This window comes from Marivita sp. S2033, from assembly GCF_046592965.1.
GTDB lineage: Bacteria > Pseudomonadota > Alphaproteobacteria > Rhodobacterales > Rhodobacteraceae > Marivita.
Genome location: NZ_JBISBV010000007.1, coordinates 1 through 115,343 on the forward strand (window position 1 = coordinate 1; position 115,343 = coordinate 115,343).

The 115,343-nt window shown below is 61.3% G+C and carries 98 protein-coding genes and 3 pseudogenes (1 of these 101 running past the window's edge); 48 read left to right on the forward strand and 53 right to left on the reverse strand.

Annotated elements, in window-relative coordinates; genetic code table 11:
• Positions 1-253: 253 nt before the first annotated feature.
• The 9 genes from ACGKZZ_RS12665 to ACGKZZ_RS12705 all read right to left on the reverse strand — a co-directional run bounded on the left by ACGKZZ_RS12665 (position 254) and on the right by ACGKZZ_RS12705 (position 10,638).
• Entirely contained in the window at positions 254-1,438 is a 1,185-nt protein-coding gene (locus ACGKZZ_RS12665) for a thioesterase family protein (RefSeq protein WP_411223942.1), read from the reverse strand.
• A gap of 377 nt (positions 1,439-1,815) precedes the next feature.
• Positions 1,816-2,541: an RlmE family RNA methyltransferase gene (locus tag ACGKZZ_RS12670; protein ID WP_411223943.1), complete on the reverse strand. Its 726-nt coding sequence runs from the start codon at positions 2,539-2,541 to the stop codon at positions 1,816-1,818.
• Between the two features lie 164 nt (positions 2,542-2,705).
• Positions 2,706-3,494: an FAD binding domain-containing protein gene (locus ACGKZZ_RS12675; RefSeq protein ID WP_411223944.1), complete on the reverse strand. Its 789-nt coding sequence runs from the start codon at positions 3,492-3,494 to the stop codon at positions 2,706-2,708.
• 3 nt (positions 3,495-3,497) lie between these two features.
• Entirely contained in the window at positions 3,498-5,885 is a 2,388-nt protein-coding gene (locus ACGKZZ_RS12680) for a xanthine dehydrogenase family protein molybdopterin-binding subunit (RefSeq protein WP_411223945.1), read from the reverse strand.
• Positions 5,886-5,930: 45 nt separating this feature from the next.
• The gene (locus tag ACGKZZ_RS12685) at positions 5,931-6,416 is read right to left on the reverse strand and encodes a (2Fe-2S)-binding protein (protein WP_411223946.1); all 486 of its coding nucleotides are present in this window, start codon (positions 6,414-6,416) and stop codon (positions 5,931-5,933) included.
• A 56-nt stretch (positions 6,417-6,472) separates the two neighbouring features.
• Entirely contained in the window at positions 6,473-6,997 is a 525-nt protein-coding gene (locus tag ACGKZZ_RS12690) for a CoxG family protein (RefSeq protein WP_411223947.1), read from the reverse strand.
• 88 nt (positions 6,998-7,085) lie between these two features.
• Positions 7,086-8,537 (reverse strand): ribosome biogenesis GTPase Der, encoded by a 1,452-nt coding sequence (gene der / locus ACGKZZ_RS12695; RefSeq protein ID WP_411223948.1) that lies wholly within the window; start codon positions 8,535-8,537, stop codon positions 7,086-7,088.
• Positions 8,538-8,604: 67 nt separating this feature from the next.
• A complete protein-coding gene (locus ACGKZZ_RS12700; RefSeq protein ID WP_411223949.1) occupies positions 8,605-9,933 on the reverse strand; it encodes a PQQ-binding-like beta-propeller repeat protein in 1,329 nt (442 codons plus the stop codon).
• Between the two features lie 48 nt (positions 9,934-9,981).
• Positions 9,982-10,638: a hypothetical protein gene (locus ACGKZZ_RS12705; protein WP_411223950.1), complete on the reverse strand. Its 657-nt coding sequence runs from the start codon at positions 10,636-10,638 to the stop codon at positions 9,982-9,984.
• Positions 10,639-10,903: 265 nt separating this feature from the next.
• Here ACGKZZ_RS12705 and ACGKZZ_RS12710 point away from each other — a divergent pair, with 265 nt between their 5' ends.
• Positions 10,904-12,199, forward strand: a complete 1,296-nt coding sequence (locus ACGKZZ_RS12710; protein WP_411223951.1) for an efflux RND transporter periplasmic adaptor subunit — start codon at positions 10,904-10,906, stop codon at positions 12,197-12,199.
• A complete protein-coding gene (locus tag ACGKZZ_RS12715; protein WP_411223952.1) occupies positions 12,196-15,942 on the forward strand; it encodes an efflux RND transporter permease subunit in 3,747 nt (1,248 codons plus the stop codon). The genes ACGKZZ_RS12710 and ACGKZZ_RS12715 overlap by 4 nt, the downstream gene beginning before the upstream one ends.
• A gap of 61 nt (positions 15,943-16,003) precedes the next feature.
• Here ACGKZZ_RS12715 and ACGKZZ_RS12720 read toward each other — a convergent pair whose 3' ends face one another.
• Both ACGKZZ_RS12720 and ACGKZZ_RS12725 read right to left on the reverse strand, forming a co-directional pair.
• Entirely contained in the window at positions 16,004-17,818 is a 1,815-nt protein-coding gene (locus tag ACGKZZ_RS12720) for an ABCB family ABC transporter ATP-binding protein/permease (RefSeq protein ID WP_411223953.1), read from the reverse strand.
• A gap of 150 nt (positions 17,819-17,968) precedes the next feature.
• Complete coding sequence (locus ACGKZZ_RS12725) at positions 17,969-19,519, reverse strand: helicase HerA-like domain-containing protein (RefSeq protein WP_411223954.1); 1,551 nt, start codon at positions 19,517-19,519, stop codon at positions 17,969-17,971.
• A 479-nt stretch (positions 19,520-19,998) separates the two neighbouring features.
• Here ACGKZZ_RS12725 and ACGKZZ_RS12730 point away from each other — a divergent pair, with 479 nt between their 5' ends.
• Positions 19,999-20,697 (forward strand): invasion associated locus B family protein, encoded by a 699-nt coding sequence (locus tag ACGKZZ_RS12730; protein WP_411223955.1) that lies wholly within the window; start codon positions 19,999-20,001, stop codon positions 20,695-20,697.
• Positions 20,698-20,731: 34 nt separating this feature from the next.
• On the opposite strand, the gene lpxB is transcribed toward ACGKZZ_RS12730, so the two are convergent.
• The 13 genes from lpxB to pyrH form a co-directional block, all read right to left on the reverse strand.
• Complete coding sequence (gene lpxB / locus ACGKZZ_RS12735; RefSeq protein WP_411223956.1) at positions 20,732-21,892, reverse strand: lipid-A-disaccharide synthase; 1,161 nt, start codon at positions 21,890-21,892, stop codon at positions 20,732-20,734.
• Positions 21,892-22,680 (reverse strand): LpxI family protein, encoded by a 789-nt coding sequence (locus ACGKZZ_RS12740; protein ID WP_411223957.1) that lies wholly within the window; start codon positions 22,678-22,680, stop codon positions 21,892-21,894. Before ACGKZZ_RS12740 ends, lpxB begins: the two co-directional genes overlap by 1 nt.
• A 4-nt stretch (positions 22,681-22,684) precedes the next feature.
• A complete protein-coding gene (gene lpxA / locus ACGKZZ_RS12745) occupies positions 22,685-23,470 on the reverse strand; it encodes an acyl-ACP--UDP-N-acetylglucosamine O-acyltransferase (protein ID WP_411223958.1) in 786 nt (261 codons plus the stop codon).
• Positions 23,467-23,928 (reverse strand): 3-hydroxyacyl-ACP dehydratase FabZ, encoded by a 462-nt coding sequence (gene fabZ / locus ACGKZZ_RS12750; protein ID WP_411223959.1) that lies wholly within the window; start codon positions 23,926-23,928, stop codon positions 23,467-23,469. Before fabZ ends, lpxA begins: the two co-directional genes overlap by 4 nt.
• A gap of 62 nt (positions 23,929-23,990) precedes the next feature.
• Positions 23,991-24,527: an OmpH family outer membrane protein gene (locus ACGKZZ_RS12755; RefSeq protein ID WP_411223960.1), complete on the reverse strand. Its 537-nt coding sequence runs from the start codon at positions 24,525-24,527 to the stop codon at positions 23,991-23,993.
• 48 nt (positions 24,528-24,575) lie between these two features.
• The gene (gene bamA / locus ACGKZZ_RS12760; protein ID WP_411223961.1) at positions 24,576-26,918 is read right to left on the reverse strand and encodes an outer membrane protein assembly factor BamA; all 2,343 of its coding nucleotides are present in this window, start codon (positions 26,916-26,918) and stop codon (positions 24,576-24,578) included.
• 83 nt (positions 26,919-27,001) lie between these two features.
• Complete coding sequence (locus tag ACGKZZ_RS12765; RefSeq protein WP_411223962.1) at positions 27,002-27,160, reverse strand: hypothetical protein; 159 nt, start codon at positions 27,158-27,160, stop codon at positions 27,002-27,004.
• 109 nt (positions 27,161-27,269) lie between these two features.
• The gene (gene rseP / locus ACGKZZ_RS12770; RefSeq protein WP_411223963.1) at positions 27,270-28,610 is read right to left on the reverse strand and encodes an RIP metalloprotease RseP; all 1,341 of its coding nucleotides are present in this window, start codon (positions 28,608-28,610) and stop codon (positions 27,270-27,272) included.
• Between the two features lie 3 nt (positions 28,611-28,613).
• Complete coding sequence (gene dxr / locus ACGKZZ_RS12775; RefSeq protein ID WP_411223964.1) at positions 28,614-29,786, reverse strand: 1-deoxy-D-xylulose-5-phosphate reductoisomerase; 1,173 nt, start codon at positions 29,784-29,786, stop codon at positions 28,614-28,616.
• Complete coding sequence (locus ACGKZZ_RS12780; RefSeq protein WP_411223965.1) at positions 29,783-30,571, reverse strand: phosphatidate cytidylyltransferase; 789 nt, start codon at positions 30,569-30,571, stop codon at positions 29,783-29,785. The genes dxr and ACGKZZ_RS12780 overlap by 4 nt, the downstream gene beginning before the upstream one ends.
• Positions 30,568-31,299: a polyprenyl diphosphate synthase gene (uppS, locus tag ACGKZZ_RS12785; RefSeq protein WP_411223966.1), complete on the reverse strand. Its 732-nt coding sequence runs from the start codon at positions 31,297-31,299 to the stop codon at positions 30,568-30,570. The genes ACGKZZ_RS12780 and uppS overlap by 4 nt, the downstream gene beginning before the upstream one ends.
• Before the next feature lie 26 nt (positions 31,300-31,325).
• On the reverse strand, positions 31,326-31,889 hold the full coding sequence (gene frr, locus ACGKZZ_RS12790) for a ribosome recycling factor (RefSeq protein ID WP_411223967.1): 564 nt from the start codon (positions 31,887-31,889) through the stop codon (positions 31,326-31,328).
• 96 nt (positions 31,890-31,985) lie between these two features.
• Entirely contained in the window at positions 31,986-32,750 is a 765-nt protein-coding gene (gene pyrH / locus ACGKZZ_RS12795) for a UMP kinase (protein ID WP_411223968.1), read from the reverse strand.
• Positions 32,751-32,883: 133 nt separating this feature from the next.
• Here pyrH and miaA point away from each other — a divergent pair, with 133 nt between their 5' ends.
• The 3 genes from miaA to ACGKZZ_RS12810 all read left to right on the forward strand — a co-directional run bounded on the left by miaA (position 32,884) and on the right by ACGKZZ_RS12810 (position 36,548).
• Entirely contained in the window at positions 32,884-33,780 is an 897-nt protein-coding gene (gene miaA / locus ACGKZZ_RS12800) for a tRNA (adenosine(37)-N6)-dimethylallyltransferase MiaA (RefSeq protein ID WP_411223969.1), read from the forward strand.
• A 171-nt stretch (positions 33,781-33,951) separates the two neighbouring features.
• Positions 33,952-35,622 (forward strand): ABC transporter substrate-binding protein, encoded by a 1,671-nt coding sequence (locus ACGKZZ_RS12805; protein WP_411223970.1) that lies wholly within the window; start codon positions 33,952-33,954, stop codon positions 35,620-35,622.
• A 77-nt stretch (positions 35,623-35,699) separates the two neighbouring features.
• Positions 35,700-36,548, forward strand: coding sequence for a DUF1206 domain-containing protein (locus ACGKZZ_RS12810; RefSeq protein ID WP_411223971.1), 849 nt, complete (start codon positions 35,700-35,702; stop codon positions 36,546-36,548).
• Positions 36,549-36,551: 3 nt separating this feature from the next.
• Here the strand turns inward: ACGKZZ_RS12810 and ACGKZZ_RS12815 are convergent, their stop codons facing one another.
• Positions 36,552-37,166: a lytic transglycosylase domain-containing protein gene (locus ACGKZZ_RS12815; RefSeq protein ID WP_411223972.1), complete on the reverse strand. Its 615-nt coding sequence runs from the start codon at positions 37,164-37,166 to the stop codon at positions 36,552-36,554.
• A gap of 174 nt (positions 37,167-37,340) precedes the next feature.
• Here ACGKZZ_RS12815 and ssb point away from each other — a divergent pair, with 174 nt between their 5' ends.
• On the forward strand, positions 37,341-37,856 hold the full coding sequence (gene ssb / locus ACGKZZ_RS12820; protein WP_411223973.1) for a single-stranded DNA-binding protein: 516 nt from the start codon (positions 37,341-37,343) through the stop codon (positions 37,854-37,856).
• 31 nt (positions 37,857-37,887) lie between these two features.
• Here the strand turns inward: ssb and aroB are convergent, their stop codons facing one another.
• Positions 37,888-39,003, reverse strand: coding sequence for a 3-dehydroquinate synthase (aroB, locus tag ACGKZZ_RS12825; RefSeq protein ID WP_411223974.1), 1,116 nt, complete (start codon positions 39,001-39,003; stop codon positions 37,888-37,890).
• On the reverse strand, positions 39,000-39,548 hold the full coding sequence (locus ACGKZZ_RS12830; RefSeq protein WP_411223975.1) for a shikimate kinase: 549 nt from the start codon (positions 39,546-39,548) through the stop codon (positions 39,000-39,002). The genes aroB and ACGKZZ_RS12830 overlap by 4 nt, the downstream gene beginning before the upstream one ends.
• A 119-nt stretch (positions 39,549-39,667) precedes the next feature.
• On the opposite strand from ACGKZZ_RS12830, the gene ACGKZZ_RS12835 reads away from it, so the two are divergent.
• The 5 genes from ACGKZZ_RS12835 (at position 39,668) to ACGKZZ_RS12855 (ending at position 44,355) form a co-directional block, all read left to right on the forward strand.
• On the forward strand, positions 39,668-39,817 hold the full coding sequence (locus ACGKZZ_RS12835) for a hypothetical protein (protein ID WP_411223976.1): 150 nt from the start codon (positions 39,668-39,670) through the stop codon (positions 39,815-39,817).
• 5 nt (positions 39,818-39,822) lie between these two features.
• Positions 39,823-41,379, forward strand: coding sequence for a hypothetical protein (locus ACGKZZ_RS12840; RefSeq protein ID WP_411223977.1), 1,557 nt, complete (start codon positions 39,823-39,825; stop codon positions 41,377-41,379).
• Positions 41,376-42,302 (forward strand): site-specific tyrosine recombinase XerD, encoded by a 927-nt coding sequence (locus ACGKZZ_RS12845; RefSeq protein ID WP_411223978.1) that lies wholly within the window; start codon positions 41,376-41,378, stop codon positions 42,300-42,302. The genes ACGKZZ_RS12840 and ACGKZZ_RS12845 overlap by 4 nt, the downstream gene beginning before the upstream one ends.
• 69 nt (positions 42,303-42,371) lie before the next feature.
• Positions 42,372-43,688: an HlyC/CorC family transporter gene (locus ACGKZZ_RS12850; RefSeq protein WP_411223979.1), complete on the forward strand. Its 1,317-nt coding sequence runs from the start codon at positions 42,372-42,374 to the stop codon at positions 43,686-43,688.
• A 61-nt stretch (positions 43,689-43,749) separates the two neighbouring features.
• Entirely contained in the window at positions 43,750-44,355 is a 606-nt protein-coding gene (locus ACGKZZ_RS12855) for an NTP transferase domain-containing protein (RefSeq protein ID WP_411223980.1), read from the forward strand.
• Positions 44,356-44,569: 214 nt separating this feature from the next.
• Here ACGKZZ_RS12855 and ACGKZZ_RS12860 read toward each other — a convergent pair whose 3' ends face one another.
• The 4 genes from ACGKZZ_RS12860 to ACGKZZ_RS12875 are packed head-to-tail and all read right to left on the reverse strand — an operon-like array spanning position 44,570 to position 49,196.
• Positions 44,570-45,124 carry a pyridoxamine 5'-phosphate oxidase family protein gene (locus ACGKZZ_RS12860; RefSeq protein WP_411223981.1) on the reverse strand — a complete coding sequence of 185 codons (555 nt, stop codon included), beginning with the start codon at positions 45,122-45,124 and terminating at the stop codon, positions 44,570-44,572.
• Positions 45,117-46,157, reverse strand: a complete 1,041-nt coding sequence (locus ACGKZZ_RS12865; RefSeq protein WP_411223982.1) for a lipocalin-like domain-containing protein — start codon at positions 46,155-46,157, stop codon at positions 45,117-45,119. The genes ACGKZZ_RS12860 and ACGKZZ_RS12865 overlap by 8 nt, the downstream gene beginning before the upstream one ends.
• The gene (locus ACGKZZ_RS12870; RefSeq protein WP_411223983.1) at positions 46,147-48,543 is read right to left on the reverse strand and encodes an FtsX-like permease family protein; all 2,397 of its coding nucleotides are present in this window, start codon (positions 48,541-48,543) and stop codon (positions 46,147-46,149) included. Before ACGKZZ_RS12870 ends, ACGKZZ_RS12865 begins: the two co-directional genes overlap by 11 nt.
• A complete protein-coding gene (locus ACGKZZ_RS12875) occupies positions 48,540-49,196 on the reverse strand; it encodes an ABC transporter ATP-binding protein (RefSeq protein WP_411223984.1) in 657 nt (218 codons plus the stop codon). The genes ACGKZZ_RS12870 and ACGKZZ_RS12875 overlap by 4 nt, the downstream gene beginning before the upstream one ends.
• A 206-nt stretch (positions 49,197-49,402) precedes the next feature.
• Between ACGKZZ_RS12875 and ACGKZZ_RS12880 the strand changes: the two genes are divergently transcribed.
• Positions 49,403-50,434 carry a LacI family DNA-binding transcriptional regulator gene (locus tag ACGKZZ_RS12880; protein ID WP_411223985.1) on the forward strand — a complete coding sequence of 344 codons (1,032 nt, stop codon included), beginning with the start codon at positions 49,403-49,405 and terminating at the stop codon, positions 50,432-50,434.
• An 8-nt stretch (positions 50,435-50,442) separates the two neighbouring features.
• Positions 50,443-50,925 (forward strand): ABC transporter permease, encoded by a 483-nt coding sequence (locus ACGKZZ_RS12885; protein WP_411223986.1) that lies wholly within the window; start codon positions 50,443-50,445, stop codon positions 50,923-50,925.
• Between the two features lie 40 nt (positions 50,926-50,965).
• On the opposite strand, the gene ACGKZZ_RS12890 is transcribed toward ACGKZZ_RS12885, so the two are convergent.
• From ACGKZZ_RS12890 to ACGKZZ_RS12900, 3 genes are all read right to left on the reverse strand, one after another.
• On the reverse strand, positions 50,966-51,703 hold the full coding sequence (locus ACGKZZ_RS12890; RefSeq protein WP_411223987.1) for an SDR family NAD(P)-dependent oxidoreductase: 738 nt from the start codon (positions 51,701-51,703) through the stop codon (positions 50,966-50,968).
• A gap of 196 nt (positions 51,704-51,899) precedes the next feature.
• Positions 51,900-53,570 (reverse strand): cytochrome c oxidase subunit I, encoded by a 1,671-nt coding sequence (ctaD, locus tag ACGKZZ_RS12895; protein WP_411223988.1) that lies wholly within the window; start codon positions 53,568-53,570, stop codon positions 51,900-51,902.
• Between the two features lie 33 nt (positions 53,571-53,603).
• Positions 53,604-54,008, reverse strand: coding sequence for a DUF542 domain-containing protein (locus ACGKZZ_RS12900; protein WP_411223989.1), 405 nt, complete (start codon positions 54,006-54,008; stop codon positions 53,604-53,606).
• Positions 54,009-54,451: 443 nt separating this feature from the next.
• Between ACGKZZ_RS12900 and ACGKZZ_RS12905 the strand changes: the two genes are divergently transcribed.
• The 8 genes and pseudogenes from ACGKZZ_RS12905 to ACGKZZ_RS12940 all read left to right on the forward strand — a co-directional run.
• Positions 54,452-54,850, forward strand: coding sequence for a hypothetical protein (locus ACGKZZ_RS12905; protein ID WP_411223990.1), 399 nt, complete (start codon positions 54,452-54,454; stop codon positions 54,848-54,850).
• A 73-nt stretch (positions 54,851-54,923) separates the two neighbouring features.
• Positions 54,924-56,414: a multicopper oxidase family protein gene (locus tag ACGKZZ_RS12910; RefSeq protein ID WP_411223991.1), complete on the forward strand. Its 1,491-nt coding sequence runs from the start codon at positions 54,924-54,926 to the stop codon at positions 56,412-56,414.
• Between the two features lie 122 nt (positions 56,415-56,536).
• The gene (locus ACGKZZ_RS12915) at positions 56,537-56,665 is read left to right on the forward strand and encodes a hypothetical protein (RefSeq protein WP_411223992.1); all 129 of its coding nucleotides are present in this window, start codon (positions 56,537-56,539) and stop codon (positions 56,663-56,665) included.
• A gap of 17 nt (positions 56,666-56,682) precedes the next feature.
• A complete protein-coding gene (locus ACGKZZ_RS12920) occupies positions 56,683-57,069 on the forward strand; it encodes a DUF302 domain-containing protein (protein ID WP_411223993.1) in 387 nt (128 codons plus the stop codon).
• Between the two features lies 1 nt (position 57,070).
• Positions 57,071-57,754 carry a TVP38/TMEM64 family protein gene (locus ACGKZZ_RS12925; protein ID WP_411223994.1) on the forward strand — a complete coding sequence of 228 codons (684 nt, stop codon included), beginning with the start codon at positions 57,071-57,073 and terminating at the stop codon, positions 57,752-57,754.
• A 69-nt stretch (positions 57,755-57,823) separates the two neighbouring features.
• Positions 57,824-60,157 (forward strand): heavy metal translocating P-type ATPase, encoded by a 2,334-nt coding sequence (locus ACGKZZ_RS12930; protein WP_411223995.1) that lies wholly within the window; start codon positions 57,824-57,826, stop codon positions 60,155-60,157.
• A gap of 39 nt (positions 60,158-60,196) precedes the next feature.
• Positions 60,197-60,675, forward strand: a pseudogene (locus ACGKZZ_RS12935) (DUF411 domain-containing protein).
• A 38-nt stretch (positions 60,676-60,713) separates the two neighbouring features.
• Positions 60,714-60,839, forward strand: a pseudogene (locus ACGKZZ_RS12940) (GntR family transcriptional regulator); the annotation flags it as partial.
• 11 nt (positions 60,840-60,850) lie between these two features.
• On the opposite strand, the gene ACGKZZ_RS12945 reads toward ACGKZZ_RS12940, so the two are convergent.
• The 8 genes from ACGKZZ_RS12945 to ACGKZZ_RS12980 form a co-directional block, all read right to left on the reverse strand.
• Complete coding sequence (locus ACGKZZ_RS12945; RefSeq protein WP_411223996.1) at positions 60,851-61,465, reverse strand: 2-hydroxychromene-2-carboxylate isomerase; 615 nt, start codon at positions 61,463-61,465, stop codon at positions 60,851-60,853.
• A gap of 95 nt (positions 61,466-61,560) precedes the next feature.
• Positions 61,561-62,103, reverse strand: coding sequence for a hypothetical protein (locus tag ACGKZZ_RS12950; protein ID WP_411223997.1), 543 nt, complete (start codon positions 62,101-62,103; stop codon positions 61,561-61,563).
• A gap of 169 nt (positions 62,104-62,272) precedes the next feature.
• Entirely contained in the window at positions 62,273-64,120 is a 1,848-nt protein-coding gene (locus tag ACGKZZ_RS12955) for an acetyl-CoA hydrolase/transferase C-terminal domain-containing protein (protein ID WP_411223998.1), read from the reverse strand.
• Positions 64,113-66,185 (reverse strand): 3-hydroxyacyl-CoA dehydrogenase NAD-binding domain-containing protein, encoded by a 2,073-nt coding sequence (locus tag ACGKZZ_RS12960; RefSeq protein WP_411223999.1) that lies wholly within the window; start codon positions 66,183-66,185, stop codon positions 64,113-64,115. The genes ACGKZZ_RS12955 and ACGKZZ_RS12960 overlap by 8 nt, the downstream gene beginning before the upstream one ends.
• On the reverse strand, positions 66,185-67,480 hold the full coding sequence (locus ACGKZZ_RS12965; RefSeq protein ID WP_411224000.1) for an acetyl-CoA C-acetyltransferase: 1,296 nt from the start codon (positions 67,478-67,480) through the stop codon (positions 66,185-66,187). The genes ACGKZZ_RS12960 and ACGKZZ_RS12965 overlap by 1 nt, the downstream gene beginning before the upstream one ends.
• On the reverse strand, positions 67,477-69,741 hold the full coding sequence (locus ACGKZZ_RS12970) for an acyl-CoA dehydrogenase (RefSeq protein ID WP_411224001.1): 2,265 nt from the start codon (positions 69,739-69,741) through the stop codon (positions 67,477-67,479). The genes ACGKZZ_RS12965 and ACGKZZ_RS12970 overlap by 4 nt, the downstream gene beginning before the upstream one ends.
• 245 nt (positions 69,742-69,986) lie before the next feature.
• Complete coding sequence (locus tag ACGKZZ_RS12975) at positions 69,987-70,847, reverse strand: PRC-barrel domain-containing protein (RefSeq protein ID WP_411224002.1); 861 nt, start codon at positions 70,845-70,847, stop codon at positions 69,987-69,989.
• 149 nt (positions 70,848-70,996) lie between these two features.
• A complete protein-coding gene (locus ACGKZZ_RS12980; RefSeq protein WP_411224003.1) occupies positions 70,997-71,908 on the reverse strand; it encodes a LysR family transcriptional regulator in 912 nt (303 codons plus the stop codon).
• A gap of 80 nt (positions 71,909-71,988) precedes the next feature.
• On the opposite strand from ACGKZZ_RS12980, the gene ACGKZZ_RS12985 reads away from it, so the two are divergent.
• The 6 genes from ACGKZZ_RS12985 (at position 71,989) to ACGKZZ_RS13010 (ending at position 78,446) form a co-directional block, all read left to right on the forward strand.
• On the forward strand, positions 71,989-73,164 hold the full coding sequence (locus ACGKZZ_RS12985; protein WP_411224004.1) for a CaiB/BaiF CoA transferase family protein: 1,176 nt from the start codon (positions 71,989-71,991) through the stop codon (positions 73,162-73,164).
• Entirely contained in the window at positions 73,161-74,297 is a 1,137-nt protein-coding gene (locus ACGKZZ_RS12990) for an acyl-CoA dehydrogenase family protein (protein WP_411224005.1), read from the forward strand. Before ACGKZZ_RS12985 ends, ACGKZZ_RS12990 begins: the two co-directional genes overlap by 4 nt.
• Positions 74,298-74,367: 70 nt before the next feature.
• Positions 74,368-75,453, forward strand: a complete 1,086-nt coding sequence (locus ACGKZZ_RS12995; protein ID WP_411224006.1) for a TRAP transporter substrate-binding protein — start codon at positions 74,368-74,370, stop codon at positions 75,451-75,453.
• A gap of 53 nt (positions 75,454-75,506) precedes the next feature.
• Positions 75,507-76,016 (forward strand): TRAP transporter small permease subunit, encoded by a 510-nt coding sequence (locus ACGKZZ_RS13000; protein ID WP_411224007.1) that lies wholly within the window; start codon positions 75,507-75,509, stop codon positions 76,014-76,016.
• Complete coding sequence (locus ACGKZZ_RS13005; RefSeq protein WP_411224008.1) at positions 76,013-77,563, forward strand: TRAP transporter large permease; 1,551 nt, start codon at positions 76,013-76,015, stop codon at positions 77,561-77,563. Before ACGKZZ_RS13000 ends, ACGKZZ_RS13005 begins: the two co-directional genes overlap by 4 nt.
• 46 nt (positions 77,564-77,609) lie before the next feature.
• A complete protein-coding gene (locus ACGKZZ_RS13010; protein WP_411224009.1) occupies positions 77,610-78,446 on the forward strand; it encodes a fumarylacetoacetate hydrolase family protein in 837 nt (278 codons plus the stop codon).
• An 83-nt stretch (positions 78,447-78,529) separates the two neighbouring features.
• Here the strand turns inward: ACGKZZ_RS13010 and ACGKZZ_RS13015 are convergent, their stop codons facing one another.
• From ACGKZZ_RS13015 to ACGKZZ_RS13025, 3 genes are all read right to left on the reverse strand, one after another.
• Positions 78,530-79,894, reverse strand: coding sequence for an aspartate aminotransferase family protein (locus tag ACGKZZ_RS13015; RefSeq protein ID WP_411224010.1), 1,365 nt, complete (start codon positions 79,892-79,894; stop codon positions 78,530-78,532).
• Between the two features lie 120 nt (positions 79,895-80,014).
• Positions 80,015-82,378, reverse strand: coding sequence for a transketolase-like TK C-terminal-containing protein (locus tag ACGKZZ_RS13020; RefSeq protein WP_411224075.1), 2,364 nt, complete (start codon positions 82,376-82,378; stop codon positions 80,015-80,017).
• A 12-nt stretch (positions 82,379-82,390) separates the two neighbouring features.
• A complete protein-coding gene (locus ACGKZZ_RS13025; protein WP_411224011.1) occupies positions 82,391-83,596 on the reverse strand; it encodes a methionine gamma-lyase in 1,206 nt (401 codons plus the stop codon).
• Between the two features lie 115 nt (positions 83,597-83,711).
• Between ACGKZZ_RS13025 and ACGKZZ_RS13030 the strand changes: the two genes are divergently transcribed.
• The gene (locus tag ACGKZZ_RS13030) at positions 83,712-84,170 is read left to right on the forward strand and encodes an Lrp/AsnC family transcriptional regulator (RefSeq protein ID WP_411224076.1); all 459 of its coding nucleotides are present in this window, start codon (positions 83,712-83,714) and stop codon (positions 84,168-84,170) included.
• Positions 84,171-84,198: 28 nt separating this feature from the next.
• On the opposite strand, the gene ACGKZZ_RS13035 is transcribed toward ACGKZZ_RS13030, so the two are convergent.
• The gene (locus tag ACGKZZ_RS13035; protein ID WP_411224012.1) at positions 84,199-85,812 is read right to left on the reverse strand and encodes an MFS transporter; all 1,614 of its coding nucleotides are present in this window, start codon (positions 85,810-85,812) and stop codon (positions 84,199-84,201) included.
• A 313-nt stretch (positions 85,813-86,125) separates the two neighbouring features.
• On the opposite strand from ACGKZZ_RS13035, the gene ispD reads away from it, so the two are divergent.
• From ispD to ACGKZZ_RS13055, 4 genes are all read left to right on the forward strand, one after another.
• Positions 86,126-86,809, forward strand: a complete 684-nt coding sequence (ispD, locus tag ACGKZZ_RS13040) for a 2-C-methyl-D-erythritol 4-phosphate cytidylyltransferase (protein ID WP_411224013.1) — start codon at positions 86,126-86,128, stop codon at positions 86,807-86,809.
• Positions 86,810-87,144: 335 nt separating this feature from the next.
• Entirely contained in the window at positions 87,145-87,369 is a 225-nt protein-coding gene (locus ACGKZZ_RS13045; RefSeq protein WP_411224077.1) for a zincin-like metallopeptidase domain-containing protein, read from the forward strand.
• Between the two features lie 679 nt (positions 87,370-88,048).
• Positions 88,049-88,666: a TetR/AcrR family transcriptional regulator gene (locus ACGKZZ_RS13050; RefSeq protein ID WP_411224014.1), complete on the forward strand. Its 618-nt coding sequence runs from the start codon at positions 88,049-88,051 to the stop codon at positions 88,664-88,666.
• A gap of 504 nt (positions 88,667-89,170) precedes the next feature.
• On the forward strand, positions 89,171-92,590 hold the full coding sequence (locus tag ACGKZZ_RS13055; protein ID WP_411224015.1) for an endonuclease/exonuclease/phosphatase family protein: 3,420 nt from the start codon (positions 89,171-89,173) through the stop codon (positions 92,588-92,590).
• A gap of 120 nt (positions 92,591-92,710) precedes the next feature.
• Here ACGKZZ_RS13055 and ACGKZZ_RS13060 read toward each other — a convergent pair.
• A pseudogene (locus tag ACGKZZ_RS13060) lies at positions 92,711-94,056 on the reverse strand (ISKra4 family transposase).
• A 321-nt stretch (positions 94,057-94,377) separates the two neighbouring features.
• On the opposite strand from ACGKZZ_RS13060, the gene ACGKZZ_RS13065 reads away from it, so the two are divergent.
• Positions 94,378-95,232 (forward strand): sugar phosphate isomerase/epimerase family protein, encoded by an 855-nt coding sequence (locus ACGKZZ_RS13065; RefSeq protein ID WP_411224016.1) that lies wholly within the window; start codon positions 94,378-94,380, stop codon positions 95,230-95,232.
• Here ACGKZZ_RS13065 and ACGKZZ_RS13070 read toward each other — a convergent pair.
• Positions 95,214-96,284 carry an alkene reductase gene (locus ACGKZZ_RS13070; protein WP_411224017.1) on the reverse strand — a complete coding sequence of 357 codons (1,071 nt, stop codon included), beginning with the start codon at positions 96,282-96,284 and terminating at the stop codon, positions 95,214-95,216. The genes ACGKZZ_RS13065 and ACGKZZ_RS13070 overlap by 19 nt on opposite strands.
• Before the next feature lie 271 nt (positions 96,285-96,555).
• On the opposite strand from ACGKZZ_RS13070, the gene ACGKZZ_RS13075 reads away from it, so the two are divergent.
• The 11 genes from ACGKZZ_RS13075 to ACGKZZ_RS13125 all read left to right on the forward strand — a co-directional run bounded on the left by ACGKZZ_RS13075 (position 96,556) and on the right by ACGKZZ_RS13125 (position 107,400).
• Positions 96,556-97,434 (forward strand): branched-chain amino acid ABC transporter permease, encoded by an 879-nt coding sequence (locus tag ACGKZZ_RS13075; RefSeq protein ID WP_411224018.1) that lies wholly within the window; start codon positions 96,556-96,558, stop codon positions 97,432-97,434.
• A gap of 42 nt (positions 97,435-97,476) precedes the next feature.
• Positions 97,477-99,255, forward strand: coding sequence for an ABC transporter permease subunit (locus ACGKZZ_RS13080; protein ID WP_411224019.1), 1,779 nt, complete (start codon positions 97,477-97,479; stop codon positions 99,253-99,255).
• Complete coding sequence (locus tag ACGKZZ_RS13085; protein WP_411224020.1) at positions 99,248-99,958, forward strand: ABC transporter ATP-binding protein; 711 nt, start codon at positions 99,248-99,250, stop codon at positions 99,956-99,958. The genes ACGKZZ_RS13080 and ACGKZZ_RS13085 overlap by 8 nt, the downstream gene beginning before the upstream one ends.
• Complete coding sequence (locus ACGKZZ_RS13090; protein WP_411224021.1) at positions 99,955-100,464, forward strand: thioesterase family protein; 510 nt, start codon at positions 99,955-99,957, stop codon at positions 100,462-100,464. Before ACGKZZ_RS13085 ends, ACGKZZ_RS13090 begins: the two co-directional genes overlap by 4 nt.
• A 64-nt stretch (positions 100,465-100,528) precedes the next feature.
• Positions 100,529-101,482: an aldo/keto reductase gene (locus ACGKZZ_RS13095; RefSeq protein ID WP_411224022.1), complete on the forward strand. Its 954-nt coding sequence runs from the start codon at positions 100,529-100,531 to the stop codon at positions 101,480-101,482.
• A 76-nt stretch (positions 101,483-101,558) separates the two neighbouring features.
• The gene (locus ACGKZZ_RS13100; protein WP_411224023.1) at positions 101,559-102,455 is read left to right on the forward strand and encodes an enoyl-CoA hydratase; all 897 of its coding nucleotides are present in this window, start codon (positions 101,559-101,561) and stop codon (positions 102,453-102,455) included.
• 54 nt (positions 102,456-102,509) lie between these two features.
• Complete coding sequence (locus tag ACGKZZ_RS13105; RefSeq protein WP_411224024.1) at positions 102,510-103,673, forward strand: acyl-CoA dehydrogenase; 1,164 nt, start codon at positions 102,510-102,512, stop codon at positions 103,671-103,673.
• 2 nt (positions 103,674-103,675) lie between these two features.
• The gene (locus ACGKZZ_RS13110) at positions 103,676-104,725 is read left to right on the forward strand and encodes an acyl-CoA dehydrogenase family protein (RefSeq protein ID WP_411224025.1); all 1,050 of its coding nucleotides are present in this window, start codon (positions 103,676-103,678) and stop codon (positions 104,723-104,725) included.
• Positions 104,718-105,869, forward strand: a complete 1,152-nt coding sequence (locus tag ACGKZZ_RS13115) for an acetyl-CoA C-acetyltransferase (RefSeq protein WP_411224026.1) — start codon at positions 104,718-104,720, stop codon at positions 105,867-105,869. Before ACGKZZ_RS13110 ends, ACGKZZ_RS13115 begins: the two co-directional genes overlap by 8 nt.
• A gap of 3 nt (positions 105,870-105,872) precedes the next feature.
• The gene (locus tag ACGKZZ_RS13120; RefSeq protein ID WP_411224027.1) at positions 105,873-106,472 is read left to right on the forward strand and encodes a gamma carbonic anhydrase family protein; all 600 of its coding nucleotides are present in this window, start codon (positions 105,873-105,875) and stop codon (positions 106,470-106,472) included.
• 16 nt (positions 106,473-106,488) lie between these two features.
• A complete protein-coding gene (locus ACGKZZ_RS13125; RefSeq protein WP_411224028.1) occupies positions 106,489-107,400 on the forward strand; it encodes an SDR family oxidoreductase in 912 nt (303 codons plus the stop codon).
• 83 nt (positions 107,401-107,483) lie between these two features.
• Here the strand turns inward: ACGKZZ_RS13125 and ACGKZZ_RS13130 are convergent, their stop codons facing one another.
• A complete protein-coding gene (locus tag ACGKZZ_RS13130) occupies positions 107,484-109,067 on the reverse strand; it encodes a FadD3 family acyl-CoA ligase (protein WP_411224029.1) in 1,584 nt (527 codons plus the stop codon).
• Between the two features lie 155 nt (positions 109,068-109,222).
• On the opposite strand from ACGKZZ_RS13130, the gene ACGKZZ_RS13135 reads away from it, so the two are divergent.
• From ACGKZZ_RS13135 to ACGKZZ_RS13145, 3 genes are all read left to right on the forward strand, one after another.
• Entirely contained in the window at positions 109,223-110,035 is an 813-nt protein-coding gene (locus ACGKZZ_RS13135) for an SDR family oxidoreductase (protein WP_411224030.1), read from the forward strand.
• 98 nt (positions 110,036-110,133) lie between these two features.
• Positions 110,134-111,351 carry an ABC transporter substrate-binding protein gene (locus tag ACGKZZ_RS13140; protein ID WP_411224031.1) on the forward strand — a complete coding sequence of 406 codons (1,218 nt, stop codon included), beginning with the start codon at positions 110,134-110,136 and terminating at the stop codon, positions 111,349-111,351.
• A 527-nt stretch (positions 111,352-111,878) separates the two neighbouring features.
• Positions 111,879-112,931, forward strand: a complete 1,053-nt coding sequence (locus ACGKZZ_RS13145; protein WP_411224032.1) for a helix-turn-helix transcriptional regulator — start codon at positions 111,879-111,881, stop codon at positions 112,929-112,931.
• Positions 112,932-113,015: 84 nt separating this feature from the next.
• Here the strand turns inward: ACGKZZ_RS13145 and ACGKZZ_RS13150 are convergent, their stop codons facing one another.
• The 4 genes in view from ACGKZZ_RS13150 to ACGKZZ_RS13165 are tightly spaced (at most 16 nt apart) and all read right to left on the reverse strand, a layout consistent with a single transcriptional unit that may run on beyond the window.
• The gene (locus ACGKZZ_RS13150; RefSeq protein WP_411224033.1) at positions 113,016-113,645 is read right to left on the reverse strand and encodes a nuclear transport factor 2 family protein; all 630 of its coding nucleotides are present in this window, start codon (positions 113,643-113,645) and stop codon (positions 113,016-113,018) included.
• Positions 113,646-113,661: 16 nt separating this feature from the next.
• Positions 113,662-114,120: a MaoC family dehydratase gene (locus ACGKZZ_RS13155; RefSeq protein ID WP_411224034.1), complete on the reverse strand. Its 459-nt coding sequence runs from the start codon at positions 114,118-114,120 to the stop codon at positions 113,662-113,664.
• Between the two features lie 2 nt (positions 114,121-114,122).
• On the reverse strand, positions 114,123-114,920 hold the full coding sequence (locus ACGKZZ_RS13160; protein WP_411224035.1) for an SDR family oxidoreductase: 798 nt from the start codon (positions 114,918-114,920) through the stop codon (positions 114,123-114,125).
• Positions 114,917-115,343, reverse strand: partial view of an enoyl-CoA hydratase family protein gene (locus tag ACGKZZ_RS13165; RefSeq protein ID WP_411224036.1) — the 3' portion only. It continues 359 nt past the right edge of the window; only the last 427 of its 786 coding nucleotides appear in the window; its start codon lies beyond the right edge, outside the window; the stop codon is at positions 114,917-114,919. Before ACGKZZ_RS13165 ends, ACGKZZ_RS13160 begins: the two co-directional genes overlap by 4 nt.

The following is a 115,343-nucleotide window of genomic DNA, read 5'->3' on the forward strand; positions in this document are numbered from 1 at the left end:
CGTCCGTCCCGTCAACCGCCCCAACGTGCACCTCAGCGCCGCCGGTGAAGGGGGTTCTAAGCCTACCAACCCAAACCCGCAAGCAGAAAATGAAGGAAAATCGGGAAAATCGCCAAGTCCTGTGCAACCTACTGTAATTACGAGGATATTAACCCGAGATAATGTTCAAAATCGTACTTCGGCCACGACCCGACGCACTCCCGGACCATCGCGTTCATGGTTATCCACAGGCTTACCCACATATGCCCCTGCGTCAAGCAAGAGACTCACCCTCTGTTTCGACGGGAATCACACGGTGACGGTCTGCCAGACGCTCCACCATCGCTTTGACATGGGGCAGCGGCGGACAGGATCGGCGCGTTTTCAACGATACGTGCAGCAGGAACTGATCGCATGTCGCCAGACATGCACCGTCGGCCGAGCGAACCATCTCGTGCCAAAGCCTCAGCTTCTTGCCCTGGCCCAGCGTCACACGGGTCGTGACGCGAATGTCTTCCCCGGCATGGGTTTCGTTCAGATAGCGGATATTCGTCTCGGCGGTGAAATAACTGTTGCCAGCGGCGATGTAGGCCCGGTCCGCGCCGATATGGGTCATCAGTTCTTCGGAGGCATCCGAGAACAGTTGCCCGTATCGACCCTCGTTCATGTGGCCGTTCATGTCCGTCCAATCCACCGGCACGACACGACGCACCGTGACCAGCGGGACCGCATCGCCCAATGGTCCGCGCAGGGTGTTGTCGTGCTCAAGGATCAGGCGGCCGGCGCCGACCTCCTGCTGCTTGAGCGCACGCAAGACGGCCACGAGCGCGTCATCGCGGCGCCCTGCCCCTTCGCCCGCAGCGGCATCAGCGTCAAACAACGCTGCTTGGCCCCAGTTCAAGCCGGGACGATCACGGTCCCTGATGTCGATCCCTTGCGCCGGGGCCATGCCGACCGCGCTCAGGATGGCGGTCGCAGATTCGATCATGACATGCGACGTCGTTGCGTTGGAAACCAGCTCGACCAGCGGCAAAAGGTAGACAGGAGACACCGCGCGCGCGGACACGATCTGTTCGGGCCGCTCTGCATGTCGCTGACACGCGAGCAAGGCCTCGGGGTCCGACACAACGATGACCGCATCATCGGCGCAGTGGATTTGCACCTCTTGCACGGTCTTGAGGCTTTCGACCAACGGCCCCGCCCCGCTCAAGTATATCCACTCGGCCTCCTGAACGGCCTCGGCCAAACTTTCCGCGACCCGAACCGTTCCGCGTGTCGGCATCGGGGCTTCATACAGCATCGGCAGGACGCGCGCGGCGTTGGCGATGGTGTCGTCCATGTTGTGATCGGGCGTCGCCACGGGGTCGAAGATGCGGACATCCCAGCCCATCACCACAAAGCGCGCCGCCCATTCCTGGCCCGCCGCATTCGCGCCGATTATCGCCGCTTTTCTAGTCATTCTGTCGTCGGGCGCGGCATGTGATGTCCTCTTTTTTGACGATCACCAGTCTGCCACCGGATGTGCGCTCAACCAAGAGATTGGTGCTCGCCAGAGCGCAAAAGCCCATGTTTTCATAGCGCACATGCCGTCAAAGCGGCACAAAAACGCCGTATTGAGCGGGTATGGATCAGAATGTGTCAAACCGCCTGGAGAGGCTTCATGCGACATTATCCTGATCTATATGCCGCCGATCCGCGTGTGGATCGCTTGTTTGAATTGCACCGACAAAGCGCGGTTCAGGCGCTCTTGCGCGATGCGGGAGATATCGGCGACAGTTTGCGTCCTGACATCGCGTTAGGCTTGCGGGAACGCGCGATACGGTCGTTGCGTGCAGATCAGTCCTCATCGCCCCGAAACCCGGTTGCGATCACGAATTTCTCGGAGCTATCGGAGCGCGACGCCGGAGGTTTGACGTTCATCACCTTGGTAAAGCGTTGTTTCAAAAGCTTTTGCAGCTCGCCCTCCGCCCCTCCGGCGAGGACTTTGGCCACGAACGTTCCGCCCTCATCCAGCACGTCAAAGGCGAAATAGGCGGCGGTTTCGCACAGGTGGATGATGCGCAGATGGTCGGTCTGTTTGTGCCCGGATGAGGATGCCGCCATGTCCGACATGACCACGTCGGCCTTGCCGCCAAGCCAGTTTTTCACTTTATCATCAGCACCTTCGTCCAGAAAATCGAGCTGGTGAATTTCGGCTCCGGCAATCGGTTCGACCTCTTGCAGGTCGATCCCCAGAACGGTGCCCACCTTCTTGCCCTGCTTTTCGCCAAGCGCATTGACGCGCTTCACGGCCACCTGACACCAGCCGCCGGGTGCGCAGCCAAGATCGACGACCCGCGCACCGGGGACGAGAAACCGGTATTTTTCGTCCAATTCCAATATTTTATAGGCCGCGCGCCCGCGATACCCATCGGCCTGCGCGCGTTTGACGTAAGGGTCGTTCAACTGCCGTTGCAGCCAACGGGTCGAGCTGAGCTTGCGGCCACGGGCGGATTTCACCTTGACCTTGAGGTCGCGTTGCCCGCGTCCAGAGGTGTTCTTGCCGTCCGGGGTCTTGGCCATGTCGTCACCGTTTGGTTGCCTTCAGCTCGCTCTAACACGGCGGTCGGGAAAGGTCAGCAGCGGATCGGTGTTCCGTACGGACAGGACGGATCGTACGCGCGAACCGTACGAAACTTCCGTACAGATGCGAAAACCCCGGCCCGAAGGCCGGGATTTTCGGAAATTCAGCCCGCCGCCGCGACGGCGCGTTTGGTCATCACGCCGACCAGATGCGCGCGGTAGTCGCCCGAGCCATGGAGATCCGAGATCATCCCATCGCCCGGCACCGACAACCCGTCCAAAGCATCGCCCGAGAAATTCGACGACAGCGCCTCTTCCGCCTCGCGCCAGCGGAACACCCCTTCCTCGGACGCGCCGGTGACGGCGACGCGCACGCCGTCCTTGAACCGTGCGACGAACACCGCGACCAGCGGAAAGCGGGAGGCAGGCTGTTCGAACTTCATGTAGGCGGCGGATTGCGGGATCGGGAACCGCACTTCTGTGATGATTTCGCCCTCCTCCAAGGCGGTGTCGAACATGCCCTGGAAATAATCATCCGACGCGATCTCGCGGTCGTTGGTGACGATGGTGGCCCCCGATGCCAGTGCCGCCGCCGGATAGCAGGCTGAAGGGTCGTTATTGGCGAGGCTGCCACCGATGGTGCCGCGATTGCGCACCGCGGGGTCGCCGATCTTGCCTGCAAGTGCGGCGAGTGCAGGATAAGCACTGGCCTCTCGCATGATGTCGCCGTGGGTGGAGCTGCCGCCGATGGAGAGCTGGCCGTCATCCAGCGTTCGGATTCCCCTCATCTCGTCGATGCCGGTCAGGCTGACCAGAACCGATGGTGCGGCAAGGCGCTGTTTCAGCGTCGGGATCAGGGTTTGCCCGCCCCCCAGCGGCTGCGCCTCGTCGGCCTTGAGCGCCGCGACAGCCTCGGCGATGGTCTTGGGCCGTTCGATGTCAAAACTATACATGGCTCAAGCCCTTTCCTGTTGCGTGTTCATGGCCGCCCAGACGCGCGAGGGCGTGGCGGGCATGTCGATATGTTCCACATTGTGACCACCCGATTGCATCGCGTCGATGATCGCGTTGATGACGGTGGGCGGCGAGCCGATGGCCCCCGCCTCGCCGCAGCCTTTGACGCCGAGCGGGTTGTGGGTGCAGGGCGTCTGGCAGGAGTGGTCGACGACATAGTTGGCCATGTCGGGCAGATCATCGGCGCGGGGCATGGCGTAATCCATGTAGGACGCCGAGAGCAATTGGCCGTCCTCGTCATAGGTGCAGTTTTCAAGCAGCGCCTGCCCGATGCCCTGCGCGATGCCGCCATGCACCTGGCCTTCGACGATCATCGGGTTGACCACATTGCCGAAATCATCCGCCGAGACGAATTTTTCAATGGTCACCTCGCCGGTTTCGGGATCAAGCTCCACCTCGCAGGCATAAGCGCCCGCCGGATAGGTGAAGTTGGCCGGATCATAGAAGGCGGTTTCTTCAAGCCCCGGTTCGATGTCTTCGAGCGGGTAGTTGTGCGGAACGTAGGCCGCCAGAGTCACATCGCCCCAAGCGACCGATTTGTCGGTGCCGGCGACGGTGAACTGGCCGTCCTTCAACTCGATATCGGCGTCGGATGCCTCGAGCAGGTGGCCGGCGATCTTCTTGGCCTTGTTGATGATCTTTTCGGTGGCGCGCACCATCGCAGAACCGCAAACGGCAAGGCTGCGCGAGCCGTAGGTGCCCATGCCGAAGGGAATCTTCGCGGTGTCGCCATGCACGATCTCGATCATCGATTCGTCGATGCCCAGCATGTCGGCGACCACTTGCGGGAAAGCGGTTTCGTGTCCCTGCCCGTGGCTGTGCGCGCCGACCATGACGCTGATCGAGCCGGTGGCGTTCACCCGCACGGTGGCCGCATCGTAAAGCCCGGCGCGGGCACCAAGCTGGCCGACAAGGCGCGACGGCGCGATGCCGCACGCCTCGATGAAGCAGTTGACGCCAAGGCCGCGCAGTTTGCCGTTCTTTTCAGACTCGGCACGGCGCGCCGGAAAGCCCTTGATGTCGATGAGCTCTTCCATCTTGTCCATCGTGGCGACGTAATCGCCGGTGTCGTATTCAACGGCAACCGGGGTCTGATAGGGAAACTCGGTGATGAAATTCTGCCGCCGCAGCGCGATCGGATCGACGCCAAGCTCGCGCGCCGCCTTGTCGATCACGCGCTCAAGCTGGAACGTCGCTTCGGGGCGGCCCGCGCCCCGATAGGCATCGACCGGCACAGTGTTGGTGAACACCGCCTTGACGTTCACATAGACATGCGGCGTCTTGTAATTGCCCGCCATCAGCGTGCCGTGCAGCCATGTGGGAATCGACGGCGCGAACGAGGACAGATACGCGCCCATGTTGGCGTAGGTCAGCGTGCGCACGGCGGTGAAGTTGTTGTCCTTGTCGAGCGCCAGTTCGATCTTGGTGACGTGATCGCGGCCATGCGCATCCGACATGAACGCCTCGGAGCGGCTAGACGTCCACTTGACGGGGCGGTTGCAGGCCTTGGCGGCGAAGGTCACGAAGGCCTCTTCGGCGTAGTGGAAGATCTTGGTGCCAAAACCGCCGCCCACGTCAGGCGCGACGACGCGCAGCTTGTGTTCGGGGATGCCGAGCACGAATGCCCCCATCAGCAGACGGATGACGTGGGGGTTCTGGGAGGTGGTGTGCAGCGTGTATTCCTCGTTGGCGCGAGCGTATTCGCCCACCGCCACGCGCGGCTCCATCGGGTTGGCGACGAGGCGGTTGTTGACCAGTTCGAGCGTGGTGACGTGATGGGCGTTCTTGAACGCCTCGTCGGTCGCGGCCTTGTTCTCTTCGACAAAGCCCCAGTCGAAACAGAGGTTGTCGGTGAGGTCGTCATGCACGAGCGTGGCGTTCGGCTCCAGCGCGGCTTTCATGTCGACGACGGCGGGCAGATCCTCGATATCGGCGACGATCGCCTCGGCAGCATCACGCGCCTGTTCCAGCGTTTCGGCAACCACGGCGGCGTAAGGGTCGCCGACATGGCGCACCTTGCCTTGTGCGAGCACCGGATGGCCCGGTTCCTTCATCACCTCGCCGTGCTTGTCGGTCACCTGCCAGCCGCAGGGGATTGAGCCGACGCCCTCGAAATCGGTGCCGGTGAAGATGCGCACGACGCCGGGCATGGTTTCGGCCTCGGTCGTATCGATGCCGTTGATTCTTCCATGCGCCACGTCCGAGCGCAGGAAATAAACATAGGCCTGATTGTGGATATTGATGTCGTCGGTGTACTGACCGGCTCCGGTCAGGAAGCGGACGTCTTCGCGCCGCTTCGGGCTTGCGCCAATGCCATGATCTTTGGGCATGTCGGGTCTCCTCCCTGGAGTGCCGGGCTTGCCCCGGCGTGCGTTTTATTCGGCGGCGACGGCTGGCACGTCCTGTCCGGATGCGGCCAGGATCGCCTTGACGATGTTGTGATAGCCGGTGCAGCGGCAGATATTGCCTTGCAGGTACTTGCGGATCTCGGTTTCGGACGGCTTGGGGTTGTCCTTGAGCAGCGCGGCGGCGGACATCACCATGCCCGGAGTGCAAAAGCCGCATTGCAGGCCGTGGTGATCCTGAAACGCCTGCTGGATCACGCTGAGCGAGCCATCCTCGTTGGCCATGCCCTCGATGGTGCGCACCTCGGCGCCATCGGCCTCGGCGGCGAACATGGTGCAGGATTTCACGTCACGCCCGTTCACATGCACGACGCAGGCACCGCATTGCGAGGTGTCGCAGCCGACATGGGTGCCGGTCAGGCGCAGGTCTTCGCGCAGGAATTCGGTCAGCAGCGTGTTGCCCTTGACCTCTCCGGTGACGGATTTTCCGTTCACCGTCATGGTTATCTTCGTCATCTTGCTCCTCCCGTCGATGTCGTTTCTTGCTATGGTGGGTCAAAGAGGCGTGCCGCTCAAGACACGATTTTGCGGAACCAGCCTTTCTTGGGCGCGTCTTTGGCCGTGTTGGTGTCTTCCTCTGATTCCGGTTCTTCGGACGGGCCTTCGACGGCCTGTTGCAGATTGGTGAAGAACTGATCGGCCATCTTCTTGGCAAAGCCGTCGATGATGCGGCTGCCGAGCTGGGCCAGCTTGCCGCCGACCTTGGCATCTACGTCATAGTGCAGTTCGGTGCCGTCCTCGACGGCGGCAAGCTTGACGTCGGCGGCGCCCTTGGCAAAGCCGGCCGCACCGCCCTTGCCTTCGCCGGTCAGGGTCAGCGATAGCTCGGGCACCATGTCGGTCATGACGACGGTGCCCTTGAACGTGGCCTTCACCGGGCCGACCTTTTGCACCACGACCGCCTCGAAGCCGTCATCGGCAGAGCCGGTCATTTCCTGACAGCCGGGGACGCATTGCTTGAGCACGTCCGGATCAAGCAGCGCTTTCCAGACGATATCGGGCGGGGCGGCGATCACGCGGGATTCGCTCATCTGCATGGGGGCCTCCTGGGTCGGTTTGGACCGACGCTACCGCGCAAACCGCGAATGGCAAAGGAGAAGTTGGAGAGACGCCCCCCGAAAGCGCCTAGCCGGGTTTCTTGCCGAGGTGCTTTTTCAATGCGCCGGCGTTGCGTTCGCGGCGGCCCTTGTAGGGGTTCTTGTCGCCCTGCCCGCGCAGTGTCAGGCGAATGGGCGTGCCCGGCATGTCGAAATCCTCGCGCAGCGCGTTCACCAGATAGCGTTTGTAGCTTTCGGGCATCTTGTCGGGATGCGAGCACATCACCACGAAGCCCGGCGGACGGGTCTTGGCCTGCGTCATATAGCGCAGCTTGATCCGCTTGCCCTGCGGCGCGGGGGGCGGATGCTGTTCGACCATGCCACCAAGCCAGCGGTTGAGCTGCGCGGTGGTGACGCGGCGGTTCCAGACGTCATGCGCCTTGAGGATGGCGGCGTGCAGACGGTCGATGCCGCGGCCTGTCTTGGCCGAGACCGTGACCAGAGGCGCGCCGCGCAGTTGCGGCAGGAGGCGTTCGAATTCCTCTTTCAACATCCGCAGCTTGTCCTGCTTGTCGTCCTCGACGTCCCACTTGTTGACGGCGATCACCACGGCACGGCCTTCGCGCTCGGCCAGGTCGGCGATGCGGAGATCCTGGCTTTCGAAGGGAATCGCGGCATCGAGCAGGACCACCACCACCTCGGCGAATTTCACCGCGCGCAGACCGTCGGACACCGAGAGCTTTTCGAGCTTTTCCTGCACCTTGGCCTTCTTGCGCATGCCAGCGGTGTCGAAAATCCGCATATGGGTGCCGTTCCATTCGGTCTGCACCGAGATGGCATCGCGGGTGATGCCCGCTTCGGGGCCGACCAGCAGGCGGTCTTCGCCAAGGATCTGGTTGATCAGCGTGGATTTACCGGCATTGGGCCGCCCGACCACGGCGATTTGCAGCGGCTTGGCCTTAGTGATCGCGCGCGGTGCGTCTGGGTCGTCGTCGTCCACATCGACTTCGGTTTCGGGTGCGTCGGGTTCGGCGCGTTCGCGGAACGCATCGGCCAGCGGTTGCAGCACGGAATAGAGCTCGGGCATGCCTTCTCCGTGTTCGGCAGAGAGGCGCAACGGTTCGCCAAGACCAAGCGCGTAGGCTTCGAGCACGCCGGCATCGGCGGCCTGCCCCTCGGCCTTGTTGGCACCGAGGATCACATGATTGCTGCGCTTGCGCAGGATTTCGGCGAACATCTCGTCGGTCGGGGTCACGCCGGTGCGCGCGTCGATCATGAAGAGGCACACATCGGCCATGTCGACGGCGCGTTCGGTCAGCTTGCGCATCCGTCCCTGAAGGCTTTCGTCGGTTGCCTCTTCCAGACCGGCGGTGTCGATCACGGTAAAGCGCAGATCGCCAAGCCGCGCCGCCCCTTCGCGCAAGTCGCGCGTGACGCCGGGCTGGTCATCGACCAGCGCCAGACGTTTGCCGACGAGGCGGTTGAACAATGTCGACTTGCCCACGTTGGGGCGGCCGACGATGGCAAGGGTGAAGGACATGTGCGCGCAAGGCTCCGGTTCGTATCAGACCGCTCGCCTAGCCTATTTCCCGCGCCCGCGAAAGGGGTCAGCGATAGGCGTGCAGCACACCGGCCTTCGAGACGACGTAAAGCGTGCCATTGGCCACAACGGGGCGGGTCGTGGCCCCCTTGGGAATTGCCGTCTGCCCGATCAATGCACCCGACGCCGGATCGAAGGAGCGCAGCACACCATCGGAGGAGGCGACGACCAGGCGGTTCCCGGCCATGATCGGTCCGTGATTGGTGAACATCGCATCGCGGCTCTTTTGGGGTTTGCGCACCGGTTCATAGCCCGGCAGATCGACCGCCCAGATTTGCGTGCCGTCGGTGGCGTCCAGGCGGATCAGTTCGTTGAGATCGGACACGAAATAGACCGAGTTGCCCGCCGGCCAGACCGGATTGAGCGCGCCGTGCTTGGCCGTCCAGAGCCGCTCGCCGGAATTCACGTTGAGCGCGACGACGCGGCCGGAGTGGTTACCGGCATAGACCGTGTTTCCGTCGATCACCGGATAGCCGGTGATGTCATCGACCAGCGAAATCGCAAAGCCCTTGCGCGCGCCGACGATATCGACGCTCCAGAGGCGCAACCCGCCTTGGCGGAAGGCGCCCTGCACGGCACCGCTGCCGAAGGAAAAGACCACATGTCGGTCACTGACGGCAGGCGGAGCGGCTCCGGCGACGTTGTTGGAATCGCCCAGACCCTCGGATTGCCAGCGGATGCGGCCATCGCTTTGTTCGATGGCCCAGGCGGTGCTGTCGCCGGCGACGAGGTAGACAAGATCGCCGAACACCGTGGGTGCGCCGGTGGCGGTGGCTTGCAGTTTCTGGGTCCAGATCTCGCCCCCGGTGCTGGCGTCGAGCGCCGAGAGGGTGCCGAAACCCGATGTCACATAGAGACGCCCGTTGTCATAGGCGAGCCCACCCGCCAGCGCCTGACCGGCATCGTCGCGCAGCGGCACGAGGCTGTAGGACCAGAGAGCCTGCCCCGCCGTCGATGTGGCGGACACGCGCCCGGCGCTGTCGATTGTGAAGATGCGGCCATCCGCGACCACCGGATCGGTGATGATGCGGGCGCGGCGTTTGTCGCCCTGCCCGATCGAGGTGGACCAGAGCGGCGTGAGATTTGCCGCCAGCGCGGCATTCTCGGTGCGCAGCGACGGGCTGACATGGCTTTGCGGCCACGCGGCATTGGCGCGGGCGACGGGGATGTTGGCGGGCGCGGTGAAGTTGGCGGCGTCTGCGCCGGTCGCGCTGTCGGTTTCCTGAAGGATGTCGCGCACCCCGAGGCGTTCGCCGGGCAGGATGATTTCGCGTTCGGTGCAGGCGGCAAGTCCGCTCAGTCCAAGCACTCCGGCCATCAGAATCGTTTTGTTCACTGCCCTGCCCTCGTCATTATATCGTGCCGTGGTTCCGCGCCTCTGGCATCAGGATGCGTTAAGCTCGCCTCCGAGCGCCACAATCAACTGAGATGCGCGTCTGCGCAAGCCTGCAGTGAGTTCGGCATCGCCCAGAATGGCGTTGAGGCGGGTCACGGCGGCATCGGTTTCGCCCGCTTCGATGTCGAGCAGCGCCAGCTGTTCCTCGGCCAGAAGGCGCAAGGGGGCACCGGGTGCGGCCATCGCCTCGAACGCCACGCGGCGCTCGTCTGCGGCGAGCGGGCTTTCGGGACGGGTGAGCGCCTTGTAGCTGGCGATCTGTCGGTAAATCTCGGGCAGCGCGCCATTGGTGGCGGTGTCGTTCAAGCGCTGTGCGGCCTCCGCGCCGTTGTCGGCGGCGGACTGCTCGGCAGCGATGAGCATGTCGAGCATGGCGGCGCCCTCGGGTGTGGGGGCGTCGATCCCGGTCATGGCGGCCACCCGGTCTGTGGCATCGTCGTTCTCCAAAGCGGCCAGAACCGCATCGCCGAACGCCTGCGCGCGCGCGGCTTCGGCGGAGCGGGCGTATTCGCGATAGGCGGTGCCGCCCACGAGCAGGAGAACCGCGACAATCGCGATCCAGCCGTAGCGGCGCATCAGGCGGAACAGGCGGTCGCGGCGGACCTCTTCTGTCACCTCGTCGATAAAGCTGTCTGTGTCGCTCACCCGTCTGCTCCCTTGCGCGTGCCGGTTCGCGCCCCTCTTAGCGCGAGAGGCCACAGGTGCCAAGCGGTGCGTTGCGTTGAGCGCTTCGCGCGCAGAACCGCCCGGTTTTGTGGCGCTTGTTGTGAAAAAACCGCGCCAATGTTAATCTGATGTCATTGGTTTAGCGTATCTCTATTGTCTGCCGTCAAGATGAAATATGGGGATTTGACCCTCGCTCAGTGCGGTGCGGCGAATTGATTTTTAGGCAGAAAACAAGGTTTTCCTGATGCGTATCGTTCCCCTCGTAACGGCAGCTCTGGTTGCGGCCTTCCTGTTTGCGATCGTGATCGAGCGCGAGCGGTTGTTTGCGCTGGTCAGCGATCTGAGCCCGCGCGAGGCCGCGACCGTTGAGCCAGAGACCGAACCGGAGGATGCAGATGCGCATGACCCCGACACCATCGCCGAGGGTGTGATCCGGGTGATGGCGACACGCTCGCTCGCGCAGGAGATCGAAACCCAGGTGCGCTTGCGCGGCCAGACGCAGGCGGCGCGGCAAGTGTCGGTGATGTCGGAGGCCAGCGGCAAGGTCATCTCGGAGCCGTTGCGCAAGGGCGCGTTTGTTGATCGCAACGAGGTGATGTGCGAGCTGGACCCCGGCACCAGCGCCGCGTCGCTGGCCGAGGCCGAGGCGCGGCTTGCCGAAGCGACGGCGCGGCAGCCCGAGGTCGAGGCGCGCATTCCAGAGGCGCAGGCGCGGCTGGTGGAGGCGCAGGCGCGGTTGCAGGAAGCCGAGATCAATTCGATAGCCGCCCAACGGCTGAGTGAAGGCGGGTTCGCGAGCCAAATCCGCGTCGCCAATACCGAGGCGGCGATGCAAACTGCGCAGTCCGCGATCCAGAGCGCACAGGCCGGGATCAAGGCGGCGGAGGCCGGGCTTGACGGGTTGCAGGCCAACATCGAGAGCGCCGCCGCCGCGGTGGCGCGGGCAGAGACCGAGATCGGTAAGCTCAGGATCAGCGCGCCCTTCGCGGGCGTGCTGGAATCCGATACCGCCGAGATCGGCAGCCTGCTGCAACCGGGCGCGCTCTGTGCGACGATCATCCAGCTTGATCCGATCAAGGTGGTGGGGTTCGTGCCCGAAGCACAGGTGAACCGCGTCCGGGTCGGTGCCCCGGCGGGCGCAATGCTGAATGACGGCACCGAGCTGCGCGGCGAAGTGACGTTCCTGTCGCGCGCCGCCGATCCGACGACGCGCACCTTTCGGGTGGAACTTGCGGTGCCGAACCCCGATCTCGCCATTCGCGACGGCCAGACAGCCGAGATTTCGATCGACTCCGAGGGGGTCGAGGCGCATTTGCTGGCGTCCTCGACACTGACGCTGAATGACGAGGGGACGCTGGGTGTGCGCACGATCGACGGTGACGCGCAGGCGCGGTTCATGCCGGTCACGGTGCTGCGCGATGCACCCGAAGGTGTGTATCTGGCGGGTCTGCCCGATCAGGTGGACGTGATCACCGTGGGGCAGGAGTTCGTCACCGACGGCGTGCCGGTCGCACCCAGTTTTCAAGAGGTCATCCAATGACCGGCATTGTCGATTGGGCCGCCGGGCGCGCGCGCATGGTGCTGGCCTTCATCGCGCTGTCGCTGATCATCGGCACCGGTGCCTATCTCAACCTGCCCAAGGAAGGCGAGCCGGATATCGAGATTCCGGCGCTGTTCGTCTCGACCGTCTTTCCGGGCATTTCCGCCGCCGACAGCGAAACGCTGCTGGTCAAGCCGATGGAAACCGAGCTGTCCGATCTCGACGGGTTGAAAACCCTGTCGGGCACTGCTGCCGAGGGCTATGCGGGCGTGGCGCTGGAGTTCGAGTTCGGCTGGGACAAGACGCGCATCATGGCCGATGTGCGCGACGCGATGAGCAAGGCGCAATCGAAGTTTCCCGCCGGGGCCGAGCAATATACGATCACCGAGATCAACTTTTCCGAATTTCCCATTCTCATCGTCAACCTAACCGGCCCCGTGCCCGAGCGCACGATGGCGCGGGTGGCCAAGGATTTGCAGGACCGGCTGGAGGCGCTGGACTCGGTTCTCGAGGCCGGCATCGCGGGCAACCGCGACGAGATGCTGGAGGTGGTGATCGACCCGCTCAAGCTTGAAAGTTACAACGTCACCGCCGGCGAATTGATCGGCGTGGTGCAGAACAACAACCAGTTGATCGCGGCGGGCGACATCAGCACCGAACAGGGCAGTTTCGCGGTCAAGATCCCGTCCAGCTTTGACGATCAGCGCGATGTCTATGACCTGCCGGTCAAGGTGAACGGCGACCGCGTGGTCACGCTGGGCGATCTGGCGACGATCAACCTGACATTCGAAGACCGCGAGGGCACCGCGCGGTTCAACGGGGAAAAGACGCTGGCCTTGCAGGTGGTCAAGCGCAAGGGCTTCAACCTGATCGACACCGCCGATGCGGTCAAGGCCGAGGTGGCCGCTGCCGAGGCCGGGTGGCCGGCCGAATTGCAGGCCGCCGTCACCGTTGGCAGCTCCAACGACCAGTCGCGCATCGTCGACAGCATGGTGCGCCAGCTTGAAGGATCTGTGCTGACGGCGGTGGCGCTGGTGATGATCGTGGTGCTTGCCGCCCTCGGCCTGCGCGCCGCGCTGCTGGTGGGCTTCGCGATCCCGACCTCGTTCCTGCTGTGCTTCCTGTTGCTGACGATCATGGGGGTGAGCATTTCCAACATCGTCATGTTCGGCCTGATCCTTGCCGTCGGGATGCTGGTGGACGGGGCCATCGTCGTGGTCGAGAACGCCGACAAGCGCATTCAGGCCGGCACAGGCCCGATGCACGCCTATGTCGAGGCTGCCAAACGCATGTTCTGGCCGGTGGTCAGCTCCACCGGAACCACGCTTTGCGCATTTCTGCCGATGCTTTTCTGGCCGGGGATACCGGGCGAGTTCATGGGGCTGTTGCCGGTCACGATTATCTTCGTGCTGTCGGCCTCTTTGGTGGTGGCGCTGGTTTATCTGCCGGTGATGGGCGGCGTCACGGGTCGGTTCAGCCGCGTGCTGGAGCAGGCATCGGCACGCTTGCGCGACGCCCTGCCCTGGATGGTGCGGCTGGCGCTTGTTCCGGTGGTTCTGGGACTGTTGCTCTTGGGCGCGCTGATGCTGCTTGATCCCGGCTTTCTGTTCGCGCCGATTGCCAGCGGGCCGCTGGCCCATGCGCCGGGAATTGCGCTTTTCCTGATCGGGTCGGTGCTGGCGTCCATCGTGCTCGACGCCGCGTCATTCAAATGGCGCAAGCGCAGGATCGAGCAGCGGCGACGCACGCTATTTGGCCATTTCATCAAGCTGATCACCAGCAATCCGATCATGCCGGTGATCGCGGCAGCAGGCGTTCTGGCCTTTGTCGTCAGCGTGTTCCTGTATTACGGCGAGAACAACCGCGGCGTTGAATTCTTTGTCGAATCCGAACCGGAACAGGCCATCGTCTATGTCCGCGCGCGGGGCAATCTCAGCCTTGAGGAAAAGGACGCGCTGGTCAAACGGGCCGAGCGCATCGTGCTGGCCCATCCCGGCGTGCAGAACGCCTTTTCCTTTGCCGGGCGCGGCGGTCTGAACACCGATGCCAGCGGCGCGCAAACGCCCAAAGACACGATCGGGCAGGTCCAGCTTGAGACGATCCCGTGGGAGGACCGCGCTGACCAACCGGAGCTTGACGGCGATCTAGTGCTGGATGAATTGACGGCGCAGCTTGAACGCATCCCCGGCGTGCAGATCGAGATCCTGTCGCAGAACCGTGGCCCGGCCAGCGGCAAGCCGGTGCATCTGCGACTCAAGGCAGACGACTGGGACGCACTGATGGCCGCGACCGAAACGGCGCGGGCAAGGTTTGACGCGACGCCGGGGCTGACCCTGATCGAAGACACCCGGCCCCTGCCCGGCATCGACTGGCAGATCGACGTCGATGTCGAAAAGGCCGGGCGCTACGGGGCGGATGTGGCGACCGTGGGCGCGATGGTGCAACTGGTGACGCGCGGGCTGATGCTCGACACGATGCGGGTGGACAGTTCGGACGAGGAAATCGAGATCCGCGTGCGCCTGCCCGAGGAGGACCGCGTCCTCTCGACGCTCGACACCCTGCGCGTGCGCACGGCGGACGGGCTGGTGCCGTTGTCCAATTTCATCACCCGCAAGCCGGTGGCAAAACTGGCCGAGATCACGCGCGTCGATCAGAAACGGTATTTCGACGTCAAGGCGGATGTGGTGCCGGGGCTGGCGAAAGTCATACTGGACGCGGACGCGCAGGCGGTCACGTTGCAGGCGCGCGACGACGGACCGATCATCGCCGCCAACGGAGCGCGCTACGCGGTCTTTGGTGCGGGTGACGCGGGCGCGGTTCAAAACGCGCTCGCCACCGGCGCGAAGATCATCCCCGTCAACCCGAACGAGCGGATCGCGGAATTGACGGCTTGGCTTGAGACCGACCCGCTGCCCGGTATCGACTGGGAATGGACCGGCGATCAGGAAGAACAGGCCGAGAGCCAGGCGTTTCTCGGCAAGGCGTTCGGCGCGGCGCTGGGGCTGATGTTCATCATCCTGCTGGCGCAGTTCAACAGCTTTTACAACGCGGTTCTGGTGCTGCTGGCGGTGGTGTTGTCAACGACCGGCGTGCTGATCGGGATGCTGGTGATGGACCAGACCTTTTCCATCATCATGACCGGGACGGGAATCGTGGCGCTGGCCGGAATCGTGGTGAACAACAACATCGTGTTGATCGACACCTATCAGGACTATGCACGCTACATGCCCCGGATCGAGGCCATCGTGCGCACTGCCGAAGACCGCATCCGCCCGGTCCTGCTGACCACGATCACCACGATGGCGGGGCTTGCACCGATGATGTTCGGCCTCAGCCTCGATTTTTTCGGCGGCAGCTATGCGATCGACAGCCCCACGGCGCTCTGGTGGAAGCAACTGGCGACGGCGGTGGTGTTCGGATTGGGCATCGCCACGGTGCTGACGCTGGTGTTCACGCCGTCGATGCTGGCGCTCAGGGTCTGGTTCACGACATATGCGCTCTGGGTCTTTCGCCTGATGGCACGGCTTGGCGGCGGCAAGGCCAGCCGCGCGGGGCGCGACTGGGCGCTGCAACGCGCGGCGCGCAAGGTGAAGGCACCGACGATCCTGTGGGATGACGCCGACAGCAGGGGCGCGGAATACGACGATGGAGACGGCTCCGCGCCGCGGCTGGAAGACCTGCAAACGGTGCTGCGCCGCAGACGCGCCAAGGGCAAGGATGCGCCGGTTCAGGCGGCGGAGTGAGGTGTGGCGGCCCAGAGCCTTCGAAGGCTCGGGGGACGGCGTTTGCAACTGCCCTCCCGCTTCACGCCGCGTCTTCCTCCTGCATCTGGCGTTGCCAGAGCGCGGCGTAGCGGCCGCCGCGTTTCAGGAGTGCGTCATGGGTGCCGTCTTCGGTGACCTGTCCGTCCTCGAGCACCACGATGCGGTCGGCATCGGCGATGGTGGACAGCCGGTGTGCGATGGTGATCACGGTGCGGCCCTCGCCGGCGCGTTTCAATGCGCCCTGAATTGACGCTTCGGTCTCTGAATCGAGCGCCGAGGTGGCCTCGTCGAGAATGAGGATCGGCGGGTTTTTCAGCAGCGTGCGCGCAATGCCGACGCGCTGCTTTTCACCGCCCGAAAGCTTCAGCCCGCGCTCGCCCACCATGGTGTCATAGCCGTCGGGCAGCGACAGGATGAAGTCGTGGATGCGCGCCGAGGTGGCGGCGGCGATGATGTCATCCTCGCTCGCGCCGTCGCGGCCATAGGCGATGTTGTAGCGGATGGAATCGTTGAACAGCACGGTGTCTTGCGGCACCACGCCGATGGCGTCGTGCAGGCTGTCCTGCGTGACATCGCGCACGTCTTGCCCGTCAATCGTCACCGCGCCGCCATTCACATCGTAAAACCGGAACAGCAAGCGCCCGATGGTCGATTTGCCCGACCCGGACGGCCCCACCAGCGCCACGTTCTGCCCCGGATCGACCCGCAGCGTCACGCCCTTGAGGATCGGGCGAGCGGGGTCATAGCCGAATTGCACATCCTCAAACCGCACCGCGCCGCGCGTGACGTTGAGGTCGGGCGCGCCGGGCTTGTCGGAGACCTCTTGCGGCTGGCCCAGCAGATCGAACATTTCGCCCATGTCGACAAGGCTCTGGCGGATCTCGCGATAGACGGTGCCGAGGAAGTTGAGCGGCATGGTGATCTGGATCATGTAGGCGTTGACCATGACGAAATCGCCAACGGTGAGCGTGCCGTTCTGCACCCCTAGGGCGGCCATCACCATGACGGTGATCAATCCCGCCGTGATGATGAGGCTCTGGCCGAAATTGAGCATGGCGAGCGAGGTGGCTGTCTTGATCGCGGCGCCTTCATAGGCTTCCATCGAGCGGTCATAGCGCGCGGTTTCGCGCGCCTCGGCGCCGAAATACTTGACGGTTTCGAAGTTCAGCAGGCTGTCGACCGCCTTTTGACTGGCATCGGTGTCCTGCCGGTTCATCTCGCGGCGCAGGCGGACGCGCCATTCGGTGACCTTGAAGGTGAAGGCGACATAGACCGCGATGGTGATCAGCACGACGATCATGTAATAGACGTCAAGCAGGAACAGCAGAAACACCGCCACCAGCGCCAATTCGAGGATTAGCGGACCGACGCTGAACAACAGGAACCGCAACAGGAAATCCACGCCCTTGACGCCGCGTTCGATGATCCGGCTGAGGCCGCCGGTCTTGCGGGTGATGTGATAGCGCATCGACAGGCGGTGGATGTGGCCGAAGGTTTCGATCGCCAGGCTGCGCAGGGCGCGCTGGCCGACGCGGGCGAACACGCCGTCGCGCAATTGCTGGAAGCCGACATTCATCAGCCGCGCCAGACCATAGGCCAGCGTCAGCCCGACCCCGCCCAGCATCAGGTCCGGCACCTCGCCGCTGAGCGCATCGACGGCGCGGCCGAACAGCAGCGGTGCCATGACGTTGACGAGCTTGGCCAGCACCAGACAGACCAGCGCGATCACGACGCGGCGCTTGACCCACGGTTTGTCGGCGGGCCAGAGATAGGGCCCCACCTTGCGGATGGTGCGCAGGCCGGAGCGCCGTTCCTGGGCTGCGATCTGGGCGTCGGTTGTGGTGTCGGCGGGCATGGGCTGGCTTTCTGTCGGTGACGCTGTGACTTAGCCCAGCGACGTCGCGGTGGCCAGCCGATTGCAGGGGGCGCTGCCCCCGTCGCGCTGTGCGCGACTCCCCCGAGGTATTTTGAAACCGGAGATGTTCAAGGATGGCCGCCGGGGTGGTCAGCGGCCCTTGAAGAAGCCGCCGAGAATGCCGCGCACGATGCGGCGTCCGGTTGTGCCTTTGAGCTCTTTCATCACCACGCCGGCCATCGCTTCACCGAAACTTTCCTGTTTTTTGGCGCGGCGGTGCGGTTGTGCAGTCGAGCGTCCGACGCGGCTGGCCGAATAGCGCCGGCCTGCATTGTATTCACGCATCGCGCCGTCAAGATCGGCGGCATTGCGTTCTGCCGCCTCTGCGGCGGCGGCGGCGTCCTGTGCGCGTTTGGCGAGGATTTCGAAGGCCGATTGGCGGTCGAGCGTCTGCGTGTAGGTGTCTGCGAGATCGCTGGCAGCAATGATGCCGCCGCGCTCTGCCGGGGTGATTGGGCCCAATTGCGACGAGGGCGGGCGGATCAATGTGCGTTGGACAATGCCGGGGATGCCCTTGCGTTCGAGCATCGAGGTCACGGCCTCGCCGACGCCAACCTCGCGAATCGCTTCCTCGGTGTCGAATTCGGGGTTTTCGCGGTAGGTCTCCGCCGCCATGCGCAGCGCCTTGCGGTCGCGCGCGGTGAAGGCGCGCAGCGCGTGTTGTACGCGATTGCCAAGCTGGCCGAGGATGTCTTGCGGGATGTCATCGGGGTTCTGGGTGATGAAATAGACCCCGACCCCCTTGGAGCGGATCAGCCGCGCCACCTGTTCGACCTTGTCGACCAGCGCCTTGGGGGCGTCATCGAACAGCAGATGCGCCTCGTCAAAGAAGAACACCAGCCTGGGTTTGTCGGGATCGCCAACCTCGGGCAGTTCCTCGAACAGCTCGGACAGGAGCCAGAGCAGGAAGGTTGCGTAAAGGCGCGGTGCGCCCATCAGCGTGTCGGCGGCGAGGATGTTGATCTGCCCGCGGCCCTGAGGATCGGTGCGCATCAGATCGGCGAGATCGAGAGCGGGTTCACCGAAGAACTCCGTCGCGCCCTGATTTTCCAGCACCAGCAAGCGGCGCTGGATCGCGCCCACGGAGGCCACCGAGATATTGCCATAGCGCAGCGACACGTCCTTGCGGTTCTCGCCGAGCCAGACCAGCATGGATTGCAGATCCTTGAGATCAAGGAGCGGCAGACCCTCTTCGTCAGCGACGCGGAAGGCGATGTTGAGGATGCCCTCCTGCGCTTCGGAGAGTTCCAGCAGGCGGGCAATCAGCAGCGGGCCCATCTCGGCCACGGTGGTGCGGACCGGGTGGCCCTGCTTGCCGAAAAGATCCCAGAAGGTGACGGGGAACGCGTCATAGCTGTAGTCGTCAAAGCCGATGGTTCCGGCGCGGGTTGTGAAGGCCTCGTGCAGTTTGAAATCCGCGCTGCCCGGTTTGGCCAGCCCCGAGAGGTCACCCTTGATGTCGGCCATGAAGACCGGGACGCCTTGTGCCGAAAACCCCTCCGCGAGGATTTGCAGCGTGACCGTCTTGCCGGTCCCGGTTGCGCCCGCGATCAGGCCGTGGCGGTTGGCGTAGTCCAGCCGCAGCCATTGTTTGACACCGTAGCCTGTACCGCCGCCGCCGACAAAGACACCGTCTTCCATGCGCACCCCATTCCCTGTTCAGTCTTCAGGCACTCAACATACAAATTTAACCTTTTGCCACCAGTATGTTTCTGGCCGGGGCCGTTCTGTTCCTCTGATGGCCCCGGCGTTCCTCCTTGTTGGACTTGGCCGCGCTGAAAGGCGCGGCCCTTTTTTGGGTGTTGATTTTAGAATGATTTCAGGTTGGAAATTGGCTGTTGACGGGTCCGATTTCATTTCGTAGCGTCACCGCAATAATAGTCGGCCGGTCCGACAGGGAGAAAACGGGGAAGATGCGGAAACGTGTCTTCCCTTTCTTTTTCAGCAACTTCGCGCAACCTCCTTAGACGTCGATTTAACCTGTGATCTTGATTGGCGCGTCCCGCTCAACGCAAGATCCCGCGCATCGCGCGATCAACTTTTTGCGTTTTGGCCTGACACTGTCAAAGACCCGTGCTACGCCATTGCGAAACGTGACCCGATGTTTCGGAGAGGACTTTATGACCAACCCCCTGTTTCTTTTGACCACAGTTGCGAGCCTCACCCTGGCGGGCGTCGTCGCAGCGCAGGACAGCACGGCGACGGACGACACCGCGACGCCGCAAACCACCGAAGAGAGCGCGACACCGGACGCGCCTGCGGCGGACGCACCTGCTGGCGAGGACGCCGCGACGAGCGCCGATCTGTCGGTGCTCGACACCGGCGAGGCGGTGTCGGACGGCGCGCCGAACGCGCAGGAGGAAGATACCTATGTCAAAGCCACGCATGGCGATTGGGCGGTGCAATGTCTGCGGGTCGAGGAAGGCCCGGAGCCCTGCCAGATGTACCAGCTGCTCAAGGACGAGAACGGCGGCAGCGTGGCCGAAGTCAGCATCTTCCGTCTGGTCAATGGCGGCAAGGTTGCGGCGGGGGGCACGTTTGTGGTGCCATTGGAAACCCTGCTGACCGAGAAGCTGAACGTGCGCGTCGATTCCGGTCAGGCCAAGCGCTATGATTATTCGTTCTGCACCACTGTCGGCTGCTATTCGCGCGTCGGCTTTACCGCCGAGGACGTGGCTGCGTTCCGCGGTGGCAAAGAGGCGAAAGTGATGTTGGTGCCTGCGCTTGCGCCCGATCAGCGCGTGACCGTGACGATGTCCTTGTCGGGCTTTACCGCCGCCTATGACGAGATCACGGCGCTGGAGCAGCGCACCCAGTAACGCGGTTGCCGGGCAGAAATCGAAACGGGGTCGGCTATGTCCGGCCCCTTTTTTCGGTCAGCCCGTCCAGTACGGCCAATGCGGCGCGTTCGCCGGGGGGTGGGCCGCCCTGCCCCAGACGCTGCATCGTCAGCGCCATCGCCGCTTTCTGGTCTTGCGGGTGGGCAAGTGCGTCAAGCACCGCCGTGGCGATCGGATCCGGCAGGCAGTTCGCGCCGATGAATTCCGGCACGGTGCGGGTGTCAGAGACCAGATTGACCAGCGTCACCGTGTCCACGCGCAGCATCCGCCCGATCAAGAGCCGCGAGATCCAGTTCATGTCATAGGCGATCACCATCGGCGTGCCGTTGGCCGCCAGTTCGAGCGACACCGTGCCCGACGCCGCAAGCGCCACATCCGCCGCTGCAAATGCGGCGCGTTTGGCGGCCAGTCCGTCTCGGGAGGGCTCGACGATGACCGGTTCTACCGGCCAGCCCTTGATCGCATCGGCCACCATGCCGGCGACGTTGGGCGCGACCGGAAGGACAAAGCAGAGGTCGGGGCGTTTGGCGTGCAATCTGGCGACCACCTGAGCGAAGATCGGCATCAGCCGCGACACCTCGCTGCGCCGCGACCCCGGCAGGATGAGCGCCAGCGGCGCGTCGGTCAGGCTGTGACGGGCGCGAAACTCGGCAACCTCTTGCGCGTTGGCCACCGGATCGGTGACGACCGGATGGCCGACGAAATCACAGCGCATCCCTGCGGATTCCATATAGGGCGGCTCGAACGGGAAAAGCGCCAGCACCTGATCGATATGCGCCGCCATTTTTCTGGCGCGTCCCGGCCGCCATGCCCAGACGGTCGGGGCGACGTAATGCACTGTGCGGATGTCGCCTTGCTCTTTGACCAGACGGGCGACGCGCAGGCCGAATTCGGGCAGATCGATGGTGACCAGAACGTCGGGATTAGCGGCGATCACCGCGTCGGCGGTCTGGCGGATCCGCGCCTTGAGCGCGCGGTATTGCGACAGGATTTCGGTGATCCCCATGATCGAGATCTCGTCCATCGGAAACAGGCTGTGCAGCCCCTGCTCGATCATCCGGTCGCCGCCGATTCCCTGAAACGTCACATCCGGCGCGTGCTGGCGCAGGCCAGCCATCAAGGCCGCGCCCAGCTTGTCCCCGGACGCCTCTCCGGCAATGACGAACACGCGCATCAGACGCCCGCGTCCCGCACCCAGAGGAACAGGCCCAACGCGTCGCAGCGCGCGACCGTCTTGGCGCGCTCCAGAAGCAGCACGCCACCCGATGCGATCACGATCCCGTCCAGCCCCGCGGCGGCGACCCGCTCGGGCGTGTCCGGCCCGATGGCGGGCAGATCGGCGCGGCGGTCCTGTTGCGGTTTGGGCGCCTTGTAGAGAATGCCGCCCTCCCCGTGCGCCAGACGGTCGAGCATCGCATCGGTTCCGGCGGCATCTTCGCGCGCAACCACGCTGGAGCCGCGGATCACGCAGGCCTGTCCGACATCGCGCGCACCCATCTCTGCGACCGTGCGTTGGCCCAGTCGCGCCTCGTCGTCGGTGCCGGACCTTGGGGCTTTCAGCGTGTAGATCCCCGGCTCGGGTATGAGATCGGCCACCAGATCATGCACCGGAGCGATCTTTAGTCCGGCTTCCTCGAACAGCGTCATGACGATGCGCAACGCGCTGTCGTCGCCGGACGTGAGCGCCCGTTGCAGCCGTGGCACCAGAGGCGCGGTCGCGGCGTCGATGAGGGTCGGATCGACCGGCGGGCGGCGAATCGCGCCGCAGAGACAGACCTGCGTGACACCCCGAGCCTTGAGATCGGCGATGAAGGTGCCAAGCTGTTCCAGCCGGAAGGTGACATCGGCAGGCAGGTATTCGGGTTCGAATCCGCGCAACACGCAGACCAGCGGAGGGCGCGATTGTGTGCCTGCCACGATGCGCGGCAAGTGCCCCTGCCCGCAGATCAGCGCGAGGGTCATGACGCTAGCCCGGTGTCAGGAACGACCGGCCGGTGTCGCCCAGAATGAAATCGACGATATGGTGCACGTATTCGCTGTCCGTCTCTTCGCCCAGACGTCTGGCACGATCCTGGAACGCGCCTTCACCTTGCGCCAGCATCTGGAACGCGGCGCGCAGGGCGGTGATGTCGGAGCGATTCACGCCCTTGCGTTTCAGCCCGACAAGGTTCAACCCGTCAAGCCGCCCTCGATCGGCCTGCACGAGGCCGTAGGGAATCACGTCATTCGTCACCATCGTGACCGCGCCGATGATCGCGCCGCGACCGATCCGCACCCATTGATGCACACCCGATAGGCCACCGATGATCACGTCATCCTCGATCACGCAGTGACCGGCCAGGGCGGCGTTGTTCACCACGATCACCCGGTTGCCGACCTGCACGTCATGCGCGATGTGACAGCCAGCCATGAACAGGCCGTCATCGCCCACGCGCGTCAGCCCCCCGCCGCCCTTGGTGCCGGTGTTCATCGTCACATGTTCACGGATGCGGTTGCGCGCGCCGATCTCAAGTCGGGTCTTCTCGCCGCTGAACTTGAGGTCTTGCGGGATCTCTCCGATGACCGCGAAGGGGAAAACCTCGGTGTCCTCGCCGATGGTGGTCTGGCCGGTGACGACGACATGGCTCTTGAGCGTGACGCCGGCGGCCAGTGTGACCTCGGGGCCGACATGGCAAAACGGGCCGACGGTGCAGCCGTCGCCGATCTGCGCGCCCTCTTCGATCACCGCGCTTGGGTGGATCCGCGCTGTCACGCGGGCAGGTCCATCATGGCGGAAAACTCGGCCTCGGCGGCCATTTCGCCGCCGACCGTGGCGACGCCGCCGAATTTCCAGACCTTGCCGCCGGGCTTGCCGCGCAACGTGGTCAGGCGCATTTCCAGCGTGTCGCCGGGGATCACCTTGCGGCGGAACTTGCACTTGTCGATGGCCATGAAATAGACCTTCATCTCGCGGTCGGCCATGTCGAGCGTGGTGCCCACCATCACCGCCGCCGTTTGCGCCATCGCCTCAATGATGGTGACGCCCGGCATGATCGGCATACCGGGAAAATGGCCCTGGAAATGCGGTTCGTTCATGGTGACGTTCTTGATGCCAAGCGCCGAGGACGTGCCGTCGATCTGATCCACACGGTCCACCAGAAGGAACGGATAGCGGTGTGGCAGAATACGCTGGATCAAGTGGATGTCGGCGCGAAGAAGCGTGTCGCTCATGGGGCGTCCTTTTAGAATTTATGCGCTCGTGAGTAGCAATCCCGCGCAATCGGGGCAAGGGATCAGGGCGCTTTGGGCAGGATATCGGCGCCTTCGCCAAGGTCTTCGTTCACCCGTGACACCGCCTTGTCGGTGATGTCGACCGCATCGACACTCAGCAGGACCGCCCGCCGGTCGAGCACCGCGACAGCGCCGCTTTCAACGAGCAGTTCCAACAGCACCGGTTGCGCCGCCGTCAGCAAGGCACGGCGCGCCTCTTCGGTGCGTTGGCCCAAGGCCCGCGCCTTTTCGTCCTGCTCGCGGCGCAATTGCTGAACCTTTTCGTCGAATGCATTGGCCCGCGCGCGGAATTCAACCGGCGACAGGGTGTCGCGCAGTTCGGTGAGGTCACGTTCCTCGGCCAGAAGTTCGGCCTCGATGCGGCGGTTCTCGGCGGCGATCTCGGCGCTTTCCTGCTCGATTTCGCGGGCGATGCGCAGTCCGAACTTGCTCTCGGCGTAAAGCCTGTCCGGTGCGACTGTCAGGATCACGCTTTGCACTACGCCGACATTCGAGAGGCCGCCGTCCTGTTGCGCCAGAACCGGCGGTGCAACGCTCAAAAGCGCTCCGAAGAGCGCTTTTGGCAGGTGTCGGAAAAGGGTGCGCATCTAGAACTGGGTCGAAATGGTCAGATCGAAATTCTGTTCCTCATCGAACGTTTCCTTGCTGACCGCTTCGCTGAAGTTGAACCGCAAGGGGCCAAGGGGCGTGGTCCAGAAGACGGAAATACCGACCGACTGGCGCGCGGTGAAATCTTCGTAAAGCACGTTGTCGTTGGTGTCTTCCAGGCCCCAAAGGCTGCCGATGTCGTAAAACACGCCACCCGAGATGCCGTATTCCTCGGGCAGAGGCAGCGGGAATTCCGCCTCGAACCGGGCCACTGCGAAGTAATTGCCGCCAAGCGCGTCGTTCACGTCGCCGGGGCCAACCTCGCGCGGTCCAATGCCGCCGCCTTCAAAGCCGCGCATCCGGCTTGAGCCGAGCGCAAACCGGTCGGTGACGCGCGAGGCGCCTTCCGAATAGCTGAGGGCGCCGGCCTCGAACGTGGCGCGCAAGGTGACTTCGTCGCTCATCACCTTGGTCTGGGCGATGGTGCGCAAGGTCGATTCGATATAGGTGTTGTCGCCACCAATTCCGCCGAAATCCTGACCGAATTCAAACAGCACACCGGCGTTGGGATTCAGCCCGGCGCGGCGCGTGTCATAGCTGTAGCGGTAGCCGACAAAGCTGTCCCACACCTCGCCCTTCGCGGCTTCGGCGCGAATGATCTCACCAACGTCGGTTGCCAGATCGGTGATCTCGGAATAGCGCGCGCCGTAGCGCAGGCTGAGGCGACCGTTCTCGGAGACAGGGAAGGTGAAGCCGGTCGAGAAATTACCGATGGTGGTATCGAATTCGGCGTCGGAATTGTCTGTCTCAAGGTAATTGAGGTTGAAATTCCACGCCAGATCGCGGCCCAGGAAGGCCGGTTCGGTAAAGCTGAACGTGTAGTTCGACGTATCGACACCGGTTGTCACGCCTAGCCCGAGCTGTTGGCCACGGCCCAGGAAGTTGCGTTCGCGGAAGGTGATCGCAGCGCCGAAGCCGCTGCCCGTCGAATAGGAGCCACCAAAGCTGAGGGAGCCTGTCGGCTGTTCCTCGACATCGACGTCGATGATGACCTGTTGCGGGGTCGATCCCTCGCGCGCTTCGACCTGCGCGTCGCCGAAGAAGCCAAGCGCGCGGACACGTTCGGCGCTTTCGCGGATTTCGCGCGGATTGAACGGGTCGCCTTCCACCAGGCGGAACTGGCGGCGCACGACGCGGTCGAGCGTGGTGGTGTTGCCTTCGATGTCGATGCGTTCGACGAACACACGTTCGCCGCGCGTCAGCAGGAATTCGACATCCAGCGTTAGATCGCGGTCGTTGCGCGTGACGCGCGGTTCGACGCGCACGAAGTTCAGCCCCTCGCGGATCGCCAGACGTTCCAGACGGACGATCTCGTTCTCGACGGCCGTGGGCGAGTAGACCCGGCCCGAGCGCAGACGGAGCGCGTTCTGGAACACATCCGCGTCAACTTCGGGAAGATCGGACGATGCTGTGACCTGACCGAATTTGAACTGCTGGCCCTCTTCGACGTTGAAGGTGATGAAATAGCCGTCGCGTTCCTGGCTCAGCTCGGCATTGACGCCGGTGGTGCGAAAATCGACATAGCCGCGCGACTGGTAGAAATCGCGCAACACCTGGCGGTCAAATTCGATGCGATCCTCGATGAATGTGTCGCTTTGCACCAATGCGCGGAAGAGGCCGGCCTGCTTGGTTTCCAGAACGCGGCGCAAGCGGCGGTCGCTGAATTTCCGGTTGCCGGCAAAGCCGATGCGCTCGACCTCGGAGACGCCACCCTCGAACACTTCGAACACCAGATCGACGCGGTTGTCGGAGCGGCGGATCACCTTGGGCTGCACCCGCGCGGCGATACGGCCTTGCTGCGAATAGGCTTCGGTGATGCGCGCGGCGTCGGCCTCGGCGGTGGACGGGCTGAACACGCGACGCGGTTCGGATTGCACGATGCTGGCAAGCATGTCGTCGTCGATGCGTGCGTTGCCCTCGTAGGTGATGCGGTTGACGGTGGGGTATTCGACAACGCGCACGACAAGCGTGTTGCCGCGCGGTTCGATCTCGACGGTTTCGAACAGGCCGGAGGCGAGAACCCGCTGATAGCCGTCGTTCAACTCGGCGGCGGAGACCGTTTCACCGCGCGCGACACCGATGTAATTGGCGATTGTGCCCGCCTCGATCCGCTGGTTGCCCTCGATCGTGATGGCGTTGAACCGGAAGTCCTGAGCCAGCGCCATGTCGGGCGCGGCAAGATATCCTACGGAAAGGGCAACCGACGCTGCGGTCAGAAGTGGGCGAAGGGAAGACTTGCGCACTGCTTGCCGCGCCACCTGCCCGCCTGTTTTATGTGTCATTGTTGGCAACCTACTCGGACATTCTTTTCAGAAGTGAGTACCGAGATTGCCGTGACTTGTCAAAAGCGCAAAGCCCTTTGCGGTCAGTGAATCGAGGGTTGTGACATAAGCTCAATCATCACGGTGCCAAAGAACGACCCCAGAAACAGCGCGCAGACGATTGCAAGGCAGTAATATAGCCGGTCCCAATTGACGGACAACAGCACGCTGAAGCCGCGATAGCCTTCCTGAATTGCTTGCATGACACACCTCTTCTGACGGGTCTGTCGCTGGTATCGCCGGAAAATGTGTCAGCATTCTGACGCCGATTGTGACGATTATGCGACATCGGCGCCGCTGCCCTGAACAATCCTAGCAGAACAGATCGTTTGCCAGCGCAAACAGCATCAGGGAAAGCAGAAGCGTCAGACCGATCGCCATCATCACCCGCAGCGCCTTGTCGCTGGGCGGACGGCCCCGCACGGCTTCGTAGGCGTGAAACACAAGGTGACCGCCATCAAGCACCGGAATCGGAAACAGGTTGAGCAGGCCGACGGCGGTGCTGAGCACCGCGATGAACCAGATGAAGCTGGCGGTGCCCTGGGACGCCATCGAGCCCGAGGTTTCCGCAATTCCGATGGGCCCGGAGAGGTTGCAGGTGCTGATCGCGCCGGTGATCATGTGCCACAGGCCCGACAATGACCCTTGGATGATGCGCCCGGTTTGCTGAACGCCGGAGACAAATGCAGCGCCGGGGCCGACGAATTCGGTTGCCGGTTCAAAGAACATGCCGCCGACCACCCCCATCCGGTAGGCCGCCTTGAACGACCCGTCGGGTTGCGGCTCGTCGGTGCGGCGCGGCGTCAGTTGCAGGTCGCGAAATTCGCCATCGCGCCAGACTTGCAGATCAATCGTCGCCCCCTCGGACCCCTCGACCGCATTGCGCAACTGTTCGAAGGCGAAAATGTCCTGTCCGTTGACTGCCGTGACGATATCTCCGGGGCGGAAGCCTGCATCATCGGCGGCAGAGCGCGGGATGATCTGGGTGGCGACGGGGGGATAGACATATGGCCCGCTGACAACTTGCTCGGTGCCGTTGCGGCGGATGGTATAATCCAGATTGGCCTGCATCGGCAGCGCATCCATCAGCGCCTCGAATTGGTCGCCGTCGTCAAACGCGGGCAGATCAATCCCTTGAATCTGCACCAGTTCATCACCGACTTGCAGTTCGTTCTGCGACGGGACGGCGCGCAATTCGCCCACTTTGACCGGATCGGTCACATCGCCCCGCAGCATAAAAACGCCGGTGAAGATGAGGATCGACAGCGCGAAGTTGAATATCGGCCCGGCAGCGACGGTGGCGGCGCGCGCCCAGAGCGGCGCGCCGTTCATGGTGCGGCGACGCTCGGCCTCGGAAAGATCGGACATGGCGTCCTCGTCCTTGCCGCCGGAGGCGTTGCTGTCGCCCCGGAACTTGACGTAGCCGCCCAGCGGAAGCAGCGCGAACTGCCATTTGGTGCCGCGTTTGTCGATACGGGAATAGAGCACCGGGCCAAACCCCAGCGAGAACACATCCGCGTCAATGCCCGACCAACGGCCGACGATGTAATGGCCGTATTCGTGAATCGCGACAATGACCGACAGCGCGATCACAAAGGCCAGAACGGTCCAGATCACGCTACCGAATTGCGGCAGCATCGCTGCAATATCCAAGGCTCAACCCCTTTTTTGGTGTATGATTTCTTCGGCCCGTACCCGAGCGAGATGGTCTGCTTGCATCACGTTATCAAGGGTGATGGCGGCATCAATGTGGCCTGGTTGGGCCGAAACGCGGGTCAGCACCTCTTCCACGACCTCTGCGATTTGCAGGAAACCGATGTCGCGGGCCAGAAATCCGTCAAGCGCGCGTTCCTTCGCGGCGTTGAACACGGCCCCCGCCAGACCACCCGCCGCCATGACCTCGCGCGCCAGGCGCAGCGCGGGCCAGCGGGTCTCACAGGCGGGGCGGAAGGTGAGTTGGCCCAGAGCGACCAGGTCGAGCCGTTCGACCGGAAGCGCGCGGCGGTCGGGGTAGTGCAGCGCAAAGCCGATGGCGTGGCGCATATCGGGCGGTCCGACATGCGCCATCAGCGCCCCGTCGCGAAAACCCACAAGGGCGTGGATCATCGATTCCGGGTGTACCACGGCCTCGATCTTGTCAGCTGACAATCCGAAAAACTCTTTTGTTTCAATCAACTCCAAAGCCTTGTTAAACATGGATGCGCTGTCTATCGTGATCCGTTGTCCCATGTCCCAATTGGGGTGCGTCGCGGCCTGTTCCGGCGTTGCGTTGGCAAGTTCGGCCAGCGGCCAGTCGCGGAACGCGCCGCCGGAGGCGGTGATGATCACTCTTTCCACGGCACTTAAATCTTCGCCTATAAGTGCCTGAAAAACAGCGGAATGTTCACTATCGACCGGCAGGATCGTCGCCCCGTGTGCGCGCGCGGCGGCAAGCATCAGGGGGCCGGCGCAGACCATGCTTTCCTTGTTGGCCAGCGCCAGCGTTGCGCCCTGCCCGAGCGCGCTGAGGCCGGGAGCGAGCCCGGCTGATCCGACGATCGACGACATGACCCAATCGGCCGGGCGCGCGGCGGCGTCGCTCAAGGCCTCCGGTCCCGCTGCGGCCTTTATGCCGGTACCGGCAAGCGCTGCCTTCAGGTCGGGGTATCGCGCCGGATCGGCGGTGACGGCGATGTCAGCGCGAAAGCGGATCGCGTCGCGGGCCAGCTGGTCGATATTCTGCCCACCGGTCAGGGCGACCACCTTGTAGGCGTCGGCGTCACGCCCGATCAGGTCGAGCGTGTTCTGCCCGATCGAGCCGGTGGCTCCCAGAATGGTGATACGCTTCATGGTGTGCCCGGAGGAAACCCGATGAGCTGACCGGCGATCACGATGAAGATCGCGGCACCCAGCATCCCGTCGAACCGGTCGAGCAACCCGCCGTGACCCGGAATGAGGTTGGAACTGTCCTTGACGCCGACCTGCCGCTTGATGGCGCTTTCGGCGATGTCACCGATCTGGCTGGCCATGCTGACGGCGATACTGACGCCGATAAGGCCGGCGCCGGCCTCTGTGACGCCCGCGAACAGAATCGCGACAATCGCCGCGCCGACCCACCCCGCGCTGGTTCCGGACCATGTTTTCTTGGGGCTGACGCGTGGCCAGAGTTTCGGCCCGCCGATCAGGCGTCCGGCGAAATAGCCCGCGATATCGGTCACGACGACAACCAGGAGCAACCAGACCATCCATGTCAGGCCAAAGTCATCGCGCAGCGCCATCAACCCATATCCCGCAAGCAGAATGAGTGCGGTAAAGACGGCAAAGGTCACGCCGCCCCGCGTCATTGCGCCGAGCCCGGCCATCGAGGGCAGCATCAGCAGCGGCAGTGCAAAGGCGCCCGGAAGCTCGATCGAGACCATTGCGATCACCCCGGAAAGCAGCCCCAGCCAGATCGGCGAGCGGTTGCGGTCGGCATCGAGCATGACGGCAAGTTCCCAGACCATCATTCCGACGATGATCGCGATCATGGCGTGGAACCACAGCCCGCCCAGCCAGACGCCGAGCGCGCCGATCCCGACCATCGCCACCGCCGAGATCAGGCGCGGCGCGAGATCATCCCAACGCCCGCCGCTCATGCGGGCACCGCGCCGTATCTGCGCTCGCGCGTGCCGTATTGGCCCACCACGGTGCGAAATTCCTCGGCCGAGAAATCGGGCCAGAGCGTGTCGATGAATTCGTATTCGGAATAGGCCGACTGCCAGAGCAGGAAGTTGGAGATGCGCGCCTCTCCACTGGTGCGGATCACAAGGTCAGGATCAGGTAAAACGCAGGTGTCCAGGTACTTTGGGAGCGTTTCTTCATCCACTTTCTCAGGATCGAGCCGCCCGGTCGCCACGTCGCGTGCAAGCCGCTTGGTGGCACGCGCGACCTCGTCGCGGCCGCCGTAATTGATGGCGATCGTCAGGTTGACGGTCTTGCAATCAAGCGTCAGCGCCTCGAGTTCGTCCATCATCGACACCAGCTTGGTGTCGAGCCGCAGGCGGTCACCGATGAAGCGCACGCAGACATCATTCGCCTTGAGCGCCTTGGCTTCGCGGGTGATGTAGCGGCGAAAGAGGTTCATCAGACCCGCCACTTCGGACTGCGTGCGTTTCCAGTTCTCGGTCGAAAAGGCAAAGACGGTCAGGTAATCGACACCCATATCAGGGCACGCCTCGACGATCTCGCGGACCCGGCGGGCGCCGGCCTGATGGCCGAACAGGCGGGGGCGTCCACGCTGGGTCGCCCAGCGCCCGTTGCCGTCCATGATGATTGCCACGTGGCGTGGACCGTCACCACCTTGCTTTGGCTGAGGCTTTGCCATTGTGAGATGTCCTTCCCGCGCGATCCTCAGACCTGCATGATCTCTTCCTGTTTGGTCTCAAGGAACGCATCGACCCGCTTGATATATTCGTCGGTCAGTTCCTGAACCTCGGTTTCCCAGAATTTCTGATCGTCCTCGGACATGCCGTCATTCTTGGCCTTCTTGATCTGGTCCATCCCGTCGCGGCGGATGTTGCGGACCGACACGCGGGCGTGCTCGGCGTATTGACCGGCGACCTTGGTCAGTTCGCGGCGGCGTTCCTCGTTGAGTTCGGGGATCGGCAGCATGATGATGGTGCCGTTGAGCTGCGGGTTGATGCCCAGGCCGCTTTCGCGGATGGCCTTTTCGACCTTGCCGACAAGCCCCTTGTCCCAGACATTGATCGTGACCATGCGCGGCTCGGGCACGTTGACGGTGCCGACCTGGTTGATCGGGGTCATGCTGCCATAGGCATCGACCATCACCGGCTCCAACATCGAGGCGCTGGCCCGTCCGGTCCGAAGCGACGCGAATTCGGTGCGCAGGTTCGTCATCGCGCCATCCATGCGGCGTTTCAGATCGTCGGTGTCGAGAAGAAAATCGTCTGCCATGTGGCCCTCAAGATCGGTTTTTTGCTTTGTATTCTGTTCTAGGCGACGTGTGCGCGAAAGTATAGCGCCTAACGCGGCGCGCGCTATGGGCTGTGTTCAGACCGCCTCGCCGTGCAATGGAACGAGTGGGCCGCCGTGCACGATGGTGTAGGTTCCCTGCCCCGAAAGGATACCGCGGAAGCCGCCCGGTTCATCCAGCGAGAACACGATGATCGGCAGGCTGTTGTCGCGCGCCAATGCAATGGCCGAGGCATCCATCACCCCAAGGTGCTTTTGCAAAACCTCGTCATAGGTCACGCGGTCGTAGCGTTTGGCGTTGGCGTGCTTGACGGGATCCCTGTCGTAGACGCCATCGACCTTGGTGCCTTTGAAGATCGCCTCGCAGGCCATTTCATTGGCGCGCAGCGTGGCGGCGGTGTCGGTGGTGAAATACGGGTTGCCGGTTCCGGCGGCAAAGATGCAGACGCGCTTTTTCTCAAGGTGGCGCACGGCGCGGCGGCGGATGTAGGGCTCGGCCACCTCGTCCATGCGAATGGCGCTGATGACGCGGGTAAAGACGCCGAGGCCCTCGAGCGCTGATTGCACCGCCAGCGCGTTCATCACGGTGGCGAGCATCCCCATGTAGTCGGCGGTGGTGCGTTCCATGCCCTGCGCCGACCCGGCCAGCCCGCGAAAGATGTTGCCGCCGCCGATCACCATGCAGATCTCGACGCCCATGTCGTGCACCGATTTCACTTCGCGCGCGATGCGTTCGACAGTGGGCGGGTGCAGGCCGTATCCCTGGTCGCCCATCAAAGCCTCGCCCGATATCTTGAGCATGACACGTTTGTATTTCGGATCGAGAGTGTCGGTGACTGGCATGTTGCGCTCCGTTGGGTGGGCGGTCTAAAATCCTGTGCAAAATGTCGCAAATCCGGCATAGGAGCAAGGTCAACTCGTGCGGCGCGGTGAAATGGGCTGTGCCGGGCGGACGGCCACAGGGGTAACAGCACGCATGAGCGCTATGTCAGAGCTGATCGAGAGCCTTGATCCGGCGCGTCCGGTGCTCATCGCGGGACCGACGGCCAGTGGCAAATCCGAACTGGCGCTGCGGATTGCGGAGACGCAAGGCGGGGTGATCGTCAACGCCGACGCGATTCAGGTTTACGAGAACTGGCGCGTTCTGACGGCGCGCCCGTCGCCCGAGGACGAGGCGCGCGCCGAACATGCGCTTTATGGGCATGTCGCGGGTCATGTGCCCTATTCCGTGGGCGACTGGCTGCGCGATCTGGAACCGTGGCTGGCGGGGGCGGCACGGCCGATCATCGTGGGCGGCACAGGTCTGTATTTCACCGCGCTGACGACCGGGTTGGCACAGATCCCCGAGACACCGCCGCATGTGCGCACCGACGCGATGGCGCGGATCGCGCGCCATGGGCACGAGGCGTTGATCGACGCGTTGGATGCCGGGACACGGGCGCGGATCGATCTTGCGAACCCGATGCGTGTGCAGCGCGCCTGGGAGGTTCTGGCCGCGACCGGCACCGGATTGGCGGAGTGGCAAGATGCGACGCCGCCGCCGCGGCTGTCGCGCGCCGAGGCACATGCGTTGGTCATCGACGCACCCAAGGACTGGCTCACGCCAAGGATCGAGGCGCGGTTCGCGCGGATGATGCAGGGCGGCGCGATGGAGGAAGCGCGCGCGAACAGGGCAGCGTGGTCACCCGACCTTCCCTCCTCCAAGGCCATCGGCGCGGCAGAGTTGATGGCCGTGCTGGACGGCGACATGACGCCGGAGGAAGCCGCCACGCGCGCCGCCATCCTGACGCGGCAGTTCGCCAAGCGCCAGCGCACCTGGTTTCGCGCGCGGATGGGCGATTGGCAAAGCGTGTCCGCGCAGAGCCTGATCTGATCAGGCGCGGTGCGTCCGTTGTGAAAAGCTGCACCTCGCATTAAGTTTAACGCCATATCGCGCTTTTGACGCTCAATTGTCCGATCTGCCGATTGACGGCGCTTGCGGACTCGGGCGCTATGATGAAGACGGCACCGGGCGCGACTTGGCCGGATCACAGGGGAGACACAGATGACGCAGGGCACAAGGACGCGATCAGGCCATCCGGCGGCGGAGCTTTACGCGCGCGAGTTCCGGCAAGGCCATATGGACCGGCGCGAATTCCTGGCCCGCACCACCATGCTGGGCGTCAGCGCAGGCGCGGCCTGCGCGTTGGCCGGACTGCCCGGCCCGGCGCAGGCGGCGCCCGATGTGCAGCCGGGTGGAACATTGCGGATGCAGATGGAGGTGCGGCCGCACAAGGATCCGCGCACCTATGATTGGACCCAGATGGCCTATGTCACCGCAGGCACGCTGGAGTATCTGGTTGAATACAATTCCGACGGCACCTTCCGGGGCATGTTGCTCGAGACATGGGAGGTCAATGACGACGCCACGCAGTACACGCTGAACGTGCGGCAGGGCGTGAGCTGGAGCAATGGCGACGAGTTCACCTCGGCGGATGTGGCGCGCATGATCGAGCGCTGGTGCGAAAAGGATGTCGAGGGCAACTCGATGGCCGCGCGCATGGCGACGCTGGTGGATGATGCCACCAACAGGGTGGCCGAGGGCGCGATCGAGATCATTGACAGCCACACGCTGCGTTTGAACCTGCCCAAGCCCGACATCACCATCATCGCCGGCATGGCCGATTATCCCGCCGCGGTGACGCATGAGAGCTACGATGCCGAAGCCCCCCTGTCCGAGCTGGTCGGAACGGGACCGATGGTGGTCGAAAGCCTTGAGGTCGGCGTGAAGGCCGTGCTGGCCAAAGGCGAGCATCCGTGGTGGGGCAATGACGCGTTCGAGGAAGGCGGCTTTTACCTCGACCGGATCGAATTTATCGATTACGGCATCGATCCCGCGGCATGGCTGGCGGCTGCGGAAGCCGATGAAGTGGACACGTTCTACGAAAGCGTCGGCGCATTTGTCGATGTTTTGGACGCCATCGGCTTTGAGCGCACCGAAGTCGTCACCGGGGCGACGATCTGCATTCGCCCCAACCAGCGGGCCGAGATCGACGGTCTGAAACCCTATGCGGACAAGCGGGTGCGGCAGGCATTGGCGATGGCGGTGGACAACGAGGTGTGCCTGGAGCTCGGCTATGCCGGACGCGGAGTTCCGGCGGACAATCATCATGTCGCCCCTGTGCATCCGGAATATAATGACAGCGTCAAGCGCATTCCCGTCGATCCCGCCAAGGCCAAGGCCTTGATGGACGAGGCCGGGATGGGCGATTACGAACACGAGTTGATGTCCATCGACGACGACTGGCGCAACAACACCACCGATGCGGTGGCGGCCCAGCTGCGCGATGCCGGGATCAAGGTGAAACGCACGATCCTCACAGGCGCGACCTATTGGACGCAATGGGTGGATCTGCCGTTCAGCTCGACCAACTGGGTGCACCGCCCGCTTGGGGTTCAGACGCTTGCGCTGGCCTATCGCAGCGGCGAGGCGTGGAATGAAACCGGTTTTTCCAACCCGGAATTCGACGCACTGCTGGCCGAGGCGAACTCGATTGCCGATGTCGACAAGCGCCGCGAGGTGATGGGCAAGTTGCAGGCGATCATGATCGAGGAAGGCGTGACCATCCAGCCCTACTGGCGCTCGCTTTATCGCCACAACCGGCCCGGCGTCGTCGGCACGGCGATGCACATCGCGTTCCTGCCCCAGATTTACAAGTTCGGGCTGTCGGGCTGATGCTGCCGATGTAGGCAGGAAGGAACAATTCGGCGGTTTTGGTGATTGGTCTGTCAACCAGATGGAGGAAATCGCCAATGAGCCAACAATCACAAGGCGACGCGCTGGATTGGGCTGTTCCGATCATGCGCGCGGGCTATGCCGGGCGCGGATTGACGTATTTGGCAATTGCCGGAATTTCACTTTGGGCCATCTGGTCCGGCGGATCGGCGCAGGGGACGCAATCGGCTTTGTCACGCCTTCAGGGCACACCGGGCGGCGGTATCGTTCTGGGACTGATCGCCATCGGGCTTATCGCCTATTGCGTCTGGCGCGTGCTGGACGCGATTTTCGACCTTGAAGCCTATGGCACGGATGGCAAGGCGATTGTCGCGCGCATTGGTATGGTCGTGACGGGGTTGATCCACGCTGCTTTGGGCATTGCCGCATTTACCATTCTTTACGGAACGGGCACCGGCGGATCGGGGATTTCCGGTCTCACGCGCAAGGCGCTTGATCTGCCGATGGGCCAGTTTCTGGTTGGCGCCGGAGCGGTGGCGACGATCGGGGCCGGTCTTTACTACCTCAAGAAAGCCGTCACCGGAGACTATCAGGACAATTTGCAAGCCAACCATTTCACCGTCAACTGGAACTGGGTTCTGAAGGCCGGTGTGGCGGCGCAAGGCGTCATCGTCACCATCGTCGGCGGGTTTTTTCTGGTCGCCGCGCTCACCTATGACGCGTCCGAGGCGGGCGGCATGGACAAGGTGTTCAACTGGCTGTCGTCGCAACCCTTTGGCCAGACCATTGTCGTGGTGATTTGCCTCGGGCTTCTGGCGTTTGCGCTGTTCTGTTTTGTGAATGCCGCTTATCGCATCGTGCCGCGCGCCTCGTCAGAAGACGTGGAGACGCTGGCCAAGCGGGTCAAATCGAAGGTGAGTGACTAGGGCTTACCGCCCCCAGATCGTTTTGACGTAATTGAGGGTTTCCCGATAGGGCGGGATGCCCTTGTGCTTGAGCACCGCGCCCGGACCGGCGTTGTAGGCCGCAAGAGCCAGCGGCCATTGCCCGAACGCGCGATATTGTTCCTTGAGGTAGCGCGCGCCACCTTCGAGGTTCTGTTCGGGGTCGTTCGGGTTGACGCGCAGATCGCGCGCGGTGGCGGGCATCAGCTGTGCCAGACCGATCGCGCCCTTGTGGGAGCGTGCATTCGGATTGAAATTCGATTCCTGCTGCACGAGACGCAGGAACAGGTCTTCCGGAATGCCATGCCGCCGGGCCGCATTGCGGGCCATCCCGGCATAGAGCCCCTTGTAGCGGCCCCGGTATTGCGGAACCGTGCCGTCATCGGTGGTGCCCCATTTGGTGGGCGTGACGACCTTTGGCGGCTGGAGGCGAATCGAGCTGTTGTATTGTTGCGATGCGCGCGAATCCAGGACTTTGGTCTGGCTGGAAAATAGCGCGACACGGTTTTTTGTTGAAAGAACTTCGGCGTTTGCCGCATGGGCGCATGCTGTGGCCGCGAGGATCAGAACCGCGCATAATCTCTGCTTTTTCGTTCGCATACGCTCGCGTCCTATCCATGAGATTTTGAAAGGGTATAATCAGATTCTTGCGTTTGCGCCAGCCTTTGGCACTCATCATTTCTTAACCACAAGCTGATGGTATCCCGCAACCACGCTGGTGTAGGGTCGGGCGACGGCGCCTTGCGCCAGAGATTCGAAACAGATGGGGGAAGCATGGCCGGATCAGTCAACAAGGTCATTATCATCGGCAATCTGGGGCGCGACCCCGAGGTGCGCACGTTCCAGAACGGCGGCAAGGTCTGCAATCTGCGGATCGCCACGTCGGAGAACTGGAAAGACCGCAACACCGGAGAAAAGCGCGAACGGACCGAGTGGCACAGCGTCGCGATCTTCAACGAGAACCTGGCGCGGCTGGCAGAGCAATATCTGCGCAAAGGCTCCAAGGTTTATATCGAAGGCAAGCTGGAAACCCGCAAGTGGCAGGACCAGTCCGGTCAGGATCGTTATTCAACAGAGATCGTGTTGCGCCCCTATGCAGGTGAACTGACATTCCTTGACAGTCGCGAAGGTGGCGGAGGTGGTGGCTATGGCGGCGGAAGCGACAGCGGCGGTGGCGATTACGGTGGTGACTATGGCGGCGGCGGCGGCGATTACGGTGGATCGAGCGGCGGTGGCAGCGGCCCCGCGCGGGCACCGGCACGCGACATCGACGACGAAATTCCGTTCTAGGATCTGAAAGGCGCCGGCTCTGGCGCCTTTTTCACGACCGCTCGGACAATGCGTCCCGGAGCAGCGTTTGCACCGCGTCGGCCGGCACGTCCGAGGTGGTGAACGCCTCGCCGATGGCGCGCGCGAGAACGAAGGTCAGCTGCCCGTCCACGACCTTCTTGTCCTGTCCCATCAAGGCGATCAACGTCTGCGCGTCCGGCAAATCGCCTGCGATATCGGCCAGCGTCGTTTTCATGCCCAACTCGTTCAGCACCTGGCGCACGCGGCTTGGTTCTTCCTGAGAACACAGGGCCAGGCGGGCCGACAGTTCGAACGCCAGAGCGCAGCCGATGGCCACCCCTTCGCCGTGCAACAGCCGATCACCATAGCCGGTCGCCGCCTCGAGCGCGTGGCAGAACGTGTGGCCCAGGTTCAACAAGGCGCGGTCGCCCTGCTCTGTCTCGTCGCGCACCACGATGTCGGCCTTCATCTCGACCGAGCGGCGGACCGCATGGGCCAGCGCTTCGGGGTCGCGTGCAAGGATGCGGGTGGCGTTGTCTTCAAGCCAGCGAAAGAACTCGGCATCGCCCAGCATGCCATATTTCACCACCTCGCCCATGCCGGCCAGAAAATCGCGCTTTGGCAGCGTGTCCAGAACCGAAATGTCCGCCAGCACCAGCGCCGGTTGGTGGAATGCGCCGATCAGGTTCTTGCCCTGCGGCGCGTTGATCCCTGTCTTGCCACCGACCGAACTGTCGACCTGAGCGAGCAGAGATGTGGGCATTTGCACAAATCGCACGCCGCGTCGCAGCACGGCGGCGGCAAAGCCGACCAGATCGCCGATCACGCCGCCGCCAAGCGCGATAACCACGTCCCGGCGTTCGATCTTTTGCTCCAGCAGCCACTCTACGGTGCGCTCGAATTGCGGCCAGCCTTTGGTCGCCTCGCCTGCGGGCAAGGTCAGGCTGACCGACTCGATCCCTTCGTCTGCCAGCGCGCGGGTCACGGTGGCGAGGTGCAGATCGCCGACATGCGCATCGGTCACGATCGCCACCCGGCGCCGCGCCAGAAATGGTGCGATCTCGGCGCCCGCCCGTGCCAGAAGATCGGCCCCGATCCTCACATCATAGGCGCGCGTGTCGAGCGGGACGTGAACGGTCTGGGTCATGCAAGTTCCTCCAGCACATCAGGGCGCGTGCGCAATGCGTCGATCACGCGGTTTGCCATGTCGTCGATCGACAGGCCGGGTTCGGACGTGACGCTGAGATCGGATTTGGCGTAGACCGGCACGCGTTCGTTATAAAGCCGCGTCAGCGCCGCCAGCGGGTCTGCCACGCGCAGCAATGGGCGGGTGTCCTTGTGCTTTACCCGGTTCCACAGCAGATCCCGGTCAGCGTTGAGCCAGACCGACACGCCCTTGGTCGAGATGATCTCACGGTTCTGCTCGGCCATGAACGCGCCGCCGCCGGTGGAGAGCACGCATCTCTCTTCCTCCAGCAGCCGTGAAATCACCTGATGTTCCTTCAGGCGGAAAAACGGCTCGCCGTCGCGTTCGAATATTTCAGGAATCGTCATGTTGGCGGCTTTTTCGATTTCAGCGTCCGAATCGATGAACGGCGCATGAAGCAACGCGGCCAAGGCCTTGCCCACAGCGGTTTTTCCGGCCCCCATCATGCCGACCAAAACCACTGTTTTCCTAAGTCTCGCCTGCATCGCCCTTGTAACTCGGCCAAGTGCCGCCAATTTCTTGATGTTATGGGCTGAATGACGTGATCTTGTGTAAAAGGCCAGTTATAAGTTGCGAAAAATAATCAAGGCAGGGCGAGGGTGTCGTGGGGCGGATCATAAAATGGCTGATTTATCTTTTGATCATCGGCGCGGTGGCGCTGGTGGCTTATGCCTATATCGGGCCGTTCTTCGGCGCTGATTTCTCGCCTCCGCAAACCGAGGTCCGCCAACCGGTGACGCTGGAGTCAGATTGAACGGCATGAAGATCACGCGCTTCACTTGCTGCCTGTTGGTCGCCGCGCTGCCCGTGACGGCGCAAGAGGCGCCATTGTCGGCGATCGACTGGCTTGCCGTGCAGCGCGACGTGACCCCGGTTGTGACGCTTGCACCCGAGAGACTGGAAAACCCCGTCGCCAAAAGCGCCACCGTTCCCGATGTCGAGGTGCAATCACTGGACGCGCCCTCCATCGGCGGCGTCGGACTGTTGCCGGGGTCGGTCACGGGTTTGCCCGCATCCTTGTGGCAAGGCAGCTCCGAGACACGTCTTGTTACCCTGATCGAGCGGTTGCGCACGCGCCAACCCTCTGTTCCGGCGCTGGATTCGCTGTATCACACGCTGCTTTTGGCCGAGGCCGCGCCGCCCCTGATCACCAGCGGCGAGACGCTGCTGCACGCCCGCATCAAGGCGCTTTACGATCACGGACTGGTCGCGCCGGCAGAGGCGCTGGCCGAGCGGGTCGGAGAGCTGACACCGGAATTGTTCGATCTGGCGTTCGATCTTGCATTGCTCACCGGGACGGATGGCGCACTGTGCACGATGTTGGACGAGAAGCCGACCTTGAGCCGCGATCTGGCGACGCGCATCTGGTGCGCCACGCGGGGCGGCGATTTCCCCTTGGCGATGACGATCTACCAATCCGGCCATGCGCTTGAGCATCTTTCCAAGCTCGACAGCGAATTGCTGTTGCGGTTTCTTGATCCGCAATACGCCGAAGAGTCCAAGTCCCTGCGCCCACCCGTGCGTCCCACCCCCCTGCAATTTCGCCTGTTCGAGGCGATTGGCGAGGCGCTGCCAACCGCGCCCTTGCCGCTGCCCTTTGCTGTCGTGGAACTGACCGGCGATTCCGGTTGGCGCGCGCAATTGCAGGCGGCCGAGCGGCTGGCGCGCGCCGGGTCTATCGACGGCAACCAGTTGCTTGGCGTTTACTCGGACCAGAAGCGCGCCGCCTCGGGCGGGATCTGGGACCGGGTCGAGGCGTTGCAGCGGTTTGAAACGGCACTCGACGGCGGCGATGCCGGAGCGGTGTCGGTGGCGCTTGAAAAGGTCTGGCCGCAGATGCGCAGTGCAGGTCTTCTGGTGCCGTTCTCCAACCTGTTCGCGGCGCGCCTTCAGGGCCTGGCGCTTAGCAACCGGGCGGCGCGGATCGCCGGGTATGCAGGGCTGTTGTCGGACGCCTTTGAAGATGCCGCAACAGGTCTGGCCGGCAGTGACGATGCCAATCTGGCGTTTCTGGCAAGCATCGCGCTGGGACAATCGCCAAAGAGCGTGCCGCCGGAGATGCCGCATGCCGACGCTTTGGCCGAGGGCTGGTCCGGTCCTCTCATAACGCCCGAGGATGTCGCCGGGATGGCCTCGCAGAACCGTCTTGGCGAGGCCTTGCTGATCGCGATCGGGCGATTCGAGAGCGGCGCCGATGGCAATGACGGCGCCTTGAGCGAGTCGATCCACATCCTGCGCGCCTTCGGTCTTGAGGAGACAGCGCGGCGGGCGGCGTTGCAACTGGCGATCCTCGATCTGGAAAGCGCGCGGCGATGAGCGACGCGCTTTGGATTTCAGCCTTTCTTGACGCGCAGGCCGCCGAACGCGGCGCGGCGACCAACACCCAGCTTGCCTATGCCCGCGATCTGGCGGATTTTACCGAATGGCTGGTCGGGCAGCGTAGCGGTCTGAGTGCCGCGCAAAAGAGCGATGTCGAAGCCTATCTCGTCTTTTGCGACGCGCAGGGGCTGGCGAAATCCACCCGCGCACGGCGCTTGTCGGCGATCAAGCAGCTTTACCGTTTCTGCTTTGAAGAAGGGTTTCGCGCCGACAATCCGGCGGTGCAGATCAGCGGGCCCGGGCGTGACAAGCGCCTGCCCAAGACCCTCTCCACCGAGGAGGTTGACCGCCTTCTGGAGGCCGCGCTGATCCACGGGCGCACCGAGGATGACAAGAAGCGCAACACCTGCCTGATGCAGTTGCTTTACGCCACCGGTATGCGGGTCAGCGAATTGGTGTCGCTGCCGCTGAGTGCGGCGAAGGGCGATCCGCGCATGTTGCTGATCCGGGGCAAGGGCGGCAAGGAACGGATGGTGCCGTTGTCACCGCCTGCCCGTGCGGCGCTGCGCGACTGGTTGAAGATCCGCGAGGACGGTGAAGATGCGGCGCGCATGGCGGGCAAACCCGCCTCGGCGTTCCTGTTTCCATCGCGTGGGAAATCCGGCCATCTGACGCGGCATGCGTTCTACATGCTGATCAAGGAGTTGGCGGTCAAAGGCGGAGTATCGCCTGACAAGGTGACGCCTCACACTCTGCGCCACGCCTTTGCGACGCATCTTTTGGCAAACGGCGCCGATCTGCGCGCGATCCAGACGTTTCTGGGCCACGCCGATGTCTCGACCACCGAGATTTACACCCATGTGCTTGAAGAACGGCTCAAGGAACTGGTGCTGGATCATCACCCGCTGGCGCGCGACTAGGCGCGCACACTTGAACGCGGGGCGAAGCGGCCCCATAACCTTTCAAACCATTTCTCAACGTTGGACTCAATGGAACCCGCATCTACCGCGGCCGATGCCGCACTCTGGATCACCGCCGCCTCTATTCTTGGACTGCTCGTGCTGTCCGCCTTTTTCAGCGGGTCGGAAACCGCCCTGACGGCCGCCTCTCGCGGCAAGTTGCGCTCCATGTCGGACCGGGGATCAAAAGGGGCCGACCGCGCGCTGCTGATCACTGAGGACAACGAGCGTCTGATCGGGTCTGTCCTCTTGGGCAACAATCTGGTCAATATCCTGGCCACGTCGCTTGCCACGGCGCTGTTCACGCGGCTGTTCGGCGAATCCGGCGTGGCGCTGGCGACGCTGGTGATGACGGTGCTGGTTCTGGTCTTTGCCGAAGTGCTGCCCAAGACTTACGCCATCACCAATCCCGAATCCGCCGCCAGCCGGGTGTCGCCTGTGATCGCGCTGGTCATCACCGTGTTTTCCCCCGTCGTCAGCGCGGTGCGTGTTCTGGTGCGCGGAGTTCTGGGCATCTTTGGCGTCAAGACCGACCCTGACAGCCATATTCACGCCGTGCGCGAGGAAATCGCCGGCGCGCTGCATCTGGGTCATTCCGAAGGCGTTGTCGAAAAGGAAGACCGCGACCGCATCCTTGGCGCGCTTGATCTCAGCGACCGCACGGTCGAGGAAATCATGTTGCATCGCTCTGGTATCGAGATGATCAATGCCGATCACGAACCGCAGAACATCCTGAAGCAGTGCCTGCAATCCAACCACACCCGCCTGCCCGTCTATCGGGGCGAGCCGGAGAACATCATCGGCGTGGTGCACGCCAAGGATTTGTTTCGGTCGATGTACCAGTTCATGCAGGAAAGCGACCGCCCGCTGGAGGAAATGCGTAATTTCAAATTCGCCGATGTTGCGATGAAGCCGTATTTCATCCCCGAAAGCACCTCTCTGGATGACCAGATGCGCCAATTCCTGCGCCGCCGCACGCATTTTGCGCTGGTGGTGGATGAATATGGCGCATTGCAGGGGCTGATCACGCTTGAGGATATTCTTGAGGAAATCGTGGGCGAGATCACCGACGAGTTCGACCCCGACGGCGAACACCCTGTCGAGCGTGGTGAAGACGGCAATTTCTGGATCGACGGCGCAATGACCATTCGCGATGTGAACCGCGCGATGGACTGGACGCTACCCGATGACGAGGCCAACACCGTGGCCGGTCTGGTGATCCACGAAGCGCAGATGATCCCGACGGTCGGTCAGGTGTTCAGCTTTCACGGCTTCCGCTTTGAAGTGGTGGCGCGCGATCACAACCGGATCACGGCGCTCAAGATCCGGCCGCTGGTCCAGGATTGAACGGCGCGGTTGAGGGGCCAGCCCCTCAAACTCCCCGAGGTATTTCGAACCGGAGACGGGCATGAGCAGAGTTGCCATCGTGATTCCCGCCGCCGGGGCCAGCCGCCGCATGGCCGGACGCGACAAGTTGCTGGAACAGGTGGCAGGACAGCCGTTGTTGCGCCTCGTGACGGATCGGGCGCTGAGCGCGTCCGATCTGGTGTTCGTGACCTTGCCATCGGCGCAATCAAGGCGCGCGGATGTCTTGCGGGGCGCGCAAGTTCGGGTGATCGAGGTGCCGGATGCATCGGACGGCATGGCGGCGTCGCTACGGCGCGCGGCGCACTCCCTTCCCGGTGATGTGTCAGGCGTTCTGGTTTTGCCTGCCGACATGCCCGACATCACCGGCGCGGATTTGCGCAAGATTCTGGATGTCTTTCATGCAGCGGATTGCGCGTTTATCGTTCAGGCTACAGGCGCGGATGGCACGCCGGGTCATCCGGTGGTTTTTCCGGCCGACCTGGTTCCGGCCTTTGCCGGGCTGACCGGGGATCGCGGCGCCAAGGCGATCATCACCGCCAACCGGGCGCGGCTTGTGCACGTGCCACTTTGCGGTCGTCGCGCTCTCACCGATCTTGATACGCCAGAGGCATGGGACGCATGGCGGAGCGCGCGGCGCGACAGGTGATGTGTGGATAAGTTTGCGGACAAAAAAATGGGACGGCTCTCCCCTGCCGTCCCATCTCATTCGATTGCTGCCAAACATGGGGGCGCAACCGATCTTTTTATCGTACCGACCATCGGGCCGTTGCGCGCACGTTACCTAAATCGAGGGTCATGGCAAGAAAAAATGCAAAACCGGAACGAGTGGATATTCCATCTGGCGTTGGATTCTTGCCTTCTCAGGGAACGATCCACGAGCCTTTCCAACCATCGTCGCCTTTGAAAACAGCGCGTTTATGCGGGTCGGAGAGTTGCATGATCTCGAACGCGACAATGTGGCAGAACATGACGGTGAAGCTGTCGAAACTGGCGCGTTTTTCATAGGCTCCAGCCGTCGGTATCGCGGTTCCGGTCGCTGGAGACGCGCCGTAGGCCATCCGCGAATCGTCTGGCACATCGCGCCATCTGTCAGCCACCGCCGGTCCTGAGCGCAGTGTGACGGATGTGGACAACCGCAACTGGATTGCGGAGGTCGCGTCCCAGATATGGAGCTGTGCACGCGGCGTGGCCTTGAGGGACGCGATCTTGCTCGACCCGCCATCGGTGTGGATTTCGATCACGCCCTCGCGACGATCCGCGCCGCGCAGGACCACCGTCCGGGCTTCGGGCCAGCCGTTGGGCGACACGGTTGCAAGAACCGGATGGCGCGCCGCTGCCGCTGTGTCCGAAAGCCCTTGCGCCAGCACATGCCAACCGGCATCGAGAAACGCGCCAAGCGCGGTGGCCTCAGTCATATCCCGTCATCTCTAGATATCCCTGTCCGGCATGGCTGCCTTCGATTGTAACCGGCCCTTCCCAATAGGGGATTGATACGTCCATCCACGCATCCGGGTTGAGCGCCCTGACGGTCACGTCAAGGTCTTGCTCCGGTAACTGCACGGCCCAGACCACCGGCACATCCCGCCCCGCGACGCTGTGCGTGGACAGGGGTTGTGCGGCAAACGCGCCGTCGGGAAAGGCAGTTGTCATGCCGTCCTGCGCGATCCATGTGGCAGACGAATAGGCGCTGCCATCGTCTTCGCGCAGCAGGAAACCCATCAGCTTTTCGCCGGTGTCGAACGAGAGCGAGAACCAGTCCCACCCGGATTGGCTCTCGGCCAGCGGTTGCGATGACCATTCCCTGTCGAGCCAGGCCGTGCCTGCGACGGCCACCGGACCGTCGGGCAGATTCAGCGTGCCGCTCACGTCAAAGAAAGGCTGGGAATAATAATAACTCGCCTGACCTTGCGCCGATTTGACCGAGAAGCCGTCCTGGCCGTGAAACACCAAGGGGCCGGTCGCGCGCAAATCCAGAGCGTAGCGAAACATCTCGCCGCTGGCGGTCAGGGTCATGTCTGCAAAGGACGGTCCGGCCATTTGCCAATCGTCGATCCATGCGGAGAACGGCTCGGTCGTCACGCCGGCCTGTCCGATGCCGCCCCGCGCGATGCGTTCGGCGACGAAATGCGCGTCTGGCGTGGTTACCGCGGCATGGGCGAACCAGATTTGAGGGTCGCTCCATCCCGCACGCGTCTCCGGGGCCAGAGCAGAGCGGAACAAGGTCCATTGCACGCCATAGCTGCGCCCGTTGTCGCCTTGAAGATTGGCGGTCAGATACCACCACTCGATGCGGAAGTCCGGGTGCACGCCGTGATCCTCCGGGAACTCGAAGCCGGGGTTGGGCTGTGGCACGGAAAAGCCTTCGGCTTCGCTCCCCAAACCGGCAAATCCCTGTGCTGCGGCGGGCGAGGGGAACATCAGGAACACTGCGCAAAGCCTAGCGATCATTGGCAAATACCTTCAAAAGTTCGGCGGGCGGCATGCGGGTCAGCCGTCGCGCGGGCCATAGCGCTGCCAAGGCGGCCGCCAGCAGCGCAAAGCCGGCAAGACGCGCGTAATGGGCCGGAAAGAGATACATCGGCAGTTTCCATCCGAACGCCTCCACATTGACGTATGACAACAAGACCCAGGCCAGTACCAGCCCCAAGGGGATGGCGAGGAGCGTGGTGATCATCGCCAACAAGACGGCGCGCAACAATTCCAGCCGCCCCAAGGTCCGGCGCGTCAGCCCCAGCGCCCAGGCTGGTGCCAGTTGCGGCAAGCGGATGGAGGCGAGCGTCAGGAGGCTCATCAGGATGGCAAAGGCTGCAACGGCAAGTGTCAGGATATTGAGCGCACCGGTGACGGTGAATGTACGCTCGAATACGTTCAGCGAGATGGTCTTGATCCGCGACTGGTCGACAATCGCGGCGTCGGCAAGCCCGAACTCCTCGACCAGTTGTTCGCGCAGCGCGTCCGCCATATCGGTGCGCACGCCAAATTGCAGAGGCACCTGATCCGGGAACAGGGTGTTGAACAGCGGTTCCGAGATCACGGCCTGCCCAAGAGGATTGCCGTAATCGGCGACGACCCCCACGATGGGCAGGCGCGTATCGGGCGTGACAGGGATGTCGTCCCCGGTCCAGAGCTTCGCACGTCGCGCCAGTTGCTCGCTGACCACGATTGCATCTCCGGCCGCCACGCGGTCCCATGCGTTTGCGCTTTCGGCCAGCAACACCCAGCTCTCACGGTAGGTCGGGCCGACGCGAACGCCGTAAAGCTCGGTTTCCACACCGGCGATGTCGATATCGACCGTCAGGCGCGGCAATACCTCGCTGGCGTTGGCTTGCAGATACGCCTCTAGCTCGGCGCTTTCAGCCTCGGTGTCGATTTGCACGTAAAGCTCGGGCGCGAGCCGTTGATCGAGGAAATCGACAAAGGTCACCCGAAAGCTCGACACCATGGTGGACACACCGACATTGGCCGCCGTGGCCAGCAAAAGCGCCATCAGCGCAAGGCTCAGCCCCGGCACCTGCTGGCGTGTGTCGGCCCAGAACCATTGCCACATCACGCTCCGTGCGCCGCGACTTGCCGCGTTGACCGCGCCGCGCAACACGAGCGGCAACATCAGCGCCGCGCCGATCAGCAGGCAGGCCAGAAGCGCAAAGCCAAGGGCCAACCCCTGCCCCCAGACCGCAATTCCCGCGCCAACGGCGAACAGCACCGCCGCAATCGCGCCCAGACGCCACGCGGTGCGCCCCGATGCCACCGCCCACGCGCGCGGTCGTGCGCTGGCCAAAAGCGGCATCCTGGCAATCTTCCAAAGCGCGCCCGCCGCAGCAAAGCCGGTGCCGATCACGGCAATCGCCAAACCCGACACCCACCACTCGGCGCGCAATTGCAGCGTCCCGCCAACAGCCGCCCCGTAGAGGCCTTGCAGTGTCGCTGCGACATTGGGCAACAGCAGCGCCGCGATCACATATCCCAAGGCCACGCCGATGGCCCCCGCAACCAAGGCCAGCCCCGCCAATTCCGCGATCATCAATCCGACCAGAACGCGCAATGGCACGCCCAAAGCGCGCAGTGTGCGCACCATGCCGCGCCGCTGTTCAAACGCGAGGCTGATGGTTCCGTGGACGATGAAAATCCCGACCGCGAAACTCAGCAGGCCGAAGGCCGTCAGGTTCAAATGAAAGCTGTCGGTCAGGCGCTCCGCACCGCCCTCTTGTGCCGCTTGGCGCACGAGGTCCGGCACGACCGTCTGCAACTCGGGCATGCCCATCGGTTGATCGGGATTGACGATCAAACGGCTCAATCTGTCCGGCGACTTCAGCAACGATTGCGCCACCCCGATATCCGTCAGCGCAACGTTCGGTGCGGTATTCGGATCGACGATGATCTTTTGCGTTACGGTTCCGTCGAGGCGCTTTGCAACCGTCGCATCCGCAAAGATCAGACCGCTGGACAGGAAATCCCCAAGGTCGTCACCGCTCTGCATTCCGACCGGCGCGATTGTGCCGGGCGCGCTCAGCGGGTCGAGACCGATCAGTCGGACAGAGCCTGACCCGGTGGAAAGCCGCCCTTCGAGGACAGGCGACACCTGCCAGCCGGCACGGCGCAGCGCGATGTAGCTCTCCTGCGGAACTGTGTCACCCGCACGCGGGAGCAACTGGTCGAATTGCCCCTCGCCCAAGGTCGCGGCAGCGGCGTCATAGCTGGCACGGGCTTCGGAGTTGATCGCCTGCACGCCGGACCAAAGCGCCGTCGCCAGCGCCAAACCGCTGATTAGCGCAAAGAATTGCAGCCCGTTGCGCCGCCAATGCGACACCAGCGCGCCCAGCGTCGCCCGGATCACGCCAGCCGTCCCTGACTGAGGTGCACCCGCCGCCCCATGCGCGCCGCGATAACGGGGGAATGTGTGACCACCAGCAGCCCCGCGCCGGTATCCGTCACGAGTTCCAGCATCTGATCCAACACCTCCGCAGCGGTCGCTTCGTCAAGATTGCCGGTGGGTTCATCTGCCAGCACCAGCTTGGGCCGCGCCGCGAGTGTACGTGCGATCGCAACGCGCTGCTGTTGGCCCCCGGACAGGGCTTCGGGGTACTTGTCCAGTTGCGACGACAGGCCGAGCTTTGAGGCGAGGTGCGTTAGGTGCGACGGGTCATAAACTCCCGCAAGACGCGCCTGAAATGCGATATTGGCCTGAACTGAAAGCGACGGGATCAAGTTGAATTGCTGGAAAATCACGCTCACCACGGACCGGCGCAACGCCGCGCGCCCGGTGTCGTCGAGCGCCGCCACATCCCGCCCATCGACAAGGATCGAGCCGTTGTCCGCAGTGTCCAGCCCCCCGATCAGATGCAGCAACGTGCTTTTCCCCGATCCGGATTCGCCCGTGAGCGCAAGCGTTTCACCGGCCGCCATCTCCAGATCGACGCCGCGCAGAACAGCACTCGTTCCCTCGGCACTCGGATAGCTCTTGGCCACATCTTTGACGCTCAACACCATATGCCTGAGCTATCACGCCGCGACGGGATGGAAAGGCCATAGATGACGAATTGCCATTAAGCTCTCGGAAAACCGCGTTTTCGCCCGACGCTCGGGGATCAGCGCTGTTTCAGTGGTTCGCATTACGGCTTGTGCCAATTCCAGCTTGGTCTGCCGGGCGGCTCGGTCTATCCTGTGATATGCACATAAAAAATAATTAACTTAAGATGACCAATCGTTTGCCTTATCAGGCTCCTCAAAAAACCGTCACGCTTCGTGATGTCGCCGAGGCGGCAGGTGTGGACGTATCGACAGTGTCACGCGTCTTGCAGGACAAGGGCCGTGCGTCAGCGGAAACGCGCGCTCGAATCACCGGCGCGGCCGAAGCGCTCGGCTACAAGGGAAACCCCGCTGCCCGAGCGCTCAAGACCGCGCGGTCGCAAACGATATTGATGGTGGTTCCACAGATCGAGAATCCGATTTTCGCGTCGGCCATCATCGGCGCTGAGATCGAGGCGCGCAAGGCGGGCTATGCGCTGGTCGTGGCATATGACAAGGGTGGCGGGGTCAGTTCGATCATCCGCGATGTGTCGAGTTCGAACATGATCGAGGGCGTGATCATCGCCAGCTTCGACGAGGACGAAGAACTGCGGCAAACGCTGATGAGCACCGATCGACCGCATGTGATCATGAACCGGGTGCTGCCCGGCGACAGTCATTGCATAGCGATTGACACGCGGGCGGCGGCGTTGATCGGGGTCAGGCATTTGATAGAGCTCGGTCATACACGCATCGGTCATCTTGCCGGGCGGCTGGGGCGGTTCAACGGCGAAATGCGGCGCGAGGGCTGGGCACAGGCGCTGACGGAGACGGGACTTCCGGTAGACGAGGCGCTGATCGTCGAGGCAGGCTATGATCCGGCTCGGGTCTCGGGCGCGGTGGACAAGCTGCTTGAGCAGAACGTGACAGCGATCCATGCGGCGACGCTTCTGACAGGTGCGGCGGCAATCGCACGGCTGCATGCATTGGGATATCAGGTGCCCAAGGATATCTCGTTGGTCACGATGCACGATGATCTTCTGGCGCGGGTGGTCTTTCCCGCAGTCACTACGGTGGCCCTCCCTACGGCACTCATGGGAGAGGTTGCGGTCAAGCGGCTGGTTGGCCAGGTCGATGGCAGTGAGGCGGAGACCGGCGAAGTGTTGCTTGCGCCGGGCGAATTGATCGTTCGCCAGTCCGCCGGTCCTCCGAAAAGTTAAAAAAGAATTTGACAAAACTGGGTGAACTATCGTTTGCTCTGATTGAACAAACGATTGCTCAAACGAGTGATTCATCTGAGCAGGGCTTTTTTGAAACCCGCTCAATCCCCCGCACTGGCGAATTCGGCACACTCATGTTGATTGCGCTTCCGTTCCTCTGCGCCTGTACCGCGATGGGTTTTGCCATCGCGCTGATCATCCCGTGGCGCGAGGGTGTGGTGTTTTTTCTGGTGGTCATGGGTGTGCCGCTGTTTTTCCTGTCCGGTATCGCCTGGCCCATCGAATCCATTCCGGACAAACTGCGTGTCATTTCGCTGCTTGTGCCCTCCTCCAGCGCGATTTCAGCCTTTGTCGCGGTCAATCAGATGGGCGCAACACCGCAAGATATCGCGGGGGCCGTACAATTGCAGATCGCTCTGGCGTTCGGATACACGCTGATCGCAATGCTGATTTACCGGTTTACGAAAACGCGTCAGAACCAGCACGCGTAGGACCAAAGGCAAAGCGCACCGAAGCGCTTTGCCGGGTCTTTTATCGCAGCATGGTCCCGCCACCGTCTGCCATCAGCGTTTGCCCGGTCATGTACTGACTGCCATCGCCCAGCAGGAACGCGACGACCGGAGCGATATCCTTTTGCGGATCGCCAAACCGGCCAAGCGGGACTTTGGCGGCAACTTCGTCATATTGATCGCGGTGGGCGTCTTTCCACTTTGCGACGCCCTCGGTCAGGGCCAGCGGACATACAACATTGACGCGAATTCCGTCTTCGGCCCATTCATTGGCCGCGACGCGGCTCAACCCGCGGATCGCCTCTTTGGCGGCCGCATAGCTGGCCTGATTTTTCTGGCCGTTCAAGGCCGCACCCGACCCGAAATTCACGATTGAGCCTTTCGTCTTGGCAAGTTCGGGATGCGCGGCTTTCATAAAGTTCAGCGTCCCCCAAAAGCCCGTGTCAAAGGACAGCGCCCAATCCTCCGGCGTGTGATCCAGCAACGGTTTTTGCCGGGATGCGTGCGCATTGTTCACCAGTCCGGTAAGTTTCCCGAATGTCGATACCGCAAGCGCAACCGCGTCCTTGGCCACCTGTTCGCTGGAAATGTCGCCTTCCAGGAACGCAACGTGATCGGGGTGGGCCTCGGCAAATTTGCGACCTGCCTCGTCGTTGAGATCGACAGCCACGATATGCGCGCCAAGCCGCACCAGTTCGGCCGTGATCGCGCCGCCAATTCCAGCGGCGCCGCCGGTCACGATAACAACCTGATGTTCCATTCTGAAGTTCCTTTTTGCCTGTCGTCGTAGATCTACGGCGGTTCAACGAGAAGACTAGCCGTTTCCCAGTTCGAAAGCGAGTAGCGCAGGGAAACCGTGATGTCTGAACCGTTGGCACGACGGCATCGCAGACCTCATCTCCCACCAAGCTCTGCCGAGCCTTGGGTTGATGCGACTGTTCCATTGAGACAGGTCTTCAGGATGTCGCTTGTCGCTGCCAATCTTCGGGTTCGGGCAGGTGTTCAAAGGTATGCTCGGGCAGCGGCGTGGGCAAAGTCCATTCCAGAGTGTCGGCAAAATCGTTCCAGTAGCTGGGCCGCGTTTCGCGTTTGCCGGCCAAGAGGGTGTAGAACACAATGCCGATGAACAGCAGGAACGAGGCAAAGGACAGCAGCGCGCCCCAGCTTGAGATCTCGTTCCAGAAACGGAACGCTTCGGGGTAGTCGATATAGCGGCGCGGCATGCCCTGACGGCCAAGGAAATGTTGCGGGAAGAATGTCAGGTTTGCGCCGATGAAGAACATCCAGAAATGCAGCTTGCCGGCCCATTCCGGATATTGTCGGCCCGACATCTTGGCGATCCAGTAATACACCCCCGCGATCAGCGCGAACACCGCGCCGAGGCTCATGACATAATGAAAATGGGCCACAACATAATAGGTGTCGTGATAGGCGCGATCCACGCTCGCCTGCGCGACGACAACGCCGGTGACGCCGCCGACGGTGAACAGGAAAATGAAACCAAAGGCAAAGAGCATCGGTGTCTTGAACTCAATCGAGCCGCCCCATGCGGTCGCAAGCCACGAGAAGATTTTGATCCCGGTCGGCACCGCGATGGTGACGGAGGCAACCTGAAAGAAGCTTTGCTGCGTGATCGACATGCCCGAGGTGAACATGTGATGCGCCCAGACGACAAAGCCCAGCCCACTGATGGCGATCAGCGCCCAGACCATTGCGAGATACCCGAAGATCGGCTTGCGGGCGAAGGTTGAAATGACGTGGCTGACGATGCCGAAGCCGGGCAGCACGACGATATAAACTTCGGGATGGCCGAAGAACCAGAAGAGGTGTTGATAGAGCATCGGATCGCCGCCGCCGGACGGGTCGAAAAACGTCGTGCCGAAGTTGCGATCGACCAGCAGCATGGTGACAGCTCCGGCGAGAACCGGCACCGCCATCAGAAGCATCCACGCAGTGACGAAGATCGACCACGCGAACAGCGGAACCTTGAACAGGGTCATGCCCGGCGCACGCATGTTGAGGAATGTGGTGATCATGTTGATCGCGCCGAGGATCGAGCTGGCCCCGGACACATGGATCGCGAAGATCGCCAGATCCATCGACATGCCGCCGTCATGCACCGAGAGCGGCGCATAAAGCGTCCAGCCGACCCCGGCGCCGTGCGAGCCATCTCCGCCCGGCGCGATGAACGAGGCGATTGCCAGTGTCGTACCCGCGAGGAACAGCCAGAAACTGAGGTTGTTCAGGCGCGGAAATGCCATGTCGGGCGCGCCGATCATCAGCGGCATGAAATAGTTGCCAAAGCCGCCGAACAGCGCCGGAATCACGACAAAGAACATCATCAGCAGGCCGTGATAGGTGACGATGATGTTCCACAGGTGCCCGTCCGGCGTGCAGGTGGCCGCCGAGGGCCAGAGCCGCAGGCCTTCGCGGCACATGAACTGCACCCCCGGCTCCATCAGCTCGATCCGCATCATGACCGACAAGACCACGGCGATCAGCCCGACCGCGGCGGACGCAAAGAGGTACAGGACGCCGATGTCCTTGTGATTGGTGGACATGAACCACCGGATAAAGAACCCGCGGTCGTCGTGCTCCGGGCTTTGTTGGAGTGTTGCTTCGGTCATCATAGCCTCCTCGCGAACAGGATCGGCTTGAAGTCAGGTTCCGGGCGTGGCTTCGAACCGGGGGAATGGGACGTTGGTTTCCAGATGGATGTGTTCGATCAGATCGTATGTGTCTCGCGGCGCGTCGTGGTGGGCTTTGAGCTCAAAACCGGCCAGCGCCTTATGCACTTCCGTCAGATTGATATTGCGATGGGTATCGGCGTCGATCAGGGGGATGTGGCCGTGACAGCAGAGCTCTATCGCGAAGCGGCGAAAGACGGCGGAGGCACCGGGCAGGTTCGCGGCAATGTTTCGGACACGCGTGTCTTGCAGGTCGTGGATCGTGTCGGCCACTGTCTCCTCCCATTGAAACGCCGATGTCAGCACGTCTCCTCGACGATCTGTTCGTCCTTGACGGGTGACGGGTTCGATCTGTTTCAGAGCCAACTCATATGCCAAAGGACGCCTCCTTCCACCTGAGAAGCGGGGCTGCGCACGATCGCTGACGCGGGCGACTCGCACGGGCCCGCAGTCATGTCCGCTTGGTTTGTGGTATTTGAAGTACCTATTATCCTGCCCATATAATTGGTATTGTCAATACCAATTTAGAAGCGAGACACGCGACTATTCCCAGTATTTCAGACGACAGTTGTGCCCGACCCAGGTGCACCACGATCCAGCACCTCGCAAAGATTACAAGGGGCTTGCGCGATCACCTGCGCCGATACGTCGGCATTGGATGCAATGCCGGGAAACGGCCGATCGCAAAGAACAGCGACGAGCAAACCCAGCGCCATTATATTCCCCACACCCTATCTCAAGATTTCGGGGCCCGATCACGACATAAGCTCGTCTGCTTCACGCAGAGGTGTAGTTCTGCCCGAAGCCTGACTTCGGGGACAATGGACATTCTCGTGCGCAGCACCTATTTTGACACCATGATCAGCCGCCTCGTCACCTTCCTTGCCATACTTGCGATCACCTTGGTGACGACGTTCGCCTCTGCGCATGCTGCGGGTATGAGTGCGAGTTCCGGTGCGGATCGGGAATCGCATGTCGCAGGCATGGTGCATTCGACCAACATTGCGGAACGCACCTGTGACGCCGGGCAGCCCTGTGGCGCGGGCGATGGGGGGATGTGCGAGTTCGTCTGTGCGGGTGTCTCGGCCTTCCTGACATCGCCATCCGGCGAATCCGGACACGCCTTCGGTCCGGCCAGCCATGATTTTCCGTCCGAGGCAAGTCACGTCAGCCGTGCGCCGGGGCTGAACGACCGACCTCCCAAGCTCCGTCTCCTCTAAGAGCGCCCGGGCAAGTGCCCGCGGCGTCCCATCGGTTTTGATGAACGGGACGTGATGTCCCGAGGAGACAACCATGACTACCCTTACACGACGCGGCTTTCTCGCCGCCAGTGCTGCCGCCATTGCGGCGGCTCAGATGCCCCGTCTTGCGTTTGCGCAGACCGGGCCGGCGATCAGCCTCTCGGCCGCCACACGGACGCTCGACATCGACGGACGCGCGGCCACTGTCTTTGGCCTTGCCGGTCCCAATGGTCAGGGATTGGTGCTCGACCCCGGCCAGAGGTTCCGGGTCGATCTGACCAACGATCTCGACGTGGGCACCATCATCCACTGGCATGGCCAGATCCCGCCCAATGTGCAGGACGGCGTGCCGGACATGCCGATGCCGCTGCTCGCCCCGGGTGAGACCCGACCTTACGATTTCGAGGCGCGGCCGGGCACGCATTGGATGCACAGCCATGTGCCGATCCAGGAGATGCGACTGCTTGCCGCGCCGCTGATCGTGCGCTCGCAAGACGAGATCGCTGCTGACCGGCAAGAGGTCGTTATGTTCCTGCATGATTTCTCCTTCAAGACACCGGAGGAGGTTCTGGCGGAGATCAACGCTGATCACGCCGCAAATGCGCAAACCCGGCAAGGCATGCCCATGCGAGGCACGGGGGCGATGGACGGTATGGGCCAAGGAACCATGGGCGGCATGGGCGGGATGATGGGCATGGGCGGCCAGATGCGTGGCATGGCCATGGACCTGAACGATTATGACTGGGACGCGTATCTTGCCAATGACCGGACGCTGTCGGACCCGGATGTGGTGCGGGTCGAGCGTGGAGGACGCATCCGCCTGCGCGTCATCAACGCCGCCGCGGCGACGGTGTTCTGGGTCGAGACCGGGACGGCCGAGGCACGCCTTGTCGCCGTGGACGGACAGGCCGTGCAGCCCGTCCCGGGCACGCGGTTCGGGCTGGCGATGGGCCAGCGTCTGGATCTGGAGATCGACCTGCCGAACGAAGGCGGCGCATGGCCGATCCTCGCGTTGCGCGAAGGCGCGCGCGAGCGTACCGGCCTGATCCTCGCCACGCAGGGTGCCGAGGTTCGGCGTCTCGATGCCGTTGCGGAGTCAGAAGCACCCGCGTTTGACACCGATCTCGCGCAGGAAGCGGGCTTGATCGCGCTGAATGGCCTGCCGGACAGACCGGTGGACCGCAGGCAGATGCTGATGCTGGGCGGCACGATGCAGCCCTATCTCTGGACGATCAACGGGGCGGTCTGGGGCCAGCACCAGCCGATCACCGCGCGCAGCGGCGAGCGGGTCGTGCTATCGTTTCACAACATGTCTATGATGGCCCATCCGATGCATCTGCACGGGCATGTGTTCCAAGTCGTCGGCCTGAACGGAAGGCGGGTTACCGGTGCCCTGCGCGACACGGTCCACGTGCCGCCGATGTCGATAGTCGATGTCGCACTCGATGCGGGCGAGTCTGCGCGCTGGATGCTGCACTGTCACCACATGCCGCACCTCGCAAGCGGGATGATGACCGAGTTCGCGGTCACGGCGTCGGTCTGATCCGAACGGGGCGCTCGGGTAAAGCGCCCCGTTACCGGCCCCGCGCCACGCTGGGCTGACGGACGATGCCGCAAGAGCAGACCATACGGTGCACCCTGCGGTAGGAAAACCAGAAGGATGGGATGATGAACTGGAACGAAATGGGCCCCGGAATGGGTTTAGGAATGGGGTTTGGCTGGCTCTTCGGCCTGCTGATCCTCGTGCTGCTAGTTTTGGCGATCGCAGCGCTGATCAAATATCTTCGGATATGAATGAAAGGAACGTCTCAATGACATACACAATCAATCGAATGATTTCCTCTGCGGATATCGACGATGTCGATGTGCGCGCGCGCAAGGCACTGGCGGATCATGGCTTTGGCGTGCTGACCGAGATCGACGTCACCGCGACGATGAAAAAGAAGCTCGATGTCGAGATGCCGGCCTATCGCATCCTTGGCGCCTGCAACCCGGAGATGGCGCATCAGGCGATCGAAATTGAACCTCGGGTGGGCGCGATGCTGCCCTGCAACGTCATCTTGCGCCAGGTCGATGGCGGCGTTGAGGTCAGCGCTGTCGATCCCGTCGCCTCGATGCAGGCGATCGAGAACGCCGAACTGACAGCCGTGGCGGGCGAGGTCCGCGATCTTCTGGCGAAAGCCGTCGAGGCGATCTGAGATGAGCCTGCGCGCGACCATTCTGGCGAGCCTGGCGATCCTCGGGATCGGGGTGCTCGGGATCTGGCAGCTCGCGCCGTCGGTGTTCACCGAAGCACGCGGGCTGTTGGACGGCGCGCGCCTGGAAATGCTGGTCGCGCAAGCAGGTCTCTGGGGACCGGTGGTGATCGTCGCGCTCATGACCCTCGCGGTCGTGGCCAGCCCGATCCCGAGCGCGCCAATCGCGATGGCGGCCGGAGCGGCCTACGGACACCTCTGGGGGACGATGCTGGTCGTGATCGGCGCGGAACTCGGGGCACTGATCGCGTTTGCCCTTGCGCGGGTGCTGGGCCATGATGTCCTGCGGCGGGTCTTCGGTGACCGCGTCGATGCCGGGCTGTTCGGGTCTCAGAATGCATTGACGGCAACGGTATTCGCGAGCCGCCTGCTGCCCTTCGTGTCCTTCGACATGATCAGTTACGCGGCCGGGCTCAGCCGCCTGCACGCCTGGCGGTTCGCGGTTGCAACACTGGCCGGCATCATCCCGGCAAGCTTCCTGCTTGCGCATTTCGGCGGTGAGGCGGTCAGCGGAGACCTTGGCCGCGCGACGTGGGCTGTGCTCGGCCTCGGGCTCGTCACCGGGTTGCCGCTGCTTTGGGCGGCGATGCGTAGAAGGCCTGTGGAAAGCACTCACGACCAACAATGAGACAACGGTTGGAGCGTCCAAAGACGGGATGCGCCAAGCTGAAACAAGCGATCGAAAGGCTGGAAGACAATGGAGCATGATCATCATCACGGGGCATCCGACATTCCGGCAGGCACAGAGACAGCCAAGGATCCGGTCTGCGGCATGACGGTCTCTATTGAGGCCGACACGCGTCACGCGGAATTTCAGGACAAGACCTTCCATTTCTGTTCCGAGGGTTGCCAGACAAGGTTCAAGGCCGACCCCTGGTTCTACGCCTCGGGGCGAGCCGCAGGGCACAAGAAGGCGGCCCCTGCGGACGCCCAGTACACCTGCCCGATGCACCCCGAGATCATCCGCGATGAACCCGGAGACTGTCCGATCTGCGGCATGGCATTGGAGCCGATGCTGCCCTCGGACGAGCCGAGCGACGAGCTGACCGATTTCACCCGCCGGATGTGGGTGTCATCGGTCGCGGCTGTGCCGTTGATTGTTCTGGCAATGGGGGAAATGGTGGCCCTGCCGGTGCGGGACTGGATCGGGCACCGGACGGCGAGCTATCTGGAATTCCTGCTGGCAACACCGATCGTGCTCTGGGCGGCATGGCCCTTCTTCAAGCGCGGCTGGGAGTCGGTGCTGAACCGCTCGCCCAACATGTGGACCCTGATCAGCCTCGGTGTCGGTGCGGCCTATCTCTATTCGTTGGTCGCAACATTCCTGCCGGGCGTGTTTCCTGAACAATACCGAACGGGCGACAGCGTCGGCAACTATTTCGAGGCGGCGGTGGTGATCGTGACGCTGGTCTTTGTCGGCCAGGTGCTGGAGTTGCGCGCCCGCGAGCGCACGGGCGATGCGATCCGCGCGCTGCTGGACCTCGCACCCAAGACCGCGCGGCGCATCCTTCCCGATGGAACGGAATACGACGCGCCGCTGGAAAACATCATGGAGGGCGACCGGCTGCGGGTGCGCCCCGGCGATGCGGTGCCGGTGGATGGTGTGGTGATCGAGGGGCGATCCTCCCTCGACGAAAGCATGCTGACCGGCGAGTCGATGCCGGTGGAAAAGGGGCCGGGCGACGACGTGACCGGGGCGACGATCAACCACAACGGCAGCCTCGTGATCGAGGCCGGCAAGGTCGGTGCAGACACCGTGCTGGCGCAGATCGTGGCGATGGTATCGAACGCCCGCCGCTCGCGTGCGCCGATTCAAGGAATGGCCGACCGGGTGTCGGCCATCTTCGTGCCGACCGTGGTGGCGGTCTCGATCTTCGCGTTCGTCGTCTGGCTGATCTTCGGACCCGAACCGGCGCTGGTCTTCGCCATCGCCTCGGCGGTCTCGGTGTTGATCATCGCCTGCCCTTGCGCGCTTGGGCTGGCGACGCCGATCTCGATCACCACAGCGGCGGGGCGCGGCGCGCAGGCGGGCGTGCTGATCAAGGACGCCGAGGCGCTGGAGCGCATGGCGGGCGTCGATACGCTGATCGTCGACAAGACCGGCACACTGACCATGGGCAAGCCAAGGCTGACGGACACCATCGCGCTGGGAGACCTGCCCGAGACGGACCTGCTGTCGCTGGCCGCCGCACTGGAACGCGGATCCGAACACCCTCTTGCCGAGGCCATCGTCGATGGCGCCGAAGCGCAGGGTGCCGCCCGTCAGGAGGCGAGTGATTTCGAAGCCGTCACCGGCAAGGGCGTGCGTGGCAAGGTCGGCGGACGCAGCGTGTCGCTCGGCAATGCCGCGATGATGAAAGAGATGGCGCTGGATACCGCGCATGCCGAGGCGGGTGCCGACACCCTGCGCGCGCTCGGCAAGACGGCGATGTTTGTCGCGGTGGATGGGGCGCTTGTGGGGATCGTGGCGGTGGCCGACCCGATCAAGGAGTCGACGGCGCAGGCGATCGACGCGCTGCATGCCCAGGGGCTGCGCATCATCATGGCGACCGGCGACAACGAACGCACCGCGCAGGCGGTGGCAGACAAGCTCGGCATCGACGAGGTGCGCGCGGGCGTGTTGCCGGAAGACAAGAAGACGCTGATCGACCAACTGCGCGCCAAGGGCCGCAAGATCGCCATGGCGGGCGACGGGGTGAACGACGCCCCTGCCCTCGCCGCCGCCGATGTCGGTATCGCGATGGGCACCGGGGCCGACGTGGCAATGGAAAGCGCCGGGATCACGCTCTTGGGCGGTGATCTGATGGGTATCGTTCGGGCCCGCAAACTGGCCCGCGCCACGTTGCGCAACATCAAGCAGAACCTGTTCTTCGCCTTCGCCTACAACGCGCTCGGCGTGCCCATCGCGGCCGGGCTGCTCTACCCCGTCACCGGCCTTCTGCTCTCGCCGATGATCGCGGCGGCCGCGATGAGCCTGTCGTCCGTCTCGGTCATCAGCAATGCGCTAAGGCTGCGTCGGATTGATCTCTGACTCCACAGAAAAAATTTAAATCAGAAAGAGGAAAACCAGATGACCCAAGAAAATCTATCGCGCCGCATGATCCTGATCGGCGGGACTGCCATGCTGGCGGCAGCGCCACTGAAGGCGTTCGCGCAAGGCGCCGGTCCGGCGATCCACGTGATGAAGGACCCAACTGCGGCTGCTGCTCGGCCTGGATCGAGATCCTCGAGAACGACGGTTTCGCCGTCACGACCGAGCGCAGCCTCGGGACGCTTCTGATGCGCTACAAGCTCGACAACGGCATTCCGCAGGAGATGGTCTCCTGCCATACGGGTCGCATCGATGGCTACATGATCGAGGGCCATGTGCCTGCCGCCGACATTCGCCGTCTCCTGAAGGAACGCCCCGACGCGGTCGGCCTTGCAGTGCCTGGCATGCCTTACGGCTCGCCCGGCATGGGTCCGGAAAGCGAACGCGAAGCCTACGAGGTGTTCCTGATCCGGCGCGATGGATCGACCGAGGTGTTCACCAGCTACGCTGCCGCCTGACCACGACGTCGCAAGTCAGCTTCTGATCAGAGACGAGAATACAGGCGCGCAACAACGAGTTTGCCGAGGAAGAACGCCTGTCGTCCGAACGAAATCTTGCCGAGAGGCCGCAAGTCTCGCGCCTCTCGGTGCGCAAGGCGCTGATGAATCTCGAAACGCTGGGGCTTGTGCGCATTTATCCCCCGTTCGCCCAAAGCAGCGCGTCTTCAAGACGGTCGTCACCCCAAAAAACCTCACCGTCGACAACAAATGTGGGTGAGCCAAATACGCCCAGCCGCATCGCTTCTCGCGTATCTTGCGCTAAGGTCTCAACAATCCGTTCAGACTGAGCCGCGGCCATGACCCGACTGGCATCGCAGCCTATTGCCTCCAGGCTTCCAGAGATATTTGGTTCCTCTCCAGCCGGCTCGCCGCGTTCGAACCAGCGCTGATACGTGGCGCGGGTGTAGTCCGCGACCCACCCCTCCTCGAGCCCAAGCGTGGCGATCTGGTTGGCAAGCAAAAGGCCCGGTAACGGATATGGTGCGGGGATTTGTGGGGCCAGACCATAGCGGTCAGCGCGACGCTCGATGTCGCGCCACATATAGGCAGTCTTCACTGGCTTGTCCTTGAAGGGAATATTGTTCTGTTCGATCATCACGTGCCGCACGTTGAACGGACGCCATCGAAAATCAACAGCGTGAGATTTTGCCACATCAGGTAGCCGCATAACCGTCAGATAGCTGTAGGTGCTTCCAATCGAGTACCAAAAATCAATTTGCGCCATGTCGCCCCCAAGCTGGTTGATCATCCAACCGTGCCGACCGCAAACTCACATACCGAGCCATCCGTCCCCCCTTGTTGCAGATACGGAATTCACAAAAGAGACGATATGGACACTCACATTCAGACTGCCTCGTTCGAAAACCTTGCCCGTACCGCGTCGATATCGAGTTGGTGCTCAAGCAAGCCTTCAGGCTCCCATTCGCTCCTTTCCGCCTCAAAGAGGTCACCTCCGTAGACATGTAAGGCTGCTGTCAGTCGTGGTATCGGATTCGTAACAGAGTGAATGATCTCAGGCCCCATCGGACAGACGTCACCGGTCGAAAGCGCTTTCGCCCCGGCAGCCTCAATCAAGCCATCCGGATGATCTTTAACCCGACGCCAGAATATATTGTCCTCTCGACCTCCGTATATTCCGATCACTGCCCACATTTCGTGGTTATGTGGCGGTATGGTCGTCAATGGCTTCCAGGCCAGATTAATAATTGTCAGGTCACACGACTGGTAGAGAGGCGTTATCCCGGGCTCTTTTGGTTCTCCGAGAGCTTTCATCACGCCAGATGGATCAGCCAGGGCGCGCCGAACGACTTCTGCGGCTGACTTATGAGTTGGGTCTTTGTCGACTGCTTGGCGGCAATCGGCGATAAACGTATCAATGTCGAACATCGTGCTACCCCACGCCGGGCACTGTAGCACAGCTGAGGCAAAAAGTCTCTTGTTGGAAAAGTCACCGACGACCCAAGGCAGCCCATTCTGTGGCTATTGTTATCTGGATTGCATGGATAGGACATTCGACGCAATCGGGCGAATTCGGGGAATTCCGCCAGCATTGAGGTCAGGGTAAAGTGTGACCCGCCACCTTGCGCAACGCGCCGCGCAAGGCGCGCGCTTGAAGTGGTTCGCGCAGCTTTGGTGCGGCGTCAAAGCCCATGCGTAACATGGCCTTTTCTTCGTCAGGGTGTGGGTCGAGCCTGATCGACGCGAGCATAAGCCCCAGTAGTCCGCGCTTCGTTGATGCGGCGTTTCCAAGATGGGATAGCGCGGGGATCAAGACACGTTCAATCTCGTCGAAATCTGATCCCAGGGGAAAGTCGGGTAACAGATCGGCGCGAAATGGCGCGAGCCATTGTTGGACGGCGTGTGGCGTGTTGTTGGAATGCGCTTCGGGAATCTCGAAATCTGGCGCGATCTTTCCAGCCGTTTTGGCGGCCTGCAAGAGTTCGCTCTGAAAGCGGCTGTCGGCAATGGAGATCATGCGGGCGATCACCTCTTCGTCGGTACACCCGCGCAGATCCGCCGCACCGTATTCCGTAACGACGATGTCGCGCATGTGACGCGGGATGGTCGTCAGAGGCAGTTGCCACACGATGTTCGACGTGATTTTTCCGTGGCTTTCACGCGTGGCGGGTAACGTCAGCACAGCGCGCCCGTCTTTGAGCGCGAAAGCCTGCTCGAAAAAGTTGAACTGGCCGCCGACTCCGCTGACAACCTGACCGGGTTTGGCGGCGTCCGACATGATATCTCCCAGCACGCTGACCTGCATCGCGCCGTTCACGAACCGCGCTTTGACGCGAGCGGCGCGTTTGGATTGTTCGTTCCCGTAAAGCGCGTTGGTAAAGCTGACCGGCCTCATCTCGATCTTTGCGAGTTGGTCTCTGGGCATGTCGCGCAGGCGCGCATACATGTCACGCGTTTCGACGAAGAACCCTGCGTGAATGGCCGCTCCATCCACCTCGCGGCGGATAACACCGGCCTGAAACAGCGCAACCAGACCGCCCACCAGCATCTCTGTCACGGCGTATAGCCCCGTTTGAAACGAACCTGTCTCGTTTCCTAAAAGCGCAAACGGTGCGGCGCGCCAGATGTCGTCCAGCGCCTCTCGATCGCGCAACAGCAGCACATGCGCCACCGCATCACCGATGGCCCCGATTCCGATTTGCAACGTGCCTCCGTCAGCGACCAGTCGCGACACATGCAACCCGATGGCGTATTGCGCGTCCGACACCGGACGACGCACGGCGGAAAACAGCTCGAACTGGTGCGTAGGCTCCAGCATCATTGCGAACTCGCTTGCGTCCAAAGCGGCGGGTCCGTCCATGAATGGCAATGCGTCGTTCACCTCGGCAACCGCGATGAACTCCATCTCTCCCTTGCTGCGCATGTCGAACAGATCCGCAGAGATGTCGGTGTTGCAACTCATGCTCACGCGCGCGCCCTCGCGTGGGACTAGCTGCGACAGGACGTTGGGCTTTTGCGCGATCAGAACGTCGCGTGCGTAGGTGTAGTTGGCCGAAATGTAGTGCCGTTGGGCATAGGAATTGCCCAGCCATTCGCCTGCCTGAAAGAAGAACTCCGACACGTTGATGTTGTCTGGCAGGCCGTCGCCGCGAATGAGATCGGCATATAGCAATGCCGGATAGGCTCCGAACAGGCGATCCATCGCAGGCTCAAGAAACCGCGCCTCAATATCTGAACCCGGGTCGGGACGCAGAAGTGTCAGGGCGGTGAAAATCGACAGCGTCAGTTTCGGGTCATCCAACGCCGCACGCGTCAGCGCGTTAACCAGAGTGACCGGCTTGCCAAGCCCCAGAGGCAAAGCAAGCCGGACAGTGCCGCCGGTTCGCTGGAAAATTTCCGCCGCCATGAGATCGGGGTCGGTGTATGTTCGCGGCCTCTCAGCCAAGATCGCTCCAGCCGTCGTCGGGGGCGAAACGAGGCCCGTATTTGCCTTCCAGCTCTTTCAGACGCGAGACGATCTCCTCTATACCGCGCGCCTTTGCATAATGGAGCGGACCACCGCGAAACGGAGCCCAACCAGTGGCAAAGATCATGGCGGCATCCACTTGATCCGCGTCTTGGGCCACGCCCTTGCGCAACACTTCGACACAGGCGTCAAGCATGGGGAGGATCAACCGGTCGGTCAGATCCGCGGGCTCGTCGTGATCGCTTTCAGGGTGCGGCGTGCCCTCCCACCAGTCATAAAAGCCGCGACCGGTTTTTTTGCCCAACTCGCCTGACTCGACTTTGGACCGCAGCGTATCCGAGATCTCGGCCATCGGTTTATCCAGATTCTGCCGCAGCGATTCCGCGACATGCAATCCGATGTCGAGCCCGACTTGATCTGCGAGTGTAACCGGCCCCATCGGCATGCCGAAGCGCAGGGCAGCAAGGTCAATCACTTCCTTTGGAACGCCTTCCTCCATCAAGACCATCGCCTCCATCAGGTAGGGCGTCAGCGCACGGTTGACGACGAAACCGGGATAGTCGCTCACTTTGGCGGGCAGCTTTCCAATCTTGCCACAAAAGGCCGACAGCCGTTGCGCCGTATCTTTGCTGGTTTGATCACCTTCGATCACTTCGACCAGATCAATCTGCGACACCGGGTTGAAAAAGTGCAGCCCGGCAAAACACGCGGTATCGGGCGCGTGCGCGGCCAGTTCATTCACCGAAAGACTGGAGGTGTTGGTGGCAAGGATCGCACCGGATTTCATCCTGGTCTTGAGATCGGAATAGATTTTCTCCTTGATCTCGACCGTCTCGGGCGCCGCCTCGATCACGAGATCCGCCTGGGCCAGTCCATAGCCCTTCGGATCAGGCATCAGCCGGTCCAGTGCATCGCGGGTTTCCATCCGGTTCAGGTGCTTTTTGTCGCATATCTCGACGGCTTGTTTCACGGCACGGCCAAGGGGTTCGATTTGCACATCGCCAAGCGTGACAATCTTGCCATTGATCGCCGCCATTGTGGCAATCTCGGCACCCATCGCTCCGGCGCCGATCACGTGGACATGCGCTATCCCATCATCTCCGCGCGCGGCGTCCTTCAGTTTCTGTTGCAGGAAAAATACCCGTCGCAGGTTCTTGGAGGTTTCGGTCTTCAGCAGTTTGGCGAAACTCTCGATTTCTCCGCGCTGCATCGCATCGCGATCGCCGGCGTGCTCCTCCCACAGGTCAATGAGCGCATAGGGCGCCGGATAATGGCGCTCCGGTGCCTTCTTTTGCGTCTGACTGCGCATTTCCCGCGCCACAAAGCTGCGGGCCTGCTCGAAGCCGAGCGCTTGCGCCTTCAGCCCCTGTTTGTGTTGTTCAACCTCGCCATCGGCGACCGCACGCACGGCGGCCGCGACATGACGTTCCTCAACCACCAGATCGGCAATTCCCAGCGACTTGGCCCGCTTGGTATGGGCGGTCTTGCCCGTCAGCATCATGGTCATCGCTTCGGTCGGGTCGATGAGGCCCGGCAAGCGGAAGGTGCCGCCGAGACCGGGGTGAAGACCAAGCTGCACTTCGGGAAACCCGAACGATGCACCGTCAACGGCAATGCGATAATCGCACGCCAGCGCAAGTTCGAATCCCGCACCGAGCGCCGCGCCATGCACCACGCATATCGTTGGGCAATTCAGCGCCTCGATCCGGTCAAGCACGGCGTGACCCTGCTTTAGCAGGTCCACCGCGCCACTGTCGGACATGGCATCGAAACTGGTGATATCGGCTCCCGCGGCAAAGCCCTTCGGTTTGGCGGACCGGATGACCAAAGCCTTGGGAAGATCGGCCACCGCAGTCGACACAAGTTCGTCAAGTTCCCGGATCACGTCTTCCGAGATCGTATTCATGCCAGAGTCGGTTTTATCGAGGACCAACCACAAGATACCATCGCCATCACGTCCGCTACGCCAATTGCCGTCGGTCTTTTCGACCGGACCAAGCTCAAGCATCGCGTCGTTCAGATATTCCAATACCCGTCCCGTCATCACACCGCCTCCAGCAACATTGCTCCACCAAGACCACCACCGATACACTCAGTGGCGATCCCCCGTTTTGCGCCGCGCTCCTTCATCGCGTTGGCAAGGTGGAGCACGATCCGGTTGCCGCTGGTGCCGACCGGATGACCCAAGGATATCGCGCCGCCATCCACATTCAGGCGGTCGCGGTCGATCCGTCCGAATGCGCCATCGAGACCAAGGACCTCCTGACAGAAATCCGCGTCGTTCCACGCAGCAAGGCACGACAACACTTGCGCTGCGAACGCTTCGTTCAGCTCCCAAAGATCAATGTCGTTGACCCCGAGATTGTTGCGCTGCGCCATTGGCGTGACGGACATGACCGGCCCCAGCCCCATGATGGCGGGATCAAGCCCAGCCCATTCGCTATCGGTGATTTCGGCCAGCGGCGTCAGCCCGTGTTCTTCGACCGCCCTCTCGGACGCGAGTATGCACCAGCTTGCACCATCGGTGATCTGGCTCGAATTTCCTGCTGTGACTTTGCCATATGGAGGTTCGAACACCGGTTTAGGCTTGGCGAGGCCGTCCATATCGCTGTCGGGCCGAACGCCGTCGTCACGTTCATAGACCGTGCCATCGCGCGCGATGGCGGGCATCACCTCGTCGTCGAGCGTGCCATCCTCCTGCGCCTTGGCCAGCCGGTGGTGGCTCTCCATTGCATAAGCGTCGGCGGTACGCCGGTCGATGTCAAAGCGATGCGCCAGCACCTCGGCGGTCTGACCCATGCTCAGTTCGGTAATGGGATCCGTCAGACCGCGCTCCAGCCCGACAACCGGCTTGAAGAACTCCGGTCGGATCCCAGCCATCAGTTTGGCCTGCGCCAGCGGCCCCTTGGCGTTGTTCATCTGACCGAACCATTCGACAGCGGATTGGCGCAACGTCAGCGGCGCATGGCTCAGCGCCTCGGCGCCACCGGCGAGGATCATTTGATGCGATCCGGACCGGATATAGCGATAGGCGGTGTCAATGCTCTGCATTCCCGAGCCGCAGTTGATCTGGACCGAGAACGCCACCATCGACTCCGGCATGCCCAAGCGCAACGCTGCAACCCGCGCCGGGTTCATCTCGTCAGCAATGACGTTGACGCAGCCGAGGATGACCAGATCGAAAGCCGATCTGTCAAAACTCTGACGCGCGAGCAAGGGTCGCCCCGCCTGAACCGCCAGATCGACAGGCGTGAACGGTCCGGGCTTGCCCTGCGCCTTAAGAAACGGCGTGCGCGCACCATCAACGAGGAACACGCGCTGGTTCATGGCATCGGTCATTCCGCGGCCTCCTTCGGGTCGGTTTCATAGGATGTGCGGTCATGCAGCGTGTAGTTCGGAAAATAGCCGAGAAGCTCGTCCTGCTCGTAGTCGTCAACCGCCACGACCTCAGCGACAAGCTCGTTCATCTTCTTGATGTCGCGCCATTCCGCGTCGCTCAGGATACCGGCTTCGCGCGCGTCATCCGGCGTTTTGCGGGCCTCCCGAAGCCGCTTCATGACCGGCGCCATTTCGACCACCTTGGCATAACATTCCTTGAGCACCATCACCCCGTCGCGATTGCAGCCATCGGCCAGCCGCCCGGTGATCCGGTCGCGCGTCGGTGAGGGCTCGTAAATCAGATCGCTACATTCCTCTGTGAGTTCGTCACTCGGTGCGGGTTGCACGTCACCCGGCCAGGTGAAAAACCGCAGCACCCAGGCGGCGGGGCGATTGGGCATATTGGCGATCACGTTGTTGAGCGAGGACTGAATGCGCGTAAACGCATCCTGCGCCGCGTATTCCAGCACTGGCAGGTCGGCGCGTTGCCTCCCTTCGTCGTCCCAGCGCTTCAGCGCAGCCGACAGAATGTACATTTCGGACAGGATGTCGCCCATCCGGCCGGAAATCATCTCCTTTCGCTTGAGCGCGCCGCCCAGCGTGAGGAACAGGAAATCCGCCGTCAGCGCATAAGCTGCGGCCCAGCGAGAAATCTGCCGGTAGATCGGCGTTGCCTTGCCCGCATCGGGTGCGGGCGCGAACCGGCCGCCGGTGATGGCGCGGCCCCAGGAGCGGAACAGGGTTTTCGTCGCATGGCCAAAATGCGCCCAGAACGATTTATCGAACATCTCCAGTGATTTCTGCGGATCTTCTTCCTGCAGAGCCAGCATGTTGTCGAGCATGTGGGGATGCGCTCGGATCGAACCTTGCCCGAAGATGATGAGCGAACGCGTGACGATGTTGGCCCCTTCAACCGTGATCCCGATGGGCACGGCGCGGTAGAGCGGCAGGAGGTAGTTCGACGGGCCGTCGATCACCGCCTTGCCGGAATGTACGTCCATTGCATCGTTCAACGCCTCGCGCATCCGGTAAGTCGCGTGCGCTTTCATGATCGCGGAAATCACGCTCAGCGCGCGGCCCTCGTCCAGCCCGGCACAGGTCAGATGGCGCGCGGCATCCATCACATAGGCATCGGCCGCAAGCCGCCCCATGCGCGCCTGAACGCCGCCGAACTTGCCGATCGGCAGATTGAATTGCTGACGGATGCGCGCATAGGCACCCGTTGTATGCGCCGAGAGCGCAATCGCCGCGCATCCCATCGAGGGCAGGGAAATCCCCCGTCCTGCGGCCAGCGCAGACATCAGCATCATCCATCCGCGTCCGGCGTAGTCCGGCCCACCGATGATATGATCGAGCGGGATGAACACATCCTTGCCGGTGGTCGGCCCGTTCATGAACATGGTTGAAGACGGCAGATGCCGCCGTCCTGTCTCTACCCCGTCCAAATCGGTCGGCACCAACGCGCATGTGATGCCGATATCTTGCTGATCCCCCAATAGCCCGTCGGGATCGCGCAGCTTGAACGCCAGCCCAAGGACGGTACAGAGCGGCGACAAGGTGATATAGCGTTTCGCCCAATTGAGGCGGATGCCCAGCACCTCCTCGCCTTTCCACTGGCCCTTGCAGACCACGCCATCATCCACCATCGCGCCGGCATCCGATCCGGCCTCGGCGCTGGTGAGACCGAAGGCGGGTAATTCGTCCCCCTCGGCCAGACGCGGCAGCCAGTAATCTTTCTGCTCGTCGGTACCGAACTGGTGCAGCAATTCCCCCGGTCCAAGGGAGTTGGGCACCATCACTGTCACCGCCGTGGCGACGGAACGCGTGGAGATGTAGCGGACAATCTCGGAATGGGCGAAGGCGGAAAACCCGAGTCCGCCATAGGACTTGGGGATGATCATCCCGAAGAATTTCTTGTCGCGCAGGAATTTCCACACCTCGGGCGGCAGATCGCCGTCTTCGTGGTTGATCTTCCAATCATCGACCATGCCGCACAATTCCTTGCACGGTCCATCGAAGAATGCCTGTTCCTCGGAGTTCATGCGCGGTGCCTTGACATCGCGCAGCTTGGACCAGTCGGGATTGCCCGAGAACAGCTCGGCTTCCCACCAGACCTCACCGGCATTCAGTGCCTCGCTCTCGGTCGAGGACAGCGCCGGCAGCGCGCCCTTGGCCCATTTGTGGATGGGTTTTGTCAGATATCTTGTGCGGAAGTTTGTCATGAGATCCCCCTGATCCAGATAACCCGCCAGCCGTGTCTTAGGTTCCCTTCGACTTCAAGAGATTAACCAGTCTAACACGTAAGCGCGTGTTCGGTCGAGATGGGTCATGTTGGAAAAGAGTACGACTCAAAACAGGAAGGCATTAAATTCATATTCTGTTAATTGCCGAATTTAAAAATTATCATATTTACAATGCAAAAAATTGAAAATGGGCCACCGAAACGATGGCCCATTTTATTTGCCTATCAGTCTTGGTATTCAGGTTGTGCTTCCAGAGCTTCCTGAGTGCTGTCGATATAGACGCGAATGTCATCACCCGCATCAGTCCGCACGATCTGGAGTTCGTCCAGCGTCACGGCGATTTGATGCTCGCCCATTCCGAGAAAGCCGCCGATGTCCAGAATGGCACGGTCAATCGTTCCATCATCGTTCAGCAGCAATTCCGAAACTTCGCCAACGTCTTCGTCATTTACACCGTAAACGCGCGCGCCGGTCAGGTTTTCCGTGGTCAGCGTGTCACGCTCGGCCAGGGAATAGCCTTCACGCTCGACGGCCGGAGGCGCCATCATGGGACGATCGTTCATGTCCGTCGTCACGGTATCGACGTTAACGTCATTGGCGTCCATGTCATTGGCTTCGGTGGTAAGCGTGTTCGTCTCCATGGCTTGCATGTCCCGGTCATACTCATACGCGGGAGCCTCTTCGAGACCGGCCGCATTGGCGTTCAAGACCAGAAAGAACTCGCCTGCTTCACCGTCTTCGGAGATGAACTTCAGCTGCGACATGTCGACTGCGACATCCTTTTCGCCCATCCCGAGGAAGCCGCCAACTCCGACGATCACCGATCGGACAGTGCCATCGCGGGTCAGAACGATTTCGTTGATTTCACCGATATCGTCCCAATCCTTTTCACCGTCAGCGGCAACAGTCGTTTCATTGTTCAATTCGGCTTCGGTTGCATATACACGCATGCCAATCATTTCGGATGCGTTGAGGTTTACCGCCTCGTCGAAGGACATCTCGATAAACGCGCCAGTGTGATTGGCCGCATATGCGGATGTACTCAGGATAAGGGCGGTTGCGGTTGTTGTCAGAAAGTGTTTCATGATCTCTCCATCTGTTGATCGTTCTTACTGTCATCTGAACATCCGCTGATGTTGAATAGTTCCCGACCGGAAGAGGTGTTTGAAAATAATTGGCGTTTTTCCGCTGGCCGGAAAAAACGGTGAAAAGAAACGGCTTGCCTGACAGCGTATCAAACCTTGCCATCGGAAACGGATTTGAACATCTCAATGGCATAATCGCAAAACGCGTCGGTTGCCCGTGATCCCCGCAGCTGTCTGATCCGCGCCAGCGCGATGCGGTGCGGGGCAAGGTCGCCTGAAAGGGGCATGTGAACCACCGGTTGAGTGTCATACGCGGTGTCATGCGGAATATCGGTCGCCAACAATCCGACGCCCATGCCGTTCGCTACCATCGCCCGCAACATCTCGACCGAGCCGGTTTCAAAAGCGATGCGGGGCGTGATGCCATGCATCTGGGCCAGAGTGAGAAAATACCCTCGGCTGTGCGGAAGATTGACCAGAATAAGCGGATCTTCCAGCAATTCGGCCATGCTGATGGAGTGGCGATCTGTCAGATGATGGTGTCCAGGCAAAACCCCATAGGGCCGCACGTCGGCAAGCGGCGTGACGTCAAGCGATGAGGGCAAACCGAAGTCGTAAATCAGCGCAACGTCGATCTGTCCACTTTCCAACCACCCGGTGAGTGTTTCAATGTCCCCTTCCCGCAGGTGGACGCGTGCCGACGCATTGGTCCGTTCGAACTCGCGCACCAACCGGGGTGCGTATCGCGGTCCAAGGGTGGAAAACACGCCGAGAGTGACGACTTCGGGCGCGTCGTCGCCAGCCCCCAGAATGGTCTGCGCCTGTCTGCGCAAGGTGCGAAACTCGCCGAGTTTGCGCTGCCCGAATGCGGTGAGCGCAACCCCCTGCCCTGCGGTGCGGACAAACAGGGGGCGGCCGAGATGCGTCTCGACCTTGCTGAGTGCCAGGGATACCGAGGGCTGCGAGACGTTGAGAAACCGTGCCGCCGACGCGGTGCTCCCGGTATCTGCCGTGGCGATGACGTAATCGATTTGCCGCAATGTGATGGGTATAGGGACCATCTATTTACCTATCAGTTATCTTTATTTCTACTTATATGCAGATTTGCGGTATCTCCAAGTCATTCCAGTTGGAGACCGCCATGACCGCTGAAACGCAACCTTCGTCAAAAAAGCCGCTGTCCGGTGTGCGCATCCTGGACTTCACCCGCGTTCTGGCCGGCCCTTACTGCACTGCCTTGATGGCGGATCTGGGGGCGGATGTGATCAAGGTGGAAAGCGCGCAAGGCGACGATTACCGCCACATCGGCCCGTTCCGGGATGGCGAGAGCCTGCTGTTTCAAACGGTGAATCGTGGCAAGCGCTCTGTCGTTCTCGATCTGAAATCCGAGCAGGGTCGCGACACCGTCAAAGCGCTCTTGCGTGAGACCGATGTCTTGGTCGAAAACTTTCGCCCCGGAGTCATGGACAAGCTTGGCCTTGGCGTTGATGCCATGCGCGCGGCGTTTCCAGCACTGGTCTATGTCTCGGTTTCCGGCTTCGGGCAGACCGGTCCGAACGCGAAGAAACCGGCCTATGACATTATCATTCAGGCCATGAGCGGACTGATGGACGCCACCGGCAACCCCGACGAAGCTCCGACCATGGTGGGAGAGGCGCTGGCTGATGTGGCGGGCGGGTTGTTTGCGGCTTGGGGCACGATGGTCGCTTTGTTCGATCGCACGCGCACTGGACAGGGCCGCCACGTCGATGTCGGATTGTTTGACGCGCTGACCTCCATGATGCCGGTTCTGGCCTGCCGCACGCTGATGGGGGGCGAGGAACCGACACGCACCGGCAACCGCCACCCCCTGTCCGCGCCGTTCGGCACTTACCCTGCGAAGGACGGCCATTTTGCTGTCGCAGTTCTCAACGATCGCCTGTTCTCCACCTTCTGCGATGTGATCGGCCAGCCCGAACTCGCCCAGGATTCGCGCTTTACCTCAGACAGTCAGCGCCGCAGCAACGAACCGGCGCTGGCCGAATGTATCGAACGGTGGGCCAAGGCCCGCAATGTTGAGGATGTGGTGGCGCTGCTTTCGGGGGCAGGAATTCCTGCTGCCGAAATCCAGTCCGTTGCTCAGGCATGGGCGTCCGAGCAGACCAGAGCGCGAGCGCTTTATTCCGAAGTCAGCCATCCCGAACTTGGCCAGCTTCGCATCCCCGAACAGCCCGTTCACTTCAGCAACACTCAACGCGGCGCCCGCCGGGCCGCGCCCGCCCTCAATGCCGATGCCGCCGACATTTTCGCCTCGCTAGCCACAGGAGACCGCGCATGACCTATCCGATGTCTGACGACGAACGCGCCATCACCGACCAGATCGAACGCTTTTCCGCCGAGGTGCTGGCCCCCAAGGCAGCTCACATCGACGAAACCGCAACATTCGCGACACTGCATCTGCCCGCAATGGCCGAACTGGGGCTGATGGGCATGAACCTGCCTGAAGACATGGGCGGGCTCGGCCTCTCGGGCCCTGCGCTCTACGCCGCAGTGGAAGCAATCGCCGGCGCGTGCGGCTCCACCGCCTCGATGCTGACGGCGCATTTTCTGGCAACCGATTCCCTTTTGATCGGCGCAGACGAGAGCCTTGCGCGGCGCATCCTACCGGACGCTGCTGCGGGCAAGACCCTTGGCGCCTTTGCACTGACCGAACCGCAGGCTGGCTCGAACCCCGCCGACATGTCGACCTATGCGGTGCGCGAAGGCGACGGATACCGGATCAAGGGATCGAAGTGTTTCATTTCGAACGCGGGTGCGGCCGATTTCATCGTCGTCTACGCCAAGACGGACCGCGATGCCGGTGCGCGCGGTGTCAGCGCGTTTCTGGTCGAGCCGAACACCACAGAGGGTGTCGATATCGCGCCGAACGAGCGCACAATGGGCCTGAAAGGCGGGCATGTCTTTGGCATCACGTTCGATTGCGTGATCTCGGCGTCCAACCGCATCGGCGAGGAAGGCACCGGATTTCGCACCGCGATGAAGGTGCTGGACAACGGCCGCATCGAGGTCGCCGCGCAGGCCACCGGAATTGCTGCCGCCGCGCAGGCCGCCGCGATCACCTATGCCAAGGAGCGCAAGGTCGGCGGTCATCCGATCGCCGATTTCCAAGGCCTGCAATTCATGCTTGCCGACAACGCAACCGAGCTGGCCGCCGCCCGAGCCCTGGCGATGCAGGCGGCAACCTTGCGCGGAACCGGGGTGCGCTATTCCAGTGAATCCGCCTTCGCCAAACTCTATGCCTCGGAGGCCGCGTGGAGGATCGCGGACCGGGCGCTGCAGATTCACGGCGGGTACGGGTACACCCGCGATTTCCCGCTGGAGCGGTATCTGCGCGACCTGCGGATTCTCCGAATTTACGAGGGATCGTCGGAAATTCAACGTACGATCATCGCACGGGGATTGCTGGCCTGACGTGACAGGCTTATCAACGATCGCAAGGACGGGGGCACGCCCGGCCACGAAATCAACGAGGAGGAACACCATGGAACGACGTACATTCATCAAGGCGGGTGCAATCGGCACCGCAGCCGCAGCACTGGCGAGCCCCGCAATCGCGCAGGACAAACGCCAGTGGAAGATGGTCACCGCATGGCCCAAGAACCTGCCCGGACCGGGCGTCGCCGCGCAAAGCCTGGCCGACCGGATCACCACCCTGTCGGGCGGACGCATCGAGGTGAAACTCTACGCATCTGGCGAACTGGTCCCAGGACCGGGTGTCTTTGATGCGGTGAGTGAAGGCACAGCAGAACTCTACCACGCCGTCCCCGCCTACTGGGGTTCCAAATCCAAGGGCATCCTGCTGTTCGGCTCGCAACCCTTTGGCCTGCGCGCGGATGAACAATTCGGCTGGCTCATGCATGGCGGCGGTCAGGAACTCTATGACGAGATGTATGGCCGTTTCGGCATCAAGCCGTTCCTCTGCGGCAACTCCGGCCCGCAATGGGGCGGCTGGTTCCGCGACGAGATCAACTCGGCCCAAGATCTCAAGGGGATGAAGTTCCGCACCACCGGCCTCGCCTCGGAGATGATGTCCAAGATGGGCGTCGCCGCGCAGGCGATGAGCGGCCCCGACATGTTTCAGGGCCTGCAAACCGGCGCGCTGGATGCGGGTGAGTTCATCGGACCGTGGACGGATTCGGCTCTGGGATTCTATCAGGTCGCCAAGAACTACTACTGGCCGGGAGTCGGTGAGCCGTCATCGGCCGAGGAGTGCGGCGTGAATGGCGACGTCTATGCCGAATTGCCCGACGATCTGAAACAGGCGGTCAGCTTTGCCTGCGAAAGCCTCTACAATCCGGTCTGGACGGAATACACGACCAAGCACGCGATCTCGCTGCAATCCATGGTCAACGAGCAAGGCGTCATCGTCAAGAAATTCCCCGATGACGTGATCTCGGAAATGGGCAAGGCGGCGGGCGAAGTGATCGACGAGCTGCGTCAGGACGAGGACGAACTGGTCAAGCGGATCACCGAAAGCTTTGTGTCCTACCGCGACAGCGTCGGCGGCTACATGACCTATGCCGACAACGGCCAGATGAACGCCCGCGCGCAGGTGTTGGGCTACTGATCGAAACGGCGCGCGGCATCGACCGCGCGCCCTATCTTACACCGGAGACGCCGATGAAGCGCATCGCGGCAGGGATCGACCGCATCAACACGAGCGTCGCGCATGTGGTGCGGTGGCTGGCGCTGTTGATGGTTCTGATCCAGTTCGTCATCGTCCTTGGCCGCTATGTTTTCGGGGTCAACTCCATCGCCGCGCAGGAAAGCGTGCTGTATCTCCATGCCACACTGTTCATGTTGGGCGCCGGGTACACGCTGTTGGTGGACAAACACGTCCGCGTCGATGTGTTCTATTCCAAGGCAAGCGCACAAACACAGCGGCGGATCGACATATTCGGCCACATCTTCCTGTTGCTGCCGTCAATGGCCGCGCTGCTTTACTGGTCGTGGCCCTCGGTGCGCAATTCCTGGGCCATCCTCGAAGGACCGATCTCGGTCGGCGGGATCGAGGCTGTCTTTCTGATGAAATCCCTCATCCCGCTCTTCTGCATTCTGGTCATGCTGCAATCGCTGTCTCTGCTGGTGGGCCTGATCTCCAACCCGGCTGAGGACAAGGCACACACATGACCGAATATCTTGACGTCATCATGTTCGCCGCTCTGATGGTGGCGATCCTGTCGGGTTTTCCCGTCTCGTTCAGCATCGCCGGCATCGGCATCGCCTTTGCATATCTCGGCTGGGCGCTTGGCGTGATGGACATTACCCTGCTGGGCGCGATGGGCCAACGGGTGTTTGGCCTGCTCAGCAACCAGGTGCTGATCGCGATCCCGCTGTTCGTGCTGATGGGTGCGTTGCTTGAGAAAAGCCGCATTGCCGAAGATCTGCTGGACACGATGGGCCGCCTGTTCGGCCAGGTGCGCGGCGGGCTTGGGATTTCCGTCGTCCTTGTCGGCGCACTTCTCGCTGCCTCGACCGGCATCGTCGGGGCGACCGTGGTCGCGATGGGCATGATCGCCCTGCCCACCATGCTGCGCGCCGGATACGATCCACGCGTCGCGTCGGGCATCGTCTGCACTGCCGGCACGTTGGGCCAGATCATCCCGCCCTCGACATTGCTCATCATCTTGGCAGATGTCATGTCGAACGCCTACCAGCAGGCGCAGTACGAACAGGGCAAGTTCTCGGTCGAAGCGCTGTCCGTCGGTCAGTTCTTCGCCGCAGCGATCCTACCCGGCTTGCTGCTTGTCTGCCTGTATCTGATCTACATCCTCGCGCGGGGCGTGCTGCGCCCCGCTGACATGCCGCCTGCCCCGCCCGGATTGGCCAAGCCCGACCGCGCCGAGGTTATTCGCGCGGTCATTCCCCCCATTCTTTTGATCTTTGCCGTGCTCGGCGCGATCTTGGGCGGCATTGCCACTCCGACCGAAGCCGCGTCGGTCGGCGCAGTTGGCGCATTGCTCATGGCGGGCGTCCGCTTTGGCATGAACCGCAAGATGATCCTTCTGGGCGCTGTCGCTCTGGTCGCGTTGGGCATTCTGGCGGGATTGTTCCCCGTGCGCCTGCAACGTGACGACCTCGGGCTCGGCTCTTATTTGGCCGGTGCGGGGTACATCATGCTGGCCATCGGTGGCATCGTCGCCGTTGTTCTGGCGCTGAAATCCGCGATCCGGGGCCGGATCATTCAGGACGCGCTCAACTCGACCTTGACGATGACTGCCATGATCTTTGCCACCATCCTGTCGGCGGGCATCTTTTCGCTGGTGTTCATCGGCTTGGGTGGCGAAGAGCGCGTCGCGCGCCTGCTCGAAGATATGCCGGGCGGTGCCACCGGCGCGCTGATCTTCAGCATGATCTTCATCTTTATCCTGGGTTTTTTCCTCGATTTCGTCGAGATCTCGGTGATCCTGCTGCCTCTGGTCACACCGACACTGATCGTCATGGGGCACGACCCGATTTGGTTGGGCGTCCTCATCGCAATCAACCTGCAAACCAGCTTTCTCACGCCACCGTTCGGCTTTTCGCTGTTTTACCTGCGCGGTGCCGCGCCGCCCGAGATCACAACGGGCCATATCTATGCCGGTGTCGTGCCATTCATCGGGCTACAGATCGTTGGCGTCGTGCTGATCTGGATCTTCCCCGCATTGGCAATCTGGCTGCCGCGTGCAATTTTCTAGATGTTGAAAGCGGCCTTGCCGTCGGCGAATAGATTGGGAAAGTGACATGAAACTGGCTCGTTACGGAAAACGCGGTGCAGAACGCCCGGCGATGATTGATGCGGAGGGGCGACTGCGCGACTTGTCGGACACCATCGACGATCTGAGCGGAGAGGTTCTGGCCAATCTCGACCGCCTTGCCGAGATCAATCCCGCCGACCTTCCGTTGGTCAATGGCACGCCCCGTCTGGGGGCTTGCGTCGGGCACGTCGGGAAATTCATGGGCATCGGTCTGAATTACGCCGATCATGCCGCAGAGTCCGGCATGGAGGTGCCGTCCGAGCCGATCCTGTTCATGAAGGCGTCATCAGCCGTCTGTGGTCCGAACGACCCCATCATCCTGCCACGCGGTTCGGTCAAGACGGATTGGGAAGTGGAACTGGGCGTCGTCATCGGCAAGCCCGCGAAATACATTTCTGAACAGCAGGCCATGGCGCATGTCGCCGGATATTGCGTCATCAACGATGTCAGCGAACGCGCGCTTCAAACCGAACGTCAGGGGCAATGGACCAAGGGCAAATCCTGCGACACTTTCGGACCCATCGGACCGTGGCTTGTGACCCCGGACGAGGTGGACGATCCGCAAAACCTCGCCATGTGGCTCGACGTCAACAGCGAGCGTATGCAGGACGGCTCCACGACAACGATGGTTTATGGCGTTGCGTATCTGGTCAGCTATCTCAGCAACCTGTTCACCCTCGAACCGGGCGATGTCATCGCCACAGGCACCCCGCCCGGTGTCGGTATGGGAAAGAAACCGGCGCGTTATCTCAGGGCGGGTGATGTGGTCGAGCTTGGGATCGACGGTCTTGGGCAGCAAAGACAGGACGTGATCGCCGACTGATTATCACCGGCGAACTGCATCGCCGTGTGTGTCACCGGCGATACTAAAAGAGTATGCCCTGAAGACGGAGCAGCCGCTGATCACTATTTGATGTCATCACCGAACGCAGCAAGGCTCTTTTCGACGATGCGCAGGATGTCAGATATCTCGCTCTGGCTGATGATCAACGGCGGGCAGAACGCCATCGCGTCGAGCATGTTGCGTGACACAAGCCCGTTGCGCAGGAAAATGGAGTTCATATGCGCACCCAGCTTTCCCGGCGCAAACTCCGTGTCGCGCCCCTCGGGTGCGACAAGTTCGAGCGCCGCGATCAGCCCGACACCCCGCGCTTCGCCCACCAGCGGATGAGCGGCAAACGCCGCCAGACCGGCCTGCAATTCGCCACCGCGCTCTGCGGCATTGGCGACCAGATCCCGCTCTTGGATGATCCTGATGTTTTCCAGCGCCACAGCCGCCCCGACCGGATGCGCCCCGGCGGTATAGCCATGCCCCAGCACCCCGATCCGGTCGCTTTCGTCTGCGATCGGGTCGTAGACATCCTTGGTCATCATGAACGCGGAGAACGGGAAGTAGGATGACGTGATCTGTTTCGACATGGTCAGAATGTCGGGCTGCATGTCATAGGTTTGCGATCCAAACATCCGGCCCGTGCGCCCGAAACCGCAGATCACCTCGTCAGCGATCAGCAGAATGTCGTGCCGCTTCAACACGGCCTGAATCTTCGACCAATAGGTTGCGGGCGGCACCACGACGCCCCCTGCCCCCATGACAGGCTCGGCGATAAAGGCGGCAATCGTCTCCGCTCCCTCGGCCTCAATCATCGCCTCAAGATCGTCGGCACAGCGCGTCGCAAACGCCTCTTCGCTTTCACCATCCCGCCCCTCGCGCCAATAATGCGGGCATGTGGTGTGCAGAATACCCTCTATCGGCAGATCGAAAGACCTATGGTTGTTCGGCAACCCCGTCATGGAAGCTGATGCGATGGTCACGCCGTGATACCCGCGCATCCGCGAAATCACCTTTTTCTTCTCCGGCTTGCCCATCGCGTTCGAGCGATACCACAGCATCTTCAGGATCGTGTCATTCGCCTCTGACCCGGAGTTGGTGAAGAACACCTTGTCCATCGGCACCGGCGCGATCTCGATCAGCTTCTCGGCCAGATCAATTGCAGGCCCGTGCGAGCGGTGGGCGAAATTGTGGTAATAGGGCAGCTTGCGCATCTGGTTGTGCGCCGCGTCGATCAGGCGGGTCTCGTTGAACCCGACAGCAACGCTCCACAGCCCGGCCATGCCTTCGATGTAGCGATTGCCTTGGGTGTCGAACACATGCACCCCCTCGCCCCGCTCCATAATCAGCGGACCCTGTTCCTCGTGGGCGCGGGCGTTTGTGTAGCCATGGAAATGATAGGCGATATCGCGGGCTTCGTCAGAGTTCGGGCGCAGGTCCATGGGCACACCTTCAAGGTTGGGGATGGCAGGTGTCCAAGTGCTACCGGCTTTGCCCATCGCCTGACAAGCAGCTTTGCGGGACGTCATCGCCGCATCCGGCGCGTGGCGGCGAAATCGGTGTCAAATACGAGCGATCTTTCGACCCTGCGAGAGCTCGCTGGCGGACTGGATCAAAGCCTCAGCATCAAGGCGGAAGTGGCGATAGAGATCGGATATCGTTCCGGTCTGTCCAAAGTGCTCCACCCCATGCGACACCGTGCGGTGCCCGTGTACCGAGCCCAACCACGATAGCGTTGCGGGGTGGCCATCAATGACGGTGATGATGACGCAGTGGCCCGGAACATCCCGCAGCAGGGTTTCAATATGAGCGCGTGCGCTTGTCACGCCATTGGATCGTGCCCGCTGCGCGGCCGTCCAGCCGGCGTTCAAACGATCCGCCGAAGTCACGGCCAGCACGGCAACATCGCGACGGTCCTCCGCAATGGCGCCTGCGGCCTTTATCGCCTCCGGGGCGACAGCACCCTGATAGGCAATGATGACTTCGCAATTCGGTCCGGGTTTGCGCAGCCAATAGGCACCGTCGATCGCGCCTTGCCGAAAGTCGTCATCCACACGTTTTCCGGGCTGCTCGATAGGGTTGGTGGTCAGTCGCAAATAGACGGACCCACCGGTCTCGTCACGCAGCCATGTGCGTTCGTCGGGATCACCTTCACCGCTTTTTTGCATATAGGCGAATGCCCATTCCATGATGACGGCAAGTTCGTCGGCGAAGGCCGGCTCGAATGCAGCCAGTCCGTCCTGTGACATGCCGATCAATGGCGACGCGATGGATTGATGCGCGCCGCCTTCCGGAGCCAGAGTCACGCCCGAGGGCGTGCCGACGATCATGAAACGCGCGTCCTGATAGCAGGCATAGCTCAGCGCATCGAGACCACGCGACACGAAGGGGTCATAAACGGTGCCGATGGGGATCAGGCGTTTGCCAAACAGCGAATGGGACAGTCCCGCTGCGGCCAAAAGCAGAAACAGGTTCATTTCCGCGATGCCCAACTCGATATGCTGGCCGTCCGGTGTAAATTCCCACTTAGCCGTGGATGGAATTTTTTCGGCCTTGAACGTGTCGGCTTGATGGGCGCGGGCAAACAGCTTCCTGCGGTTGACCCACGGTCCGAGATTGGTGGTGCCGGTGACGTCGGGCGATGTCGTCACGATCCGCGCCGCCAGCGTGCTGTCGCCTTTGGACAAATCATCGAGGATCTTGCCGAATGCCATCTGTGTCGAGATTCGCATGTCCGGCGACGGCTCGATCGCGGGAACATCAATGGCGCTATCCGTGTGGCGGCGGTGACCCTCGGCAAAGAAAGGTACCTGGTCCAACATGTCCTGAAACGCGGCCGGGTCTTTTATGGTGGCGAATTTGTCCCACTCCTCACCCTCCGCGACGCCCATGTAGCCCTGCCATTCGGCCATCTGGGTCTTGTTCATCAGACCGCCGTGATTGTCCTTGTGGCCCGCAATCGGAGTTCCCCAACCCTTGACCGTGTAGGCCAGAAAGCACACCGGTCGATCGTGATCGATGGCGGCAAAGACATCGACCATGGTGGACACACAGTTTCCGCCCAAATTCTCCATCAAAGCGGCCAGTTCGTCGTCGCTGCGCTTGTCAATCAGCGCGGTCACGTCGCCCTGATCGCCCAAGGCGTCCATCAGGCGCTGCCGCCAGACCGCACCGCCCATGAATGTCAGCGCGGAATAAAGCTGGTTCGGGCAGTCATCAATCCACTGGCGCAATTTCTCTCCGCCCGGTTCCTTGAACGCAGCACGTTGGAGCACACCGTACTTGACGCGCACAACATCCCACCCGAAAGCATCGAAAATCTTTTCGATCCGTCCAAACAACCCTTCACGGACAATTCCGTCCAGAGATTGACGGTTATAATCGATGATCCACCAACAATTGCGCAGATCGTTCTTCCATCCCTCCTGCAAAGCTTCGTAGATATTGCCTTCGTCAAGCTCGGCATCGCCGACGAGTGCGATCATGCGCCCCAGCTTTTTCTCGCTCCCCCAGGCTTTTGCCTGAACATAATCCTGGATCAGGGACGCGAACGAAGTGATCGCAACGCCAAGCCCGACCGACCCGGTCGAGAAATCCACATCATCAATGTCCTTGGTTCGGCTGGGGTAGCTTTGCACACCGCCAAACCCGCGAAAGTTCTCCATCTTCTCACGGGTCTGGTTGCCCATCAGATACTGCATGGCGTGAAAGATCGGTGAGGCATGAGGTTTGACGGCGACACGATCCTCAGGCCGCAGCGTTTTGAAATAAAGCGCCGTCATGATCGACACCATCGACGCGGAAGAGGCCTGATGCCCGCCGACCTTGATGCCATCTGCCTTGGGCCGAATATGGTTCGCGTGGTGAATCATCCAATGCGACAACCATAGCAGGCGCTGTTCAACGGTCTTGAGATCGACGGACATCATTATTCTTCCTCAAGCCGCGTTGTGGAGTGCCGGTTTCGGCAATGCTTGCTCCAGATCGTAGATCACGTCATCGATTCCTTCGAGTCCGATGGACAGACGCACCAAGCCTTCGCTGATGCCGTGCAGGGCTCGCTCCTCGGCGGTGTAGGTGGAATGGGTCATGCTGGCCGGGTGCTGGATCAGTGTTTCGGCATCGCCCAATGACACCGCCCGCGCGATCAATTGCAGCCTGTTCATCATGGCGCGTCCAGCCGCCATCCCGCCCTCAAGCTCAAACGCGATCATGCCGCCAAACTGGGACATCTGCCGTTTGGCCAGATCATGCTGCTCAAAGCTGGCCAGTCCGGGATACCAGACCTTTGCCACGCCGCTTGACTGTTCCAGCATTTCGGCAACTGTCGCCGCACTGCTGCAATGGCGCTCCATCCGCAGTTCAAGCGTCTTGAGGCCGCGCAGGATGAGCATGGCGTTGAACGGAGCCATCACCGCTCCTGTCATGTCCTTCATTCCGTAAAGGCGGATTTCGGATACCAGTTCTGCCGATCCCGCCAACAATCCCGCGACGACATCGCCATGACCCCCGAGATATTTCGTTGCCGAGTGCAGAACGATATCCGCCCCATGTTTGATCGGCTGCGTCAGATACGGCGTGGCATAGGTGTTGTCGACAACCACGTAAGCCCCGTGCGCATGCGCGATCTCCGAGACGGCGCGGATGTCCACGAGCCGCATATTGGGGTTCGCAGGCGTTTCGAAATAAACGATCTTCGTTTTGGCGCTCAGTGCCGCTGTCAGATTTTCAGGCGTCGTCAAATCGACATGGGTGACGGTAATGCCAAACTTGGCAAGCCCGTGCTGCATGAAGGAAAACGTGCAGCCATAAAGTGTCTTGTCAAGGATCACCTCGTCGCCGGGTTCCAATAGCGTCCACATCGTCGCCGTGATGGCGCCCATGCCCGATGCCAGCGCCAAACCGGCCTCTGCCCCTTCAAGTATCGCGATGCGCCGCTCCAGCAGATCACATGTCGGGTTGGAGATACGCGAATAGATGTGGCCCGGACGTTCACCGGCAAACATCTCGCCGCCTGCTTCTGCGGTCTCGAACGCATAGGTCGAGGTCAGGTGCAGCGGCGGGGTCAGAGCGCCCTCGTTTTCCAGTGGGTCATAGCCGTGATGGATGGCGAGGGTGGAAAAGCTTTCAGAGCGATTGCGCATGATGTGTCTCCTTGAGGTTCAAGAAACAGAATATGATGGAACAGCCCGCAAAATAATTTAATGTATGCCTCATACCTGTGGTAAATTGGCAGTTTATGCTAAAGACATGAAAAAACTGGATAGAAAAGACCAACAGATCATCCGCGCGCTCCAGCGGAATGGGCGTATGACGAATCAAGATCTTGCGTCGGAAGTGAATTTGTCGCCGTCGCCCTGTTTGCGACGGCTTAAATTGCTTGAAGCAAACGGCGTAATCACCGGGTACAGTGCCGATATAGACGCCGAAGCCTATGGCTTGCCCGTCACCGTTTTTGTGCACGTCAAGCTGGAGAACCACACTGAGGCAACCGTGAAACAATTCGAAGCGGATATTTCGCGGCTCGATCAGGTGCTGGAGTGTTTCGTCATGACCGGTGCTTCGGATTATCTTCTGCGCGTGATCGTCGCCGATCTGACGGGATACGAAACATTTGTGCGTCGCAAGCTTCATCCCATCGGTGGCATCGCATCCATCGACAGCAGCTTTGTCTACGGTGTCGTGAAGAAAACCAACGTTTTTCCCGTGACGGAATGATGCCGGTAAAGGATCGTAGTGCCAGTGACTAATCCTTTAGCGGTGTATCATCCTTGAGCGAGACTGCCTGACGTTCGATCATGCGATGCACTTTGGGTTTCTCTTTGCCCCGGTGAAGCGCCAGTAGACGCTCGTAGGATTCCGCGTCAGCCTGCGTGCGACGCTCGTGATGGCGGACATATTCGACCCATGTGGGAACGTGATAGGTTTCGGTCCAGACATCCGGATTCTCCAGATCCCGCAACAGCGTCCATTGCTGCGCGCCGTCACGAATGCGAATGCGCCGCCGCGCGTTCATGGCGGCGAGAAATTCGGGCACGTCGCTTTGGGCGATCTCGTAATCCACCATGATCATGATCGGGCCGCTCCTCTGACGTAGATCAAGCCGCAGTGACGGTTCCTTGAAGATGTTGAGCGGGTTGAGGTTCAGATCCGTGAAATCCGGCAGCGGCACGCTCAGTCCTGCCAATGCACCGATAATCAGGAACACCGACGCGACCATCATCGCGGCGTCGGCTCCGAAGTTTTGCGCGATAGCGCCCCATGCCCAGCTGCCACCTGCCATGCCGCCGAACACGCCGGTCTGATAGAGCGCAAGCGCCCGACCCACGACCCAACGCGGCGTCGAAAGCTGGATCGTGACATTGAACAAGGACAGCGCGATGACCCAGCTTGCGCCAGCAAGCAAAAGCGCCGCGCCGCTGAAGATGTAATGATGGCTCAGGGCCAGTGTGATGCTGCTGATCGTGAAGGCGACAAAGGCCGCCTGGGTGATGCGTTCGTTCTGAAATCGTGCGCGCAGTTTCGCGTTCAGCAAGGCTCCCCCAACCGCGCCAGCGCCGAAACAGCCAAGAAGGACGCCATAGACGAAGGCCCCGCCCTGCAAAAGATCGCGCACGATCAACGGCAGAAGCGCCAGCGTTGCAACAGCCGACAAGCCAAAAAGAAAGCCGCGAAAAATCACCTTCATCAGATTGGGCGACATCGCCACATAGCGCAGCCCGGCGGAAAACGCGCTTCCCATGCGTTCGCGCGGCAGGCGGCGTTGTGGTGTGTCGGGCTTCCAGTACCAGAGGGCTGTGATGATGCCAAAATAGCTCAAGGCGTTGACGGTAAACGCCGCCGCCGCACCGGCAACAGCCACGATCGCGCCGCCCGCAGCTGGCCCGATGCTGCGCATCAGGTTAAATCCCATGGAGTTGAGCGACACGGCGGCCGACAATTCATCGCGCGAGACAATATCGCCCATGGACGCTTGCCAGGATGGGTTGTGCAATGCCGTTCCACACCCGATGAGGAAGGTGAATGCCAGCAACAGCCACGGTGTCAGCCAGCCTTCATAAGCCATAAAGGCAAGCAGGACCGATACCGCGAGCATGAAGGTTTGCGCAATCAGCATCACCTTTCGACGGTCGAAATTGTCGGCAAACACGCCCGCGAGCAACGAAAAGATCATGATGGGTAAAGTCACCGAGGATTGCACAAGCGCCACCATGCTTTGTGACTCGGTCAGTGAGGTCATCATCCAGGCCGCACCGACCGCCTGAACAAGCCCTCCGAAATTGGATGCGAGCGCGGCGATCCAGAGCATCCGGAACGTTTGATTTCGAAAGAGGAATAGTGTGGATGTGTTCTGCGGCACCAATCGCCCCCCCCTTCCACGCCAGCTTCGCCCGAACGCGGTGTCGCCATCTAAGAGGCGGAAATGCAAAGGGTCAATCTGATCCAGAGGGTGCAGAAGCGGAAACCGGATTGATTTCTGTGCCGCGCCGAATTCCGCGCACGCGCCAAGTCGCGGCTTGAACCGTGACCGCAGCGCGCTGACTGAACAGCAGCTAAGTTCGGTGGGTAAATCCGGTCGCAACCGAATATCTGCTCTCGGTGTCATTTACGATCTATGGTGCCGTTGGTCGTTATCGTGGTATCTGACAATCAACCTTGAATTGGAGCCTATCGTGACAAACGCCGCCTTGATCGTCGCCGCCGGGCGCGGACGCCGCATGGCGCAGAGCACGCCCAAGCAATACTTGATGCTGGCTGGTCAGCCGGTGGTTCGCCACACGCTCGAGGCGTTTCTTGCAGCACCGGATATCCACTTGGTCCGCGTTGTGATTCATCCCGATGACAAGGACCTTTATGACATCGCCGTGAATGGCCTGACTGATCCGCGTCTGCACGAACCTGTCTTGGGCGGTGCCACGCGATCCGCTTCGGTCGGACTGGGGTTGGCTGCGCTTGAGAATGCTAACCCCGCCACGGTGCTGATCCACGATGCCGCTCGCCCTTTTTGCTCGCCCCGTCTGATCGGCGACGTTATTGCGTCCGCCGAACAGGCGGATGGTGCGTTTGCGGCAATTCCCGTCGTAGACGCCTTGTGGAGAACAGCCGAAGGCTGTGCGGTTTCGCCCGTCAGCAGAGAGGATGTCTGGCGTGCACAGACGCCGCAGGCATTTGATTTCCGCAAGATTTTGGACGCGCATCGCAACCCGCAAGAAGACGCCGCTGACGACGTTGAAATCGCGTTGCGCGCGGGGCTGCGCGTAAAGGTCGTCCATGGCGACGAGCGTAACTTCAAGATCACGCAGCCACAGGACTTTGAACGCGCCGAACGTCTGATCGCCGCTCTCGGACGAAGATAGACCGGTTTCATTGGTTTGACGCGCGACGTGCAGTGCGCAAAGCGCCTTCCGTGTCGCCTGACCCGACAGTCCGCACGTCCCGAAGTGAAGCGTGGGTCTGCCGTTAGGCGGCAATGCGGCATGGATCTGTCATCAATGGCCGGCGAACCGTCGATGTTTCGCGCCTGTTGCGCTCTGCTTTGTGGCATTGGACTGCTTGGGACCGGATGTCCGCGTTTGAGCCCTTGACGGCGTACGTGGTTTATGTGCGCTGAGGGTATTCCTTTTCTACTTGGCGGCGAGGGAGGCGTTCTTTTTGCCCCTGCCGTAGCTACTGTCGAGGCTGAAATCCTTCGATTGGTGATGAATCCTATGCGATGGAAGAGCTCATTGCCGAGCTTGGTGCTGCATTCATCTGCGCTGATCTCGGGATCACATCCGAACCGCGTGATGATCATGCGTGCTACATCAAGAATTGGTTGCGCGTCCTGAAGAACGACAAGAAAGCGATCTTCAGTGCCGCCGCCAAGGCGTCCCAGGCATCGGCCTGGCTCCTCGCTCACGAGGACGGTGCGGCATGAGCCGCACCTATTACCTCGCGCCCTTTATCTTCATGAAAGGCGCGTTGCATTCAAGCTGCCGCGCCGTTCGTGGAGGGGCGCTTCGACCCTTCTGGGGTGTAAGACAGATACCGGGGAAAAACGTGTCAGAATCGCTGGAGATTTGCCCAGGGTTTGTGACACGGCTAAGCCGTTGATTTCAGGAGAGCGGGGCAGAGTGGTCAGAACCCACCGTTTTTTGACACGATTATTTTGCAATCACTTTATTGGCGCATTTTTTTTCGAGGTCTAGCTGTTGCGAGGGTTGGCAAACGCACAATACCATCCAAGAAACCCTCATAGCGTGTGTTTCCTGCCTATACTCGCAAAAATGCTTGGTTGCTGTCAGCGTGGGAAATACATCAAAAACTTGATCAAAATTCAAAGTAGATTCGGAAAATTGATCAGTTCTAGTGGACAGATTTATTGGTTGAAAGGAACTTGATGCACCGTGATCGAAGCCCCATGGAGACGTTCCCGCGCAACATCCTGTCGGGTTGGTTTACCTCTTACCGCGTCCGCCGTGGTTTGTGACCAACAAACGACAGCATAAGGTTGGCAAGTTGCTGACGCAGTTCCGATACAAGCCGGGCTGGCTGAAACTGCCGAGGATCTTTATCAACGCGTTGTTGGGATAAACAAAAAGGATGTTTGCGCGGCCGTGACCGAACAGAAACCGATAGGAAAGCTCGCACTGCGCACCGCCACCAAGGGTGCCAAGCGCGAAGCGAAGAAACGCGAGTTGGCGGAAAGCGCGATCGAGGCGCTGAAACGCTATGGCTATGCCAATACCACCCTGCGTGACATCGCCGCGGAATCTGATTTCTCGCTCGGAATGCTCCACTACTACTTTGAAAACAAGGAAGAGTTGCTGATCTACTGCGTGCGACTCTACAAGGAGGCCTCTACTGCAGACATCAGCGCCCGCATCGCTGGAGCGGACACGCGCGACAGCCTGTTTCGGGCCTTTGCAGAAGGACTTGCGGCGTCGATCGTCGAAGACGCGGAAACGCACAGGCTTTGGTATGACATCCGCAATCAGGCTCTGTTTGATCCGGTCTTTCAGCCTGTGGTGGCCGAGATCGAGGCTTCGCTTGTCGGGCTCTTCACGCGTATCGCAGACGATCATACCGATGGGCCAATGATACAAGTGCTCTATGGAGCCGTGGACGGCGTTTTCCGGCATCTACTCGTCCGCCAGCTTATGGATAACCCGCGAAGCACCGCAGAACTGACCGAAGATTTTTGCGTTCTGCTGACCTGTATGCTCAAAGTTTGAAAGTTCTGTTTAATATCTATGTGGGATTTCACTCTTGTCGTGTTAACCTTAAATCGGTTCCGCCTCAATCTGTGTGGCGGAGAGGCAGCATTCGGGTTCTGAGCAGCTCTGGACCGGCGCGACCCTATATTGAGAGATGGTCGCGGGAATTCGGATCAATATCTGAGCCACCGGATCCCAGGCAATCGGTGCCGCACCGAACCCCCCGCAAGAATACGACGTTCTTACTTTTTCCATATCTTGCGATTTCCTGCTTATGGAATGAGCAATAACCCGCCACATCCCGAACTGCGCGCACAATTTCCCGATGACTTCCGAAAACACCGGATAGCGTAAAAAATGTGGCATCGCGGTTTGGGCTGCCCCGATTCTTGCGCCACGTTTCCGGATCCCATCGGCCCTGACACAGTGCCGTTGCATCGCACGACGATCCGGGGTGCCGACCACCAACGCCCGAGTACAACGCGGACCAAACCGCCGTGACAACAGGAAGGATCGACTGAAATGAGCTTGATGATAACCGGAGTGATCGACGGCCCGATAACCGGCGGCGTGCCCAAGGCAATACAGCTTTACGCGCTGGCCGACATTCCCGACCTGTCGATTTACGGCGTGGGATCGGCGAACAATGGTGGCGGATCGGACGGCGAAGAATTCACCTTCCCTGCCGTACCTCTCGCGGCTGGTTCCACGATATACGTTGCCTCCGAAATCACGGAGTTCACCAATTTCTTCGGATTTGCGCCGGATTACACAAGCTCCACCGCCAGCATCAACGGCGATGACGCTATCGAGCTGTATCAGAACGACACGGTGATCGATCTGTTCGGGGACATCAATGTCGATGGCACCAATGAAGTGTGGGATTACGCCGATGGCTGGGCGTCGCGTTCGCCGGCCGAAGGGGCAAGCCCCGTCTTCGATCCGTCGGAATGGACGTTCAGCGGAGCGGACGCGCTCGATGGTGAGACCAGCAACGCTACCGCGGCAAACCCGTTTCCGTTCCCGGATGGCGGCGGCACCGGCGGAAGCGATATTGCCATCAACGAAGTCCGCATCTCGCAAACCGGCCCCGATACCGACGATTTCGTCGAGCTGTTCACAACGCCGGGCGCGTCTTTCGACGGCAAGACGCTTGTTGCGCTGTCCGGCGAATTCGAACCCGGCCAAATCGACTTTGCCATCAGCCTTGACGGCGCGTTTGCGGATGAAAACGGATTTCTGCTGATTGCCGAGAGCGCAAATCCCAATCTCGAACCGGGCGATGTCGGTGTGTTAGATCTGGATTTCTTCAGCTCTCCGCAGACGTTCCTGTTGGTCGATGGTTTTACCGGAGTGTCCGGGGCCGATCTCGACACCGACAACAACGGCAGTTTCGACGCGACACCCTGGACCGAGGTGATCGCAAGCCTGTCCTTTGTGGATGGCGACGAAGACCTGGATGTCAGTTATTCGGACACCGTGATCCCGGCTGACGGCGCCTTCACCACCGCTGGCGCCGCGCGCGAAACCGACGGGACGGGGGCCTTCGCTGCGCTCGATTTCAACGATCTGTCTGCCGACACGCCGGGCAGCACCAATGCGCCGGTCATCGCCCCGGATCGCGTGACCATCATGGAGATTCAGGGCGCGGGCCACGTCTCGGGCCTTGTCAGCGCGACGCCGCTCGATCCGACCACGGGTGGCGACGGGGACCGTGTGACCACAACCGGCATCGTGACCGCCGTGGATTCCAACGGGTTTTACATGCAGGACGCGAACGGAGACGGCGACATTGCCACATCCGACGCCATTTTCGTCTTCACCTCGAGCGCGCCGGGCGTCGAGATCGGTGACGAGGTGGACGTGACGGGCACCGTCTCCGAATTCTATCCCGGCGGCGCATCGAGCGGCAATCTGAGCACGACGCAACTGGCGGGCGCTCCAGTCGTCACGGTCCTGTCATCGGGCAACGCTTTGCCCGACACCGTCATTCTCGGGGCAGGTGGCCGTGCTTTGCCGGATCAGAATATCGACGATGATGCGTTTGCGTCCTTCGATGCCGAAACCGACGGGATCGACTTCTTCGAGAGCCTTGAAGGGATGCTCGTTACCGTGCCACAGGCGGTGGCCATCTCTGGCACCAACGGTTTCGGCGAGGTCTTCGTCGCTGTCGATGGCGGCGCCGGGGCGACCGGGCTTTCGGATCGCGGGACGCTCAATATCTCGCCCGATGATTTCAATCCTGAAAAGGTGCAAATCGACTGGGATTTCGACGTCAGCGGCGGTCAGGAGGCTGTCGATGTCAGCGTCGGCGCGGCGTTTGACGATATCGTCGGCGTCGTGTCTTACAGCTTCGGCAACTACGAAATCGTGCCGACCGAAACCGTTGTCGTGATCGAACCCTCCGCGCTCGAGGCAGAAATGAGCGATCTGGTCGGCTCCGACACCGATCTGAGCATCGCCACCTACAACGTTCTCAACCTCGACCCCAACGATGCGGATGGCGACACCGATGTGGCCGATGGGCGTTTCGATGCCATCGCCGAACAGATCATTACCAACCTCAACAGCCCCGACATCATCGCGTTGCAGGAAGTGCAGGACAACTCAGGCTCGGTCGATGATGGTGTGATTTCCGCCTCGGCCACCTATGAGGCCCTGATCGACGCCATCGACCTTGCCGATGACGGTGTGATGAACGACAGCACCGGCTATGCCTTCATCGACAACACCTTCATCGGCAACAACACCAGCGGCGGTCAGCCCGGCGGCAACATCCGTACCGGGTTCCTCTACAACGAAACCCGCGTGACGCTGATCGAAGGGTCGGTCCAGACCATCGGCAGCCAAGACCCAGGCGGGGCCTTCGAGGGCGCGCGCCTGCCTCTGGTGGCCAGTTTCGCCTTCAATGGCGAAGAGATCACCGTCGTCAACAACCACTTTTCTTCCAAGGGCGGCAGCGCCCCGATCTTCGGGGTCGAGCAGGATTTCGCGGACCGGCAGGAGGATGTCACGGTCAACGGATCGCTGGATGAACGTCAGGCACAATCGGCGGCGGTGAGCAGCTTTGTCTCAGATGCCCTGGCAGACGACGGCGATGCTAATATCGTCGCCCTCGGTGATCTCAACGAGTTCGAATTCGTCTCTCCCGTCACCGGGCTCGAAGATGCCGGGCTCACGAACCTGACCAACACGCTTGATCCCAACGAACGCTACACGTTCAACTTTCAGGGCAACAGCCAGTCGCTGGATCATATCCTGGTGTCCGACGCCCTGCTCGGTGGTGCGCAGTTCGACGTGGTCCACACCAACTCTGAATTCGCCGCCACCGATAGCAGCGCCAGCGACCACGACCCGCTTCTGGCGTTGCTGAGTTTCGATGCGCCGGAGCCTGAACCGGAGACGGTCACCGTGTCCGTCACGCTTGAGAAGTTCTTTGTCTTCGGCAGCCGCGCCACAGAAAGCATCGATGATATCGAGGTCGAGTCAGGACGCATTCCGACAATCCGAAACAGCATCGATTTCGATGCGGTCGATATTGAGGTAGATGCAAGTGCGTCGGGTTGGGAATACGTCACCGGCTACCGGGGTGAAATCGGTGTGTTCTCGCACGGCGATAATGTCTTTCGGGGGGAAGCGTCCTTGGTCAACGACGATGAAACTTTGATCTTTGACATGGACAACGGGGCCTTCGGTGATGCGGTTCTGGCGATGTTCGACTTCGCCACGGTCAAGGACACGGGCGACGTTCAGATTGCGTTCTTCAATGACGGAACGCAAATCGGGTCCGAAGTCCTGTCCGCGACGAACGGCAGCGTAACAGCGGGTCTTGAAGGCCAGAGTTTTGACAGCGTCGAAATCTCTGCGATCGGCACCACCTCGTTTTCTCTGGTCGGCTTCGCGTTCGATCGCAGCACGACCGAGGATTTCCTGATCGCCTGACCCAGATCGCCCCCGAAGCGCTTGGTTTCGGGGGCGTCGGACATCGTCGGACTGAAGCGGGTGTTGTCACGTTAACTCGCTGAGCTTGCGAGTTGGCAGGGAGTGGGCAAAACTTGGTGGTCAGGCTGCGAGTTGGGCGACGGTTTGTCTACCGTCGAGGACCGCTGCTCTGGTAATCGCGACGCGATGAGCACCTTGTGGGGACCACCTAATACGACGTTTTTTGCCCATGCGGGTGTTGCCGATGTCATCAACGCAGCCCTCTGCCCGGGATGACGAAACTGCGTGGCCATTCCGGTGTCGATTGCCATAGTCAACGAGCGCGCCGAAGTTGTTCGCAAGGTAGGAATAGAGTTCGTCGCACCGGGCTTTGACGCGCTTGGCCGCTTCTTGTAATTCTCTGGTTTCGGCGTGCAGACGATCGCAATCGATCTGAAGAACTTTGAGGATTGTCGCGGCGGTCATCACTTTGCCGCGCCACAGGTACCAGCGAAGTGTATCGGCAGGTCGCTCAAAGAGGAGCGGCAACCCTGAAGCCCCTTCAATTGCAGAAGTCCCCGCACCGCATTTTCAATGTGTTTGACCCGCATCGAGATATGCCACCAGTCCATTATGTGGGTGACGGAACCTCGAACGGCACGCCTCACCGAATTCGGCAGTGCAGGTTCGCCATCTGAGATCACGGTCACTTTGCGCTGACCGTCCCAGCCCTGCGCGATCAGGTCATGTCGGAGCTGCTTTGTAGGAGGACTGGCGGCTTGCTGCACGAGGCCAAACCGCCGGCTCATATTGGAACTTTCAATCTTGCCGGCTACAACATCAAGGTGACGTTTCTGGTATTCAGGTCGACAACGAATGTGCGCACCATCCAGGAAAACGGTCAGTGGCGTTGGCCGCGCGATTGTATCTGCGTCTGATTGGCTTGCGTCTTCGTGTTCTAGTTCGTCGGCGACGCGACACAAGCGATTTCGAACGGTCGTGTTCGACTGAGCCGAACAGGGCAGGAACATTTCGATCAATCGAACGGCTTCCCGAAACGAGTGCCTCGCTCCCAATTCAGCCTGCAGGCGCCGAAGTTCGGCAGTCACACGGTCAGAGAAAAGCCCGGCAGGTGGTGATTGCGGTCCAGATTTTTCGATCCCTACCGGTTGGCAACGACAGCGTCGAAGCCTTGGCCACTTCACCTGAATTCGCCCGAAAAGAGTGTCGAGAATACGGCCTCGATCATCATGGATTGCGCGTTGTTTGTCACAGCCGTCGCATTTCCGGCGAGCCTCTATTGCTTCACCGCCCTGATCTTGCACAATCGCTTCCTGCAAGCGCCTCAACAATGTCTTTGCGTCGTCAAGCAGAAGCCCCAAGTCCTCAGAACAAAACTCGTCCGGCGCACGGCGAAGTCGACCGATGTTGAGCCTCTTGGTGTCTCCATCTTCAAACGTCGTCTCGACAAAAATGCTTACATCCATGGTGGGTCCCGCCTTGTTCCAAAACCTCATCCTACCAGGTCGACCACCATGTTTTTCCCACTCCCAAAATATGAGAACTAGGAAGTCCAAGCAACGCTAGTCTGGACCCGCGAGATGTTCGTGCGACGACGCATTCATCTAAACCATTCCGTACGCCCGCACTTGGCGGAATATTTGACGATCGGCGTTTGAATCGCATTTTTATGGGAATACAACACAGCGGCGAATTGGGCGATGCACAATGACTTTTGCTTGTAAAACGAAGCGAGTGTTCCGAGACGGCGCGTTGCATATTTTGACATCACGACGGAAATTAGCATTATGACTATCTCGAACTCTCTCATTTGCACTTCACACACAATCAGCGGTGTCCTGCCCGGAACTGCCGAGCGAGCACGTCACAGCTTTTCGGAGCGCGTCACCGCTGCCGCCCATGCAGGATACACTGGAATGTGCTTGCACCTTCGCGACTATCGCACCCAGCGGGTTGCAGGTTTCCGCGACAAGGACATGGCGGCTTTGCTGCGCGATTACGGCATTCACGACATTTCACTGGAGTTTTTGACCAATTGGTTTGCCGACCAAGACGCCGCTGCCGAACAGGATGAAGCGACCGTTTACGACGCCGCTCGCGCGTTTGGCGCGCATTCCGTCAATGTTGGCGGCGATTTTCAGCACCGTGGTCTGCCGCCCGAACATATGCGAACCCGCTTTGCCGCACTCTGCGAACGCGCGGCACAACACGACTTGAAAGTCGCCTTGGAGATCGTACCGTTCAGCGATGTCGCCACGCTTGAGGCGGCGCTGTTTATCACGGACGGTATCGCCAACGCGGGTCTGGTCATCGACTGCTGGCACATGTTCCGTGGCGGCATCGCGCTGTCGGATCTGGCGCGGCTGCCCGGCGACCGGATCCTGTCGATACAGGTGAATGATGCGGATGCCGACATCAGCGGCTCGCTCGCGCAGGATACGCTGCGGCGCAAACCTTGCGGCGAAGGTGCGTTCGATCTGGACGGGTTCGTCGCTGCGCTGGAGGCCACCGGCACGTCCGCGCCGCTGAGCGTCGAGATCATATCGCCCGAATTTGCCGCCCTCGATCTGGCCGATGCTTGTCGCACGTCCATTCGCGGCGCGCAGGCAGTGTTGGCGCGCCGTCAGGTTGCGACGGGATAGTCGGTAAAGCCTTCGGGGCCCTTGGTATAGACACGGTCCTGATCGTAATCCGCCAACTCCACGCCCTGTCGCAGCCGCTCCACCAGATCCGGATTGCCAATGAAATCGCGCCCGAACGACACCGCGTCGGCCCCACCGCTGCGCAGAAACCCCGCCGCCTTGGCCGCTGTCAGATTACCATTCAGAATCAGCGGACCTTTCCAGCGGTCACGCGCCAGCTTGTAGTTGTCGACCTTGGGCGTCACGTTACGCACCAGATGCAGATAGCCCAACCCGAGCGTCGACGCCTGATCGAAAAGCGTGCCATAGGTCTCGGCCGGGTCTTCGTCGTCGATATCGTTGAACCCCAGTCCCGGCGATGTGCGCAAACCGACGCGGTCGAATCCGATTGCCTCACCCATCGCGGTCAGCACCTCGATACTGAACCGGACCCGGTTTTCGACGCTCCCGCCATACCGGTCGGTGCGTTTGTTGGTGTTGGTCGACAGGAATTGCATCGGCAGGTAACCACTTGACGCGTGCAGCTCGACCCCGTCGAGCCCGGCAGCGCGGGCATTCACGGCAGCCTGCCGGTATTCGTCGACCACTTGGGCAATTTCTTCGGTTTCCAGCGCACGTGGCGCGTCCATATCGACAAGACCCGAAGTATCGGTGAAGATCTTCCAGTTGGCCGTAATCGCGGACGGCGCGACGATCTCTGAATCGTCGTCCTTGTTGATCCGTGCCGCGATGCGGCCACAATGCATGAGCTGGACGACGATCCGCCCGTTGCGCGCGTGCACGGCGTCGGCAACCGCGCCCCACCCTTCGATCTGTTCGGGCGAATAAATCCCCGGAGTGCGACAGTATCCCTTGCCCGCGGGACTGGGCTGCACACCTTCGGTCACGATCAATCCGGCATCCGCGCGCTGGCTGTAATACTCGGCGTGAAGTGCGGTCGGACAATCCCCCGCGCCTGCCCGGCTGCGCGTCATCGGTGACATCACGATACGGTTGCGCATATCAAACGCGCCAAGGCGAACCGGCTCGAAAAGCTCTTTGATGTCCTGCATGCCGCGCTCCGCTCCGTACGTGGTTTACCTCATTCCCTGCTGCTTACCCAAGGCCTGGCACGGCTGCATCGTCCGTCTGGTCTAGACGACGGGCGCGGCGAAAAACACCACCCAGACGCGCTGAAATTCAAGGGGCGGCACGTCGCTTAGTCCTTTTGGCCGATGCCGGGTCTGACCAGCCTGTGACTGTAACCGGTGAAGGGTCTTGGTGAAAACTTGGCTCGCGGTGTCCCAAGATCAGGCGCCAGGACAGGGAGAGGATAAAAGGCAGATGCTGAGTGAAATACTGATCATTGTCGTGCGCGGGATCGCCATCGGGTCGATCTTTGCGATGATCGCGATGAGCTTCAACATCGTCCACGGGGCGACGGGCATTCTCAATTTTGCACAGGGCAACATGCTTGTCCTTGGCGCATTCGGCGCGTTCTTCCTTGCGAACGGCGCTTCGCTTGGCGTGTGGTTGCCGATGCTTCTTGTGACGGGTGTGATCATCGCGGCGGTGCTGGCCTTTCAGGGGTGGCTTACGCTGATACCGCTGCGATCATCGGTAGAACAGGATTCGTGGATCATCTCGACAGTGGCCGTGTCGGTGATCGTCGGCGCGCTTATCATGATCTACCAAGGGCCGTTCGCCTATAATGTCAAAGGCCCCGCGCCTTATTTCCGGGTTCTGGGCGTGCGCACACCGGGGGCCTATGGGCTGGCGATCGGATGCATGGTGTTCTGGTTCTTCGCGATGCGGTTTTTCTCGCGCAAGACGTTTATCGGCCTTGCCATCTCTGCGTTGTCGCAGGATTTCGATGCCGCGCGGGCCGCAGGACTTCCGGTACGCCGGTTGCAGCTGATCGCCTTTGCGATTTCGGGTTTGATGATCGGCACCGCCGGTTTTCTGGTGGCACCGGTTATCTCGGTCAGCGCGGATGCGGGGCTGCGTTATGTTTTGAACGGTTTTGTCGCTGCAGTCGTTGGCGGGATCGGGTCCAATCTCGGCACGCTGATCGGCGGGCCACTGGTTGGCGTGGTTGCCATGCTGACCGCCTACAAGATCGGCGGTGCCTATCAGGATCTTGCCTCACTCTTGGTGCTGGTCGGCATCTTGATGTTGCGCCCGCAAGGATTGTTCGGTCGCACATCGGCGCGGCGTGTATAAAGGGCGGATGCAACAGTGAATACAGCACCGAACACCTCAACCATGCAAACACCTGCGGAGGCTCCACCCGCAGGTGGCAAGCCCCGTTTCAATTCGGATCTGTCGCAGGTCTGGATCGGCATTGCCCTGATCGCGATCACGGGCTTCGGCCCATCGCTGATCGGCAACAGCTATTGGGTCCATACCTTTCAACTGGTGAACATCTATATCGCCGTGTCGATCTTTCAGAACTTCCTGTTCGTGGATGCAGGGCAGAAATCCTTTGGTCAGGGGGTGATTCTCGGGCTTGGGGCCTATGTCACAGCGATTTTCTTTGGCCTGCACGAGTATACATTCCTCGCCGCCTCCATGTTTGGGCTTTTGGCCGCAACCCTTGGTGGGCTTTTGTTTGCCCTGCCCGCGCTGCGCGTACAGTATTTCCACCTTGGTTTTGTCACCCTCTCAGCGGCCATCGTTTTTCCGCAGTTGCTGATGTCGCTGGACAACTGGACCAATGGGATCAACGGTATTCTGGTCAAGCTTCCTTGGTGGCATGAGGAATGGGCCTTTGGTCTGTCCCCCCTGACAATTGCAGTGGCTCTCTATCCGATGCTGGCACTTGGCATTCACTATGGGATTCGGCGTTCACGCCTTGGCCGCCAGATGCGCGTCGCCGCGGTCAGCCCGGAAGCCGCGCGCACCTTGGGTATCAAACCGGGTGTCATGCGCTTTCTGGCCTTTATCATCGCGGCGATCGGCACGGGTATCGCGGGCATCCTGTTTCTGCCTACGGTGGGCTTTGTCAGCCCGCAGGGCTTCAACGTCGAGCTGTCCTTTGTCTTTTTCTTTGCCGTCGTCGTCGGTGGCCGCGGGCAAATGCTTGGCCCGATCATCGGCATCTGGATCGTCTTCATTCTGCCGAACATCGCTCTGGCCTCGTTTGTGGAATACCGCCTGCTGATCTACGGCGTGCTGACATTGGCCACCGTGATGCTGTTTCCCGACGGGATTGTCGGATCGGTGGAACGCTGGCGGCTGAAGCGCGGCGTGTCGGGGCGCGGTGAGCAATCGTTCCGCATTGATGCCTTCCTTGAGGAACTCAAGGGTCAGGACGGGTTTGAACCCACCGACCAGATCGCGATTGAACTGAAAGGCGCGACCAAGCGTTTCGGAGCGGTTGTCGCTGTCGATCATGTCGACCTCAAAGTCCGAAAAGGGGAAATCCACGGACTGATCGGGGCCAACGGGTCTGGCAAAACCAGCCTGCTGAACATCCTCTCGGGGCTGTCGCGCGTCAATGAAGGGTCGTTCTTCATCAATGGTCGCGATGCGACACGTCTGTCCGCAGACAGGATCGCTAATCTTGGACTCGGGCGTACGTTCCAAACGCCGCGCATCTTCCCGATGTTCTCGCTTTGGGAAAACCTGAAGGTCGGGGAAGACGCCCGCACCGGCAAGGCCAGCCCTGAAATCCGCGCCCTGTCTAAGGCGTTGGAAGCCGAGTTTGCACAAGACAATGCCGAGTTGTTGTCGCACGGGCAGCGGCGCTTGGCTGAAGTGATGCGGTCCATGTTGAAAGAGGCGGAAATCGTCTTGTTTGACGAACCCGCTGCCGGTCTGTCGAGTAGCGAGCGCAAGAACTTTGCCAAGCTGGTGCGCTTCTTGTCGCGTCAGTTGGGCAAGACCGTGATCCTTGTGGAACACGATCTGGATCTTGTCTGGGACGTTGCCGATACGATCACGGTGATGGAACAGGGTGCCATCGTTGCGGCGGGCGACCCGCAAACCATTGCCCTCGATCCGGCAGTCCAACACATGTTCGTAGGAGGCCGAGGTGCTTGACGTCAAAAATCTGTATGCCGGATACGGTATCGTGCCGGTGATCGAGGATGTGACGCTATCGGTCAAAGCAGGTGAAATCCTGCTGATCGGTGGTGAAAACGGGGCCGGAAAATCCACGCTGATGGGTGCCATCGCCGGTTTCAACAAACCGACGGCAGGCGAAGTGTTGCTGGAAGGGCAACCGCTGCAGGGTCTTGCACCGGAAAAGATTGCCAAATCCGGCCTGCGGCTGGTTCTGGACGGCCACCGGGTGTTTCCCGAATTGTCGGTCTATGACAACCTGCGCATGGGGGCTGCCGCGCGGCGCGGTGACCGAACTGGGCTGAGTGCCGCCATCGACGAAATCTACGAAGTGTTCCCGATCCTCAAGGAAAAACACCGCGCCTATGCGCGCGACCTGTCGGGCGGTCAGCAACAGATGCTGGCACTGGGTCAGGCGTTTGTTGCACAGCCAAAGGTCTTGCTGTGCGACGAACCCTCGATGGGTCTGGCACAGGCGCTTTTGCCGCCGATCCTGTCGTTCCTGCGCCGCTGGGCGGAAACCGGGACCGCCGTCGTGATCGTTGAACAACACTTGCAGGTCACGGCCCCCTACGCCGACCGCGCGATGATCATTGAACGCGGCACGGTCAAGTTCGAATGCCCCGCCGCCGAGTTGGAAAATCGGCTTAAAACGATGGAAACGCCGGAAGGGGCCGCATGACCATTTCCGATCCTCGGGCCGGACGCGACTATTTCGTTTCTTTCCGTGGATCGGTCGCGGACGAATGGATCGACGTCAACGGCCACATGAACGTGTCGTGGTATGACCACGTCTTTGACACGGCGGAGTCACTATTCTTCGAAGAGTTTGCCATTGACGACGCCTATATCCGCCGGACCGGTTACAGCTTTTTTCGGCTCGAACGGTTGGTGCGCTACGAACGCGAGGTGATGCCCGCCGACCCGATCGAAGTCCGCTCCCGCGTGCTTTGGTCGGACATGCGTCGGGTGCATCATGTCCATGAGCTTTGGGTGACGGGCAAGGAAAAGCGTTGCGCAACCTCTGACGCCGTCTCGATCCATGTCGATCTGCGCACCCGCCGCCCCGCGGTCATGGACCTGCCCGAGGTCGTCGACCCGTTTCGCCGGTTGCTGGAGGCCCACACCGCAGCCCCGCCGCCAGAGGGTTTGCCAAAACGGATCAACGGGCGTCTTGCCACAGGGTGACAGCGCGCCCTTGCAAGACATCATAAAGCGAAAACGACCGGATTGATCATCTAAGGAGAAAACCATGCAAACGCGCCAGCTTGGACATTCGGGGCTTGAGGTGTCTGTCGTCGGGTTAGGCTGCAACAACTTTGGCGGCATGATCAAATCGCTGGACACTGATGGCGCACGCGCGGTCGTGGATGCGGCGATTGATGCGGGCATCACGCTGTTTGACACCTCGGATTCCTATGGGGTCGACGGCGGGTCTGAAACGACACTGGGGCAGGTTCTGGGCAAGCGGCGCAAGGACATCGTGCTGGCGACCAAATTCGCGTCCCCGATGAACCGCGACAAAAGCACCCGCTATGACGGATCGCGCGGTTATATCATGTCTGCGGTCGAAAACAGCCTGCGACGCCTGAACACCGATTACATAGATCTCTATCAATATCACTTTCCCGATCCCAAAACCCCGATCGAGGAAACCATGCGCGCGCTTGATGATCTGGTCCGTCAGGGCAAGGTGCGCTATCTGGGCTGCTCTAATCTGGCCCCATGGCAAATGGTCGATGCCAACTGGACCGCGCGGCATTTCGGGTTGGACCGTTTGCTGTCGACACAGGCCGAATACAGCCTGCTGGCGCGCGACGCCAAGGCAGACCTGTTTCCCGCGATAAAGGCGGCGGGCATGACGTTGTTGCCGTATTTCCCATTGGCCAGCGGTCTTTTGACCGGAAAATACCGCAAGGGGCAGCCCCTGCCCGACGACACAAGGATGGCCCTCCCCTACTTTCAGGCCGGGTTGACCGAGGACCGCCTTGACGTCGTGGAACAGCTGATCACGTTTTGCGAAACGCGCGGCCACACACTTTTGGAATTGGCGTTTTCATGGCTGCTGGCGGAACCCATCGTCAGCAGCGTGATCGCAGGGGCCACCCGGCCCGAACAGGTGACGGCCAACGCCGCGGCCTCTGGCTGGATGCTGTCGCACGATGATCTGGCAGAGCTGGACAACATCCTGCAACCGGTGGCGTGACGGACGTTAGTCTTTTTGGACGATTGCCCTGCCATCCCCCTCGCCTAGAACAGTCACAGCAAGGAAAGGTCCAGATATGAGCGATCTCGTCGCGCCCAAGCAGGCAGACATCACCTATGAAACCGGCGAACCTGTCCTCTACGAGGCCGAGGGCCAGATCGCACGGATCACCCTGAACCGGCCCAGCTTTCACAATGCTCAAAACTCGCAGATGACCTATGCGCTTGATGATGCGTTCAAACGGGCCGTCGATGACGATGGCATCAAGGTCATCATCCTGAAAGCCGCAGGCAAACACTTCTCTGCCGGGCATGATATCGGAACGCCCGGCCGAGATGTCGACAAAAGCTGGGACCGGCGGCTGATGCAGTCGGACCATGTGACCAAACCGGCGGCAGAGTTTCTTTATACCCGCGAACACGAGGTCTATCTGGGCATGTGCCGCCGCTGGCGAGACATTCCCAAACCCACCATCGCGCAGGTGCAGGGCGCCTGCGTGGCTGGCGGACTCATGCTGGCCTGGGTCTGTGATTTCATCATCGCATCCGACGATGCGTTTTTTCAGGACCCGGTCATTCGCATGGGTATTCCCGGCGTCGAGTATTTCGCGCACGGCTTTGAACTTCCACCGCGCATCGCCAAGGAATTTCTGCTCTTGGGCGAACGGATGCCCGCAGCGCGTGCCGAACAGTTTGGCATGGTCAACCGCGTCGTGCCGCGTGACGGGCTGGACGCGGCCGCGACAGAAATGGCTGAAAAACTGGCCGGATTTCCGCGCCTTGGTTTGTGGCTGGGCAAACAGGCCATCAATCAGGTCGAAGATTTGCGCGGCAAGCGGTCGGCGATGGACGCGCATTACCACATTCACCACTTCGCCCATGCGCAGAACGATCTGACCACCGGTGACCGGCTGGGCGGTCAGGACGCAAAATCAATGGCCGCGGCAAATAAAAAACAGGCCGGCTCCGACTGACCGGCCCGCAACCACAGCGCAGAGACGCGTGGTCGACAATGGGATCATCACGACATGGATTTGACCTACACGCCGCAACAGGTTGCCTTTCGCAAAGAGGTGCGGACTTGGATGGAGCAGAACGTTCCGTCCGCCCCCCTGCCCTCGTTCGATTCCAGCCGCGAAGGGTTCGAGGCACACAGGGATTGGGAAAAGGTGCTGCACAAGGGCCGCTGGGGCATGGTCACATGGCCTGAAAGCTACGGCGGACGCGGACTTGACCTGATCCAGTGGCTGATCTTTGAGGAAGAATACTATCGCGCGGGCGCGCCGTTGCGCGTCAACCAGAACGGCATTTTCCTGCTCGGGCCGACCCTGATGGAATACGGCACCGAGTACCAAAAATCGCGGTTCCTGACGGCCATGGCGTCGGGCGATGAGGTCTGGGCGCAAGCGTGGTCCGAACCGCAGGCGGGCAGCGATCTTGCCGCGGTGCGCGCAACTGCAAAGCGGGACGGTGATGACTATGTCCTGAAAGGCCACAAAATCTGGTCGTCGCGTGCGGTTTTTGCCGATTGGGCCTTTGGCCTGTTTCGGACAGACCCGCAGTCGGAACGCCACAAGGGACTGTCGCTCATTTTCTTTCCGCTGGATGCGCCGGGCGTCAAAATCCAGCCCATCGCACAAATCGACGGCGAAACCGGTTTCGCAGAACTGTTCCTTGATGACGTGCGCGTTCCCGCCTTCAACCGTCTGGGTGAAGAGGGTGAAGGCTGGCGCATCTGCATGGCAACCGCCGGGTTCGAGCGCGGTCTGATGCTGCGATCACCGGCACGGTTTCAAGTCACCGCGCAAAAGCTGGTGGCGCTTTACCTGGCGCACCAGGACGAGGTTGAACCGTCGGTGCGTGACGCGGTGATGCAGGCATGGATGGATGCCGAAGCCTATGCCTTTTCGATTTACCAGACCGCATCGCGCCTGATCGCCGGCGGGTCCATCGGGGCAGAAGCCAGCACCAACAAGATTTTCTGGTCGGAAATGGACATCGCGACACACAAAACAGCGCTTTCGATCCTTGGAGCGCGCAGCGAACTTTTGCGCAGCGCCCCAGATGCAGGCGATATCGGGCGCTGGCTCGACGGGTATTTCTTTTCGCTGGCCGGGCCGATTTACGCAGGCTCCAACGAGGTTCAACGCAACATCATCGCCGAGCGCATGCTTGGCCTGCCACGGGTTTGATCATGGAATTTCATTTCAGCGAAGAGCAGGACATGACCGCGGATGTGATCCGCAACCTGCTGGCCAAACTGTGCACACCTTCCGATCTGCGCCGGTTGATGGCCGCGGGAACGCCGCGTGACGATGCCCGCTGGCAAAGCATCGTCGAAATGGGTCTGAGTGGCGCATTGGTGCCGGAAAGCGCGGGTGGCCTGGGTCTGGGACCGGCAGATTTCATCCGCGCCGCAGAGGCCTGCGGCTATGCTGCGCTGCCTGAACCTTTGGTTGAAAACACCGCCGTTGCGCTGCCTTTGCTGGCCCAAGCGGCACCCGACGCCGCCGAGCTTGCCCGCGCGCTGGACGGCGAAATCACCGTCGCTGTCGGCCATCCCGCCAATCCGTTTGTTGCCGACGCCGATACCGCCGGCGCGATCCTGATGCCGCATGACGGCGCGCTTTATCTGGTCGATCCTGACAACGCCACGCTGGTTGCACAGCCCAGCATCGACCCGTTCCGTCGCCTGTCCTCCGTCGGTTTTGATCCCGCAGACGCGCGCCTTTTGACCAGCGATGCGCAACCGCTTCTGGACCGCGCACTGGATCGCGGCGCGGTGTTTGCAGCCGCGCAACTGGCCGGTATGGCGCAGGCTTGCGTCGATCTGGCTGTGGACTACGCCAAGGAACGCAAACAGTTCGGAAAGCCGATCGGATCCTATCAGGCGGTCAAGCACCAGTTGGCCAGCGCACAGGTCAAAATCGAATTTGCGCGCCCTGTGGTCTATGCGGCCGCCGCCGCCCTTCCACAACACGACGATTTTTCACGTGCCCGCGTAAGCCATGCCAAAATTGCCGCCGCCAGTGCCGCCGATCTGGCAGCGCGCACCGCGATTCAGGTGCATGGTGCCATGGGGTATTCCTGGGAAGTCGACGTGCATTTTTTCCTCAAACGCGCCATCGCGCTGGAAAATGCCTGGGGTACGCCCGCGTTTCATCGCTCACGGGTGGCGCACCGCGTGCTGACGCACCCCCTTGGGCCGGACCATACATTTGCAAAGGAACAGTCCGATGCCTGAAGCCTATATCGTCGATGCCATCCGCACTCCGGTCGGACGCAAGAAAGGCGCGCTGGCCGACATGCATTCCGCCGATCTGGGCGCTGTGCCGATCAAGGCCCTGATGGAGCGGACAGGCATTGATCCGAGCGCGGTGGATGATGTGGTCTACGGCTGTTGCGATACCATCGGCAGTCAGGCTGGCGATATTGCACGGACCTGCTGGCTTGTTGCCGGTTTGCCGCTACATGTGCCGGGCGTCACGGTCGACCGGCAATGCGGGTCGTCGCAACAAGCGGTGCATTTTGCCGCCATGGGCGTGATGAGCGGTGTTCAGGATCTGGTCGTCGCCGGCGGCGTGCAGAATATGAACGCGATTCCGATATCCGCCGCAATGTTCGCAGGCCAGCAATACGGGTTTCCCGATCCCTTCAGCACCTCGCCCGGATGGAAAGCACGTTTTGGCGACCAGCCGGTCAACCAGTTTCTGTCGGCAGAGATGATCGCGAAAAAGTGGAACTGCACCCGCGCGGAAATGGAAGAATTCGCGCTTGCCAGCCATGACCGCGCCATTGCCGCCATGGACGCCGGATTCTTCACCAACGAGATCGCGCCCATCGGAGAGTTGAGCGCAGACGAAACGCCACGCCGCGGCACCACGCTGGAAAAAATGGCAGAGCTGAACCCCCTGATGGAGGACGGACGCATCACAGCCGCAGTCGCCAGCCAGACATGCGACGCGGCCGCCGCCCTGCTGATCGCGTCAGATGCCGCGATCAAGGCGCATAACCTTACCCCGCGTGCGCGTATCCATCACATGACGGTGCGGGCCAAAGATCCGGTCTGGATGCTGACCGCGCCCATTCCCGCCACCCGCCACGCGCTGGAAAAGACCGGCCTGACGGTAGAGGATATCGACCTTTTTGAATGCAATGAGGCGTTTGCATCCGTTCCGATGGCTTGGATGCGCGAGCTTGGTATTCCGCATGACAAGGTCAATGTGAACGGCGGCGCAATCGCGCTTGGCCATCCCATCGGTGCCACCGGTGCCCGCCTGATGACAACGCTTTTGAACGAATTGGAGCGGCGCAAGGGCCGTTATGCGTTGCAAACGATGTGCGAAGGCGGCGGGCAGGCCAATGTCACCATCATCGAAAGGCTTTAAGCGATGCCCTGTTACGCGTTCGAAGGTCTCGTGCCCGTAGTCGATCCGACCACATTCCTGCACCCGACCGCCTCTGTGATTGGCGACGTCACCATTGGCCCGCGGTGCTATATCGGGCCGGGTGCGTCACTGCGCGGCGACTTTGGCCGGATCACCATCGAAGGCGACAGCAGCATTCAGGACAACTGCACCATGCACACCGGATCTGGGTCCGATTGCATCGTGCGGCGCGGCGCAACAATCGGGCACGGGGTGATCCTGCACGGGTGCGATGTGGGTGTGAACGCGCTGATCGGCATGAACAGCGTTGTGCTGGATGGAGCCGAGATCGGCGAGGACAGCCTTGTTGCGGCGCTGAGCTTGGTCAAGAACGACGCGCAGTTCGAACCCGCAAGCCTGATCGCAGGCAATCCCGCACGGTTCATCCGCGCCCTAGACCCGGCCGCGATCGGCTGGCGCAACAACGGCGACGGTGAATACCAAAGACTGGCCGACCGGTCCCGCGCGGCCCTTGTGGAATGCACACCGCTTTCCCAGCCCGAGGACGGACGGCGGCGCAATGCCGGTCAGGCCCGTGCCGTGCGGCTGGCCAAAAATACTTGAAACAGGAGAACCGGACATGAGCAGCGGAATTTGCAAGGATCGCGTCGTCATCATCAGTGGCGCGGGGCGCGGTCTGGGCCGTGCCTATGCGCTGGGGCTTGCGGCAGAGGGCGCCAAGATCATCGTGAACGATCTGGGTGTGGGAACGCACGGTGATGAAACCGGCGAACAACCGGCGCATCAGGTCGTGGAGGAAATCCGCGCGATGGGCGGTGAGGCGATTGCCAACCTTGACGACGTCACCGATTTCGACGCGGCCGGGGGAATGGTGCGCACCGCCATCGACACCTTCGGCGATCTGCACTGCGTGATCAACAACGCCGGTTTTGTACGCGACCGCATGTTTGTGTCGTGTTCGCCCGAGGAATGGGACGCTGTCTTGCGCGTTCACTTGCGCGGCCATTTCTGCATCAGCCGCCACGCTGCGGATCATTGGCGCGCGCAGTCCAAGGCGGGGCAAAAGGTCGATGCGCGGATCATCAATACGTCTTCGGGCGCCGGTTTGCAGGGAAGCGTCGGGCAAAGCGCCTATAGTGCGGCCAAGGCCGGGATTGCGGCTTTGACACTGGTGCAGGCGGCGGAACTGGGGCGCTATGGCGTCACGGCCAACGCTCTGGCGCCCAACGCCCGCACCCGAATGACCGAAACCGCCTTTGCCGAAATGATGCAGGCAAAAGAAGGCAGCTTTGACATTTTCGACCCCGACAATTCGGCACCGCTGCTGGCGTGGCTGTGCAGCACGGCCTCCGCCGAAGTGACCGGTCAGGTGTTCGAACTTCTCGGGGGAAACATCCGGATTTGCGAAGGTTGGACCGACGGCCCCGAATTCGACAAGGGAAGCCGCTGGGACGCCGTATCCATCGGCGGGAAAATCACCGAGTTGCTGGCCCAACGCAATCCGGCCAAGCCGGTTTACGGGGCAAAATAACTCCAGCCCAAGTTCTAACCTGATGATCCAGGGCAGGCCCAACGCCTGCCCTATTTGCTGTCAGAGCGTGTTCTTTGAATGCTTCAGGCGATCCCTGCCAGTTTTCGAAGCTCGTCCTTGACCACCTTGCCCTGCGCGCTGGTGGGCAGCGCGTCCAGAAACACAACGCTGCGCGGCACCTTGAAGTTGGCGATATTCTCGCGCGACCAGGCAATCAGTTCGGCCTCGGTGATATGCGCGCCGGGGCGCAGCACGACAAAGGCCTTGCCGACTTCGCCCAACCGGTCGTCCGGTACGCCGATCACGGCGATCTGGCCCACCGCGTCATGGGCGCTGAGAAACCGCTCGATTTCCGCCGGATAGCAGTTAAAGCCGCCCGTGATGAACAAATCCTTCACGCGGTCCTCGATGCGCAGGTTTCCATCGCTGTCGAAATACCCGATATCCCCCGTCGACAACCAGCCATCTGCGTCAATGGTCTTGGCTGTCGCTTCGGGATTTTCGAAATAGCCCTTCATGGTCAGATATCCGCGGATCACGATCTCTCCCGGTGCGCCATCGGGCAGGAATGCACCCTCGGGTGATCTGATGCGGATCTCGGTGTCGGGCATCGGTTTGCCTGCGGTGTTGGCGATGACTTCGGCGGTATCATCGGCAAAGCACATGGTGCCGTAACCGCCGCATTCGGTCAGGCCATAGCCATTGCAGACGCCCGCAAACCCCAGTTCGGACCGCATCCGCCGGATCAATGTCGCAGGCACGACAGACCCGCCGGTCAGGCCCAGACGCAGGCTGGAGGTGTCGAATTTCGCCAGATCGGGATTTTGCAACATGCCGTGAAAAATCGCTGGCGGGCCGGGAATAACAGAAATCTTGTCACGCGCGACACGCTCCAGAATTTCGGCGGGATCAAATGTAAGATGCGGCATCATGACCGCGCCGCGCATCAGCGAAACGATCGCGCCCGAGCGATAGCCGAAAGCATGGAAAAACGGCGGAATGACCAGAATCCGGTCACCGCGCCGGATACCGACGCGCGTGGCCCAGGCATCAATCGCACGCAGGCATTGGCGGTGGGCATACATCACGCCCTTGGGGTATCCGGTGGTTCCCGACGTGAACAACGTGTCACAAAGATCATCCGGCCCGATGCTGGCTGTACGTGTATCCAGCGCCGCCTCATCCACGGTGTCTGCCCGTTTCAGGAAGGTTTCCCATCCGGTCTCGCCCTCGGCCGCGTCATCAAAAACGACCAGATCACGCAATGGCGCCCGCTGTTCCGCGCTCAGCATCCCAGGGTAATAGCGGTCAAGGAAATTGCCCGTCGACATCATCATCGTCGCTTTGGACCGCAGGATCAATTCACCCACCTCGGCCCCGCGAAACCGCGTCGAACAGGGCACCAGAACGCCGCCTGCGCTGACCAGCCCCATCGCGGTGGCAAACCACTTCCAGCTGTTCGGCGCCCAGATCATCACCTTGTCGCCCTTTTCGATCCCGCTGGCGATGAAGGCCCGCGCGATGCGGCGGCGCAGCGCGTCAAATTCGACGAAGCTCAACGTGACTTCACCGTCCTCAATGGCGGTATCATGACCGTAAGTCTGTGCAGTCCATTCGCAAAGGGCGGGAATCGTCGTAAAGTCTTCAGGTGCGAGTTGTGCGGTCATATGCTGCCTGTTCCTTGCCATCCGGGCCGCGAATGAACCCTGTCCTGACTTTGAAAAACTAGAGCGGAGCACGCCGCACCACATCGTCCGAAAAGACGAATTGCATATGGTATTCTTCCGCTAAACACGAAGACGCAGGCCTGCGCGCATAGACAATGATGGAGTTCGCTTTGCCCCAATCCAATTCCTATCTGCCGTCGATGGACGGGCAGACCGTCATCGTGACAGGCGGAACAAAGGGTATCGGTCGCCATATTGCGACAGCGTTTCTTGAGGCCGGTGCCAATGTCGCGGTTTGTGCCCGCACCCAGCCCGACACACTGCCCGAAAGCCGCGGACGTCAGGCGACTTTCCATCAATGTGACGTGCGTGATGCACAATCGTGCCGCGATCTTGTTGATGCGGTCGGTGCGGCACATGGCCGGGTCGACGTGTTGGTCAACAATGCAGGCGGCTCGCCACCCGCAGACGCCGCAACCGTATCGCCCCGCTTTTCCGAAGCGATCATCGCATTGAACCTGACCGGCCCGCTGCATCTGTGTCAGGCGGCCCATACCTGGATGGTCAAGCAGGACACAGGCGGGTCCATCGTCAATATCGCCAGCGTCGCCGGGCAACGTCCGGCCCCCACCACTGCCGCTTACGGCGCTGCCAAGGCGGGATTGCTAAGCCTGACGGGATCGCTGGCGCAGGAGTGGGGGCCGAAAGTGCGCGTGAACGCAATTGTCGCGGGGCTGATGGAAACCGAACAGACCGAACTCAGCTATGGATCGCAACAGGCCCAGGACGAACTGGCCGCCGCATTGCCCATGCAGCGAATGGGGCGCGGCCAAGACATTGCCGCAGCCGCACTTTATCTGGCGTCCCCGATGGCGCTCTTTATAAGCGGCGCGACGCTTGAAGTGCATGGCGGCGGTGAACCGCCCCTTTTCCTGGACATCATGCGCCGCCACACCGCTCCGGCGTGATCTCCAAAATCACCGTGCACGTCGTGATCTAGTCTGAATGAGTGATGCCGGAACCGTCCGCCCCGGCTTTGCTGATTTCATCAGAGGAGGATCACCACATGACGAAACCAGAACTTTCCCGCAGAACAGCACTTACGCTGACTGCATCCGTAACCGCGCTGTCGATGCTTGGCACCGCGACATTCGCACAAGATGACACCATAAAAATGGGCGGCATCATGTCGCTGACAGGGGGCGGTGCATCCATCGGCATCAACGCAAAACTCGCCTGGGAAATGGCCGTTGAAGAGATCAACGAAAGCGGCGGCATCCTGGGAAAGCAGGTCGAGCTTATTATGGCCGACACGATGACCGATCCGACACATGGCGTCAGCGAAGCGCGCCGGCTGATCGAAAACGAAGGTGTGTCGCTGTTGGTGGGTCCGGCCACCAGTCAGGAAACCATCCCGATTACGGCGGTTTCGTCCGAAAAGCAGATCGTGCAGCTTTCGACGGCCGCGTCAACAGAGCTGACGCCTGAATTCGCACCCTACCATTTCTCGGATTCGGTAACGGGCGTGAACCAGATGCAGGCCAACATCGACTATGCCATCGACGTGCTGGGCGCGACGAAACTGGGCCTGATTTCCGACAACGGCGGCATGTCCAAGGCGGCAATCAGCGATATCCTGAACTACATGAAAACCCGCGACATCGAGCCGGTGATCGTGCAGGAATTTGCGTTCCGCACCGAAGACATGACGCCACAGCTGTTCTCGATGCGCAGCGCCGGGACCGATGCGATTCTCCTGATCAACTCGATTGGCGACGATTCACGCAAACTTTTGGAAAACCGTCTGGATATCGGTTGGGACGTTCCGGTTCTGGCAAACCAGACAATGACCAACTATGCCGTCGGCAATGCCGAGCTTTTGGGAGAGGAAGCCTTTGAGGGCGTGATGAGCACACAGTTCGTCGGCATGACATATTGCCCCGGCGACGCGGTCGGCGAATCGCCATTTGCCAAATTTTCGGTCCGCGCCAACGAGCGTATCGACAATCTTGACCGGATGGGCGGCGCTCCGGCGTTGAACCCCTACTACATCCAGCCGCTGATTCTGGCGGCCGCTGCCAATGGCGCCGGCACGCTTGATGGGACGGCGATCCGCGACTGGCTTCAAGAGAATGCCGACCAGATCGAAGTCCAGACAGGAGCCTTGTCGGCCAGTGCAACGAACCACTTCCTGCCTGCGCCGGAGTCCATTGTGGTGGTCAAGAACCCCTACATTCTGCGCGAGGATGGTCTCGTCGAGCGCGCCGATTGCAACGACTCGTAAAACACCAGTTTTGTCGAACGCGCTCCTCCCCTGCGTTCTTCAATAACGAAGGCCCCGCCGATCTGGCGGGGCCTTTTTTGTATCCCCCAGAGATGGCGATTCTCCCCCCGCGCCTGCACCGCGTCCTGCAGAGCAGGAATGCCGTTGCACGCCCTGCCGGGATGCTCTGTAGGGCAAATTGCGATGACAACGCGGCAAGCGACCCAAACGCATTAAAAGCCTGAGATCACGCCATATTTTCAGGTTTTGTCTGGCTCTGAACATCTAGATATTGACGCACTGCGGCAATTTTCGACACAGTGACAAATAATTTGACAGACCGTAAAACTAATGACACGATGATGAAAGTTGGCAAGCCCGGGAGGATGACATGGCCTGCGAGACCACACCGAATATCTCACCCATTCGAGACCGCACCGCCTGAGCCGGTAGCGTCCTTCAACGCGCATTTTCTTGAATGCGCCTTGCACTGCATCAAAAAACAAATGGCTTGGGCCGCATAGCGCGTGCCGCAAGGGGGGTATCTTATGTCTTATCACTCACAATCCGCAGTCGCGTTCGGGCATCTCATGAACAATGTGACACGCAGCGCCACAACCGGCGCAACCGTGTCCGAACTGCTCGATATCATCAAAGACCACTTTTACGCGCGCATCGTGTTGCTGTCGGCACCAGACGCTGCAGACAATATCGCGTTGCATGCAGACAGCGCATTCGGCCCTGTCTCCTATGATGGCGACCCTGCCGCATTTGCCCGATCCTCCGCGATCCGCGAATTGATGGACCGGTACCAGTTTGTCGAAGCTGCCGGTTCCCAAGACGTAACCGGGCCGGAAGATTGCAATCTCTGGATCTTTCGCGACCGCGATCTTGCGCGCTTCGGCAATGAAGAAACCGCATTGGCGGGGGTGATCGCGTCTCAGATGTCATCGTCCCTTAGCCTTGCAGACCGCCTTCGCGATACCGCGATGGACAATACATTGTTCTCGGGCGCGATGGACCGGATGAACATCGGTTTCGTCCTGGCAGATGCGTCGGGCCACCTGTTGCGCATGACCGATCATGCCCGCGAAATACTGAATGCCCGCGACGGGTTGCAGCTGCATTTCCGCAAACTGCGCGCGACCAATGCATCCGATGACCGCACATTGCAGGCGCTGATCCGCGCGACTGCTGAAGGTGAGGAAAACGATCACGAGGGCGGTCTTGCGCTGACAGGCCAGTCCGGGCTGAAAACGCTTGGCGTCATGGCGCGCCGCGTCGATCCCGCGCTCTGCCCGAAGGGGCAGCGCCTTGTTGCGATTTATCTGCGCGACCGCGAATCCGCGCTGGAGCTCGACAGCGATGCCGTGCGCCGGTTGTTCGATCTGACCCCCGCAGAGGCCGCCGTGACACGACAACTGGCCGCCGGTTTGTCGCTGGAAGAAACCGCCATCGAGTTGGAAATCAGCCGGAACACTGCGCGCGCGCATCTTCGGTCGATTTTCTCCAAGAACGGAATTTCGCGTCAGACAGAGCTCGTCCGGATGGTGCTGAACAGTGCTGCAGCGATCGGTGGCGGCGCACCCCACGCCGCCTGAAAGGCCTGGCCATCCCATCAGAATAAAAGAAAACCCCGGAAATGATCCGGGGTTTTGTTGTTTTTCCTGTAGGGACCCAGCCGTTTAACGCACCCGTATCCCGCTTACAGTCTGGCCCCGGCGCATTGTCTCGATGAATTCTTCCAGCGGGGCCGGTTCCGCGATTGCGCCCTCGTTCGGGCCGCTCCGATCCCAGTATTCCTTCCACGACGGAAACAGCGCGTGGAACGATCCTTCATAAGGTTCGCGCCCCGGCCAGCGTATTTTCCTCGCACCGATGGGGGGTTTGTTCAGATCGGTTGCATACCAGTAAAGCGGCTGGCGGCGTGCAAAGCACCAACGCCCATCAACCCGCTTGTAATGATCGTAATACATCATCTGCATAATGACCCATTCCGGTCCGGTTTCATGTTCATTTTTGGAATAGACGATTCCCACCGCCTCGTCCGGTCCGGTCAGTTCGATGATCGTGGTGCCGACATGGTGCGACGTGCCATCGAATTGTTTGCGCATGGTATCATCCAGCCAGTCCCGGAACGCCTGACGCCCGTAGGTGTCGCGCCCCGCCTTCACGTCGGGCACAAACAGCCCGGCCATCGCATCCAGATCGCGCATGTCCAGCGCCAGCGAGTATTTCGAGATCAGCTGGCGGATTTCGTCGCGGCTTTCGATCCTGTCGAGACGCAGCAGGATGTCGTCGTGTGTTGTACTCATGACCTCGGCTTTCGTTTTAGAAATAATACCGGCCCACAATGTCCGCGACACAGCCCGGCTTGTCCGAACCTTCAAGCTCCATCGTCACCCGAACCGTAGATTGCAGCGCATTGCCCTCAAGAACGTCGGCCTTGAGCAGCGTACCGGCGGCGCGGACGCGCGACCCGACCGGCACGGGTGCAGGAAACCGGACGCGATCCGCGCCGTAATTCACGCCCATCTTCATACCCTCGGCCCGAAAAAGGTCGGGCAGGAAGTTGTTGATCAGCGAAAATGTCAGATATCCATGGGCGACAGTACCGCCAAACGGGCCATCACGCGCCTTTTCGGGGTCGGTGTGAATCCATTGGTGATCGCCCGTTGCGTCGGCAAACGTGTCGATCCGCGCCTGATCAATGCGCAGCCAGTCCGAACATCCCAGATCGGACCCAACCGCATCCGCCGCCTGTTGCGGCGATGAAAAGACCAGCCCCATTCTTACGCCCTCTGGCTGGAAACAGACACGATTTCGCCGACCATATAGCCGGAATAATCGCTGGCGAGGAACATCATGACGTTGGCGACTTCCCAGACCTCGGCCGCCCGGCCAAACGCCTCTTGCGAGGTCAGCGCCTCAAGCTCGCCGGGGCCAGCGGCTTTTTTCAAAAATTCGTGCATCGCAATCGACGGCGAAACCGCGTTGATGCGTATGCCGTGCTCGGCCGCTTCGACCGCGCTGCAGCGGGTAAACGCCATGACACCGGCTTTGGCAGCGGCATAGTGGGATTGCCCTTTTTGCGCACGCCAGCCCAGAACGGATGCGTTATTGATGATCACACCGGCCTTGCGCGGTGTCATTTTCGCCAGTGCGGCGCGCGTCATGCGCATCGTACCTGTGAGCGTGACGTCAAGGACAAGGTTCCATTGGTCGTCCGGCATCTCCGCGACAGTGGAAAACCCGCCCATCCCTGCGTTGTTGATCAGCACATCGATCCCGCCAAGCGCATTTTCGGCGGCGTCGACAAGCGCGTTCACTTCGTCCTCGTTGGTGACGTTGCAGATCTGGGCGTGCACCTCTGCCCCGCCAATCGCACGCAGTTTTTCGGCCGCTTCGTCCAGCCGCCGCTGGTGAATATCCGAAATCATGATGGCGCGGCACCCTTCCTCGATGGCGCGTTTGGCAGCCGCAAAGCCGATACCCACACCTGCCGCCGCCGTAATCAGCACAGATTTACCGTTCAAAAGGCCGTGGCCCTCGACGTATTTCGGGGCGTTAATCGATGTTGCGTCGCTCATGCCTTTGCCTTTCCGGCCTTGCCATCTTCAAAATCCGCGTCCCTCTTGCCGACAAAGGCGTCGCGCGCCTCTTGCGATTCTGCAGTGAGATACGCCTGCGCGGTAAAGCCCTGCTCCCAACGGTATTTATGTTCCAGATCGCCGTCCTCGATCCCGTTCAACGCCTCTTTGGCAAGGCGGATCATGATCGGGCTTTTCGCAGCGATGGTCGCCGCAATTTCCAAAGCGGCATCACGCAGGCTGTCCCGAGGCACAATTTTTTCCACAGCCCCCAGACGATAGGCTTCGGCAGCGTCGATAGGTTCGCCGGTGAAATACATCTGGCGGACCTTCTGGGCAGGAAACAGCCGCTGAAGATGCGCGCCTGCACCCAGTGCACCCCGATCCACTTCCGGCACGCCAAAACTCGCATCCGGTGAACAT

Coding starts and splice junctions, on each gene's coding strand:
- ACGKZZ_RS12945 (WP_411223996.1), bottom strand. CDS start 61,465: ATGATCAACCAGCTTGGGGGCGACATGGCGCAAATTGATTTTTGGTAC.
- frr (WP_411223967.1), bottom strand. CDS start 31,889: ATGGCAGACGATTTTCTTCTCGACACCGACGATCTGAAACGCCGCATG.
- ACGKZZ_RS12875 (WP_411223984.1), bottom strand. CDS start 49,196: ATGGTGTTGAGCGTCAAAGATGTGGCCAAGAGCTATCCGAGTGCCGAG.
- ACGKZZ_RS12960 (WP_411223999.1), bottom strand. CDS start 66,185: ATGACGGGACGGGTATTGGAATATCTGAACGACGCGATGCTTGAGCTT.
- ACGKZZ_RS13055 (WP_411224015.1), top strand. CDS start 89,171: ATGAGCTTGATGATAACCGGAGTGATCGACGGCCCGATAACCGGCGGC.
- ACGKZZ_RS13075 (WP_411224018.1), top strand. CDS start 96,556: ATGCTGAGTGAAATACTGATCATTGTCGTGCGCGGGATCGCCATCGGG.
- ACGKZZ_RS13145 (WP_411224032.1), top strand. CDS start 111,879: ATGTCTTATCACTCACAATCCGCAGTCGCGTTCGGGCATCTCATGAAC.
- ACGKZZ_RS12675 (WP_411223944.1), bottom strand. CDS start 3,494: ATGTATAGTTTTGACATCGAACGGCCCAAGACCATCGCCGAGGCTGTC.
- ACGKZZ_RS12865 (WP_411223982.1), bottom strand. CDS start 46,157: ATGATCGCTAGGCTTTGCGCAGTGTTCCTGATGTTCCCCTCGCCCGCC.
- ACGKZZ_RS12815 (WP_411223972.1), bottom strand. CDS start 37,166: ATGCGAACGAAAAAGCAGAGATTATGCGCGGTTCTGATCCTCGCGGCC.
- ACGKZZ_RS12845 (WP_411223978.1), top strand. CDS start 41,376: ATGAGCGACGCGCTTTGGATTTCAGCCTTTCTTGACGCGCAGGCCGCC.
- fabZ (WP_411223959.1), bottom strand. CDS start 23,928: ATGAGCGACACGCTTCTTCGCGCCGACATCCACTTGATCCAGCGTATT.
- ACGKZZ_RS12850 (WP_411223979.1), top strand. CDS start 42,372: ATGGAACCCGCATCTACCGCGGCCGATGCCGCACTCTGGATCACCGCC.
- ACGKZZ_RS12730 (WP_411223955.1), top strand. CDS start 19,999: ATGACCAACCCCCTGTTTCTTTTGACCACAGTTGCGAGCCTCACCCTG.
- ACGKZZ_RS12720 (WP_411223953.1), bottom strand. CDS start 17,818: ATGCCCGCCGACACCACAACCGACGCCCAGATCGCAGCCCAGGAACGG.
- ACGKZZ_RS12805 (WP_411223970.1), top strand. CDS start 33,952: ATGACGCAGGGCACAAGGACGCGATCAGGCCATCCGGCGGCGGAGCTT.
- ACGKZZ_RS13160 (WP_411224035.1), bottom strand. CDS start 114,920: ATGAGCGACGCAACATCGATTAACGCCCCGAAATACGTCGAGGGCCAC.
- ACGKZZ_RS12990 (WP_411224005.1), top strand. CDS start 73,161: ATGACCTATCCGATGTCTGACGACGAACGCGCCATCACCGACCAGATC.
- ACGKZZ_RS12985 (WP_411224004.1), top strand. CDS start 71,989: ATGACCGCTGAAACGCAACCTTCGTCAAAAAAGCCGCTGTCCGGTGTG.
- ACGKZZ_RS13065 (WP_411224016.1), top strand. CDS start 94,378: ATGACTATCTCGAACTCTCTCATTTGCACTTCACACACAATCAGCGGT.
- ctaD (WP_411223988.1), bottom strand. CDS start 53,570: ATGACCGAAGCAACACTCCAACAAAGCCCGGAGCACGACGACCGCGGG.
- der (WP_411223948.1), bottom strand. CDS start 8,537: ATGTCCTTCACCCTTGCCATCGTCGGCCGCCCCAACGTGGGCAAGTCG.
- ACGKZZ_RS13080 (WP_411224019.1), top strand. CDS start 97,477: ATGCAAACACCTGCGGAGGCTCCACCCGCAGGTGGCAAGCCCCGTTTC.
- ACGKZZ_RS12665 (WP_411223942.1), bottom strand. CDS start 1,438: ATGACTAGAAAAGCGGCGATAATCGGCGCGAATGCGGCGGGCCAGGAA.
- ACGKZZ_RS12670 (WP_411223943.1), bottom strand. CDS start 2,541: ATGGCCAAGACCCCGGACGGCAAGAACACCTCTGGACGCGGGCAACGC.
- ACGKZZ_RS12930 (WP_411223995.1), top strand. CDS start 57,824: ATGGAGCATGATCATCATCACGGGGCATCCGACATTCCGGCAGGCACA.
- ACGKZZ_RS12915 (WP_411223992.1), top strand. CDS start 56,537: ATGATGAACTGGAACGAAATGGGCCCCGGAATGGGTTTAGGAATGGGG.
- ACGKZZ_RS12925 (WP_411223994.1), top strand. CDS start 57,071: ATGAGCCTGCGCGCGACCATTCTGGCGAGCCTGGCGATCCTCGGGATC.
- ACGKZZ_RS12780 (WP_411223965.1), bottom strand. CDS start 30,571: ATGAGCGGCGGGCGTTGGGATGATCTCGCGCCGCGCCTGATCTCGGCG.
- ACGKZZ_RS12905 (WP_411223990.1), top strand. CDS start 54,452: ATGGACATTCTCGTGCGCAGCACCTATTTTGACACCATGATCAGCCGC.
- miaA (WP_411223969.1), top strand. CDS start 32,884: ATGAGCGCTATGTCAGAGCTGATCGAGAGCCTTGATCCGGCGCGTCCG.
- ACGKZZ_RS12690 (WP_411223947.1), bottom strand. CDS start 6,997: ATGCAGATGAGCGAATCCCGCGTGATCGCCGCCCCGCCCGATATCGTC.
- lpxB (WP_411223956.1), bottom strand. CDS start 21,892: ATGCGCGTGTTCGTCATTGCCGGAGAGGCGTCCGGGGACAAGCTGGGC.
- dxr (WP_411223964.1), bottom strand. CDS start 29,786: ATGAAGCGTATCACCATTCTGGGAGCCACCGGCTCGATCGGGCAGAAC.
- ACGKZZ_RS12910 (WP_411223991.1), top strand. CDS start 54,924: ATGACTACCCTTACACGACGCGGCTTTCTCGCCGCCAGTGCTGCCGCC.
- ACGKZZ_RS13010 (WP_411224009.1), top strand. CDS start 77,610: ATGAAACTGGCTCGTTACGGAAAACGCGGTGCAGAACGCCCGGCGATG.
- bamA (WP_411223961.1), bottom strand. CDS start 26,918: ATGACACATAAAACAGGCGGGCAGGTGGCGCGGCAAGCAGTGCGCAAG.
- ACGKZZ_RS12980 (WP_411224003.1), bottom strand. CDS start 71,908: ATGGTCCCTATACCCATCACATTGCGGCAAATCGATTACGTCATCGCC.
- ACGKZZ_RS13110 (WP_411224025.1), top strand. CDS start 103,676: ATGGAATTTCATTTCAGCGAAGAGCAGGACATGACCGCGGATGTGATC.
- ACGKZZ_RS13015 (WP_411224010.1), bottom strand. CDS start 79,894: ATGGACCTGCGCCCGAACTCTGACGAAGCCCGCGATATCGCCTATCAT.
- ACGKZZ_RS12685 (WP_411223946.1), bottom strand. CDS start 6,416: ATGACGAAGATAACCATGACGGTGAACGGAAAATCCGTCACCGGAGAG.
- ACGKZZ_RS13155 (WP_411224034.1), bottom strand. CDS start 114,120: ATGGGGCTGGTCTTTTCATCGCCGCAACAGGCGGCGGATGCGGTTGGG.
- ACGKZZ_RS13020 (WP_411224075.1), bottom strand. CDS start 82,378: ATGTCCGTCGATCTCAAGACCGTTGAACAGCGCCTGCTATGGTTGTCG.
- ACGKZZ_RS13105 (WP_411224024.1), top strand. CDS start 102,510: ATGGATTTGACCTACACGCCGCAACAGGTTGCCTTTCGCAAAGAGGTG.
- uppS (WP_411223966.1), bottom strand. CDS start 31,299: ATGGCAAAGCCTCAGCCAAAGCAAGGTGGTGACGGTCCACGCCACGTG.
- ACGKZZ_RS12965 (WP_411224000.1), bottom strand. CDS start 67,480: ATGACCGATGCCATGAACCAGCGCGTGTTCCTCGTTGATGGTGCGCGC.
- ACGKZZ_RS13005 (WP_411224008.1), top strand. CDS start 76,013: ATGACCGAATATCTTGACGTCATCATGTTCGCCGCTCTGATGGTGGCG.
- ACGKZZ_RS13130 (WP_411224029.1), bottom strand. CDS start 109,067: ATGACCGCACAACTCGCACCTGAAGACTTTACGACGATTCCCGCCCTT.
- ACGKZZ_RS12860 (WP_411223981.1), bottom strand. CDS start 45,124: ATGACTGAGGCCACCGCGCTTGGCGCGTTTCTCGATGCCGGTTGGCAT.
- ACGKZZ_RS12715 (WP_411223952.1), top strand. CDS start 12,196: ATGACCGGCATTGTCGATTGGGCCGCCGGGCGCGCGCGCATGGTGCTG.
- ACGKZZ_RS13120 (WP_411224027.1), top strand. CDS start 105,873: ATGCCCTGTTACGCGTTCGAAGGTCTCGTGCCCGTAGTCGATCCGACC.
- ACGKZZ_RS12725 (WP_411223954.1), bottom strand. CDS start 19,519: ATGGAAGACGGTGTCTTTGTCGGCGGCGGCGGTACAGGCTACGGTGTC.
- pyrH (WP_411223968.1), bottom strand. CDS start 32,750: ATGCCAGTCACCGACACTCTCGATCCGAAATACAAACGTGTCATGCTC.
- ACGKZZ_RS13100 (WP_411224023.1), top strand. CDS start 101,559: ATGAGCGATCTCGTCGCGCCCAAGCAGGCAGACATCACCTATGAAACC.
- ACGKZZ_RS12970 (WP_411224001.1), bottom strand. CDS start 69,741: ATGACAAACTTCCGCACAAGATATCTGACAAAACCCATCCACAAATGG.
- ACGKZZ_RS13150 (WP_411224033.1), bottom strand. CDS start 113,645: ATGAGTACAACACACGACGACATCCTGCTGCGTCTCGACAGGATCGAA.
- ACGKZZ_RS12975 (WP_411224002.1), bottom strand. CDS start 70,847: ATGAAACACTTTCTGACAACAACCGCAACCGCCCTTATCCTGAGTACA.
- aroB (WP_411223974.1), bottom strand. CDS start 39,003: ATGACCCAGACCGTTCACGTCCCGCTCGACACGCGCGCCTATGATGTG.
- ACGKZZ_RS12950 (WP_411223997.1), bottom strand. CDS start 62,103: ATGTTCGACATTGATACGTTTATCGCCGATTGCCGCCAAGCAGTCGAC.
- ACGKZZ_RS12710 (WP_411223951.1), top strand. CDS start 10,904: ATGCGTATCGTTCCCCTCGTAACGGCAGCTCTGGTTGCGGCCTTCCTG.
- ACGKZZ_RS12995 (WP_411224006.1), top strand. CDS start 74,368: ATGGAACGACGTACATTCATCAAGGCGGGTGCAATCGGCACCGCAGCC.
- ACGKZZ_RS12830 (WP_411223975.1), bottom strand. CDS start 39,548: ATGCAGGCGAGACTTAGGAAAACAGTGGTTTTGGTCGGCATGATGGGG.
- ACGKZZ_RS13095 (WP_411224022.1), top strand. CDS start 100,529: ATGCAAACGCGCCAGCTTGGACATTCGGGGCTTGAGGTGTCTGTCGTC.
- ACGKZZ_RS12890 (WP_411223987.1), bottom strand. CDS start 51,703: ATGGAACATCAGGTTGTTATCGTGACCGGCGGCGCCGCTGGAATTGGC.
- ACGKZZ_RS13115 (WP_411224026.1), top strand. CDS start 104,718: ATGCCTGAAGCCTATATCGTCGATGCCATCCGCACTCCGGTCGGACGC.
- ssb (WP_411223973.1), top strand. CDS start 37,341: ATGGCCGGATCAGTCAACAAGGTCATTATCATCGGCAATCTGGGGCGC.
- ACGKZZ_RS12855 (WP_411223980.1), top strand. CDS start 43,750: ATGAGCAGAGTTGCCATCGTGATTCCCGCCGCCGGGGCCAGCCGCCGC.
- ACGKZZ_RS12880 (WP_411223985.1), top strand. CDS start 49,403: ATGACCAATCGTTTGCCTTATCAGGCTCCTCAAAAAACCGTCACGCTT.
- ACGKZZ_RS13000 (WP_411224007.1), top strand. CDS start 75,507: ATGAAGCGCATCGCGGCAGGGATCGACCGCATCAACACGAGCGTCGCG.
- ACGKZZ_RS12920 (WP_411223993.1), top strand. CDS start 56,683: ATGACATACACAATCAATCGAATGATTTCCTCTGCGGATATCGACGAT.
- ACGKZZ_RS13135 (WP_411224030.1), top strand. CDS start 109,223: ATGATGGAGTTCGCTTTGCCCCAATCCAATTCCTATCTGCCGTCGATG.
- ACGKZZ_RS13125 (WP_411224028.1), top strand. CDS start 106,489: ATGAGCAGCGGAATTTGCAAGGATCGCGTCGTCATCATCAGTGGCGCG.
- ACGKZZ_RS13090 (WP_411224021.1), top strand. CDS start 99,955: ATGACCATTTCCGATCCTCGGGCCGGACGCGACTATTTCGTTTCTTTC.
- ACGKZZ_RS12740 (WP_411223957.1), bottom strand. CDS start 22,680: ATGACCCTCGCGCTGATCTGCGGGCAGGGGCACTTGCCGCGCATCGTG.
- ACGKZZ_RS13140 (WP_411224031.1), top strand. CDS start 110,134: ATGACGAAACCAGAACTTTCCCGCAGAACAGCACTTACGCTGACTGCA.
- ACGKZZ_RS12765 (WP_411223962.1), bottom strand. CDS start 27,160: ATGCAAGCAATTCAGGAAGGCTATCGCGGCTTCAGCGTGCTGTTGTCC.
- ACGKZZ_RS12680 (WP_411223945.1), bottom strand. CDS start 5,885: ATGCCCAAAGATCATGGCATTGGCGCAAGCCCGAAGCGGCGCGAAGAC.
- ACGKZZ_RS13070 (WP_411224017.1), bottom strand. CDS start 96,284: ATGCAGGACATCAAAGAGCTTTTCGAGCCGGTTCGCCTTGGCGCGTTT.
- ACGKZZ_RS12840 (WP_411223977.1), top strand. CDS start 39,823: ATGAAGATCACGCGCTTCACTTGCTGCCTGTTGGTCGCCGCGCTGCCC.
- ACGKZZ_RS13025 (WP_411224011.1), bottom strand. CDS start 83,596: ATGCGCAATCGCTCTGAAAGCTTTTCCACCCTCGCCATCCATCACGGC.
- ACGKZZ_RS12810 (WP_411223971.1), top strand. CDS start 35,700: ATGAGCCAACAATCACAAGGCGACGCGCTGGATTGGGCTGTTCCGATC.